Here is a 113452-nt window from a genome sequence, read left to right as displayed (position 1 = left end):
CAACAACCACGTGCTGGACTTCGGCCCCACCGGCCTGGCCGACACGCTGGACGCGCTGCGTGGCGCGGGGATCCGGACCGCCGGCGCCGGCCGGGACGCCGAGGAGGCGTGGCGCCCGGCGGTGGTGCCGCTGGCCGGTGACCGCCGGCTGCTGGTCTGGTCGGTGGGCGCGGTGTCCAGCGGGATCCTCCCGCAGTGGGCCGCGGCGGCCGGCCGGCCCGGCGTGGCGTACCTGCCGGAGGTGTCCGCCGCGGCGGCCGGCGCGCTCGCCGAGCGGATCGCCCGGACCGTGCGGCCGGCCGACCTCGTGGTGGTCTCGGTGCACTGGGGGAGCAACTGGGGCCACGAGGTGCCGGACGAGCACGTCGACTTCGCGCACGCCCTGATCGACGCCGGGGTGCACGTGGTGCACGGCCACTCGTCCCACCATCCCCGCGCCGTCGAGCGCTACCGGGGCCGGCTGGTCCTCTACGGCTGCGGCGACCTGATCGACGACTACGAGGGGATCGGTGGGCAGGAGGCGTACCGGCCGGAGCTGCGGCTGCTGCACCTGGCCACCCTCGACGCCGCCTCCGGCGAGCTGCGAGGGCTGCGCCTCGTCCCGCTGCGGATGCGCCGGATGGGCCTGCGGCCGGCCACGCCCGCGGAGGCCGACTGGCTCGCCGACCTCCTCGACACCGTCGGCCGGGGCACCCGCTTCACCCGCACGGCCGGCGGCGTGCTCACGCTGCGCTGACGTGGCCCGGGCCACGTTCGGGCCGGTTGACGGCGGTGCCGCACCGACCGGGGCGCACCATAGATACATGACGCATCCCACCCCCGTGTCCGGGGCGCGGCCGGCCGCGCCGTCCGCCGCCGAGCGGGCGTACCGGCACCTCAAGCGGGCGATCCTGGAGCAGGTCTACCCGGGCGGGCTGCTGATCAGCGAGGGGGAGATCGCCGAGGCGACCGGCGTGTCCCGGACGCCGGTCCGGGAGGCGCTGTTGCGCCTGGAGGCCGAGGGCCTGGTGAAGCTCTACCCGAAGCGGGGGGCACTGATCCGGCCGGTCTCCGCCCGGGAGATCGCCGACGTCGTCGAGGCCCGCCGCCTGGTCGAGCTGCACGCCGCCGAGCGGGTCTGGCCGCGCCGGGCCGCCATCCGCGACGAGCTGGCCCGCCGGCTCGACGAGATGCGTCGGGCGCACGCCGCCGGCGACGTCACCGCGCTGATGGCCGCCGACCGGGCCTTCCACGCCACCGTCGTGGAAGCGGCCGGCAACGAGATCCTCGCCGAGCTGTACCACCGGCTGCGCGACCGGCAGCTGCGGATGGGTGAGGCCAGCTTCCGGCTCTCGCCCGGCTGGGCCGAGGTGGCCCTCACCGAGCACGCCGGCCAGCTCGCCGCCCTCGACGGCGACGACCCGCGGGCCTGGCTCGACGCGGTCGGCGCGCACATCGACAACGCCGCGACCGTGCTGCGGACGCTGCGGTGACCGCCGCCGTCCGTACCGTCGCGCCGCGCCGGTCCGCCGCCCTGGTCTTCGCGGTGGCCGTCACCGCGTACGTGACCGCGGTCTTCCACCGCAGCTCGCTCGGCGTCACCGGGGTCGACGCGGCGGACCGCTTCCACATCAACGCCGCCGCCCTGGCCACCTTCAGCGTCGCGCAGCTCGCCGTCTACGCGGCCATGCAGGTGCCGGTCGGGGTGCTGCTCGACCGGTTCGGCTCGCGCCGGCTGCTGCTGGCCGGCGGCGCGCTCATGGTGGCCGGGCAGCTCTGCTTCGCCGTGGCCACCGACGTCCGGCTCGCCGTCGCCGCCCGGGTGCTGGTCGGCCTGGGCGACGCGATGACCTTCATCAGCGTGCTGCGGATCGTGGCGTTCTGGTTCCCGGGCCGGCGCAACCCCCTGCTGGTGCAGCTCACCGGCACGATCGGGCAGCTCGGCGCGGTGCTCGGCGCCGTACCCCTGGTCGCGTTGCTGCACCACACGGGCTGGACGCCGGCGTTTCTCACCGCGGCGGCGCTCGGCGCGACCGTGCTGCTGGTGGTGCTCGTCGCGGTCCGCGACACCCCGCACGCGGAACACACCACCGCGCCCGCGCCCGACCTGACCGCGGTACGCCGGCAGCTCGCCGACGCCTGGGCCCAGCCCGGCACCCGGCTGGGCCTCTGGACGCACTTCGTCACGCAGTTCTCCGGGTCGGTGTTCGCCCTGCTCTGGGGCTACCCGTTCCTGGTGCAGGGCCAGGGCTTCTCGCCCACCGCGGCGGCCGGCCTGCTCACCCTGATGACCGTGGTGACCCTGGTCTGCGGGCCGGTGATCGCGCACCTGTGCGCCCGGCACCCGTTCCACCGCTCCGCCGTGGTCTTCGCCATCACCGCCGGCACGGCCGCCGTCTGGGCGGTGGTGCTGGCCTGGCCCGGCCGCGCCCCGCACGGGCTGCTCGTGGCCCTCGTGGTCGTCCTCGCGGTCAACGGCCCCGGCTCGGTGATCGGCTTCGACTACGCGCGCACCTTCAACCCGGTGCACCGGATCGGCAGCGCCACCGGCATCGTCAACGTGGGCGGGTTCGTCGCCTCGATCCTGCTGATCCTGGCGGTCGGCGTGGTGCTCGACCTGGCCACCCCGGCCGGCCGGAGCACGCCGCCGCTGTCGGCGTTCCGCTGGGCGTTCGCCGTGCAGTACCTGCTCTGGGGGCTGGGCGCGGTGCAGGTGCTGCGCTACCGCAACGCGGCCCGCCGCCGGTACGCCGCCGACGTCCTGCGGCTGCCCGCCGGCGCGGTGGGGAGCCCGGTCACGTGAACCGGCGCTTGTGGGCCAGCGAGTCCAGCATCAGCGTCAGCCCGGCGGCCGCCAGCCAGCTGTCCTTGGCCAGCCCGATGCCGGCCTGGGTCGGCTTCAGGCTGTTCCCCTCCCGCATCCCGGGTGTCTTCAGGTAGAGCTGCACCAGGCCGAGCCCGAAGGCGGTCAGCCCGGCGCCGGCCAGCAGCGACGGCACGAACGGGACGACCAGCGCGGCGCCGAGCGCGATCTCGGCACGGGAGAGCAGCTTCGCGAACTGGTCCGGTGGGAACTGCCGCAGCTGGGGCATCGCTCCCACCGCCATGCCGTGCATGCCGGCGGCGGCCTCGCCCTCCAGGGACCGCTTGGACAGCCCGGAATTCAGGAAGAACGCGCCGATGGTGAGCCGCAGCGGCGCATGGGTCAACTTCATGATCACTCCCGTCGGTGCCGGACAACCGGGCCACCGCGTACCCGGCGACGCGCCGGATAACCCGCCGGACGGCGGTGGGCCGCGCACCGTGATCAGCGGTAGGTTTCGACGCACAGCGAACGCAGGGGGCACCGTGAGCGCGAGGAGCGAGCCGGGTCTGCGAGCCCCGCAGTCGCGAACGAAGGAGGCAGAGTGAGCCAGGAAGTCCGGGGAGTCGTTTCGCGGCGCAAGGGCGCGCCCGTGGAGGTCACCACCATCGTGGTGCCCGACCCGGGGCCGGGCGAGGCGGTGGTGCGCGTCCAGTCCTGCGGGGTGTGCCACACCGACCTGCACTACCGCGAGGGCGGCATCAACGACGACTACCCGTTCCTGCTCGGCCACGAGGCGGCCGGCATCGTGGAGCAGGTGGGGGAGGGGGTCACCGAGGTGGCCCCCGGCGACTTCGTGGTGCTCAACTGGCGCGCGGTCTGCGGGCAGTGCCGCGCGTGCCGGCGGGGCCGCCCCTGGTACTGCTTCAACACCCACAACGCCGCGCAGAGGATGACGCTCACCGACGGCACCGAGCTGGCGCCCGCGCTGGGCATCGGCGCGTTCGCCGAGAAGACCCTGGTGCACGCGGGCCAGTGCACCAAGGTCGACCCGTCCGCCCGGCCCGCCGCCGTCGGCCTGCTCGGCTGCGGCGTGATGGCCGGCCTGGGCGCGGCCATGAACACCGGCAACGTGACCCGGGGCGACTCGGTCGCGGTGATCGGCTGCGGCGGGGTCGGCGACGCGGCGGTGGCCGGCGCGACCCTGGCCGGCGCGACCACCGTCATCGCCGTGGACACGGACTCGCGGAAGCTCGACTGGGCGCGGAAGTTCGGCGCCACGCACACCGTCAACGCCTCCGAGGAGGACCCGGTCGAGGCCATCCGCGCTGCGACCGGCGGGTTCGGCGCCGACGTGGTCATCGACGCGGTCGGCCGCCCGGAGACCTGGAAGCAGGCCTTCTACGCCCGCGACCTGGCCGGCACCGTCGTGCTGGTCGGCGTACCGACGCCGGAGATGCGGATCGAGCTGCCGCTGCTCGACGTCTTCGGCCGCGGCGGTGCCCTCAAGTCCAGCTGGTACGGCGACTGCCTGCCCAGCCGCGACTTCCCGATGCTCACCGAGCTGTACCGGCAGGGCCGCCTCGACCTGGACGCCTTCGTCACCGAGGAGATCGCCCTCGACCAGGTCGAGGAGGCGTTCACCCGGATGCACCACGGTGACGTGCTCCGGTCCGTGGTGGTCTTCCCGTGACCGCCCGCGTCGACCACACCGTCACCTCCGGCACGTTCTCCCTCGACGGGCAGACCTTCGACGTCGACAACAACGTCTGGGTGGTCGGCGACGACGAGGAGTGCGTGGTCGTCGACGCGCCGCACGACGTCGCCGCCATCCGCGCGGTGGTCGGCGACCGCCGGGTGGTCGCCGTCCTGGCCACCCACGCGCACGACGACCACGTCCGGGTCGCGCCCGAGCTGGCCCGGGCCACCGGCGCGCCGGTGCTGCTGCACCCGGCCGACCGGGTGCTCTGGGACCTGGTCCACCCGGACACCCCGCCCGACGGCGAGCTCACCGACGGGCAGACCGTCGAGGTCGGCGGCACCACCCTCCGGGTGCTGCACACCCCGGGCCACAGCCCGGGCGCGTGCAGCCTCTACGCCCCCGACCTCGGGGCGGTCTTCACCGGGGACACCCTCTTCGCCGGCGGTCCCGGCGCCACCGGCCGCTCCTTCAGCGACTTCGGCACCATTGTGGAGTCGATCCGCACCCGCCTGCTCACCCTGCCGCCGCAGACCGTGGTCCACACCGGGCACGGCGACGACACCAGCATCGCCGCCGAGGCGCCCCACCTCGACGAGTGGATCGCCCGGGGGCACTGAGCCGACCGCCCGGCCGGGTCGCGGCCCGGCCGGGCGCCGCCGGCCTCAGCGCTCGCCGTCGAGCACCGGCTTGACATCGAGTACGGGCGTGCCGTCGAGCGCCTCCAGGTCGGCCACCCGCAGCCGTACGCCGTCCACGGCGAGCACCCGCACCCGGTGCAGGCCGATCGGGTTCGGCCGGTGCGGCGAGCGGGTGGCGAACACCCCCGTCTCCGGCCGGGACACGTCGCCGCGCGGGTGCACCGCGAGGACGTCCCGCCGGGCCCGGTCCAACCAGGTCAGCACGAGCACGTCCGCGCCGGGCCGCAACCCGTCCAGCGCCGGCGCGTACGCCTCGTCGAAGACCAGCCACGCCTCCGGGGCGCCCTCGTCGCCCTGCTTCGGCGCCGCCGCCGCATCGGTCAGGGGCGACTCGACCCGGCCGACCGCACACAGTGTCTGTTCGCTTCCCGTCACGGGACCTCCCGGAGCATGTGCAGCCGGACCGTGGTGCCGGCCGCGGTGGTGTGCAGCAGCACCAGGTCGCACAGGGCGTGCACGATGACCAGCCCCCGCCCGCCGATGCCGTCGTGCGCGGGGGTGAGCCGGCCGGCGAGCGGATCGGCCAGCCAGCCGTCGTCGTGGATCTCGCACACCAGGTGCCGGTCGGTGCGCCACGCCTGGAGGGTGCCGGCGCCGCCCGCGTGGGCCACGCTGTTCGTCGCCAGCTCGGTGACCGCGATCTGCAGGTCGGCCACCCGGTCCGCGGCCAGCCCGGCGGTGAGCCCGTGCTCGGCGACGAACCGCCGGACCTGCGGCAGCGTCGCCAGGTCGTAGCGGAGCACCGCGACCTTCTCGGCGGGGGTGGGCAGCGGCTTGTTGTGCCGCTCGGTGACCGCCGTCGGCGCGTAGCCGGCGATGCGGCGGCACCCACCGCCGTCGACCAGCAGCGGGTGCGTGCAGCGCGCCTCGGCGAGCACGCCGGGATCGAGCCGGCCCGTGTCGTACGGGCAGAGGATGCTCGCCGCCCGGCCCGCGAAGGCCCAGTTGATCGCGGCCTCGTGCTGGGCGCAGGCCCGGTACTCCTCGGCGGTGCGACCCGCCCAGACCGGCTCGCCGATGATCCGGACCCGCCGCTCGGGATGCCGGTCGACGAACGCCTGGAGCACGCACGGGATGATCCGGCCCGGGTTGCGTCCCGCCTCGGTCATGTCGGCCCATCCGACGGCGTCACCGGTCGCGCCGAGCGCCGCGCGGATCAGCGCGAGCTGCGGGCCCGGCGTCGCCACCAGCACCGGATCGCCCGCGGCCAGTCCCTCCTGGACGAACGGCACGGTGACCGCCAGCAGGCTCGCGGCGTCGGTGTAGAAGGCCAGTTCGTGGCGGAAGCCGGCCGGTGCCGGCCCGGCGGGAGCGCTCACGCGGGCCGCCCCGGGGTCGGCGCGTCACCGAGCAGCTGCAGCAGCCGGTGCAGCGCCGGCCGGCACCCCACCAGCCGCACGCCGGTGGCGCTCGCCCGGTCCGCCCGGACGATGGCGGTGGCGGCGCCCGCGTCGGCGAAGCTCAGGTCGGAGACGTCCAGCACCGGCGGGGACCCCGCCGCCCGCTCGTCGGCCGTCACGTCGCCCAGCACCGCGGTGAACGCCTCCCGGTTGCTCCGGTCCACCTGCCCCACGAGCCGCACCCCCGGCGGGTCGGTCGTCCGGTACGCCCGCAGCAGCGGCGCCCAGGTCCGCGCGACGTGCGGACCGGCCGTGCCCGGATGGGCGGCGGCCAGGGCGCGCAGCTCGTCGGCCGGGAAGAGCCGCCGGTCGTACAGGCACAGGCCGGCGACCCGGGTGTCCAGGAAGAGCGGGTTGAGCGCCGTCTCGTACCGGCGCAGGTCGTCCAGGGTGGTGCCGCTGCGCAGCACCCACGCCATGTCGCCGGCCAGCCGGATGCCCGGGTAGCCCTCGTGCCGCGCGCGGTCGACCTCGTCGACGACGACGGCGACCATCGTCTCCGGTGCCGGCCGGCCGCCGGTCGGGTAGGCGTCCGCGGCCGGCACGATGCGCAGTTGGCCGGAGGCCACAGCGGTTTCGGTCGGCACGCCGACGGCGTCGACGCGGGCGCGCACCGCCTGCGGCGGGGAGGTCTCGGTGAAACAGACGACCTTGTGACCGAGCCGCAGGCCGGTGGCGGCGAAGCGGCCGACGACGTCGAGCGCGACATTCTCGTCGTCGTGCGTCCAGCAGACGTGGTCACCCAGGTGGACCTGGTCGACCACGGTGGTAGCAGTCACGGTGCTGGCCTCCCGGTCGGCGCGCCCCTCACTGTAGCCCGGCCCGGGCGCCGACCGAGCCCGCCGTGATCCGCTTGTCGACGGCGGCGTTCCGGGGTAACCTGCCGATGGACCCGGATGCCGGCGCGATCACGCCACCCGGGGCCCACTCCACCGAGCTGACAGCTCATCCGGCGACACGTCGCCGATCCGGCCGCGAACACGCCGCCACCGCGTCCTGGCTCGCCCGACTCGGGCCTCCACGCGAGTGAACCCGGCCATCGGTTCCCGCGCCGCCCGGCGGCCCGCCCGCCGGCTGTGCCTCCGGGCCTCAGGTCGGCGAGTCGCTTCCCGCCGTCTCTGGCAGGCCGCTCCGGCAGAACGTCCCACCGGCGCCCAGGTCGGTGCGGCCACTCGGCCCGCGCCTTCGCCGCGCTTCCCGCGGTTCGCCCCGCCCGTCGACGACCCGGGCCCGCACCCGTTCGTGGACACGGTGGCCGGGCCCGCATCCCTCACCTCGCGCGCAGAACGAGCCGACGCTCTCTTCTCCTTCGCCGTCCCGATCGGGACGGCCACGTCTCGAAAGGCACCCCATGACCGACACCTCCGCGCCGCTCCCGGTGAGCGGCATCGTCGACACGGTCGACGACCACGCACTGCTCCGGGTGGACGGCTACCTGCCGTCCACCGCCGACGCCCACCTCAGCGCCGGCCAACTGCGCCGGTACGGCCTGCGCCGCGGTGACCTCGTCACCGGTGCGGTCGCCGCCACTCCCCAGCGGGGCCGGCACGCCCCGCTTCTCCGGGTCGACACCGTCAACGGGACGCCCCCGGAGCAGGCTCGCCGCCGCCCGGACTTCCACCGCCTCACACCCGTCCACCCGCACCAGCGGATGCGGCTGGAGACCGAGCCGCACATCCTCACCACCCGGGTGATCGACCTGGTGATGCCGATCGGCAAGGGCCAGCGGGCGCTGATCGTCTCGCCGCCGAAGGCGGGTAAGACGATGGTGCTGCAGGCGATCGCGAACGCGATCACCCGCAACAACCCGGAGTGCCACCTCGTGGTGGTGCTGGTCGACGAGCGGCCGGAAGAGGTCACCGACATGCAGCGGTCGGTGAAGGGCGAGGTCATCGCGGCCACGTTCGACCGTCCGCCGCAGGACCACACCACGGTGGCGGAGCTGGCGATCGAGCGGGCGAAGCGCCTGGTCGAGCTGGGCCACGACGTCGTCGTGCTGCTCGACTCGCTGACCCGGCTCGGCCGCGCCTACAACCTGACCGTCCGCTCGGCCGGCCGCACCCTCTCCGGCGGCATCGACGTGGCCGCGCTCACCCCGCCCAAGCAACTGCTCGCCGCCGCCCGCATGGTCGAGGAGGGCGGTTCGCTGACCGTCGTCGCCACCGCACTGGTCGACACCGGGTCCGCCGCGGACAACCTCATCTTCGAGGAGTTCAAGAGCACCGGCAACGCCGAGCTGAGGCTGGACCGCGCGCTGGCCGAGCGGCGCACATTCCCCGCCGTCGACGTGCGGGCCTCCGGCACCCGCCGGGAGGACCTGCTGCTCACCGGGGTCGAGCGGGACCGCCTGCGGGCCCTGCGTTCCGCGCTGTCCACCCTGGACCGCCAGGCGGCGCTGGACCAGCTCCTCCACCAGCTCGCCGGCACCGGCGGCAACGCCCACTTCCTGGCCCGCCTCGGCGCCGCGACCCGCGGCTAGGATCTGTGCCCATGGACGCTCCCCGGGCCGACGGACCGCCGACCGTACGCCAGTTGCGCCTGGTCGTCGAGGCCGAGGACTACGACACCGCGGTCGCCTTCTTCCGGGACGCGCTGGGCCTGCCGGAGCAGGCCGCGTACTCCGGCGGCGACGGCGCCCGGGTGGTGATCCTGGAGGCGGGCCGGGCCACCCTGGAGCTGGCGAATCCCGCGCAGAAGCGGCTGATCGACGAGGTGGAGGTCGGCCGGCAGGTCGCGCCCCGCCTGCGGGTGGCGTTCGAGGTGGACGACAGCCGGGCGGCCGCCGAGCGTCTCGTCGCGGCGGGCGCCACCGAGGTCGCCCCGCCGACGGTCACCCCGTGGCAGTCGCTCAACGCCCGCCTCGACGGCCCGGCGGGCCTGCACCTCACCGTCTTCCAGGAGCTGCGCAGCCCCGCGGAGCGGGAGGCCCTGGACGGGTTCGGCACCGACAGCTGAGAATCCGCGTGGCGTTCCGCCGGTGGGTGCGGCGATACTTCGGCGCGTGCCCGACGTGACGTTGACCCCCGCACAGGCCGCCGCCCTCCGGCACGTCCGCGAGGTCGCCCTCCGCGACCGGCCCGCTGCGCTCGCCGTCATCGCCCGGCACCTCGCCGGCTCCGGCGCCGCCTACCACGCGGAGGAGATCGTCGCCGCGGTGGCCGCCCACGGCCGGCTGACCCTCAACTTCCACCCCGACCGGCTGCTGCGCGACGGCCGGACGGTGGCCGAGGCGCTCGACCAGGAGGGCGTCTACCGCAGCCAGTTCGAGACGGGCGTCTCCAACGGCGGCCTGACCGCCTTCCCCGGCGGCGACCGGGACCGTTGGGAGGAGAGGCTGTTCGGCGGGGCGTACCAGCGGCCCGGTGTGCCCCCGGCGGAGCGGCCGAAGTACGGGGGCCTCAACCTGCTCGACCACCCGGACGGCGCCTGCCCCCGGTTCGGCTCCTGCCACCTGCGGCTGCGGCCCGCCGCGCTCGCGCGGGCCACCTTCAGCTTCGGGGACAGCCACACCGAGCCGAAGGACCTCGGCACCGTCACCGTGTTCGAGCCCGTGCTCGCCGCGCTGCTGGCGGCCACCGCCACGACCGGGACCAGCCTCGGCGTGGCCGGCATGGGCACCGGCACCCTCCTGCGGACGCTGCTGCGCCGCCGGGAGCGGGCGTCCGACGCGGCCGGCCGGGCGCTGGACGACTACATCGAGGCGCAGCTGCACGGTGAGCTGAGCCTCGCCCGGGACGTCGAGGCCGTGGTGGTGGACCCGTCGTTCCGGGGCACGAAGGAGGGGCGGATCCTCGCCGGGGTCGCCCGGCGACACGGCTTCGCGCTGTGCTGGCACACCGGGTTCGAACTGCCGGTCGACGGTGTCGACGCCGAGTTCCGGGGGCCGGACATCCCACCGCTCGCCGCCCGCGTGCACGCCGAGTTCGCCCGCCCGGGGGAGCCGGTGCACGCCGCGCTGATCGGCCGGGCCGCCGCCTCGGTGGTACGCGAGCCGCACCGCTGGGCCGACCGCGGCCCGGTCGAGCTGACGCTGCAGCACCTCAAGCAGCTCTGGCACGTCCTGGTCCGGTTCGGCGTACCCGCGGCCGGCTAGGCCGTTTCCGCCCGCACCGTCCCGCGCCGTCGCGGCCGTCCCGAATCCGGGGTGACCTGGACCGCAGCCGCTGCAGGCCCGGGCATTTCCGGAAATGCCCGACACGGCGAGCTGGTTGTGTCCCCCGTACCGCCGGAACCCAAACCCGTACCGGCGAGTAGTTCCCCCGAGGGGCGCTCACCCCGGAGCGCGTCGTGACGATCGAAAGGGCAACCATCGTGAAGCAGCACTTCACTCGATGGCTCCCCGCCATCGCGAAGACCGCCGCGGCAACGACCGCCATCGCCAAGACCGCCGCCGCGAGGACCGCCGTCGCCGCCGGCCCCAACCGCCGCACCGCGCTGACCGTGGCGGGCGTGGCCTGCCTGGGCGGCCTGGCGTTCGGCCCCACGGCCGTCGCCGCCCCGGTGACCAGCGGCCCGCACGCGGGGGCCCTGGCCGCCATCGACCTGGCCACCGGCAAGAAGACCGGCACCGAGACGGTGAAGTCCGGCCTGACCACCGGCAGTGACAAGGTCCCGACGAAGGCCGACCGCCCCGACCGGGAGAAGCTCATCCCGCGCGGCGTCGAGGGCGCCCAGTCGCGCATCCCGCTCGACGACGCGCAGCTCGACAACGCCAAGGCCATCGTGACGGCGGCCAAGGAGACCGGCGTGGGGGAGCGGGGCGCCGTGATCGGCGTCGCCACCTCCCTGCAGGAGTCGAAGCTGTACAACCTCGGTCACCTCGGCACGTACAACGACCACGACTCGGAGGGCCTGTTCCAGCAGCGCCCGTCGTCCGGTTGGGGTACGCCCGACCAGGTCACCGACCCGGACTACGCCAGCAAGGCGTTCTTCAACGCGCTGAAGAACGTCGGCGGCTGGCAGGACCTGCCGCTGACCGCCGCGGCCCAGACGGTCCAGGTGTCCGCCTTCCCGTACGCGTACGCGCAGTGGGAGGAGCAGGCGGCGGACATCGTCCAGCAGCTCTGGTGACGACACCCGCGAAGCGGCCGGCCCTCGGACAGGGGGCCGGCCGCTTCCGTCTGCCCGATGATCCCCCCGGCCCCGGCCCCGGCCCCGGCCCGGCTTCGATTGTGGGGTGAATGTCCGGTTCGCGCGGTGCCTCGGCCGCTGAGTGGAACGCCGTGGGTGTCTCCGGAGCCGGGATACACCCGTGACGTTCCACCGACCGTTCCGGCATGGGCGGGTTGTCCGGTTCGCGGGGTGACCGGCGGCATCCCGGCGGCGGAATGGCCGGCCGGTGGGGGTCGTTATACCCGGTGAACGACCGAGGACCACGCCCCGCCCGACGGGGTGACCGGCCTCCGCGACCGCCCGCCGACCCGGGTGCACCCCGGGAATGGTGGTGGCCGGCCGGTCGTTGTACATGGTCCCGGCGCGACGAAGAGGCCCCCCGCCCCGTCCGCCTGGATGATCCCCCTAAGACTTTCTTGAGCGCCTGACGTGGTGCTTGCGCACACCCCCCAGCCGGCCCCCGTCGGTGCGTGTGCGCCAACCCCCGAATGGAGCTACCCCCATGAACACGATGCTGCGTAAGAGCGTGCTGGGTATTGCTGGTCTGGCCTTCACCGGTGGCGTCTTCGCCGGTCCGGTCGCCGCCCACGCCGACGCCCGTCCCGTCGAGGGCAAGCCGGCCGCGGTGGCGACCGTGCAGGGCGCCCAGTCGCACATTGACCTGAACGACGAGCAGACCGCGAACGCCAAGGCGATCATCGCGGCGACGAAGAAGGCCGGCCTGCCCGAGCGGGCCGCGGTCATCTCGATCGCCACGAGCCTGCAGGAGTCGAAGCTGGAAAACCTCGGCCACCTGGGTGACAAGAACGACCATGACTCGCTGGGCCTGTTCCAGCAGCGCCCGTCCAGTGGTTGGGGCACGCCGGAGCAGATCACCGACCCCGAGTACGCGACCCTGGCGTTCGAGAAGGGCCTCAAGCAGGTCGACGGCTGGGAGACCATGCCGCTGACCGAGGCCGCGCAGACCGTGCAGGTGTCGGCCTACCCGGACGCCTACGCCCAGTGGGAGCAGCAGGCCACCGACATCGTCCACCAGCACTGGAACAGCTGACCCGAACAGAACCACCGCTGGCCGGCACCCCGAAACACGGGGGTGCCGGCCAGCGGCGTATCCGGACCTTGGTGAGTTGTCGTCGGCAGTCAACGGCAACTTGCCAAGATCGCGACAGCTCGGAAGCCCCGTCCGGGTGACGCGCAAGGGGTAATCGCGGTGCGGTCGGCCGGGGCGGGGGTTGGATGCGGGCATGGACGAGGTGGACGCCGCGGCGTTGCGGCGGGCGTACGAGGCGGTGCTCACGGAGGTGGACACGGGTGGGTTCGGGCCGCCTCCGGACGGGGAGTTGAGCGCCGAGCAGATCGTGGCGCACCTCGCCGCCAACGACGAGTTGATGAGTGAGGCGACCGAGGCGGTGCTGGTCGGATCGCCGTTCGCCTACTACGACCTGGAGACCATCCACCGGCCGCAGCTCGACGCGCTGGTCTCGGAGTGCGGCGGGCTGGACGGGCTGGCCGCCCTGCTCCGGGCCACCAGCCAGAAGCTCTGCGCCCTCGCCGACCGGCTGGGCCCGGCCGCCGAGACGCCGGTGGACACCGTGCTACGGGAGGGCTTCGACCTGGACGTGGACGAGTCCCTGCCCTGGGGCCGGGCCCTCGACCTGCACACCCGCGTCCACCTTCCCATGCACCTGGCCCAGCTCCGCGCCCTCCGTCGCCAACCCCACCTCGCCTGACCGCACCAGGCCGCGCCCGGACCGATCCGCGATGGGATCGGGCCGGGGGACCGCCGGGTCAGGGTGTGGGCGGAAGGTGCGGCGGTAGGCGGTCGGGGCGACCCCGACCCGGGAGTGGAAGTGCTGGCGCAGGGCGGCCGTGGTACCGAAGCCGGCGTGCCGCGCGATCTGGTCGACCGTCAGGTCCGTCGTCTCCAGCAGCACCCGGGCGTGCTCGGTGCGCTGCTGGAGCAGCCACTGTGCCGGGCTGAGCCCGGTCTCCGAGCGGAAATGCCGGGTGAAGGTGCGGACGCTCATCCGGGCGTGGGCGGCCAGCTCGCGCAGGGCGACCGGTTCGTGCAGCCGCTGCCGGGCCCACTCGCGGGTGGCCGCGGTACCGGCCTCGGCGGTCCGGGGGACCGGGCGCTCGATGTACTGGGCCTGGCCACCGTCGCGCCAGGGCGGCACCACGCAGCGCCGGGCCGACCGGTTGGCCACGGCGCTGCCGTGGTCGGTGCGGATGACGTGCAGGCAGAGGTCGATGCCGGCGGCCACCCCGGCCGAGGTGAGCACTTCGCCACCGTCGACGAAGAGCACGTCCGGGTCGAGGGCCACGTCGGGGTGCAGGCGGCGGAACCGGTCCGCGTACGCCCAGTGGGTGGTGGCCGGGCGGCCGTGGAGCAGGCCGGCGGCGGCCAGGACGAAGGCGCCGGTGCAGATCGACATGATCCGGGCGCCCCGGTCGTGGGCGGTGCGGAGCGCCGCCGCCACCTCCGGGTCCAGCGTCCCGTCGGTGAGGGGGGTGCCGCCGTGGATGCCGGGGACGATCACCGTGTCGGCGGAGTCCAGCAGTTCCAGGCCGTGGTCGGGGAGGACCTGGAACCCGGCCGTGCTGCGGACGGGTCGCCCGCCGGGGGTGCAGGTCTCGACGGTGTAGAGCGGTGGCGCGTGGTCGGCGGTGCGGGCGGTGCCGAAGACCTGGGCCGGAGCGCCGAGGTCGAGGCCGACCACCCCGTCGAGGGCGAGGACGGCGATGCGGTGCGGAGCCATGGCCCGATTATTGCGCATGATGGCTTTCCGGCCACTCGTCGTCGCGGTCCGCCCCGCCGAGACTCGGAGGGTGACCCGACACCGTCTGCATCCGGCCTGGCTCGTGGCCGGCGTCTCGTTCGTCGCGCTGGTCGGCGCGGCCGGCTTCCGCGCCACCCCGGGGGTGCTGCTGCACCCGCTGCACGCCGAGTTCGGCTGGCCGCTGGCCACCATCTCCGCCGCCGTCTCGGTCAACCTCATGCTCTACGGGCTCACCGCACCGTTCGCCGCCGCGCTGATGGACCGGTTCGGCATCCGCCGGGTGGTCGCGGGCGCGCTGGTGCTGGTCGCGCTGGGCAGCGCGCTGACCGTGGGGATGACCGCGAGCTGGCAGTTGATCCTCTGCTGGGGCGTGCTGGTCGGGCTGGGCACCGGCTCGATGGCGCTGGCCTTCGTGGCGACGGTCACCGGGCGCTGGTTCGTCAAGCGCCGGGGCCTGGTCACCGGCGTGCTCACCGCGGGCGGGGCGGCCGGGCAACTCGTCTTCCTCCCGCTGGTCGCCGTGCTGGTGCGCGACCACGGCTGGCGGGTGGCGGCGCTGGTCGTGGCCGGGGCCGCGCTGGCGGTCGTACCCCTCGTGGTGTGGCTGCTCCGCGAGCACCCGGCGGACCTCGACCTGCCCGCCTACGGCGCGACCGAGGTGGTGCCTCCGGCGCCGCCGGCCGGCGGGGCGGCGGCCCGGGCGGTCGGCGCGCTGGCCGCCGCCGCGCGGACCCGGCCGTTCTGGCTGCTGGCCGGCGGCTTCGCGATCTGCGGCGCGACCACCAACGGCCTGGTCGGCACCCACTTCGTGCCGGCCGCGCACGACCACGGCATGTCGGAGACCACCGCGGCGGGGCTGCTCGCCCTGGTCGGGCTCTTCGACATCGTCGGCACGGTCGCGTCCGGCTGGCTCACCGACCGGGTGGACAGCCGGCTGCTGCTCGGCGCCTACTACGCGCTGCGCGGCGCCTCGCTGCTGGTGCTCCCGAGCCTCTTCGCCGGCTCCGCCCGGCCGAGCATGCTGGTCTTCATCGTCTTCTACGGCCTGGACTGGGTGGCCACCGTGCCGCCCACCGTGGCGCTGTGCCGGGAGTGGTTCGGCGCGTCGGGGGCGGTGGTCTTCGGCTGGGTGTTCGCCGCCCACCAGGTCGGCGCGGCGCTCGCCGCGACCGGTGCCGGCCTGGTCCGCGACCGGCTCGGCGACTACGCCGCGGCCTGGTACGTGGCCGGCGCCCTGTCGATCGGCGCGGCCGGCCTGTCCCTGCTGCTGCGCCGCCGGGGCGACGAGCCCGCGTTCGCCCTCCCCGTGGCGGTGGGCCGCCGGGCCTGGAGCTACCGGGGCTGAGCGGTCAGCCGGCCGCCCACTGCTGCTCGGGGGCGCCGTTGCAGGGCGCCTGTTCGAGTTCGCTCCCGGCCTCGGTGGCCGCGCCGTCGACCTGCGCGCACTTGCCGCTGTGCACGGCGACCAGCAGCACCGGACCGGACCCGGTCGGCTGGAGCTTCCACTGCTGGTTGGCCTGCCCGTTGCAGGACCACTGCACCAGGTCCGTGCCGTCGTCGGTGCCCTGCCCGTAGACGTCCAGGCACTTGCCGCTGGCCGCGTTGACCAGGACGTAGGTGTCAGCGGCCACCGGGGTGACCACCCACTGCTGCTCCGGCCCGCCGGTGCAGTCGGCCAGCGCGGCGTGCGCACCCTCCGGGTCGTCGCCGGTCACCCCGAGGCAGAGGCCGGAGGGGATGCCGCGGATCACCTTCGGGGTGGCCACGGGAGCGGCCGGAGTGGTCGGCGCGGCGCTCGGCGAGGGTGCCGCCGTGGTGGGTGCGGCCGCCGTCGTGGCCGCGGCCGCGCTCGTCTCGCTCGCCGCCGGGGTCGGCTCGGCCGCCGCCGGCACCACCGGCTGGTCGCCCCCGCCGCCGAGCACGCCGGTGGCGAAGAACACCCCCAGGAGTACGCCGACCAGGGCGACGCCCAGCGCGATCCGCATCAGCGGGTCCTGCGGCAGCCGGCGGCGGGCCGGACGGCGGCCGCCGTAGACGGTGCCGGACGGATCGGGGCGCGGGTCTGCCATGGGGGCATCCTGACCCACCGGGACGGTCGGGAGCCAGTCGCCCCGGCGGCGGGGTGACTCAGTCGACGACCCGGACGTCCTTCCAGAACGCCACCCGGTCGCGCACCATCTCCGCGTCCGGCTTCGGGTCGGGGTAGTACCAGACGGCGTCCGGGCTGCTGGCGCCCGCGTGTTCGAGCGTGTAGTAGGAGGCGGTGCCCTTCCAGGGGCAGACCGTGTGGGTGTCGGAGTCGCGGATCAGGTCGTCGCGCAGGGCCGAACGGGGGAAGTAGTGGTTGCCCTCGACCAGCACGGTGTCGTCGCTCTCGGCGACGACCAGGTCGTTCCAGACGGCTTTCGGCATGCCCTCCACGCTATGCCGGCGGCCGGGCGCCGGCCACCGTTCAGCGGGCCGGCTCCGGATCGGTGACGTCCGCCACGGTCGCGTCGAGCGCGGTGAGGGCGGCGTCGGCGTCGACCGCGACGGCCACCCCGTGCTCGCCCGCGCCGAGGGTGATCTCCCGACCGCGCAGCCGCTCGTCGGCGACCACGGGCCAGGCGGTGCTGGCGCCGAACGGGGTGATGGTGCCCCGCTCGTAGCCGGTGGCCGCCCGGGCGGCCACCGCGTCCGGCATGGACAGGCGGCTCACCCCGAGCAGGTGGCGCAGCTTCGGCCAGGAGACGACCCGGTCGCCGGGGGTGAGCACGAACAGGTGGTCGTCCTCGCCGCGCCGGACCACGATCGTCTTGACCACGTCGGGGACCTCGACGCCGCGCGCCGCGGCCGCCTCGGTGAGGCTGCGCACCGGGCCGTGCCGGATCACCCGGTAGGGCAGGCCGGCGGCGTCCAGGGCGGCGAGCGCGGGGGAGGGCATGCCCGCCACGGTAACCCGTGGATCTCCGGCCGGCCTCGAAAAGGCCACCGTGGACATCCCACGAATTCTCGTGCTCAGGCGTAAGGTCATCTCATGCACGCTGTCCGTGATCATGAGCGGGCGGTGGACGCGCTGCGGCGCTCATACGCCGCGGTGCCCGCCGGAGAACCCGTACGGCTGGCCAAGCAGACCTCCAACCTCTTCCGACCCCGATCCGCGCCGCGCACCCCCGGCCTGGACGTGAGTGGGCTGACCGGGGTGCTCGCCGTCGACCCGGACGCCCGGACCGCGGACGTGCAGGGCATGTGCACGTACGAGGACCTGGTCGACGCCACCCTGCCGCACAACCTCATGCCCCTGGTCGTGCCGCAGCTGCGCACGATCACCCTGGGCGGCGCGGTGACCGGGCTGGGCATCGAGTCCACCTCGTTCCGCAACGGCCTGCCGCACGAGTCGGTGACCGAGCTGGACATCCTCACCGGGTCCGGTGACCTCCTCACCGCCCGGCCGGTGGGCGAGCACGCCGACCTCTTCCGGGCCTTCCCCAACTCGCTGGGCAGCCTCGGCTACTCGACCCGGCTGCGCATCGAGCTGCAGCCGGTCCGCCGGTACGTGGCGCTGCGCAACATCCGGTTCAGCCGGCTGGAGGAGTTGACCGACGCGATCGCCGAGGTGGTCGCCAAGGGCTCCTGGGAGGGCGAGCCGGTCGACGGGATGGACGGGGTGATGTTCAGCCCCGGCGAGGCGTACCTCGTGCTCGCCACGTTCACCGACGAGGCCGACGGCCCGCCGAGCGACTACACCGGCCAGGACATCTACTACCGCTCGCTGCGCCGGCGCACCCGGGACGTGCTCACCACGTACGACTACCTGTGGCGCTGGGACACCGACTGGTTCTGGTGCTCCGCGGCGTTCGGGGTGCAGAATCCGGTGGTCCGCCGGCTCTGGCCCCAGCGCTACCGGCGCAGCGACTTCTACCACCGGCTGGTGCGCCTGGAGCACCGGCACCAGGTGGCCGCCCGGATCGACCGCTGGCGGGGCCGGCCGGCCCGGGAGCGGGTGGTGCAGGACGTGGAGATCCCGCTCGCCGGGACCGCCGAGTTCCTGCGCTGGTTCGCCCGGACCGTGCGGATGGAGCCGGTGTGGCTCTGCCCGCTGCGGCTGCGGGAGCCGGCCGGCCCGGGATCCGCCCGGGCCTGGCCGCTGTATCCCCTCCAACCGGGCGAAACCTATGTGAACATCGGTTTCTGGGGGAGCGTGCCGATCGCCGAGGGCGCCGCCGACGGTGACGTCAACCGGGAGATCGAGCACGCGGTGTCGGAGGCGGGCGGCCACAAGTCGCTCTACTCCGACGCGTACTACGACCGGGCGGCGTTCGACCGGCTCTACGGCGGGGATACCTGGCGCGCCGTGAAGGAACGCTACGACCCGGACCACCGGCTGACCGGACTGTACGAAAAGGCGGTAGCGCGAGCATGAGTCTGACCGACCGAACACCCGGGGCGGCGAGTGCCCCGGCCGGCCCGCCGGCGGGGGGCCGGCGTGGCGGACCGACCGTGGCGGACGTGATCCGCGCGGTCACCACGGGCGACCTGCCCGTGCGCATCACCGGATACGACGGCAGCGCGGTCGGCCCGGCCGACGCCGGGATCACCCTGGCGATCCGCTCCGAACGCGGGCTGTCCTACCTGCTCACCGCCCCGGGTGACCTGGGCATGGCCCGGGCCTACGTGAGCGGCGACCTCGGTCTGGAGGGCGTCCACCCGGGCGACCCGTACGAGGCGTTGCGGGTGCTCAAGGACGAGATGCCGCTGCGGATGCCGCCGGTGGCCGAGGCGCTGGCCCTGGTCAAGGGGCTCGGCTGGGAGCGGCTGCTGCCCCCGCCGCCCCCGCCGCAGGAGGCCGCGCCGCGCTGGAAGCGGGTGGTGAACGGGCTGCGCCACTCCCGCACCCGGGACAGCAACGCGATCTCACACCACTACGACGTCTCGAACGCCTTCTACGAGAAGGTGCTCGGCCCGTCGATGACGTACACCTGCGCGGTTTTCCGCAGCCCGTCCGACACCCTGGAGGAGGCGCAGCGGGCCAAGTACGACCTGGTCGCCGGCAAGCTGGCGCTGAAGCCGGGGATGCGGCTGCTGGACGTCGGCTGCGGCTGGGGCGGCATGGTCCGCCACGCGGCCCGCGAGTACGGCGTCAAGGCGCTCGGCGTCACGCTGTCGCGGGCGCAGGCCGAGTGGGCGCAGGCCGCGATCGAGCGGGAGGGCCTGGGCGACCTGGCGGAGGTGCGCCACCTGGACTACCGGGACGCCCCGCGCGAGCAGTTCGACGCGATCTCCTCGATCGGGCTGACCGAGCACATCGGGGTGCGCAACTACCCGGCCTACTTCGGAGCGCTGCGCAGCCGGCTCAAGCCGGGCGGCCGGCTGCTCAACCACTGCATCACCCGGGCGGACAACCGGGCCCCGCACCGCTCCGGCGCGTTCATCGACCGGTACGTCTTCCCGGACGGCGAGCTGGCCGGCCCGGGCCGGTTGATCAGCGAGATCCACGACGCCGGGCTGGAGGTGCACCACGAGGAGAACCTGCGGCAGCACTACGCGCTGACCCTGGCCGGCTGGTGCCGCAACCTCGTCGAGCACTGGGACTTCTGCGTAAGCGAGGTCGGTGTGGGCACCGCCCGGGTGTGGGGGCTCTACATGGCCGGCTCCCGGATGGCCTTCGAACGCAACGGCATCCAGCTGCACCAGGTGCTCGCCACGCACAACGGTCCGCAGGGGGTGAACGGCTACCCGCTGCGTCCCGACTGGACGCCCTGACGGGTTCCGATCCCACGAAAGGCCGCGCGGTCCGCGCGGCCTTTCGTCGTGAAACCGGTCGGTCCGGCCGGTCAACCTCCGGGCGTGTCCCGTCGTCCTTGGTGACGACGAGAGGAGAGCCGGTGTGGCGGAACAGACGCTTCGACGGGCTGGAGGTCCTCGTCGCCGAGCGGGGCGGTGCCCTGCTCGCGACGGCGGTGCTGCTGACCGGTAGCCGCGTCGCCGGGGAGGACCTGGTGCAGGCGGCGCTGGAACGGCTGATGCGGAACTGGCACCGGGTGCACGGCGACCCGGAGGGCTACCTGCGCCGCACCCTGTACCACCTGGCGGTGGACCGGTGGCGGGTGCGCCGGCGCCGGCCGGAGGTGCTGGCGGAGGTGGAGCCGCCGGGCCAGCCGGACGGCACCGACGTGCTGCACCTGCGGCAGGCGCTCGTGCAGGCGCTGAACCTGCTGCCGCCCCGGCAGCGGGCCGTGCTCGTGCTCCGCTACTGGGAGCAGTTGAGCGAGGCGGAGGCCGCCGAGCTGCTCGGCTGCTCGGTCGGCACGGTCAAGTCGACCGCCTCCCGGGGGCTCACCCGGCTACGTGAACTCACCGCCGACTGGGCGCTCGAAGGCGCCGGCATGAACGGAGCACGCAGATGACCACCGACCTGGAAGACCAGCTCATCACCGGGATGCGGGACCGGGTGACCGGCCTGCCGCCCACCCGTGACGTGCTCGGCGCGGCCACCCGCCGGCACCGGCGGCGCACCGCCCTGCACCGCACCGCGTACGCCGCGGGGATGGTCGGGGTCGCCGGGGCGCTGACCGCGGCGCTGACCGTCGGCGCCGGCAACGCCGGCGGCCGTCCCGGCCCGTCCGGACCGGCCGCCGGGCGGCCGGCGCCCGCGGCGAGCCCGCAGTCGCCGCAACTGCGCCTCGCCGCGGCCGCGGCGGCCAGCGAGAACATCAGTTACCAGGTGAAGGTCACCACCACCTCGCTGGACGCGCCCCCGCCAGAGGGCGAGCTGCCGGAGCCGGTGAGCCGGCGGTGGGTCACCAAGGGCGCCTTCGATCCGGCCACGGCCACCGGCTACCTGGATTCGCCGTACACCGGGCTGCGGCCGGCCGTCGCGGCGGGCCCGGAGCACCTGCGGCTGATCGACGGTGTCCTCTACCTCGGCGGCCGGGACGGCCGGGACCCGGACAACGGGAAGATCGTGTGGAGCCGGGTCCCGGACCGGCAGGACAGCCTCGACTACGACATGGCGATGGGCGGTCGTCTCGGTGCCTCGGCGAGCCCGCAGGCACTGCTCCGAGTGCTGGACCGGGCGGGCGCCACGGTCACCGAGCAGTCGCCCGGCGTCTACCACTTCGACGTCTCGGCGCCGGATGCCTCCAACGAGATCCTCGCCGACCGTCTCGTCGGCGAGGTGACGGTCGGCGCGGACGGCCGGATCGCCAAGGTGGCCTACGAACGGACGTCCCGAATGCTCCGGAGCAAGGACTTCACCTCCCACCTCAGGGTCGTCATCGAGCTGTCCGGCTACGGCCTGCCGGTGACGGTCAAGGCCCCGGCCCACGCCCCCGTCATCGGCAAGTAGCTCGCCACGGAAGGCCGCGCGGACCGCGCGGCCTTCCCTCGAACCTATTGACAAAGAAGTTTTGTACGTACAAACTGATTTTGCCATGAGAGACGTCCTGTACCTGGAACAGCGCGAGCAGGCCGAAGCCCTGCTCAAGCCGCAACGCATCGAGGTGCTGCGGCAACTCGCCGAGCCCCGCACCTGCACCGAGATCGCCACCCGGCTGGGGCAGACGCCGCAGCGCGTCTACTACCACGTCAAGCAACTGGTCGCCGCCGGGCTGGCCGAGCAGGTCGCCGAGCGGCGGGTGCGCGGCATCAGCGAGGGCATCTACCAGGCCGTCGCCCGGTCCTACTGGCTCTCGCCCCGGCTGGTCGGCCGGATCGGTGGGGCGCGCCGGGCGCAGGACGAGCTGAGCCTGGGCTACCTGCTCGACCTCATGGAGGAGGTCCAGGCCGACATCGCCGCGCTGGACCGCACCGCACCCGAACTGCCGTCGATCGGGGTCTCCGGCGAGATCCGGGTCCCCGCCGAGCGGCGGCAGGAGTTCCTGCACGACCTGCAGTCGACACTGCAGGACCTTTTCACCCGCTACGGCGGCGCCGAGGGAGACGCCTTCAAACTCGCCGTGGCCTGCTACCCGAAGGGCGACAACCATGAGTGACCTGCTGACCGTCCGGGCCCGCCTCGCCGCACCCGTCGAGGCCGTGCGCCGCGCGCTGACCGATCCGGCCGAGCTGCGCGTCTGGCTCGCCGAGCACGCCGAGGTCGACCTGCCCCGGCGCTACGAGTTCTGGGGCCGCCACACGCCCGAGGGCGACGCGCCGCACCAGCGCCTTGTGCACGCCGACGAGCGGACACTGCGCTTCGCCTGGACGCTCGACGGGGTGGAGACCACCACCGAGTTCGAGCTGACGCCGGAGGACGGGAGCACCGTGCTGACCCTGCGGCAGAGCCACTTCAGCTTCGAGGAGGCGATGAGCGGCAGCAGCATCCGGGGCGTCCTGCAGACCTTCTGGGCGCTCGCGATCGCCAACCTCAACGCCCACCTGGAGGGGCGCCCACTGCTGCCGCGCACCGACTTCACCTCCGCCGACCTGCGCGGCGAGCTGCTAATCGACGCGCCGATGGACAAGGTGTGGACCTCGCTGACCGACTCCGAGCAGGCCAGCGCCTGGTTCGGCTTCCCCATCGGCATCGAGCCGTGGGTGGGCGGCCGCTACGCCATGGGCGGCTTCGACGCCGGCTACGCGGCCAAGGTGGTCGACCTGACCCCGGGCCGGGCGCTCTCCGTCGACTGGGGCCCGACCGGCGTCAGCACCTGGGAGCTGGCCGAGTCCGGCGGCCGGACGAAGCTGACCTTCGTGCAGTCCGGCTTCGACGAGGGCAACCCGCCGTACGCGGCCTGGACCGGCAGCGTGGCCGGGCTCGCCGAGCTGCGCCGCTTCCACGAGGTGGCCGACTGGCAGCCGATCTGGCTCGACGTGGAGATGCCGAGCAACGCGTGAGCCAGCGCCGCGCGAGGAAGGACCCCTTCTTGACGCCTCCGGTGCAGGAGGGGCCCTTCCTGACAGCTCAGGGCGACAGCTCGTCGGCCCGGCGGAGCAGTGCCCGCCGCTCCGGGTCGGAGCGGACCGCGTCGGCGGCGGCCCGGAACAGCGCGGCGGCGCGTACCGGGTCGCCGCCGCGGGCGGTCAACTCGGCCTCGGCGGCCATCGCCGGCGGGTAGCCGTCCAGCGCCCCGCCCTCCCGGGCCTCGGCGAGCAGGGCCAGCCCGGCGGCGGGGCCGTACGCGTACCCGTGCGCCACCGCCCGGTTGAGCCGCACCACCGGGGTCGGGTGCGCCAGGGCCAGCGCGTCGTAGCAGCCGGCGATGGCCGGCCAGTCGGTCTCGGCGGCGGTCGGGGCGGTGGCGTGCGCGGCGGCGATCCGGGCCTGGAGGGCGTACGGGCCGCCGCCGGCCCGGTCCAGCAGCCCGACGCCCTCGGCGATGGCGGCCCGGTCCCACCGGGTGCGATCCTGCTGGTCGAGGGTGAGCAGGTCGCCGGACGGGTCGCGGCGGGTCGCCCGGCGGGAGTGGTGCAGCAGAAACAGGGCGAGCAGCCCGGCCACCTCGGGCTGGTCCGGCAGCAGCATGTGCAGCAGCCGGGCCAGCCGGATCGCCTCGGCGGCGAACGCCGGCTCGCCGTCGGCGTCGTACCCCCGGGTGAAGAGCAGGTAGAGCACTCCCAGCACGCCCGGCAGGCGCTCGACCAGCGCGGGCCCGGTCGGCACCCGGTACGGGACGCCGGCCGCGGCGATCCGGGTCTTGGCCCGGGTGAGCCGGCGGGTCATGGTCGACTCGGTGACCAGGAAGGCGCGGGCGATGTCGGCGGTCGGCACGCCGGCCACCGTGCGCAGGGTCAACGCCACCCGGGCCTCCAGCGCCAGCGCCGGGTGGCAGCAGGTGAAGATGAGCCGGAGCCGGTCGTCCACCACGTCTCCCTCCGGTCGCGCGGGTGCGGGGTCGGTGAGCAGAGCCAGGTCGCGCAGCTTGCGGCGTTCCACAGTGGCCCGGCGCAGCACGTCCACGGCCCGGTTGCGGGCGGTGGTCATGAGCCACCCGCCCGGGTTGTCCGGCACGCCCTGGCGGGGCCAGCGCTCCAGCGCCGCCGCGAGGGCCTCCTGGGCGCAGTCCTCGGCGAGGGTCCAGTCGCCGGTGACGCGGATCAGGGCGGCCACGATCCGCGGGTACGCCTCGGCGCCCGCGTCGGCGACCGCCCCGGCCGCGTCGGTCACCCGGATCAGTTCTCGACCAGCGGGCGCAGCTCGATGCGCCCGGCGTACGCCATCGGGTGGGCGCGGGCCACCTCGACGGCCTCGTCCAGGTCGGCGCACTCCAGCAGGTCGAAGCCCACGATGACCTCCTTGGTCTCGGCGAACGGGCCGTCGCTCAGCAGCAGTTCGCCGTCGCGGACCCGGACGGTGGTGGCGGCCGACGCGGGCGCGAACCGACTGCCGGTCAGCCGCTGGCCGTTGGCGTCCCGCTCGGCCACCCACTTCTCGATGTCGGGCGCCGCGTCCGGGTTCCGGTCGGGCTGGGTGTCGGTGCAGACGAGCATCATGTACTTCATCGCTTCACTCCTGTCGGTCGTGCCTTCATCCACCCTGACGAACGCCGGGCGCGCCTCCGGACAGCGGCGGCAGAAATTTCTGGTGGTGATTTTCGGGGCCCGGCGGGGTAATGCCGGGCGATGTTCTTCATCTTCGGTCTCCGGACCAAGGTCGACCGGTCCGGCGTGGTCACCCAGGTCTGTCGCAACTGCGGCAACCGGGCCGCCCAGGTCATCACCCGGCGGGCCACGAAGTTCACCCTCTTCTTCATCCCGTTGATCCCGGTGCGCACCCGCTACGCGCAGCAGTGCACGTTCTGCGGCGCGCAGTACGACGTCTCCCGGGCCGAGGCCGAGCGCCTCCCGGTCGGCTGACCGTGGCGCGCTTCCTCTGCTGGCTGATCGGCCGCCAGCCGGTCACCCCGCCGGCCGCGCCGGTGCACACCGTCTCCCGGCCGCCCTGCACGCCGGGTCGCCGGCACCGCCGCCGCACCCGGCCCACGGCCGGCGCCCAGTCACCCCGCTTCCCCTGGAACCGCTCCGCCGGCCGCTGACCCCGCTCCGGCCCGACGGTCAGAAGGAAACCCCTCTCCACCGCCGGCGTCAACAGGTGACCCTTGCTTCCACCGCTAGGGTGGGCTGTCGTGACGGACACCGCGCAGCGCCTGGCCGAGATCCGGGGCGGCGTGCCGCCCCGGCGGCACAACGCCCGCACCATCGCCGCGCTGACCGGCAACCCCGGCTGCACCCGCCGCGCCGTGCTGGACGGCGCCGGCGTCGACAAGCCGAAGCTGGCCGAGCGGATCGGCTTCCCGGCCCGGTTCGGCCAATCCCGCTTCGCCATCACCCGGGGCAACGCGTTCGAGGCCCAGGTGAAGGCCGACGGCGGCGCGGAGCTGCTGCGCCTGGTCGCGGAGCGCCTGGGCGTGCCGGTGCCGGACGGCGCCACCTGGACCGACCTGGGCGGCGACGAGGACCGGCCGGAGCGCTCCCGCGCCGCGCTCACCGCGGGCGGGGACGGGCCGGCGCTCTTCGACCATCCGCTGCTCGGCCTGGACGTCGCCGGCCGCCGGGTGAACCTGGAGCCGGACCTGGTGGCCGCCCGGCTCGCCGGCCGCTTCCACGTCGTGGAGATCAAGTCGTTCCCGATCATCGACGGCCAGGCCGACCCCGCCAAGGTCGCGGCCGCCGCCATCCAGTCCGCCGTCTACGTGCTGGCGCTGCGTGAACTGCTCGCCGCCGAGGGCCGGGACCCGCACCTCGTCTCGCACGAGGTGGTTCTGGTCTGCCCGCGTGACTTCGCGAACCGGCCGGTGGCCAGCCTGCTCGACGTGCGCAAGCAGTTGCTGGTGCTGCGCCGCCAGCTCGACCGGATGGCGCGGCTCGACGACCTGCTCGCCGCCGTGCCGGCCGGGTTCACCGCCGACCTGAGCGCCGACCCGGCCGCGCTGGCCGGCGCGCTCACCGGCGTACCGGCCAACTACGCGCCCGACTGCCTGGCCGCCTGCGAGCTGGCCTACTTCTGCCGGCACGAGGCGCGCGGCCACACCGGCGCCCTGGGCCGGCCGGTCCGGGAGGCGCTGGGCGGCGTCGCCGAGGTGGCCGACGTGCTGGCGCTCGCCGAAGGCGTCCGCGCCCCCGAACCGGAGCAGGCGGAGGCCGCGGCCCTGCTGCGCGCCGCCGCCCGCCTGCGCGCCGACGCCCTGGCCGGGCACCCCGCATGAGGACGCCCCGACGCCCCGACCGGAGCACCCGGTGAGCACCCTGCGCGCGCTGGCCCAGGCGCAGGCGGTCGCCGCCGGGGTGGCCCAGCCGGTGGCCACCGTCCGGCACCTGCACCTGTCCGACCGCCCGCTCGTGCTGGTGCCGCTCGCGCTGGCCGGTGAGGCGAACGCCCCGCTCGCGGCCCTGGTCGGCGCCGCACCCGACGAGGCCCGGCTGCTGGTCGTGCCGCAGCCCCGCAACCGGGATCAGCGCTTCGCGTTCGCGGCCGACCTGGCCGGGATCGTGCTGCCCTACCTCGACGAGTTCCGCGACCGCACCGAGGCGGTGCCGGTCGACCGGGGCCGGGACGTCCGGCACCGCTACGTCGACGCCCCGCAGCTGCTGGTGCCGAACCCGGCCGGGATCACCTTCCTGCGGCTGTTCGGCCGCTCCACCCGGTTCCGCCGGCCCGACGGCGAACACCCGGTGCACCCGTCGGTGCCCATGCTCGGCCGGTGGCTGACCTTCTTCGCCGAGCGCGCCGAGCATCCCGGGTCGGCGGCGCTGGTGGCGCTGACCGACGCGCTGACCCTGCACTGGGCGACGGGCCAGAGCGCAGTGGAGGACCTGCACCTGCCGGCGCTGCTGGGCTGGCTCGACCCGCCGCCGGGGCGGACCGGCGCCGAGGCGGCCGCCCGTGCCGAGGACCCGGCCCGCTGCCCGCCGGCCGGACCGGCCACCGACCCCGACTTCGACAACCACCGGCTCGCGCCGGCCATCGAGGCGTACACCCGGGCCGGGGACGACCCGGTCGCCCGCGCGACCGCGTACGCGGAGCTGGAACGGCTGCTGCGCGACCAGCTGGCGCCCACCTGGGAGCTGATGTGGCGCGGCGTCGGGCTGCTCCGCGCGCTGCCGGCCGGTGCGCGGGTGTCCGCCCGCTGGGACGGCGACAAGGACGCCTTCACGGCGCACGCCGAGCACGTCGACGCCGGTGGCGGCCCGCAGCCGCGCCGGGACGGCGCGGTGGCCGCGGCGCTGCGCCTGCACCGCCTGGAGCGGGCGCTCGCCTCCTACGCCGTCCAGCGCGCCTACGACGACCCGCTGGTCATGGCCGAGCACCGGCTGGTCGGGGAGGCGTTCGTCGGTGACGTGACGCTGGCCGACCCGAAGCGGGTCGACGACACCGGCAGGCGGCCCGTGCTGCGCCCGCGGATCCAGGTGGTCACCACCGAGCCGGTGCTCGTGCCGGTCGGCGCGACGCTGTACTCGCCGGCCCGGCCGGGCCAGAGGGCCAAGGTGGTCTTCGTGACCCCGGCCGCCGACGGCAAGACCGAGGTGGTGCTGGAGCTCTCCGGCGGGATGGGCCGGGGGCTGACCGCCCTGCCGGGCAGCGTGCCGGAGGTGGGGGAGCGGCTCTGCCTCACCACCCTGTCGGACGGCTTCCTGCCGGCCGGCGCCTTCCCGGCCCCGGAGGAGACGCCGTGGACCCACGGCGGCCCTCCCACCACGGCACCCGCCCCCGACGCCCCGGCCGAGGACTGGTCCTGACGCCGGCGCCGTGTCAGCCGAGCGCGGCCAGGGTCTCGCGCGCCTCAGCCGCCGTCGGCCGCCGCGGGTCCGTCGCCAGCAGGCTCTCCAGGGCCTTCCGGTACGCGACGTCGCGCGCCGCTTCGGCCGGCGTCTCGACGTCGGGGGCGACCCCGCAGCCCTCCCAGTTGGTGCCGCTCGCCGCGTTGACCGGCCGGGCCACCGGGACGGTCAGCTCCAGGTGCGGATGCAGGCGGTGCCCGACCCGCGGGTGCGCCCCGCCCCGGGTCCGCTCGCCGACCACGGTGGCCCGGCCGAACTGCTGGAGGTCGTACGCCAGCTCCTCGCCGCCGGAGAACGTCTCCGGGCCGGTCAGCACGAGCACCGGCTTGTCGGGCGCGTAGCGGGGCACGGGCAGCCAGGCGGCGCTCCAGTACTGGTGGGTGGTCCCGGCCCGCTCGTGCATGGTGTGCAAGTGGGTCGGCTCGGCGAAGAACCAGCCGCAGACCAGGGCCACCATGTCGGGGCTGCCGCCCCGGTTGCCGCGCAGGTCGAGCAGGAGCGCGTCGGTGCCGGCCAGCAGCCGCAGCGCGGCGATCACGTGGTCGCCGGCCAGGTGCGGCGGGAACAGGTACGGCGCGATCTCCAGCAGCCCCACGTTGCCGGGCAGCCGTTGCACCCGGGCCACGCCACCCATGGTGAGCGCGGCGAGCTGGACGAACTGCACCTCGGCCGGGTCGTCGGCGACGTCGGCCAGCGGCGTCTCGTGGTGCTTGAGCCGCAGGTGCAGGTCGCCGTTGGCGGCCTGGAGGTCGCTGGTGACCAGCGCGCCGAGGGCCGCCGGGTCGGCCGCTTCCGCGTACGCCCCCGCCCGGAGCCGGTCGCCGAGGTGGGCGGCGATCCGGCCGGCCACCTCCGGGAAGACGTACTGCTCGGCGACCAGCTTCGTGGCCCGCTCGACGATGTCGGTGATCTCATCCTGACGCATGTCCCGAGTAGAGCAGGCCGGTTGACAAAGCGTCAAGAGAATTAGACGCTTTAACAGTGAACGACAAGACCGACCTGGAGGTCCGCACCCCGGCCCACTTCAAGGCGCTGGCCCACCCGTTCCGGCACCGGCTGCTCTTCGCACTCGGGTCCGGGCCGGCCACCATCAGCCAGCTCGCCGCCGGGCTCGGCGCGGCCAAGGGCACCGTCGCCCACCACCTCAAGGTGCTCACCGAGGCCGGCCTGGTCCGGGTCGCGCACACCCGCCAGGTCCGCGGCGGCACCGAGCAGTACCACGAGCGGGCGTTCCGCCGCCTGTCCGGCGAGACCGTCGACGCCGGCGCCACCGGCGCGATGCTGGGCGCGGTCGCCGAGGAACTGGCCGGCGACCCCGACCCGCTCGTGCACCTGCGCCACCTGCGGCTCACTCCGGCCCAGGCCGAGCGGCTCCGGTCCACCCTGGACACGCTCGTCGGCGAGGCCGAGGAGGCCGGACCGGACCAGCCCCGGTACGGCGTCCTGGTCTCCCTCTACCGCCGCGGCGGCCCGGAACACGTCGGCCCACCCGGGCGGTGACGGCCGCCGATCGGCTCTGGCGGCGGCACCGGGCGCTGACTAGGCTTGCTGCCGTTCGCCGTCCGCAACCGGTCGTCATCGACGAGGGTGCACGTCCGAGAGAGAGCCGGAGCGAATCGTTGTCCCCCAGCAGCACGTGAGCCTCGCCGCCGTGGCGCCGGCCCGTCGCCCGCTCGCCGGCCGTGTCGGGTTCGCCGCGGCCGCCCTCGTCGTACTCGGGGAAGCGGTGTGGCTGCTCGCCGGCCTGCCGGGCGGCGCCCTGGTCAGCGACATCGGCGCGGTGGCGGTGGCCGGCTGGGCGGCGGTGGCCTGCGCGGGCGTGGCCCGGCGGCACCCGACCCCGCTGCGCCGGTTCTGGGCGCTGCTCGCGGCCACCATGACCCTCGCGGCGCTCGGCCGGACGGTCTGGACGGTCGAGCGGCTCGGCGGGCACGACCTGCCGCACACCCCGCTGGTCGGCGCGCTGTTCACCGCCGGCATCGTCACCGGCACCGCCGCGCTGCTCTGCTCCGTGGCCGCCCCCCGCAGCCTGGTCGGGCAGGCCCGCACCCTGCTCGACGGGGTGATCGTCGGGCTGGCCCTCATCCCCATCGGCTGGGTGCTGGTGTTCCGCGACCTCGCCACCGCCGAGCTGACCGATCCGCTGCGCACCTTCGGGCTGCTCTACCCGATGCTCGACCTGGTGCAGCTCACCATCCTGGTGGCGATCGCCGGGCCGCCCCGTCCGGTGTGGCGGGCCCTCACCGCGATCGGGGTCGGCCTGGCCGTCCGGGCCGCCGCCGACGCTGTCTACGTCTCTCTCGTCGCGCACGGCAGCTACGCCCCCGGCCACCCGATCGACGTGTGCTGGCCACTGAGCTACCTGCTCATGGGCCTCGCCACCCGGTACCCGCCGCCGCCCTCCTGTGCCGAGGAGGAGGAGACCGGCGAGTCGCCGCTGCCGCCGTGGTGGCGGGTGGCCCTGCCCTACCTGCCGGTGGGCGGCGCGATCGTCGCCGTGGTGCTCGCCCGCCGGCCCACCGGGCAGACCCCGCACCTGATCTTCCTGGGCATGATGACGCTGCTCGGGGTGCTCGCCCTGCGTCAGGGGCTGGCCGCCAACGAGAACCTGCGGCTGGTCGCCCGGCTGCGCCGGCTCGCGTACTCCGACCAGCTCACCGGCCTGCCCAACCGGCTCACCTTCACGCGGCGGCTGCGCCGCGCCCTGCGCGACGGCGGTCCGGTGGCCGTCCTGCTCCTCGACCTGGACGGCTTCAAGCAGGTCAACGACCGCTTCGGGCACGCCGCCGGTGACCGGCTGCTGCGCACCATCGCCGAGCGGATGGCGGACGCCACCGGCCCCGACGGGATGATCGCGCGGCTCGGCGGCGACGAGTTCGCCGTGCTGGTCGCCGGTGACCGGCCGGTGCCGCCGGAGCGGCTCGCCCTCCGGCTGCTCGCCGCCCTCGAACCGCTGCCCGGCGAGGAGGACCTGGGCGTGCACCCCTCGGCCAGCATCGGCATCGCCGAGTACGGCCCGCAGCACACCTCCCACACCGACCTGCTCCGCGACGCCGACATCGCCATGTACGCGGCGAAGGCGGCCGGCAAGTCCGCGTACCGGACGTGCACGCCGCAGCTGCGGGAGTCGGCGGTGACCCGGGCCGAGCTGATCGCCGACCTGCGCCGCGCGGTCGACGAGGGCCAGCTGCTCATGGAGTTCCAGCCCATCGTCGACCTGTCCACCGGCGCGGTACGCAGCGTCGAGGCGCTGGTGCGCTGGCGGCACCCCCGGCTCGGCGTGCTCACCCCGGCGCGGTTCCTGCCGCTGGCCGAGGAGACCGGGCTGATCCTCGCGATCGACAGGTGGGTCATCCACGAGGCGTGCCGGGCGGCGGGCACCTGGCGCGAGCAGTCCCCCGAGGTCACCGTTGCGGTCAACATCGCCGCTGCCCACCTGCGCCGGCCCGACCTGATCGCCACGGTCACCGGGGCGGTCGGGGCGGCCGGCCTGCCGCTCCGCGCGCTCACCCTCGAACTCACCGAGTCGGCGCTCATCGAGGGGAGCGAGGCAGTGCTCGACCGGCTGACGCAGCTCCGCGACCTCGGGGTCGGCATCGCCATCGACGACTTCGGCACCGGCTACTCCTCGCTGAGCTACCTGCACCGGATCCCGGCCACCGAGCTGAAGATCGACAGGTCCTTCGTGGCCCGCCTCGACGCCGACGACGCGCGGGCGTACGCCACGGTGGAGATGGTCAACCGGCTGGCCGGCGCGTTCGACCTGGCCGTGGTGGCCGAGGGCGTGGAGACCGGCGGCCAGCACGCCGCGGTGACCGCGATCGGCTGCCTGCACGGCCAGGGCTGGCGCTATGGCCGCCCGGCCGCCCTGTCCGAGCTGCTCGACACGCTCACTCCGGTCGACGCGGCCCGCTGACTGACCTGTTACCCCACCGCGTTCCGCGGGTGACCCGTACCCGGGACCGTGGTGACATGGCTCGCCCGCCGCGTTCCACCGCCCTCGTCCTGGTGGCCGCCCTGATTCTCGCCGGGTTGACCGCCTGCACGCCCGCGACCGAGGGGATCACCGGGATCACCGTGGACGCCGACGGCCAGCCGGTCGCCGTCCTCGCCTGGTGCGCGTCCCGCCCGCCCGGCGGTATCGCGATCGACGACGGCCGCTCGGACCGGCCGTCCGCCGGGCCGAGCTGGCCCGGTCAGGACTTCCCGGTGCCGCCGCGGGCGGTGTCCCCGGAGACAGTGCCGCTCATCGGTTTCCCCCCGCCGGAGCCGCCGCCCGGGGTGACCTCCTTCGTCCTGTTCGCCGCCGCCGACGACAACTCCTTCAACACCCGGCCGGTGCGCTTCCAGCCGTCCGAGCTGGCCGCCCTACGCCCGGAGCAGGTCCTGATCACCGAGATCCTCGAGGGCGGAATGGAGCGGAACGCCGTCGTCACCCGCGAGGAACTGGCCCGCCGGGCCGCCGACGAGTGCTGAACCGGGGAAGGGGGGTCGAAGGTCCCGGGCGGGACGGGGGATTCGGCCCTGCTGCCGGTGCCCCGTCCACCGCCACGATGGTGTCGACAAACAACGCGGACACCATCCATACAGGAGCCAGAGATGAAGCGACGGACACTCGACCTGTTGTTCAGCATCGGTGGGCTGGGCCTCGCGGTCCTGCTGCTCGTCGTCGGCGTCGTCCTGACGACGAACGCCAACTTCGCCAACCGCTACGTGCACGACCAGCTCGCCGCCCAGCACATCAGCTTCACCCCGGCCGACAAGCTCAGCGACGAGGAGAAGAAGGCGGACTGCCTGCGCTCGTACGCCGGCAAGCCGCTCACCACCGGCAAGCAGGCCGAGTGCTACGCAAATGAGTACATCGGCCTGCACCTGAAGTCCATCGGCGGCGGCAAGACCTACGCCGACCTGGGCGCCCCGCAGACCGCGCTGCGTGAGCAGGTGGCCCAGGCCGAGCAGGCCAAGGCCGCCAACCTGGCGGACCTGCAGAAGCAGCTCGCCGACGTGAGCGCCCAGCGGGAGACCGTGTTCAAGGGCGAGACGCTGCGCGGCCTGCTGCTCACCTCGTACGGGTTCAGCGAGTTCGGTCGCAAGGCCGAGCAGGGCGCCCTGGCCATGTACCTCGGCGCGGCGCTGCTCCTGCTGCTCTCGGTCGCCGGCCTGGTGCACGCCTTCCGCACCCCGGCCAGCGCGACGTTCGCCGCCCCGGAGCGGGAGCGGGTCACCACCTGACCCGGCCCTCCGATCGCCCCTGGCCTCCCGTCCCCCCTCCGGGGAGGCCGGGGGCGATCGCCGTTTCCCGCCGGCCGGACCGCGCGGGCCGCAGAATCGGGCTTGACCCTCACGCAACGGGAGGCGGGAGCCTTGGTCGCGGAAGGGAGGGAACCCATGGCATACACGGTGGGTCAGGTGGCGCGGGCGGCCCGGGTGACGGTCCGGACGCTGCACCACTACGACGAGATCGGGCTGCTCTCGCCGCGCGGCCGCACGGCGGCGGGCTACCGCCGCTACGACGACGCGGACCTGGAGCGGTTGCAGCTGATCCGGGCCTACCGGGAGCTGGGGTTCCCGTTGGAGGAGATCGCCGAGATCCTCAACGACCCGGGCGGCGACCCGTTGCCGCACCTGCGCCGGCAGCACGAGCTGCTGACCGGGCGGATCGGGAAGCTGCGGGACATGGTCACGGCGATCGAACTCGCGATGGAGGCGAGAAAATTGGACATCCAGCTCACCCCGGAGGAGCGCTTCGAGGTGTTCGGGGACTTCGACCCGGACGAGCACGCCGAGGAGGCCGAGCGGCGCTGGGGCGGCACCGACGCGTACCGGCAGTCGGCCGAGCGGACGGCCCGCTACTCGAAGGAGGACTGGCTGCGTAACAAGACCGAGAACGAGGAGTGGGGGCGGCGGATCACCGAGCTGATGGCGTCGGGCGCACCGGCCGACTCGGCGGAGGCCATGGCGCTGGCCGAGGAGCACCGGCAGCTGATCAGCCGGTGGTTCTACGACTGCTCGTACGAGATCCACACCGGCCTGGCCGACATGTACGTGGCCGACCCGCGGTTCACCGCGTACTTCGAGAAGATCCGGCCGGGGCTGGCCGCGTACCTGAACGAGGCGATCCACGCCAACGCGATCAGCCGGGCCTGATCCGCCCCGGGTGCCAGGATGGGCCGAACGGCTCAGCCCTGGAGGTCACGTGTTCATCGTCGCCGGCACCCTCTACGTCGACCCGGCCCAGCGGGACGCCTACCTGGCCTCCTGCACGGAGGTCGTCCGGGCGGCCCGCTCGGCGCCGGGTTGCGTCGACTTCGCGGTCAGCGCGGACCTGGTCGAGCCGGGCCGGATCAACGTGTACGAGCGGTGGGAGTCCGACGAGCAACTGGTCGACTTCCGCGGCGCCGGCCCGGACGGGGAGCAGGCGGCGATGATCCTCGGCGCGGAGGTGCACAAGTTCCGCATCTCCGGCGTCGAGGCGCCCTGACCCGCCCCGCCCGGACGGACCGGCGCCCGGCCGACCCGGTCGGGCTCCCGCGCGCTGGCACGGCGCCCGCTACAGCACCAGGTCGAGCAGGAGGACACCGGCGAAGCCGACCACCGAGATGATCGTCTCCATCACCGACCAGGTCTTGATGGTCTGCCCGACGGTCAGCCCGAAGTACTCCTTCACCAGCCAGAAGCCGGCGTCGTTGACGTGCGAGAAGAACAGCGACCCGCAGCCGATGGCCAGCGCGAGCAGGGCCACCTCGGGGCCCTGGAGGGTGGCCGCGAGCGGCGCGACGATGCCAGCCGCGGTAATGGTGGCGACGGTGGCCGAGCCGGTCGCCACCCGGATGCCGACCGCGACCAGCCAGCCCAGCAGCAGCGGCGACAGGTTCGCGCCCTCGGCGGCGTTCGCGACCAGGTTGCCGACGCCCGCGTCGACCAGCACCTGCTTGAACCCGCCGCCGGCGGCGACGATCAGCAGGATGCCGGCGATCGCCGGCAGCGAGCCGCCGAGGAATCCGGAGACCTGGCCGCGGCTGAACCCGGTCCGGTAGCCCAGGAAGATCATCGCGAAGATGACGCCGGCCAGCAGCGCGACGATCGGGGTACCGATGATGTCCAGCGCCTTCCGGCCGCCGGTGTCCTCATCGAGGGTCAGCTCGCCGATCGCCCGCAGCAGCATCAGCACCACGGGCAGCAGCACGGTGACCACGGCGGCCCAGAGCGCCGGCTCCCGGCGGGAGCGCCGGCCCACCGGCTCGTCGATCGGCGCGCCGGGGCGGCCGGTGCCCGGGTTCACCAGGTCGTCCTCGGTGACCAGGTCGCCGTCGGCGTCGAGCCGGCCCTCGCCGGGGCGGGTCGGCCGCCGGTCCCCGCCGGCGGCGAGCGGCTGCCGGGTGGGCAGCAGCGCCTCCGGGGCGGTGGCCGGCACGTAGCGGGCGATGAAGTTGCCGAAGACCGGCCCGGCGATGATCACGGTGGGGATCGCCACCAGCAGGCCCAGGGCCAGGGTCTGGCCGAGGTTGGCGCCGAGCGCGTCGATCGCGACCAGCGGGCCCGGGTGCGGCGGCACGAGGCCGTGCAGCACCGACAGGCCGGCCAGCGCCGGGATGCCGATCTTGATCAGCGGCACGTCGACCCGGCGGGAGACCAGCAGCACGATCGGCACCAGCAGCACCACGCCGACCTCGAAGAAGAGCGGGAGACCGATGAGCGCGGCCACCCCGGCCATGGCCCACGGCAGCGCGCCGCCGGAGACGCGGCCGACCACCCGTTCGACGATGCTGTCCGCGCCGCCGGACTCGGCGAGCAGGCCACCGATCATCGCGCCGAGCGCGATCAGCAGGCCGACGCCGCCGACCGTGGAGCCCACCCCGCCGCTGAACGAGGTGACGATCTTGTCGGCGCTGACCCCGGCGACCACGCCGAGCACGGCCGCGCCGAGGATCAGCGCCAGGAACGGGTGCACCTTGCCCCAGGCGATGAGCACCACCACCGCGGCGATGCCGAGCAGTGCGGCGATGACGAGCTGGGTGTCACCGGCGTTCGTGAGGGGTTGCGCCGGTGCGGCGAGCAGTGTGACCACGGCAATCACGACCTTCGGTAGTCGTCCGTGCCTCCGGGACGGGCGATCACTGGGGAGGAGCGGTGGGTGGTGGCTCCGGCGGCAGGCTCGGGGCCAGCCGCCGCAGCGACGCGAACGTCGGAACGAGCGCGTCGTACAGCTCGGAGAAGAGCGGCAGCAGGGCCGCGTACGTGGCGGCGGAGGCGGGATTCGGGCGGACCGTCTCGTCGATCCGGACCAGGTCGGCGGCGACCTCGATCGACTCGATCAGGCCGAGCGCCTGCATGCCGAGCAGGGCGGCGCCGAAGCTGGAGCCCTCGTGCCCGACCGGGAAGCGCACCGGCATGCCGAGCGCGTCGGCGAGGATCTGCCGCCACAGCGGGCTGCGGGCGAAGCCGCCGCTGGCGCGGATCTCGCGTACCTCGTTGCCGGCCGCACGCACCGAGGCGAGGACCAGGGCGAGCTGCTGGCAGACCCCTTCCAGCGCGGCCCGCACCAGGTGCGCCCGGCCGTGCCCGTGGGTCAGCCCGACGTACGCGCCGCGGGGCAGCGCGCTCCAGTGCGGCGCCCGCTCGCTGAGCAGGTACGGCAGCATGATCAGCCCGCCGGAGCCGACCGGCGCCCGGGCGGCCAGGTCGAGCAGCTCTTCCTCGGCGTGCTCGCCCAGCTCGGGGGCGAGCGCCTCGTTGGCCCACTGAAGGACGATCCCGCCGTTGTTGATCGCCCCGCCGACCACCCAGCGGTGCTCGGTCAGGGCGTAGCAGAAGACGCCGCCGAGCGGGTCGACGCCGGGGCGCTCCACCATCACCCGCATGGCCCCGCTGGTGCCGATCGAGCAGGCCACCTCGCCGGGATGCACCGCGCCGAGCCCCAGGTTCGCCAGCGGCCCGTCGCCGGCCCCCACCACGAGTGGGGTGTCCGCGGGCAGGCCGGTGGCCCGGGCCGCACCGGCGGCCAGGCCGGGCAGCACGTGGGTGGTGGGGACGAGCTCCGGGAGCTGCTCCTCGGTGATGCCGGCGATGCGGAGGGCCTCGGCGTCCCAGGCCAGCCGGTAGATGTCCATCAGCCCGGTGGCGGAGGCCACCGAGTGGTCGGTGACCAGTGCCCCGGTCAGCCGCAGCAGCACGTAGTCCTTGATGCCCACCCAGTGCGCGACCCGCGCGTGCAGCGTCGGTTGCTGCTCGGCGAACCAGACCAGCTTGGGCAGCGGCGCCATCGGGTGGACCGGGGTGCCGGTGCGGCGGTGGATGGCCAGCCCGGAGGGCACGGCACGCAGCCGCTCGGCCTGCGCGCTGGCCCGGGAGTCGGCCCAGGTGACCGAGGGCGTGAGCGGGGTGTTGTCGGCGTCCAGCCCGATGAGGCTGTGCATCGCGGTGCTGAACGACAGGCCGGCGACGGGCCGGCGCAGCTCCTCGGCCACGGCCCGGATCGACCCGACCACCGCGTCGAAGATGCGGACCGGGTCCTGCTCGGCGTACCCGGGTCGCGGCTCCTCCAGGGGGTAGCCGATCGAGTGGGTGGCGAGCTGCCGGCCACCGGTGTCGTACGCGACCGCCTTGGTGCTGGTGGTGCCGATGTCCACCCCCACCACGACGGCCGGGTCACCCACCGGTGCACCTCCTCGCGTGCCGGGGGTCGCGGCGCGTCCCGCCCTGCGGCTGACGTTACCGACGCACCAACCCCCTCGCACGGCGAAGCGACCGCCGTCCGGGCGCGGCCACGGTATGCCGAGGATTCCGCCTAACGTGTCGCGCAATCACCCTTTCGGTCAATTTGGGGACTTGCGCGTGTCTTGCCACCCCCGCGCCGCCGTTGACATGAATGACACCCCGATTGGTGGGCTCGCGCGGCGGAGGAGTCGGCGTGGCGATGACTGATTCGACGGGTTCCACATGGCGCTACCGGTGGGCGCACCGGCAGAACGACCGGCGGCAGCGGGCCTTCCGCGCGGCCGACGAGGCATGGCGGCGCCGCGACGACGAGCTGCGCCGGCTGCGTACCCTCGCCGGGTCCTTCCACGGCTCCGCCGAGGCCGGCGCCGGCCTGCCCGTGGAGCTGGGCCCCGGCGAGGTGGTCTTCTGGACGCTGCCGGCCGCGCAACTGGTCGACGTGCGGCACACCGCCGTGCTGCCGGCCCCCGAGCTGACCGTCGACCCGGAACCGCCGGTGCTGCGCCCGCGCCGCCCCGAAGGGGTCAAGGTCGTCGACGCCGGTCTCGCCGTGCTCACCAACCGGCGCCTCGTCCTGCTCGGCGGTCGGGGCCGGCGCGACTGGACGTACGGGCGGATGACGGGGCTGTCCCACGACCCGGGGGCGCCGGTCACGCTGATCCAGGTGCTCGACCGGCGGCGTACCTCCGGTCTGCTGCTGCCCACCGGCGCGGTGGCCGACTTCCGGTTCAAGCTCACCCTGGCCTTCGCCGACGCGATCGAGCAGCGCGCCGCGGTCGTCGCCCAGCTCGACGAGCTGATCGCGGAACACGAGACGGTGCGGCCGGTCCGGCCGGCCGTGCTCACCCCGGCCCAGGCCCGCGTCTCCGCGCTGCTCCCTGGCGGCCGGCGGACCGTCGCGGTCGGTGTGGCCATCGCCCTGATCGTGCCGGCGATGCTGTTCGAGTCCGACCCGCCGGTGCGCCCCGGGTCCGACCGGGCCGCCGCGGCCACCCCGGAATCCACCGCCACCGCCACCGCCGCGCCCCCGCCGGTCGCCCCCGCCGTGCAGGTCGAGCCCGCCCCGAGGCCGAAGGGCACCCGGCCCGCGCCGACCTCCCCGCCGTCCGGGAGCACCCCGTCGCAACCGGCCGCCGAACGCCGCTGCGGCGCGCCCGCCAACCCCTACGGGTACGACTTCTGCGGCGGCACGCGGATCCGCAAACCGGCCCGGGGAATCTGCGACTGGTTCGACTGCGTGCCCGGCTTCTGGTCCGGCCGCGGCTGGCTGGTGCAGTGCCGCGACGGCACGGTCAGCCTGACCGGCGGGCGCCGCGACTCGTGCGCCGACAACCAGGGCTTCCGCCGGACCTTCTGGACCTGACGGCCGGCACCCTAGCCGGCGAGGCGCGGCGACCGGGGCATCGGGCGCAGCGGCAGCAGGCCGGCGAGGACCAGGGCCGCGCCGACCGGCAGCAGGTCCAGGTTCACGGCGATCGCCACGAACCCGACCAGCACCAGCACCGGCGCCCACACCGGCAGCAGCCGCGCCGCGGCGGCCCGGTACAGCAGCACCAGCAGGCCCAGCTCGAACAGCGCCGGCCCGCCGAGCAGCACCAGGTCGGGCGTCTCCACCGCGTCGGCGAAGCGCGGGAACAGGTCGCCCAGGATCACCCAGACGAACGCGGCCGCACCGACCACGCCGGCCAGCGCCGCCACGTCGTCCACCGCCCGGAGCCGGGTCGAGCGGGTACGCAGCACGCCGTGCAGCCCGACGGCCAGCACGGCGAACCCGAGGATGCCGAACAGGAACAGGGTGTGCCCGGTGTTCCACGCCCAGGCGCCCTTGTCGCTGTGACCGTCCAGGCGGTCGATCAGGCGGAGCAGGCCGTAGGAGAGCAGCAGCAGCGACGCGGTCACGGCCACCGGCCGCAACCAGGGGTACGTGGGACGCATCCGGGAATCGGTGAGGGTCATGGCCTCAGCCTCGTCCCGGGGCCGGCCGGGGACATCCGGGCTGACCCCCCACCGGCCCCCGGATTAACCGTTCGCGCCCCTCAGGGGTGCGCGGCTAGCGTCCGGCGGGTGTCCCGCTCCGTGACCCTGGTTCTGGTCGACGCCGACGGCCGCCCGCTCGGCGCCCTGCCCCCGTACGGCGTGCCCGAGCCGTGGTGGCAGGAGGTCGGCTCGATCGTCGACGGGGCCCGCCGCCGGTACGGCCTCGACGTGGCCGTGCTGCGGCTGCTCACCGGCGACCGCCCCGAACCTCCCGGCGGCCACGTCACCTACCTGGGCCAGGTCACCGAGCCGCCCGCCGTACCCCTGACGCCGGCGCCGGTGGACCTCGCGCCGCACCCGCTGCGCGCCCCGTACGCCGAGCCCGGCGGCCCGGCCCGCAGCGTCGCCTGGGCCACCGGGCAGCTGCGCCGGCTCGGCCGGCCGGTGACCGCCGTGGCGCAGCAGCGCACCTGGAACCTGTCGGCGATCTGGCGGCTCGACGGCCCGGCCGGCAGCGCCTGGCTCAAACAGGTGCCCCCGTTCTTCCGGCACGAGGCGGCCGTGCTGCGCTGGCTGGCCACCGCCGCGCCCACGACCGCCCCCACCCTGCTCGCCGCCGACGACACCGGCCGGATGCTGCTCGACCACGTGCCCGGCGAGGACCGCTACGGCGCCGACGAGGCCGAACGGGCCGCCGTCGCCGCCGAGCACCACGCCGTCCAGCTCCGCGCCGCCGGCGAGGCCGCCGCGCTGGTCGCGGCCGGCGTACCCGATCGGCGCGGGCCGGCCCTGGCCCGCTGGATCCGCGACCGGCTGGCCCCGCACGACCCGACCGTGGCCGCCGACCTGCTCGCGGACCTCGACGACCGGCTCGACCAGGTCCGCGACTGCGGCCTGCCCGACACCCTCGTCCACGGCGACCTGCACCCCGGCAACGTGCGCGGCGACGGCCTCCGGCGGACCGTCATCGACTGGGGCGACGCGTTCGTGGGCCACCCCGCCTTCGACATCCTGCGCCTCACCGAGACGCTCGACCCGCCCGTCGCCGGCCGGCTGCGCGACGCCTGGGCGGCGCGCTGGCGGGCCGACGTGCCGGGCAGCGACCCGCAACGCGCCGTCGACCTGCTCCGGCCGGTCGCCGCGCTGCGGCTGGCCGCCGTGTACGCGATGTTCCTCGCCGGCATCGAGCCGAGCGAGCACCCCTACCACCGCGGCGACGTGCGGGCCCGCCTGACCCGGGCCGCCGCGACGGCCTGACACACATTGGATCTACCGCTCGGCCCGGCACGACACGCGACGTCACTGTCCACGTGCAGGCAGTCAAACCCATAGCATCGACGCTATGGCCTGGGGTAGCGTGGAGCTGGAACCAGAAGTCCGGAGCTGGTTGGAGGAGTTGCCTGCCGCAGAGTTCGCACGAGCCGCCTTCTACATCGATCTTCTCGCCGACCGGGGCCCGCTGCTGAGTGAGCCGCACACGCGGCAACTCGACGGCAAGCTCCGGGAATTGCGCTTCTACCTGGAGCACGGGGCGATCCGGATCACGTACTGGATGGCCTCCGAGCGGAGGATCATCCTGCTGACGGTCTTCCGCAAGACGCGGATGCGGGAGGACCGGGAGGTCGAGCGGGCGCGCCGGGCTTTGGCGCGGTGCGCGGCGGAGCGACACACCGTGGTCGAGGGGGCGGAGTGATGACCGATCGAGTGGACTGGACCGACCTGCGCCGGCGGCGGATGGCCGAACCGGGGGCGGAGGAGGCGTACGCGGCCGCCCGCCTGGCGTTCGAGCTCGGGCAGACCGTTCGGAACCTGCGGGAACGCGTCGGCTGGAGCCAGACCCAGCTTGCGCGTGCGGCCGGCATGACGCAGTCGGCCGTGGCGCGTTTCGAGGCCGGTGGCACCGTACCCACGCTTGTCGTCCTCGAACGACTCGCGCGAGCGCTGGACATGCGGCTCGACGTCCGGTTCTCGCCGATCGCCGACGCCGCCTGACCTCCGGCGCGCCTCCGGCCGCTGGCGCGGGTGTCGCATCATGGCCTCGTGATCATGCGGAAGCGACGCCACCGGAAGAAGGACCGGGACTGGTGCAACTGCGACGTCCCCGACTGTGACGGCCCCGGCTGTTGTGACCTCGGCCTGTTCTCGCTGTTGTTGACCCTCGGCTCGGTCGCCGCCGGTGTCGTGCGCCGGCCCGCCGTGGACCGCGCCGGCCGGGCCGCCATCCTCGGCTACCGGCGGTGGTTGTCGCACCGCTGGCCGGCCCGGTGCCGCTACACCCCCACCTGCAGCGCCTACGGGCTGGCGGCGGTGGAGAGGTACGGCCTCGCGGTGGGCGGGCGACTGGCCGCCGAGCGGGTGCGCCGTTGCCGCCCTGACGTCCCACGCGGCACCCACGACCCGCTGCGCTGACACCTCAGCCCAGCGGCGCCGGGCCGCCGAACACGACCGGGATGCCGGGGGAGTGGAGAACGCTCACCGGCGGCCCGGCCGGCGGCGGCAACCCGGCGGCGGTGACCAGCTCGTCGTCCAGGTGCAGCAGCTCGGCCCGGTGCAACGGCCATTGGGGATGCCAGTTGGGCAGGTGCACGGTTCGCCCGTACGGCCGGGTGTGCAGGCCCCAGCGGGCGGTAAGGAAGTGTTCCAGCGGGGTCGGGTCGGCGATCGGTTCACCGACCCGGACCGCCATCCGGCTCGACGCCCCGGCGGGGCCGGGCCAGCGGCGCCGGCAGCGGTAGGTGAGGCGGTCACCGTCCCGGTCCAGTCGCATGGCCGACCACTTGTACGGCAGCCGCAGGCTCAGCTGCGCGACCAGCACCGGCACCAGCCGGGACGCGTCGAGCGAGCGGAACACCACCGCCCGCCACCCGCTGCCGTCCACCGAGTACAGCCGGACGTTGGTCTCCCAGAACGTGCCGAAGTACGGCACGCCCGGTCCCCGCCCGAGACCGAGCCCGACCATCCGGAAGCCGATCAGCCCGACGTAGCTGACCCCGTCGAGGGTGTCGGGCCGGGTTCCGGCGGGCAGCAGCGGCGCGACGACCTCGGGCTCCACCGCCCAGTGCAGGAAGGTGAGGTCCTGCCAGCGCTGCCCCAGCCAGGCGCGCGGGAACGACCGGACGGGCGCGCAGTCGACCGGCTCGATGTCCACCCACCCATCGTGCCGTGTCCGAACGTCAGGCGAGGAACGGCAGCAGGTGCCGCAGCGTCTCGTCGGGCGCCTCCTCGGGCAGGAAGTGCCCGGCCGCCACCGGGCCGCCCTCGACCTGATCCGCCCAGGCCCGCCACACCTCAAGGGGCTGGTACCAGGTCGCCACCGGGCCGGCGTGCCCCCAGAGCGCCAGCACCGGACAGCCGATCCGCCGCCGGCCCCGGTCGGCCCGGTCGTCCTCGTAGTCCCGAGTCGCCGCGGCCCGGTACTGCTCGCAGATCGCGTGGATCGCCTCCGGCCTGGCGAGCTTCGCCACGTACTCCGCCCGTACCGCCGCGGGGAAGGCGTCCGGCACCTCCGACAGGTCGTCGAGCATGTGGTCGACGATGACCTCCGGGGCCCGCGCGACCAGCCGCTCCGGCACCGGCTCGGGCGCGGCCAGGAACGACCACAGCCAGAAGCCCAGGCTGAACGCCATGTCGGCGCGGTCGAACGCGTCGCCGGTGGGCACGATGTCGAGCACCGCGAGGCGGGTCACCGCGTCCGGGTGGTCCAGCGCCATCCGGTACGCGCACCGCCCGCCCCGATCGTGGCCCACCACGGCGAACCGGTCGTACCCCAGCAGCCGCATGACCTCGACCTGCTCGGCGGCCACCGACCGCATGCTGTACGGGGCGTGGTCCGGCGCGCTGGGCGGCGCGCCGCTGTCACCGAACCCCCGCAGGTCGGTGGCGACCACGGTGAACCGCTCCGCGAGCCGGGGCGCGACCCGGTGCCACATGAGGTGCGTCTCGGGCATGCCGTGCAGCAGCAGGACCGGCGGCCCGGCACCACCTCGCCGCCCGTGGATCGTCGTGCCGGTGGCGGCCACGTCCAGCACCTCGAAGTCGTCGAACACCGATGCCGCCTCCTCGCCGGGCCCTCGTGGGCCCGCCCGGTTCAACGACCGGAGGCCTCACTCGGGCCGGTGGCAGACCGCCTCGACGTTGTTGCCGTCCGGGTCGCGGACGAACGCCCCGAAGTAGGTCGGGTGGTATTCCGGCCACACCCGCGGCGCGTGCAGCACCTCGGCGCCGGCCGCCACGGCGGCGTCGTGGAACGCCTGCACGGCGGCCCGGTCCGGGGCCGTGAAGGCGATGTGGGCTTCCAGCGGCGTGCCGGCCTCGGGGGGCGCGGGCACCAGCCAGAAGTCGGGACTGTCGACCCCGTAGCCGATCGGGCCGGGCTCCATGATCCGGCGGCCGCCCAGCGGGGCGAGCACCGCGTCGTAGAAGGCCGCGCTGACCGGCAGGTCACGCACCATGACGGAGAAGTGGTCGAGCACGTCGCCTCCCTGCGATCGCCGATGACCGCGCCAGGCTACGAGCCGCCTACGACACTTCCCCCGCCGTCCGGGCGCAGGCCATGGCGGCGGCACCACCCGCCGGTCGTGCCTGGCCTCACAGGTGCTGGCGGAACGTCAGGCTGACCTGCTGAGATGTGCCCATGGGGGAGTCCGACGCGCGGCGCACCGTCGAGGCGGTGTGGCGGATGGAGTCCGCGCGGGTCGTGGCCGGCATCGCGGCCCTGGTCCGCGACGTCGGCCTGGCCGAGGAACTCGCCCAGGACGCCCTGGTCGCCGCGCTGGAGCAGTGGCCGCGCGACGGTGTCCCGGCCAACCCGGGGGCGTGGCTGACCACCGTCGGCAAGCGCCGGGCCATCGACACGCTGCGCCGCACCCAGACCCAGCAGCGCACGCTCGCCGAGCTCGGTCGCGACCTCGACGAGCAGGTCACCCCGGACTTCGACGCCGCCCTCGACGAGCACATCGAGGACGACCTGCTGCGGCTGATCTTCGTGGCCTGCCACCCGATCCTGTCGCCGATCGCCCGCGCCGCGCTCACCCTGCGGCTGGTCGGCGGCCTCACCACCGGCGAGATCGCCCGCGCCTTCCTCACCACCGAACCCACGGTCGGGCAGCGGATCACCCGCGCCAAGCAGACCCTCGCCGCCGCCCGCATCCCGTTCGAGGTGCCCGGCCCGGCCGAGCGGGCCGACCGCCTCGACTCGGTCCTCGAGATCGTCTACCTCATCTTCAACGAGGGCTACTCGGCCACCGCCGGTGACGACTGGATGCGGCCCACCCTCTGCCAGGAGGCGCTGCGCCTGGTCCGGTTGCTCCAGGGGCTCATGCCGGACGATCCCGAGGTGCACGGCCTCGCCGCGCTGCTGGAGATCCAGGCGTCCCGCACCCGGGCCCGCACCGGTCCCGACGGCACGCCGATCCTCCTCAACGACCAGGATCGCGGCCGCTGGGACCAGTGGCTCATCCGGCGCGGCCTCGCCGCCCTCGACCGGGCCCGCACCGACCACCCCGGCCTGTACGCCCTCCAGGCCGAGATCGCCGCCTGCCACGCGCGGGCGCGTACCCCGGAGGAGACCGACTGGGCGCGGATCGCCGCCCTCTATGCGGAGCTGGCCCGGCTCGTGCCCTCACCCGTGGTGGAGCTGAACCGGGCCGTCGCCGTCGCCCAGGCCGACGGGCCCGCGGCCGGCCTGAAACTGGCCCGGGAGCTGGAGTCGGAGCCGGCGCTGGCCGGCTACCACCTGCTGCCCAGCGTGGTCGGTGACCTGCTGTTCAAGCTGGGCCGGCACGCGGAGGCGCGGGCCGAGTTCGAGCGGGCGGCCGCGCTCACCGGCAACGCCCGCGAGCGGGCTCTGCTGCTCGACCGGGCCGCCGCCTGCGGCTCGAAAAAATCTTGAAAGCTCATGTCGGATCCCGGTCGCCCCGATCGACGCGTCAGTGAGAACCGATGACGAGGAGATCGAGATGACCAGCACGACACTCACCCGGGCCGGGACCGCACGGGGTGTCTCGACCACCACCCTGCTCGCCGCGGGCGCCGCGGCCGGGCCGCTGTTCCTCGGCCTGGGCCTCGCCCAGGCGTTCACCCGCGACGGCTACGACCTGAGCCGGCAGCCGCTCAGCCTGCTCGCCCTCGGTGAGCACGGCTGGATCCAGATCGCCAACTTCGTCGTCTCCGGGCTGCTGGCCCTCGCCGGGGCGGCCGGCTTCCGGCGGGCGCTGCGCGGCGGGCCGGCCGGCACGTGGGGCCCGGCGCTGGTGGCGGTGCTCGGCGTCGGGCTGATCGTCGCCGGGCTGCTCCGCGCGGACCCGAGCATGGGCTGGCCGGCCGGCGCGCCGGAGGGCAATCCCGCGACGATGAGCTGGCACTCCTACGGGCACGGGGTCGGGGCGATGCTCTCCTTCGGCTCGATCACCGTCGCCTGCCTGGTCTTCGCTCGCCGCTTCGGGCGGGTGGGGGCGGTGTCGTCGGTCCTCGTGGCTCTGGCGACCGTCGTCGTCATGGCCTGGCCCGACCAGGGCAGCGTCAGCGTCCGGATGGTGCTCGGCTCGGCCCTGGTCTTCGGCTGGCTCACCGCCGTTTCCCTGCACACGATCACGATCACCGAGAGGAAGCACTGAGATGCGATTCATGATGATGCACAAGCTGGACGAGGCCGTCCCCGGCAACTTCGAGCCGACCCCGGAGTTCATGAAGTCGATGGGCGCCTACATGGAGGAGGTCGCGAAGGCCGGCATCCTGGTGGCCGCCGAGGGGCTGTGCAAGAGCAGCGAGGAGTCCGCGCGGATCACCGCCACCAAGGGGAAGAAGACCGTCACTGACGGGCCGTTCACCGAGACCAAGGAGCTGATCGCCGGCTTCGGGCTGGTCGAGGTCCGCTCGAAGGAGGAGGCGGTCGAGTGGGCGAAGCGGTTTGTCGACGTCTTCACCGAGCACGGCATCGACGTCGAGGTGGACGTGCGGCGGGTCAGTGAGGGCCCTCACGAGGGCTAAGAAGATCTCAGTGGCGCTAGGCGGCACCAGCGGGTGGTACCGGAGCGAGCCTTCCGGTGCCACCCGTTCTGCCGACACATTTGAAATATAGGTTCGGCTTGACCTGTCGCAGGTCAGAGCTAGCTTGTCGGTCGTGCTGCTTCGGTTCAGGTACCGCATCTATCCAACGCCCGTTCAGCAGCAGGCGTTGGCGCGGGCGTTCGGGTGTGCGCGGGTAGTGTTCAACGACGGGCTGCGGGCGCGGCAGGAGGCCCGAGAGCAGGGTCTGCCCTACGTGTCCGACGGAGATCTGTCGAAGCGGGTCATCACCGAGGCCAAGCGAACGCCTGAGCGGATGTGGCTGGGTGAGGTGTCAACAGTGGTGTTGCAGCAGGCCCTTGCAGACCTCAATGCCGCCTACCGCACATTCTTCGGCTCTCAGTTGGGCAGACGCAAGGGTCGCAAGATGGCGCCGCCGCGATTCCGGTCCCGTAAGGACAACAGGCAGGCCATCCGCTTCACCGCGAACGCTCGCTTCCGAGTGCTAGACAATGGCCGTCTGCGCTTGCCGAAGATCGGCGACGTCGAGGTCCGCTGGTCCCGGCCGCTGCCAGCCAAGCCGTCAAGCGTGACGGTCATCCGGGACGCGTCAGGTCGGTACTATGCCTCATTTGTCGTTCAGGCTGGTAGCCAGCCGCTGCCACCGGCCGATACCGAGGTAGGGATCGACCTGGGCCTGACTCACTTCGCGGTCCTCTCCGACGGCACGAAGGTTTCGTCGCCGCGGTTCCTGCGTCGCGCCGGGCGGAAATTACGCCGGCTGCAACAGGCGCTGTGCCGCAAGCAGCCAGGTAGCAGTAACCGCAAGAAGGCCGTAGTCAAGGTCGCCCGTGCTCATGCGCGGGTCGCCGACGCGCGGCGGGACTGGCAGCACAAGTTATCCACGCGGCTCATCCGCGACAGCCAAGCGGTATATGTGGAGGACTTGTGCGTGACAGGGCTTGCCCGTACCCGAATGGCCAAATCCGTGCATGATGCCGGCTGGTCGCAGTTCGTGCACATGCTGGAGTACAAGGCGGCTCGACATGGGCGCGCCTTCGCTAAGATCAACCGTTTCACACCGACCTCTCAGACGTGCTCCAGATGCGGTCGGATCGACGGACAGAAGCCGTTAAACGTCCGAGCGTGGAGGTGTCCCTGTGGGGCAGTGCACGATCGAGACGTCAACGCGGCGATCAACATCCTCGCGGCGGGACGCGCCGAGAGGCTAAACGCCTGTGGAGCGCAGGTAAGACCAGCACCTCGCGTGCTGGCGCCGCGCCGAGAAGCAGGAATCCACCCAAGTGCAAGCGCTGTCGCGCGAAGCGCGGAGGGAATCGCCGCCTCCTCAGGCGGAGAGAACGTCAAATGATGATGCACAAGCTGAGGATGCGGGCCTGTAACTAGCGGCGTATCGCCCCGCCCTTGCCTTCCCGGGGTGCCTACGGTGTGCGACGGCTGCCGCCCCAGGGTTGGGGCAGTGGCGAGTAGGAACCGTTCGGACTTCACACGCCGCGAGACGAACCACCTGTCCTGGACCGTCGGGCCCCAGCCATTCGGGCCGGCCACGGCGGGGAACTCGATGTCGGGGTGGGCCGCTGTAGGGCAGGTCGGCGAGGCGAGGGTGCAGGTTCTCCTCCCGCCGGGCCGAACTGTCGCCTACCTATCGGCACCCGGCGGTCACAGCGCCGGGAACCCGGCCGTCCAATGAACATGAGAGCACTGGTACGTGGAACGGCCGCCCTGCTTGGCGCGGCGTCGCTGGTCGTCGGGGTGTGGGCGCTGACCCGGGCGGACTCCTTCAGTTCGGCGGTGGGGTTCCCGCCGCACGAGCACTTCGTGCACGACGTCGGGGCGTTCCAGCTCGGCATCGGGGCGACCCTGCTGCTGGCGCTCATCTGGGCCGACGCGCTGGCAGTCGCCCTGGCTGGCTACGTCGTCGGCGCGGCGGCGCACACCCTGTCGCACGTGGTCGACGCCGACCTGGGCGGCAGCGCGGCCCAGACATGGCTGGTCGGGCTGTCGGCCCTCCTGGCTCTGGCTGCGCTGGTGGCACGGCTGCGGCAGCTGGGCTGGGTGGTCGGGTACGTGGACCCCGCGCCGGCGCCCGGCTGGGCGCCGCTGGTGCGGCAGAAGACCGTGGTGCTGACGACGTTCAAGCGGGACGGGACGCCCGTGCCAACGGCCGTGAGCGTCGCGGTGGCGGGGGAGCGGGCGTACGTGCGCAGCTTCGAGAAGGCGTGGAAGACCCGGCGCATCCGCAACAACCCGCGCGTGACGCTGGCCCCGTCGACGGCCCTCGGCAAGCCGACCGGGAAGGCCGTGGAGGCGGTGGCGCGGCGGTTGGACGGGGCGGAGTACCGGGCGGCCAGCCGGGCGCTGGTCCGCAAGCACCCGCTGCTGCACGGCGTGCTCGTGCCGCTGACGCACCGGCTCGGGCGGGCGCGGACCGGCCGCACCGTGCACTTCGAACTGACTGCACGCTGAAGGTATATACGCGAGGTATACACTCGGGGTATGGTGACGCCATGAGCGTTCCCATGACCCTCCTTGGCCTGCTCGAGCGGGAGCCCAGCCACGGCTACGACCTCAAGCGCGACTACGACGCCTTCTTCAGTCGGGGCAAGCCACTGCCGTTCGGGCAGGTCTACGCGACCCTGAGCCGGCTCGCCCGCGACGGCAAGATCGTGATCGGCGAGGTCGAGCCCGGCGTCGGCCCGGAGCGCAAGCGCTACGTCATCACCGAGCGGGGCGCCACCGAGGTCGAGTCGTGGCTGACCGAGCCGGTCCCGGCCGAGCCGAACCTCCAGACGGTCCTGTTCACCAAGGTGGTGCTGGCACTCATGCTCGGCCGGCCCGCCGAGGAGTACCTCGACCGCCAGCGCGCCGCCCACCTGGGCCGGATGAAGGAACTCACCGAGATCAAGCGCTCCGGCTCGCTGGTCGACGCGATGCTCGCCGACCACGGCCTGTTCCACCTCGAAGCCGACCTGCACTGGATCGACACCACGGCCGCCCGGTTGGACGCGCTCGCCAAGGAGGTGCGGGGATGACGGCGGTCGAGGCACGGGACGTGGTGCTGTCGTTCGGGGAGACTCCGGCGCTGCGCGGGGCGACCGTCGCGGTGGCGCCCGGCGAGATCGTCGCCATCATGGGCCCGAGCGGCTCCGGGAAGTCCACCCTGCTGCACTGCCTGGCCGGGATCCTGGTTCCGGACGCCGGCGAGATCCACTTCGACGGCCGCCGCATCGACACCCTCAACGAGAACCAGCGCAGCGTCCTGCGCCGGGACCGGTTCGGCTTCGTGTTCCAGTCCGGGCAGCTCGTGCCGGAGCTGACCGCCGAGGAGAACGTCGCGCTGCCGCTGCTGCTCAACGGCGTGAAGCGGGCCGCCGCGCTGAAGGAGGCGCGGCCCTGGTTCGAGCGGCTCGACCTGGGCGGGCTGGAGCGGCGCCGCTCCGGGGAGCTGTCCGGCGGCCAGGCGCAACGGGTCGCGCTGGCCCGCGGCCTCGTCGCCCGGCCCGGCGCGCTGTTCGCCGACGAGCCGACCGGCGCCCTCGACTCGCTGACCGGCGAGCAGGTCATGGACCTCCTGGTCTCCTCGGCCCGCGACGAGGGCACCACCGTCGTCCTCGTCACCCACGACGCCCGCGTCGCCGCGTACGCCGACCGGCAGGTCATCGTGCGCGACGGCAAGGTGAACGCGCTGGTGTCGGCATGATCCGGTTCGCGGTGCGGCTGTGCCTGGCCGGCGGGCGGGAGGCCGCCACCCGCCTCGTCGTCATCGCCGCCGCCGTGGCGCTCGGCGTCGGCATGCTCCTCACCACGCTGGCCGGCATGAACGCCGTCGACGCGCAGAACCAGCGGTACGCCTGGCTCAACACCGCCGTCGCCCCGGCGTCGGCCGACCCGTCGGCGGAGCCGATGTGGTGGCTCATCCGGGAGGACTACTTCCACGGCCGGTCCATCGGCCGGGTCGAGGTCGCGGCGACCGGGCCGGACGCCCCCGTCCCGCCGGGCATCCCGACGCTACCCGGGCCGGGCGAGTTCTACGTCTCACCCGCCCTCGGCGAGCTGCTGCGCGCCACCCCGGCCGCGGAACTCGGCGACCGCTTCCCCGGCCGGGACGTCGGCACCATCGGCCGGGAGGCGTTGCCCTCGCCGGACTCGCTGCTCATCGTCATCGGCCGCACCCCGGCCGACCTCGAACCGCTGGGCGCGCGCAAGGTCACCCAGATCATGACCACCTCGCCGGACGGCTGCCCCCGGGGCTGCTACGTCGGCATCAACCACGACGGCATGGCCCTCGTGCTGTCCATCGTCGCCGCCGCGCTGCTCTTCCCGGTGCTCATCTTCATCGGCACCGCGACCCGGCTGGCCTCGACCCGGCGGGAACAGCGCTTCGCCGCCATGCGGCTCATCGGCGCCACCCCGCGACAGATCTCCCTCATCTCGGCCGTCGAGTCGACCCTCGCCGCCGTGGCCGGCACCCTCGCCGGGTTCGGCCTGTTCCTCGCGGCCCGGCCCGGCGTCGCCGCGATCCCGTTCACCGGCGAGCCGTTCTTCACCAGCGACCTGTCGCTCACCGCCGTCGACGTGCTGGCCGTCGCGCTCGGCATCCCGCTGGGCGCCGTCGTGGCCTCCTGGCTGGCGCTGCGCCGGGTGCAGATCTCCCCGCTGGGCGTCGCGCGCCGGGTCACCCCGAAACCCCCGCGCGCCTGGCGGCTGATCCCGCTGGTCGCCGGGCTCGTCGAGCTGGCGTACTTCGTCGGCCGGCGCCCGCCGACGACCAACGGGCAGCTCACCGCGTACCTCTCGGGGTTTCTGCTGATCCTCATCGGGCTGGTGCTGGCCGGTCCCTGGCTGACCATGGTCGGCGCGCGGGTGCTGGCCGGGCGGGCGAGCCGGCCGGCGGCGCTCATCGCCGGGCGGCGCCTCGCCGACAACCCCCGGGCCGGCTTCCGGTCCGTCAGCGGGCTGATCGTGGCGCTCTTCGTGACCAGCGTCGCGACCGGCATCATCACCACCTACGTGGCCAACCGGGGCGAGCCGCGCACCGACTCGGTGGCCGCCACGTCCCTGTCCCTGCGGTTCTCGCCCGAGGATGGCCCTGCGCCCACCGCGGACCAGATCCCGGCCGGTCTCGCGACGATCCCCGGGGTACGCAGCGTGACCCTGGTCCACGCCAATCCCGTCACCGAGCCACCGCCCCTGGAGGTACGCGGGACACCGGCAGGAGCCGCCGCCTATCGCTGGTGGTGGCCGGGCGTCATCACCTGCGCAGAGCTGGACCGGCTGGCGGTGTTCGGCACCTGCCCCGCCGGCGCGCGGGTCGCGGCCGTGGCCGACGACCTCATCGGGGAGCGCGCGTGGGACCTGACCAACGACAACTACGTCTGGGCGGCCGCCGACATGGACCCGGAGCAGGTCGACCGGCAGCCGATCCGCTCCGTGGTCGTCAACACCAGCAGCCGCGGCGCGTTCGAGCAGGCCCGGACCATGCTGGTCAACGCGTTCCCGGCGACGGGCTTCCCGTCCAGCATCGCCGAGTGGGAGTCGAACTCCGCACGGTTGATGGTGCAGTTCCAGCAGCTGGCCAACGTGATCATGCTGGCCAGCCTGCCGATCGCGGGTTGCAGCCTGGCGGTGAGCGTGGCCGGCGGGCTGAGCGACCGGAAGCGGCCGTTCAGCATGCTGCGGCTCACCGGGGTGCAGCTGCGCACGCTGCGGCGGGTGGTGGCGCTGGAGACCGTCGTGCCGCTGCTGCTGGTCGCGGCGGTGGCGATCGGGATGGGATTCCTGGCGGCGCACCTGTTCCTGCGCGCGCAGCTCGGCTACACGCTGCTGGCGCCGCACGGGTCGTTCTACCTGATGGTGGCCGGTGGGCTGGCGGTGTCGCTGACGATCGTCGCCTCGACGCTGCCGCTGCTGCGCCGGATCACCGGCCCGGAGACCGCGCGGAACGATTGAGTCCGGTCGGGGAGGGGCCGGGCGAGGCGCGATGGTACTTGTGCCCGAGCAGGGATAAGAGAGATCATCACGCATGCTCGACCCCTCGCCCGAGGACGACCGGACGTCACCGATGGTTTCCACGCCGCATTTCGTGGGTCGTGATCGGGAGATGGCGGCGCTTCGCGGCGCCCTGGCCCGGCCACCGGCGATCGTGCTGGTGGAGGGCGAGGCGGGGATCGGGAAGAGCCGACTGCTGCGGGAGTGGTCGGCCGCGCCGGACCAGCACACGGCCTTGGTCTCGGTGTGCCCACCGCTTCGCGAGTCGCTGACGTTGGGGCCGATCGTCGACGCGTTTTGTGGGATCGACCGCCCGGTGTCGCGATTGGGGCTCAGCGAGCTTGCCGGTGCGTTACGGCCCCTGTTCCCCGAGTGGTCCTCGGACCTGCCGCCCGCACTGCCGCCCCTGGACGATGCGAAGGCGGCACGGCATCGCCTGTTCCGCGCCCTGGACGAGCTGCTGCGGGCTCTGCGTGTCGACGTTCTCGTGCTCGAGGACGCTCACTGGGCCGACGAGGTGACCTTGGAGTTCCTGCTGTTCGTCACCTCCCGACAGCAGTCGGACGGGCCAAGCCTCGTGATCTCCTATCGGCCGGAGGAGGTGGACGTCGGGTCGCTGTTGCTGCGGCTGACGTCCCGGTTGCCCGCTGGCGTGACCCAGCTGAGGGTCGCCCTGGCGCCGATGCGACCCGACGACACGGCAGCGCTGGTGTCCTCGATGCTGGACGGCAACCCGATATCGCAGGAGTTCGCGACGTTCATGCACGAGCGGACCGGTGGCGTTCCGCTGGCGCTGGAGGAGTCGGTTCGCCTCATGTGCGACCGTGCCGACCTCGTCTTCCGCGACGGGCAGTGGGTCCGGCTGAAGCTGCGCGAGCTGCAGGTGCCGCCGACGGTGCGCGACTCCACCCGGGAGCGGGTGGGCCGTCTGTCGCCGACGGCGCAGCAGGTGCTGCGAGCCGCGGCCACGTTGGCTGAACGGTCGTCGCTGGCCACGATCGCGATGACCGCCGGTCTGTCACCAACTGCGTGTCGAGACGCTGTCGCGGAGGCTGCCGACGCCGGCGTCCTGGACGGAGACGACCGCGACCGGTGGCGATTCCGGCACGTGCTGGCCGCCACGGCTGTCTACGAGGCGATCCCGTTGACCGACCGCAGGCACTTCCACCTGCTGGCCGGCCGCGCCTTGGAGGGCATCCATCCGCCGCCTGTCGCACGCCTTGCCCACCACTTCCGTGAGGCGGGCGAGACGCGGTCCTGGGCGGGGTACGCCGAGCAGGTTGCCGAGCTGGCCATGGCCTCGGGTGACCACACCAAGGCAGTCGACGTGCTGGTCGATCTGTTGTCGTGGGCGGTGTTGCCGCCGGCGGATCGCGCACGAGTCGCGCGCATCGCCGGCGTTGCCGCACTGGGCCGTCGCGAACCGGTCGACGAGGTCTACCACCGCGTGATCCGTACCTTGCGCTCGGTGCTGGAGACCCCCGGTCTGTCCGCCCGCCAGCAGGCCGAGATCCGCAACCCCCTGGGTCGGCTCCTGATCACCGGGGGTGAGGCGCAGGCCGCACTCGGCGAGCTGGAGCAGGCGGTGGCCAACCTCGACCATGACCCGGTCGAGGCGGCTCGGGCCATGACCTATCTGGGCTGGGCCTATGCGGGGCCGTGGCCCGCGTCGACACATCGGCGTTGGCTGGATCGCGCCGCCGAGCTCACCGCCGAATTCGATTCTCCCGCGGAGCGGCTGAACCTGGCCGGCAACCGCGCCGCGGCGTTGCTCATGCTCGGCGAAGAGGAGGCCTGGGACGTCGTCGCCGGCCTGCCCGTCGACGGCGCGAGCTCGGCGGAGCGTCTCGACGTGGCCCGCATCCACGCGAATGTCGGGACCGGTGCACTGATCTGGGGTCGGTACGCCGACGCGGAGAAACACCTCGCCGTGGCCATGGGCCTTGCCGAGGCCGAGCAGGCGTCCCGGTTGCAGCACAACGTCCGACTCGAACAGGCCAACCTGGCGTGGCTGACCGGCCGGTGGGAGGGTCTCGCGGAGCGGAGCGCGGCACTCGCCGATGCCGACCGGGACCGGCCGGCGCACTACCTCGGCAGCATTCGCCTCGCGGCCCGGCTGGCGGCCGCGGCCGGACGGCGGCGCGCCGCCGAGGAGCAGTTCCGGCTCGTCCTCGAGGAGTCGGCCCGTCTCGGCGCGGCCGACGACACGATGGAGGCCGCCGCCGCGCTGGCCAGACTGTGGCTGACGGACGGAAACAGCGCCCGGGCGTTGCAGGTCACGAACGAGCCGATGGACACGGTCCGGAGAAAGGGCATCTGGGTCTGGGCCACGGACCTCGTCCCCGCCCGGATCGAGGCGTATCTCGCCGCGGGCGACCTGAAGGCCGCGACACGCCTGGGCGACCAGTTCGCCAGAGGACTGCGTGGCCGTACGGCGCCTGCGCCTCGCGCCGCGCTCACCGTATGCCGTGCCCTGCTGCTCGCGGCGGCCGGAGACCACGCCCGCGCGGCGGCAGCCCACGGTCGGGCGGCGCGCGCCTGGAGCACGTTGCCGCGTCCCTACGACGCCATGCTCGCCCGCGAGCGCCAGGCCGAGGCGCTCATCGCGCAAGGCCAGATCGAGCAAGGCGGAGAGCTGCTGGCCGCGCAATACGAGCACCTGTTCAGGCTCGGAGCCCGCGGCGATGCGGACCGGGTCGCACAGCGGCTTCGCGAACACGGTGCCGAGGTTCCGCGACTGTGGCGCGGCGGCCGACGAGGGTACGGCGACCAGCTCTCACCTCGCGAGCTCGACGTGGTCCAACTGGTTGTCGCCGGCAAGACGAACCGGGAGATCAGCCGGATCCTGGCCAAGTCGCCGGCCACGGTGGATCAGCAGCTACGTGCGGCGATGCGCAAGCTGAAGGTGACCTCCCGGACCGCGCTCGCGGTCAAGGCAGTGGAGGCCGGAGTGTTCGCAGAAGAGGACTCCCTCGGCGACGCGCCGTGAAGATTGACGTATCCGCTGGATAGCGAGCGGTCACTCGTCCGCCGAGCATGACTGCATGATCCATCGCCGTAGGCCAATGCATGCCTGAGCTACCTGTCGCGCGTGACGACTCCGCCAGCGAGCACCAGCCACCTCTCGAGCTGTCGCGCGAGCCGCGCGTCAGCGCCCGCGACGCCTCCGACGCCCACGACGCCGACGGTGCCGACGATCGCGAGAGCCGCGACCCCTACCAACCCCTGTAGGCGGAAGGACCCCCATGAGACTCACAGCCCTCGCGGCTTCGCTGGCCGCAGCGGTCGGCCTGAGCATGATCCAGCCATTACCGGCGTCGGCCGCTGAGCCGGATCCCGGCGCGGCCGCCAACAAGATCGCGTCGGACCTGAAGGATCGCTTCCGCACTCAGCCGGCTTCCGACTTCTGGATCACGTTCGACACCAGGGCCGATCTCGCCCCCGCCAAGAAGATCGCGAACTGGACCGAACGCGGTCGGTTCGTCTACGACGCGCTGCAGGCGGCAGCGAAGAGCTCCGCGGCGTCCGTCGCCGCCGAGCTCGACGCGGCGGGCGTGAAGTACACGTCCTACCCGCTCGTCAACGCCGTGCTCGTCAAGGGCGGCACGCAGGAGCTCGCGCTCGACGTCGCCTCGGTCGGGCAGGTCGCCGAGATCCACGCGACGCCGCAGGTCGCGCTGGTCGAGCCCGTCGAGGAGAAGGTCCCCGCCGACCAGGCTGCCCGCCCCGCCGCCCCGAAGGCCGCCGCCGAGGCAGGTACCACCACGTGGGGTCTGGACGCGATCCACGCCCCCCAGGCGTGGGCCATGGGCGCCACCGGTGCGGGCATCACCGTGTCCAACCTCGACTCGGGCGTCCAATTCGACCACCCCGCCCTGATGCACCAGTACCGCGGCACGAAGCCGGACGGCACCGTCGACCACAACTACAACTGGATGGCCACCCGGGGCCCGTGCACGGGCGCGCCGTGCGACGACAACGGACACGGCACGCACACCATGGGCACCATGGTCGGCGACGACGGCACCGAGCACGTCGGCGTTGCGCCGGACGCGCAGTGGATCGCGACGAACGGCTGCTGCGACAGCAGCGGCGTCGAGTCGCTGCTCAAGTCCGGCTGGTGGCTGCTCGCCCCGACCGACGTCAACGGGAACAACCCTGACCCGTCCAAGCGCCCCCACGTCATCAACAACTCGTGGGGTCAGACCGTCGAGCACAACTTCGACGACTTCTTCCAGGCCATCGACGAGGCCTGGAGCGCCGCGGGCATCTTCAGCGTCTGGTCATCGGGCAACACCTCGCCGTACGCGGACTGCGACACCGTCTCCTCGCCCGGCTCCGCCGAGAGCGCCTACTCCGTCGGCGCGTACGACTCGGACGGCACGCTCGCGTCGTTCTCCCGCAAGGGTGAGGGTGAGGGTGGCCGGATCAAGCCCGAGATCTCCGCTCCGGGCGTCGCCGTCCGTTCCTCCTACCCGAACAACAGCTACACCGAGATGTCCGGCACGTCGATGGCGGCTCCCCACGTCGCCGGCGCCGTCGCCGACCTGTGGAGCTACGACCCGACCCTCATCGGGCAGGTCGAGCAGACCCGCCGCCTGCTCGCCGACTCGGCCGTCGACGTCGACGACACCGAGTGCGGCGGCACCGCCGACGTCAACAACAAGTACGGCGAAGGCCGGCTCGACCTCGTCCGCCTGCTCGAGCTCGCGCCCCGGCAAGGCGGCACCCTCACCGGTGTCGTCACCGCCGACGGCGCCCCGGTCCCCGCCGCCGACGTGACGATCAGCGGACCGTTCAGCCGGTCCATCGGCACCGACAAGGACGGCCGGTTCAAGATCAACCTCCCGGTCGGTGACTACCAGCTCAGCACCAAGGTCTTCGGCTACCTGACCGCGACCGCCAACGTCACGATCTCCCTCGGCCAGGACACCAGCGTCAAGCTGCCGCTCACGGCCGCCGCGCGCCACGACATCAGCGGCAAGGTCGTCGACGACAAGAAGCAGCCGGTACCGAACGCCGACGTCTCCGTCAAGGACACGCCGCTGAAGCCGGTACGTACCGACGCCAACGGCGCGTTCACGATCGCCGGCGTGCCGGAGGGCCAGTACGGGCTCGCCGTCACGCCCAACGCCTGCCTCTCGCCGACGTCCCTCCCACTGACCGTCGGCACCGAGAACACGTCGCTGGAGATCCCGGTCGGGCGCGTCGTCGACAAGGGCGGCTACAGCTGCGCCGTCTCCGAAGGCGAGTACCTGCGCGGCACCGACCCGGTCGCGTTCACCAGCGGCGTGTGGGCGACGGTGAAGCTGCCGTTCCCGATCGCGCTCTACAACGGCAGCCACGACACCCTCGGCATCAGCCTGCGCGGCGTGATCTCCCCGGACACCTCCACCGGACCCGGCAGCGGCGGTGCGGGCATCTTCCCGTTCTGGGTCACGTCCCCCGTCGAGTTCGCCCCGGGCGGGGGAGTCTTCACGTCGGCCACCAAGGTCGACGGCGAGGACGCGTTCGTCGTCGAGTTCCGCAACGCCAAGATCTGGGCCTATCCGATCCGGTCCGAGTACACGGAGCCGGTCAGCTTCTCGGCCGCGCTCACCCGCTCGGGCAAGGTGATCTTCGGGTACGGCGACGGCATCGGGACCGACGACCCGGTGACCGGCGGCGCCCGCACCATCACCGGCATCCAGGGCTGGGCCGGCGTGGACGGCATCCGGTTCTCCGACAACGTCCCGGTGCTCCACGACGGGATGATCGTCACCTACGACCTTCCGGACTGGGGCTACCTCGACGCCACCGTCGTCGACAAGAACGACGGGCTGCCGGTGTCCGGGGCCAAGGTCTCGTTCACCGACAAGACCGGCCTCGTCGAGAGCGTCACGACCAACGCGACGGGCGTCGTGCACCGGCAGCTGCCGGTCGCCGACTACACGATGACGGTCGAGGCGCCGAACTACGTGACGGGGTCGTACGACTTCACCCTCGACAAGCTCTACGCGAAGGCGACGGTCGACGCGCGCCTCACCACGGGCGTCGCCGGTCTGAAGGCGAGCGGCCTCGACGCCGTGATGGGCACCGACCAGAACGGCGTGGGCTCGCTGACGCTGACCAACACCGGCTCCGCCCCGCTCACGTACGACCTGGGCGAGGCCGCGCGCCACCCCGAGCTTGACGCCACCGGCGCCACCGCGCGCACCGGGACGGGTGCGGCCAGCACGATCGACCTCACCGCCTGGAAGGCCGGTGCGAGCGGCATGAAGCCGTCGAACGCCGACGGCAAGGCGGCGACGTCCAGCGCCGCGGAAGCACAGGCGGCCGGCAAGGTCGGCCCGACCGCCGGCGGAGACGTCATCACCCGGATCGCCATCCCGGGCACCATCCAGGAGAAGGAGCCCTCCGGCATCGGGTACGACGGTGACGTCTGGGTCCACGACTACAACAAGCGGACCAACACCGCCTACACGGTGACGGGCAAGCCGACCGGGAAGGTCTTCGACGCGTCGTGGAACCCCGCGTACCGGGCGTTCGACATGGCGCTGGACACCAAGACCGGTGACATGTGCCAGATGGAGGACAGCCCGGCCAGCTACATCCACTGCTTCAACCGGGAGACCGGCAAGGAGACCCGGCAGATCAAGGGTGACTGGTCCACGCTGCAGCTGACCGGCCTCGCCTACAACCCGACGGAGGACGTGTTCTACGTCGGCGGCCGGGCGAACGGCATGATCGGCACCGTCGCCGGAACGTCGCACGACAACGCGGGGGCGCTGCTGTCCTTCTGCGCCCCGCCGCTGCCCGAGGTGATGGGCCTGGCCTACAACCAGGCGTCCGACACCATCTGGTACACCGACCTCACCTTCAACAGGCCCACCCGCCTGCTGCAGGTCGACCCCGACGACTGCTCGCTGGTCAATGCGTGGTGGTTCCCGGGCCAGAAGGCGACCCAGGGCGGCGGCCTCGAGACCGACTCGACCGGCGCGCTGTGGGCGGCGGACCAGGTCGCCGATGACGTCGTGCTGGTCGACGTCGAGGACGACCTGCTCACCGACCTGCCGTGGCTGTCGCTGTCCTCGACCGGCGGCAGCCTCGCCCCGGGTCAGTCGACGACCGTCAAGGTCTCGATCTCCTCGAAGGACGCCAAGCCCGGCGTCCTCGGCGCGAACATCGTGGTGAGGTCCGACTCCGGACGGCAGTCCAAGACCTACGTCCCGGTGACGCTCACGACCACGAAGTACCAGGTCGGTGTCAACGCCGGCGGCGCAAAGTTCACCGACGGCTCCGGCTTCACCTGGTCCGGCGACCAGGCCGCCGGCAAGGAGGCGTGGGGCTACGACGGGAAGACGAAGGTCGCCTCCACGCAGTCCGGGATCGACGGTACGACGGACGACGCCCTGTTCCAGTCGCAGCGCACCACGGCGGACAAGCAGTTGTTCTACCGCTTCCCCGACGCGCCCAAGGGCACCTACGCGATCGACCTCGGGTTCGCCGAGATCGAGAAGGCGGCCAAGGGCAAGCGGGTGTTCGACGTCCTCGTGGACGGAACGCTGACGGACTACGCGTACGACGCGGCCGCGGTCGTGGGGCCGAACGCCGCCGACTGGCGCACCGCCGTCGTGAAGCACGAGGGCGGTCCGCTGACCGTGGAGCTGCGGGGCTCGAAGGGCCTGAAGGCCCCGACCATCGCCGCGCTGCGTGTGACGCTCGACCCGCGCGCTGACGCGGCGGAGCCGGAGCCGCAGCCCGAGCAGCCGGAGCCGGGCCCCGTGCCGGTGGCCCCCGCCGGTCGCTCGTACTCGATGAAGGTGACCGACGGGCTCTACCGCCAGGGTGCGGAGGAGTCCGGGTGGCACGGCGACGACGTCTGCGGCGTGCTGTGGTTCGACTCCAGCTTCCTGTTCCCGTTCTACGACACGGCCTGGGACGGCGTGTGCGTGACGACGAACGGCCAGCTGATCTTCGACCAGGCCAGCGCCGTGGGAAACAACACGGAGCTGCCGTCGCCGTACGCGTTCGACGCGATCTATCCGCTCTGGGACGACCTGGTCGTCGACGACGAGGCGGGCATCTACTTCGGCAGGACCGAGGTGGACGGCCTGGCCGCTGAGGTCATCGAGTGGCGCAACGCCACCTTCTACAGCGACCAGACGGCTCGCGTGAGCTTCTCGGTCACCCTGATCGCGGACGGCCGGATCCAGATCGGGTACGGCGACGGCGTCGGCGGCGACAACCCCCTCACCCGGGGGTCGTCGGCGACGGTGGGTGTGGAGAGCCTGACGCACAACCCCGCAGGCCAGTACTCCTTCGACCAGCCCATCCTGAAGGCCGGCCTGGGGCTGGAGTACACCCTCCCGGCCGCGGGCACGATCGAGGGCACGGTCACCGACAAGAACGACGGCAAGCCGATCGAGGGTGCGATCGTCACGCTCAAGGGGCCGAACGGTGAGCGGGTCATCACGGCCGACGCGAAGGGCCGGTGGAAGGCTCAGGCGCTGGTCGGCGAGAACACCGTGCAGGTCGAGGTGCCGAACTACGTCACCGCCAGCCACCCCGTGACCATCGGCAGGAAGGATCAGGCCGAGGTGGTCGACACGGCGTTGACCACGGGCATCGCCACCGTCGCCGGAGGTGACTTCGACTGGCTCCTCGACAAGGGCCAGAAGGCGACGGCCGACGTGACCGTGACCAACACCGGCTCCGCCCCGCTCGAGGTGCGGCTCAGCGAGCAGAAGCGCACCAGCGACGGCGGGCACGAGGCCGCCGACCTTCCCTGGCTGACCCTCACGGGCGCGGCCGCAACCGGCACGGTCACGCTCGGGGTCGGCGAGTCCACCACGGTCACGGCGACGGCCGACAACGCCGGCGTCGAGCCCGGCGTGCTCGTCGGGGACGTGCTCGTGGCGTCGAACGCCGGCAAGGGCGAGGCCCCGCTCAAGCCGGTCCGCCTGGCGACCTCGGCCTACTGGCAGGGCGTCGACGTGGGCGGATCCGGATACGCCGGTGCCGACGGCTTCGTCTGGTCGCCCGACCAGGAGCTCAGCTCACGGCCGTGGGGCTACGCCGGCGGCAAGGCCCGTACCACCAGGGCCGACATCGCCGGCACCGAGGACGACGCGCTGTTCCGCACCCAGCGGACCGGCGAGACGTTCAGCTACGTGTTCAAGAACGCCCCCGCCGGGACGTACCGGATCGGCCTCGACTTCGCGGAGATCGAGAATGTCAAGGCCGGCAAGCGTGCGTTCGATGTTCTGGCCGACGGCAAGGTCGTGCTCTACGACCACGACGTGCAGGCGAAGGTGGGTGCGCTGACCGCGGACGTGAACACGGTCACCGTCGAGCACGCCGGTGGCGATCTGACGATCGAGCTTCGCCGCGAGAAGGGCGAAGGCGACCCGATCCTCAACGCCCTGAAGGTCCAGGAGGACCCGCGCCTGTGAACTAGCCGAACCGGTCCGCCAGCAGTGGTCAGAGCCTCCTCGGAAACGATCGCCGGGGAGGCTCTGGCTACCCGAGCGGGACCTGGACCGCCACGTCGTGCTTCGGGTAGTAGCTCTCCACCGTGTCGGCGCCGTACTTGGCCTTGAACAGCTCCACCACGTGATTGACCCGGTCGGCCTCGATGATCGGGGTGGCGCTCGAACTCAGTGCCGTCCCGTTCGCCGACACCTCGATCATCGGTGTCTGCCGGACGTTCTTGTACCACTGGCTGTCCGAGCCGGTCACCGGAACGAGGAACACGCTGTCCTCGTCCAGCACGAACCACACCGGGTGGGTGATCTGCCGGCCGGTCCGCCGGCCGGTCACGGTGATCTCGACCTCGCGGACCCCGTCGAGAGCGTCCCAGACCGCGTTCGCCACGATTACCCCCTTTGCGCCTCTTCAGCCAGGCTAGGCGCTTCCGCGCCCGGCCGCGGTGGATTCCGCGACCCCGCCACCGCCCGTTTTCGCGGTCCACTGAGGAGACTTTGCCGCTGTTAAGGTTGTCGGGCGGAGCATGGGGAACGACCTCGCTCGGGGATGGCACAACATGGATCAGCCGGCCAGGGAACAGTTGAAGCTTCTGCGCAGACTCGAGAAGGTCATCTCGGAAACCGAGTTCTCCTGGTCGCTGTGCCTGGTGGGCGAGGACCAGTCCCGCAAGCTCAACGAACTGGCCGCCGAGCTGCAACGCCCCTTCTCGTCCACCGGTGACGAGAAGCGGATCGTGTCCGGCTACTCCTACTGGGGGATCGAACCGGCGGTCAACTGGCAGCGGGCCTGCACGGATCCCAACTACCCGGTCATGCGGGACGGGATCGAGACCTTCGCCCGGCGCTGGCGGAGCCTGCACTCCCGGCACCACGGCCGGCCCTACCACTACGTCAGCCTCGGCCCCGGCACCGGGGAGAAGGACGCCGTGGTGCTGGCCGACCTCCAGCGGGCGAACCCGGAGATGTACTACGTGCCCGTCGACATGAGTGCGGAGATGCTGCGCCTGGGTCTGAGGCCGATAAAGGCCCTGCCCTTCTTCCGGCAATTCCGCAACCAACTGCTGCCGGTGCAACTCGACTTCTCGGTCGAGGAGAACGTGGCCGAGCTGAACGAGCTGCGGGACCGGCTCATCGGGGACGAGCCGGTGCTGTTTTCCCTGCTCGGCAACACGATGGCCAACTTCGACGAGGACGTCGACCTGGTCGAGCGGCTGAGCAAGCAACTGCTCCGCCCGCAGGACAGGCTGCTCGTGGAGGTCGCCACCGCCTCCCACCTCGACGACCGCATGGCGCAGCAGGCCGCCCGCGAGTACGAGACCAGCTGGGTGTTCCGTGAGTTCGTCATCAGCGCCCTGCGCCAGAACACCGACCTCTCGGTGAACATGAACCACGTCCGTTTCGAGGGGGTGGTCGAGGAGGGGCGGTCGCTGGTCATCAAGGTGATCTACTGCAACCAGTCGGCCGACGACCTGAAGATCGTGCTCCCGAACCGCAGCGAGGTCCACTTCCCGAGCGGCGACACCATCCGCCTCCTCATCACCCGGAAATACCAGCTCAAGGCCCTGGCGGCCGCGCTGGCCAAGGCCGGCCTCTTCGTGGAGAGCGAGGCGTTCACGCAGTTCCAGGCGTACGAGAGGGCACGCCGGTTCGGCATGGACCTCATGCTCCTGTCGAGCACCGACGCCGGCAACGGCCACGACACGGCCGCTCGGGACGTCTTCCGCCGTCCCGGAACATGACGAGCGCACCGGGGCGGCGGCCGCGCCCGGCGCCCCTGCCGTCGTGGGTGACCGCGCCCCGCACCTGGATCATGCTGGTCACCGCCGGCAGCCTGGCGGTGGCCTTCGTCGTCAGCGCCGTCTGGTGGAGCCGGTCATCCGGCACGTCGAGCTTCGAGCCGACGGTGCAGGTCCTGGGCCTGCTCGGCGGCATCACCGGCATCGTCGCCGAGCGATGGGCGGCCGGGCGGGAGCGGCGTGCGGAGGCACTCCAGGCCATCGCGGAAGAGTTGCGGGACAACCAGAAGATCCTGGCTTCCCCGCCCTTCGCGGTCGGCGCCGCGCAGCCGGCGCGCCGGCAGGTCTACCCCCGGATGAGCCTGTCGGCGGTGAACGCCGCGCTGTCGTCGGCCGTGCTGTCCCCCCGGCGCGACGAAGGGCTGTCCAGCATGCTCCACGACTGGCGGAACGAGGCGGAGATCTTCAACCACCAGCTCTCCCTCGCCGAGATCCTGGCCTTCACGAACGGGTCCGACGAGGTGCTCCGCGACCTTCACCAGGGACTGCACAGTGCCGACGGGCCACTGGAACGCATGCAGGACCATCTCGCCGGCCTGCTGGCCACGCTGCCCCTGACCGCGCAGGCCCGATAGGGGCCGTTGCGGCGGAGCGGCGTCCGAAAAGGATTGCACCCCGACGGTACGATCCACGGCGGGTAGCGAAGGCTGCCGTCACGGTGACGGGCGGGCCCACGGACGCTCTGGGCTCCCGACAAACAGGTGAGCCGAACACATCCGGGGGAAACCATGTTCGAGCGGCTGGGCAGATTCGTCGTCGGCAAGGCGTGGTGGGTCATCGCCGGCTGGGTGGTGGCGGCCGCCGCCATCATCCTCACCACGCCGTCGCTGAGCGACATCACCTCCGCCGACCAGGAGAGCTTCCTGCCCCGCTCCTACGAGTCCGTGCAGGCCACGGAACTGGGGCAGAAGGCGTTCCCGCAGCAGGCCACCGCCACGGCGACCATCGTGGTCAAGCGCGCCGACGGGCAGAAACTGACCCCCGCCGACGAGGCGAAGGTGGGTCAGCTCGCCCAGTCGCTCAAGGCCAGGAACATCCCGCGGACGTCCGGCTACCTGACCGGCCCGCCGGCCGTGGCGCCGGACAGGTCGGTGCAGGTGATCAACGTCGGGCTCGACGCCACGACCCCCGACGACCCGGCGCTGCTCGACGCCGTACGCGATCTGCGGGCCGCCATCGGCCCCGACCTGGCCGGCAGCGGGCTGACCGCCGGCGTGGCCGGCGACGTGGCGAGCTTCGTCGACAACGAGGACACCTTCAACAGCGCCTTCGCCGTGGTCGGCGTCGCGACGATCATCCTGATCATCGGACTGATCTTGATCATCTTCCGCAGTCCGATCGCCGCGCTGCTGCCCGTCGTGGTCGTCAGCGCGGTCCTGACCATCACGACCGGGCTCGTCGCCGCCGCCGGCAAGGCGTTCGATTTGAACGTCAGCCAGGACCTGCAGACGATCCTGCTCATCGTGCTGTTCGGCATCGGCACCGACTACATCCTGTTCCTGCTCTTCCGCTACCGGGAACGGCTGCGCGCCGGCGACGACAAGCGCACCGCGATGATCGTCTCCGTCCAGCGGGTCGGCGAGGTCATCACCTCGGCCGCGGGAGCCGTCATCGTCGCGTTCCTCGTGCTGCTGCTGGCCTCCCTGGGCTTCTTCGGCTCGCTCGGCCCGGCGCTCGCCATCGCCGTCGCCGTCATGCTGATCACCTCGCTCACCCTCATCCCGGCCGTCGTCTCACTGCTCGGCCGCTACGTCTTCTGGCCGTCCAAGGCCTGGCAGCGCACCCCGAAGGCCACGCTGTCGCGCCGCCTCGGCACCGCCGTCGGCCGCCGCCCCGCGCTCGTCGCGGCGGCCTCCGGCATCGTGCTGGTCGCGCTCGCCGCAGGGGTGCTCACCTACAAGGCCGACTACGACTTCAGCGCCGGCTTCCCCCAGGACACCGAGTCGGCCAAGGCGGCCAAGGACCTCCAGCGCGGCTTCGCCGCCGGCGCCCTCGCCCCCACCGAGGTCTACCTGACCACCGGCAACTCGACGCCGCTGACCGAGCAGCAGGTCACCGACTTCGCGGCGGTCGTGGCGAAGGCGCCCGGCGTGGGCCAGGCGCAGCCGCCGGAGCGCAGCAGCGACCCGAGCGTGGCCCGGGTCAACCTGCTGCTGAACGAGAACCCGGTGTCCAACGAGGCGATCACGCTCGTCCGGGACGATCTGCGGGACGCCGTGCACGCGGCGGCCCCGCCGGGCACCAAGGCGCTCGTCGGCGGGACCACGGCGATCTTCGCGGACATCAACTCGGCGAACAACCGCGACCTGTCGGTGATCCTCCCCGTGGCGGCGGGGCTGATCGCGTTGATCCTCGCGCTGCTGCTGCGCAGCCTGGTCGCGCCCATCTACCTGGTGATCGCGGTGCTGCTCAACTTCGCGGCGACCCTGGGCGCGACGGTCTACGTGTTCCAAGGGCTGCAGGGCAACCCCGGGGTGACCTTCCAGCTGCCGATCATCCTGTACCTGTTCGTGGTGGCGATCGGGACGGACTACAACATCCTGATGATCGCGCGGCTGCGGGAGGAGGCGCGGGAAGGCAACGAGCCGCATGAGGCGGCGGCCATCGGGGTGGAGCACGCCGGGCCGACCGTGGCCGCGGCCGGGTTGATCCTGGCCGGGACCTTCGGGGTGCTGATGCTCGCGCCGATCTCGTTCCTGCAGCAGATGGGGTTCGCGGTGGCGATCGGGATCGTGCTGTCGGCGTTCGTCATGTCGATGTTCTTCGTGCCGGCGCTGACGGCGCTGATCGGGCACAAGGCGTGGTGGCCGGGGCACGGGGACGAGCGGCCCGCCAAGGGACGGCACGCCGCGCCGGAGCCGGCAGGAATCACGGAGGCGTAGCGGTCGGTCCGGGCGGCGCAGGCCCGGCCGTACGGGTTCCGATCGAGCCGACGCCGGTACGCCGGTGAGACGCAACCTGGACCGGCGTGCGGGCGTCTCAATGAGGTGGAGACAGCGAGCAGGCGTCGGCGCCGGGTACTGCCGTGGATCACCGTCGCGGCCCTGCTCGGCGGCTGTGGGTCCGCCGGGAACACCCCAGCCGTCGACCCGCTCGACGGGCTGCGCCAGCAGGCAGGCGGCGCACTGACCCGGTACGACCAGGCGGTTCGCGCCGCGGGAGGTGCCCTCTTCGTTCCGGTGGGGGAGCTGACCCGCCAACTCGGCGACTGGGAGCCGGCGAACGGGTCCGACAAGGAGACCCTGTCGGCCGGCCGCGTCGAGGCCGCCACGGCGCTGCCCGCGGCGCCGGAGCGGGCCGGCACCATCGTCTGGGCCAACGGCACCCGTCAGGACGTGCCGTTGATCTCGGCGGACGGGGCGTTGGCGCAGCTGCGCGCCGCGGGAACGGGCGACTGTTCCGGCTGCGCGCCGCTCAAGATCACCGGGGCCCGCCTGACCACGATGACGGTCCCGACCACCCGCGGCCCGGCGACCACCCCGGCGTGGGAATACACCCTCGATGGAACGACCGTGCGGCTGGCGCGAGTGGCGGTGAATCCCTCGGCCATCGTTCGGGTGACCCCACCGCCCTGGGACGCCGATCACCCCCACGAGGGGCTGGCGATCGAGTCAGCGACCACCAGCGCCGCGAGCAGCGAACTGACCGTCACCTTCACCGGCGCGCCCGAACCCAGCAGCAAGCCGTGCGGGGTCGACTACAGCGCCGAAGCGGCCGAGTCGGACCTGGCGGTCGTCGTGATCGTCATCGAGTACCGGCACGCCAAGGACGAGGCGTGCCCGGACATCGGCGCGCCGCGCAGCGCCACCCTCAAGCTCTCACGACCGTTGGGGGAGCGGGCGGTCCTGGAGGTGACGCAGGGCCTGCCGGTTGAGCTGACCATCACCGGCTGACCGTCACGCTGTCCCGGCTTCTCGCCGGACGGCGACCTTGTTCACGTGCTGACGGCCGGCGCGTGCAGCCACCGCCCCCGGATGGAGGAAATCCGGGCGGGCGCGGGCCGCCATAGATCTTGACTGATGGTGAGACGGCGACGACGCTGTGTGTAGCTGCGGCAGCCTGGGGTGACCTACCCCGACGCCTCGACTGCGCGGCCTTCTGGATCGCCTCGCCGGAAGGACTCTCATGAGGAGTACAGGAAGATCCAACCAACCGCGCCGATTCCTGGCCCTGCTCGCGCTACCGCTGGCGCTCGCCGTCAGCGCACCGGGCTTCGCCAACCCCACGACGGACAGCACAGTAGCCCCGGAACGGTCGTCGACCGGCGAACAGAACGGCGTCGGTTTGATGCGCATCGTCGTCGCCGACAAGTCGGGCATCGACCGCCTCCAGCAACTCGGCGTCGACCTCGCCGAGTACGTCAAGCCCGTCGACAACGGCATCGAGGTGCACGCAATCCTCAGCCCTCAGGAGAGCCAAGCGCTGCGGGACAAGGGCTTCGACGTGCAGGACGCCATCTCCGACCAGAGCGACTACGCGCAGAACATGGCCGAACGCTCCGCCGCCATCCGGGCCGCGACGGCGGCGACCGCCGCCACCGACACCCTGACCGTGCTGCGGGCCGAATGGTTCTCCAGCCTCGACAACCAGCTCTTCCTCAACGTCGAGGTGAAGTCGAGCGCCGGCACCGACTCGACGACGGTGCTGACGGCCAGCTGGGACAGCGGACCCGGCACGGAGATCGGCTCCGGCGGCACCGCCACGATGTCCCGGTTCACCGACGCCGGGCAGTACATGTACCACCGGTTCAGCAACCCGGTCCCCATCACCGCCCAACCGGCCAGGGCCACCATCACCAGCAACAAGGGCGGCTCGGCCACCGTCGACGTCGCGAAGTGGCTGGGCAGCCCGCGCAAGAACCCCGGCAAGCACCCGTACGTGTCCGACTTCGTCGACCACTACATGGACCCGACCGAGGTCACCGCGCGGTTCACCGGCCTGGCCGCCGAGTTCCCGAGCCTGACCGAGCTGATCGACCTGCCGTACAAGACGAACGGCTACCGGCGCAAGGCGCAGGCCCAGTTCGGCACCGCAGCGGCCAGCACCCTCTACGTCACCTCGACGGCGTACGGCTCCGAGGGCGGCAACGGCATCACCGTGTCACTGGTCGACCCGGCCACGGCGAACGCGCCCCTGAGCGTGAGCGTGTCCGGCAGGGCCGTCACGGCGAGCCTGGCCACCGACGGCTCCGGCGCGACCACCAGCACGGCAGCACAGGTCGTCGCCGCGATCAACGGCAACACCGACGCGGCCAAGCTGCTCACCGCCAGCACGTACCGGGGCAACGCCGGCACGGGCGTGGTGGCCGCCGAATCGGCGACCATGCTGACCGACAACCTGAAGGCGCCGGCGAGCGTGTCCCGCGATCCGTTCCAGATGAAGGTGCTGCGCATCGGCAAGCACCGCGACGGTTCGAAGGTCGGCGTCTTCCTCTACTGCCAGGAGCACGCCCGGGAGTGGGTGACCCCGCTGGTCTGCGTGGAGTCGGCCGAGCGGCTGCTGCGCAACTACGCCAGCGACCCGAACACCCGCAAGATCGTCGACGGCCTGGACATCTTCATCCTGCCGGTCGTCAACCCGGACGGCGCGCACTACAGCATGTACGACTACAACATGCAGCGGCGGAACATGACCAACTACTGCCCGGCGGCCAACGCCGACCCGGGCCGCCGCAACGCGTGGGGCGTCGACGTCAACCGGAACTTCTCGGTCGGCTCCGTCTTCGACGGCTACGTCGGGGCGTCCGCCACCAACTGCGCCAGCGACACGTTCGCCGGGCCGAACGAGCTGTCCGAGCCGGAGGCGCGCAACGAGGTCTGGCTGGTCGACACCTTCCCGAACATCAAGCTCTCCATGAACACCCACTCCTACGGCGGGTACTTCATGTGGCCGCCGGGGGCGTACAAGGCCGAGGGGCGCGAGGTGCTGCCGCGGGTCGACCAGGGCACGGAGGCATTCTTCTGGACCTCGTCGGACTACATCCTCTCCCGGGTCCAGGAATACCGGGGTACGGCGATCTGGCCGGGTCGCACCGGGCCGGTGACGGACGTGCTGTACTCGGCGGCCGGCAACAGCGCCGACGAGCACTGGTACAACCGGGGCATCATCGGGTGGGACTTCGAGGTCGGCGCGGACATCTACGATCCCGCGACCGGGCGGTTCAACGCCGTCGGGTTCCAGCCGCCCTTTGCTGAGGGGCATGAGGAGGCGATGGAGTTCGCCAACGGGAACATCGGGATTCTCGAGGTGGCTCGGGCTTATGCCACCGACAAGAGTCAGCCTCGTACGTCGCTGGAGGTCGTCAAGCGGGAGCCGGGGGCGACCGCCTTTACGTTCAGCACCAGTGAGCCGGCGAACGTGTACTACACGCTTGATGGGAGTCGGCCGACGTACGGGTCGCCGAAGTTGGCGTTGGCGGGGATGCGTGAGGGGGTCCAGAGCATCACGGTGAACAGCGACACGACGGTGAACTGGTTCTCGATCGACATCGCCGGCAACGTGGAGAGCAACTACAAGCCGGACGGCGAGGGCAAGAACTACAACAAGCAGGCGGTACGCGTCCAATAGCCTCGCCGCTCGAACACTGGTGGCCGCCGGCTACAGGTCGGCGGCCACCAGCCTGTGCGAGGCCGGCTGTCGATCGGACCCTGGCGGCGCGCCGGGAATTGTTCGTCAACCGCGGAGGTGACAGATGGGGCACCCGCCTCACCGAGACGATCAGGAGGGCGTGGGCCGACGGGGCCGTGCGGCTGCTGCTGCGGGTATTGCGGGTGGGCGTAGTGCGGTTGCCACTGTTGCGGCTGGCCGTAGCCCTGCTGCGCGGCCCACTGCTGCTGTGCTGCCCAATATTGCTGCGCGGCCCACTGCTGTAACGCCGCAGCGTGCTCGGCGAATCGCGGATGGGCGTTCCGCACCCCGACCGCATTGCCGTCACTCGGCACGTAAGCGGATGCGATGAAGGGGCCCACCGGCGTTCGCGGCGAGGAGCATTCCCACGAGGAGTAGCGCCACGAACGCCAGGACGATCGGACCGACGTACGACGTGCGTTGCGGGACGACGGCGGCGAGGACCAGCACGGCCAACCGATTCCGCGACGGGGCTGAGCTTCGGGATGGTCAGGCAGCCGGTCGCCCTAGCCTGACCCCGGTCATACTTGCCATCTTGCAACATCCACTGCGGAGGTTATTGACAGCGCAAGAAGGCCACTACATGCAGGCTGATCGGCTGACCATCTGGGGTCCCGCCGGGAGGACTCCTGCCGGTATGGTCCAGGAACGCCTTGTGGGGAGGTCGTGTCGATGTCTGGTGGGGTTGAAGCGCCGCCCGCCCTTGAGGCGGAGCAGGCCAACCCCATGCTGGGCGACTCACACGCCGAAAACCACGGGGGATTCCCGGTCGAGCCCCTGTTCGTAGCCCAGCCAACCATCGTTGCGTTCCCCGCGGGCCGCATCGCGGCGGCACAGCAGGTGAATCGCAGCCCGCTCACCGCGGCGGGTATGGCCGGCCATGGGCCGTTAGGCGGATCTTTTCGCCAACGCTCACAGTTTCCCGGAAGCAGAGCTGGATGCTCGACAGGCAGGGACGTCTGGCGGTCCTTGCACCAGAGGAATCGAACTCCAGATGCGAGTCGAGTAGCGGCGGTGTGGGTCGGGTCATTGGGCCCGACACTTGCTGCGGAGCTTTACATACCGCCTTCTTCGTGGTGGAGCGACTTCCGTTTTCGGTGCGAGCCCAAACGATTCTGCCGGATGCGACGTAATGGAAATGCATGTCGTGCCCTGAAGCACGCTATGGCCGCAAGGTTTCCAAAACTTCTCGCTACGTGTGAGCATATAGCCTTCGGTCCATCCGCTGCGAATCAAAAGGCCCGGTCCCCATTGTGTCCGGGGCTACCCATTGGATCTCGTGCTCAACTAACGGAGGATCCTAGAGAGCCGGCGTCCAACGCCATCAACCAACCCTTCGCCCGGAAGTGCGGTTCGGGACCCGTGCTAGAGACCTCGCCGGGCGGCCCCTCCACAGAAGAGAGCCTTGCTCGTGCTAGGTTCCTCCTGCGCCCACGACCCGCTCCGCCTCCGCCGAGTCCTGCATCCCGCCTGACGGTCAACTGCACGGTCCGGCCACGTAACGTTCCGGCTCCCTCGACGGAGCAGCTAGGATCCGGCTTCATGACCGCAACTCATCCTGCACCGGTACTCGTATCACCAGGCCGGCTGCGCACGTTCGAGCCCAGCCGCCTCAATGCGCTAACCCCCGAGTTCAAGCGCGTGCTTCGGCGCATCCAGGGTAAGAAGCAGTCTGAGATCGTTAGCCACCTAGAAGCGGTTGCCCAGGCACTTCTGAGCGAGGGCCTTGAAGGTGTCGACGCCCACGCCTTGCGCGTATCACTCTTGGTGCTGCGGGACTACGTGTTGGCGGGCTACTATCCCGTAGTTAGCGGCGAGACGTGCTATCTCGCATCGGTTGTGGCGCCCGAGGCCCTCACCGCAGACCAATTGCGCGAGGCATTGCGCCGGAGATACGAAGCCGCGCGAACTAGGGCGCTCCGCGACCGGAAGCAGGTGGCGTGGATGCGAAACGCCCTGGTTCTACTGCGCGGTGCCATCATTACGCCTCACCTAGTCATAGATGCGTTGGAGCAAGGTCCCCCTAGAGTCGCGCTCGTCGAAGCCAGAGAAGCCCGCTCTGGTCTTGATGCCCGAACTCTGTGGCGCTGCGTACGCTCCACCTGGTCGATGACCCCAGAGGCTTCGGCCCCCGGTCGCGAGGTTGCCCTCGTCGCTCTCGATCAGCGCTTTCCAGGAGTTCCGCTAGGAATCCTACAATTCCGCAATGTTGTTCCCGAGATCAGCGCCCGTGATGAATGGCTCGGTGTTTCTGCGGAAGGGTTCATCAATAATGTCTCGTCCTCGCCAAATTTGATCAAAAGTCGCTCGAGGAAGACCTTGGATGTCCTCGAGCGCCTGCTTCGGAATGTCAATCGCGATGGCATTCAGGTTCCGTTTGTCGAGAGTAGCATACCGCAACTAGGCGAGCTGGTTTCATTCCATAGAAGACAGTTCAATCTTACGAGAAGCACCGAAGGTGCCGCACTTAAGAATCGTCATCTGCGCGTCGTAAAAAGAGCGCAAACGGCGCAGGAGTTACTGCGAGGTATCCGCGTCCTGCAGTTGCTTTCAGATGGGTCGACGGCTCCGCGGGATTTGAAGGAAGAAGACCTCAGAGACTTGAACGCGGGACTGACGAAACTTTGGCACTATCACATGGGTTTTGTCGCGCTCGAGATGTCGATCTGTGGGGCTGCTCCTCCATTCGGTCCTCTTCGTATGGGAAAGTTGATGGCTGCACTCGCCGCCTCAAATGTCGTACGTGACAAGTGGGGGCGCGATCGACCGCTAGGCCAGATTGCCCAAGAGGTGTATCTGCCCGACGTCCGTCGGGAGGTACCAAACCCGGGGCCGCTCGTGGTCTTCACGTCAGGCCTTTATCCAGGTCACAGCGCCCAATACAACAGGGTGGAGGCGGCCGGCCTACGCTGGAAAAAGATCGGGGAAACCACGGGTTTCGGGAACTTCAATGTCTCGGTCGAGACCGCAGAGGCCGCAAAGGCTCTTAACCGGTCTATTGATGGCTACGACCACATTACTAAGGCGTTTGGCGAGGGTTCCGGTGCGCGTTTTCGTCTGGTTGGCCGAGCACTGTCCTATCTGGGCCTTCCGGATCTCAGGCGGCACGAAACGAAGCGACCCTTGTACGCCCTGCCGCTTGTAAAGAATTGCCGAGAGGCATTGCTTGGCTGGGAGAACCCGGAGCCGGTAGCGAACATCGAACCCCAAAACATCGCCAACGCCTGGTGGACGCGTTGGGTCGAACCGGCGCCGCGCGACATTTTCAACTCTGCCCGCGCTTCGTGCGATTTGGAGGCGACGCTGGCTGGCATTCTCTCCGAGGCTATAAGATGAAGTTCCATTCGAGTGGGGTGGAAAGTGGCGAATGAGCCGGAACCAAGCCGCCACAAGCTGCGGGAAATATTTGAGAGTCAGGCGGTATACGCGGATCGCTGGAGTGCTGAGGTACGAGCAGCCCTTGACGTGCCCGATGGTCTTACGTCGAGGATAGTAAAGGCACTCCAAGACGGGCAATCCGTCCTCATCTCTGGTAACGCAGGGGACGGCAAATCGCACCTCGCCCAAGTCGCGCTCGATCAGGTAGTTCCCCGCAGGTGTATCGAGGTCACAAAGGCTCACCCGATACGTGAGATCCCCTCTGCGGATCAAATCGTCTTTGTGAGAGACGCAAGTGGCCTATCTGACAAAGAGATATTGTCGACAGTCGCGCGCGCTCGTGCGGCAGGAGCACCTCTCCTCATTACAATAAATGAGGGCCCGCTCGCCTCACTAGCTGAGCATCAGGATGGCGATCTCTTCCGAGTCGCGCGCGACATCCTCCACGCTCGCGCGATCGGTATGATGCAGAATGATCCGCCTGAACTTCTGCTGGTAAGTCTGGCTGGCCGCCAACTTACTCGCTCGAACTTCGTACCGGGCGTCCTAGAGAAATTGCTCCCGCTAGTTACCGCATGCCCCTCATGCGGTAAATCGTCCTCCTGCCCGCGGGTGGTGGGGGCCAAGATGCTCCGGCGATCGCGCGCTGCTCGTGAAAGACTCCAACTTCTTCTGAGGCTTCTTACCGACGGAGGAACTCACCTCTCCGCTCGCGATATTTGGGTATTCCTCATTGACTTGTTCTTCGGCTGGGTCTGTCCAGGCGACGGCGAAGAGCGGTCTGAGGGGTACTTCTGGAATCGAATCTTTGATGGAGAGAGCACAACTGCGCGTAGGATTCGGTCCAACTTCGATCCCGTCGCCGTCCCACTTGCGCGGGAGGACGTCTACCTTTGGCGCGGGCGGTTTACAGAACTCCGGATGGACTGTGAGTACCCCGGCAGCGCGCCTGTTGCACTAGCGCGTGAATCTTCAGACGCCGGCCTCGCAGCATTTGCTAGCGCCAAAAGGTGCTACTATTTCTTCGGCAAGGCGGTCCAAGCCGAGAAGATGATGGCCGGACAATCGCGGGCGCCCCATTTCGGGCGACTACTCGCGGCATCCTTGAATGATCAACGGCCCGTAATCCGAGATTTGGTTGGCTACATCAATAGGTACAGGCTAGGTCTGGACACCCAGAACGATCTGTACGTTAGTCGTCACAACGGATTTGCCGCACACCGCCGACCGTGGGGGCTCGGGGCATACGGCAAGTTGCCAATCGAACGCTTAGAGATCCTTGTGCCGTATCGGTATGAGAACGAAACTTACGGTGAAGGCTTCTTTCCTACGAGGGTATACCTGCACTGGGCGGGATCCCAGCAGTTCCTTACCGTCGACTTCGAGACTTGGGAAAGGCTTCAGGAGAAGCGAACCCTCACTGTGGACCGTGATCAGGAAACTCTAGACTTCGCGCTCGACTTGTTTATGGCGCAGGCCGACATTCCAGCCATCGACGATCCTGAGGTGATTGTCTTCGACCACCGGCGGCGTGAGCAGACCCGCCTCCGAGTCCGTGCATCCGAACGCGTCATAGAGGTCCTGCAATGACTCTAGCTGCTCCGTTGGATCTCGACGATTGGTTCAAGCGTGAGGTGGTCAGCTTCCTCGTGCTGACGCCTACGTCGAACTCACCTCAACCGGTGCATGTACTGAATGGACTTTTCCACGCGCTCCTTTCAGGCAAACGGTCCGCACGTGCTGCCATCGACTTTGTTGCGCCCAAGAAGGGTGGCGCATGGGCTGTCGGCACCACAGCCTTGCGAGAGCGGTCAACTTTGAAACTCCCGCGTGATGACGCCAGACTTGAAAAGGCCCGGCGTTCGGTCAGTGCGCTTATCGCCGCCGACGGAGCTGTCTACGGCGACGGATTTGCGTCTTTTCAACTGGCGAACTTGGGTCTCGTCACCTCCGACAAAACGCACCATCACCTCGGCGATTTAGCTGCTCAAGTCTTGACCGCCTCGCCTGAGGGATGTCGAGCCGTCGGCGAGCTGGTTGCCCGCCTCCGCATGCCGCAGCCAAATCCACATTGGTCCGTCGAGGCTGCCTTTGTCGATCTCGCTAACGTGAACAGGTGGGAGGTCGAACCCCCGCAACGTGGATCCTGGTGGGGCATGGACTCGCGTTGCGAAGGACTCGCACGGGAGCTCAATGCCCTCATGGTGCGGGCCACTCGTCTCTGTGCCAGTGGGGTCGACACGTTGATCGGGCTACAAACTCTCGCCGCGGCAGCCACTTGGGTAGGTCTCATCGTCTATGCACAGGTGCCCCAGCTTTGCTCGGGCAAGCCGCTTGCAACGCTCCTGCCCGAGGCGGGAGCTCCTGGCGCGCTGGCGACGGTTCGTGCGGCGTCTGTATCAGTACTGGACACCTTAGATGGCAACTTCCAAGAGTGGCTGTGTTCGCTCCTACGGGATGAGGTAAGGAGCAGGGTTGGTTCCCAGGACATTGAACCCCTCGATGTTTTCAGGGTCTTGGCGGACGTAAAAGCTAAGACCAAAATGAGCGGAGGGACCTCCCGCTCGCCCCAAGATCTGGCCGCGATGTACCGAGTTTGGGCTATCGATCACGAACCACTGGACGCCTTGGCGCGCACTCTTCAGGAATCCGTTCAAGACTCGATGGGCAACAAAGCCCGTGACTGGTTTGCGGCCGTGGGACGCCACTGCGGCTTCGTCGGACCCCGTCGCGGCAAGCCGGCCCGGCTGAGGGTTGAGGTTGCCTTGGTGCCAGCGCTGATCCTGGCAGGGTTGTCCGAAGACGACGGGGAAACGGTCCCCTTCTCAACATGGCTTGCTCGCATGGCCGCCAGATATGGCGTCGTCTTCGGCCCAAACCATCTTACGCGGAGTATGTCACCCAGACCATCCGACGAAGAGTTGCGTCAGAACCAACTTGACCTAGCCGGCCTCTTCTCATCTCTAGGCCTGGCAAGGCTTTACAACGATAGCGTTACTGAAATTCTCAACCCCTTCTACGTCTGGGCTAGGCAATGAACAGCGAACAGCGCCTTGCAAGGGCGATCTACGGACTGGTCGAGCGCCGCCTGAGCCGCAACTTCGGATTCGTCTGGGTCCCTGACCTAGCTAACCCGATGCCGTTGCCTGAGTTGGTGGCTCTCTTTGAGCGTCGCGGCGGGATTCGACTCGCTCTGCTTGTAGATCAATCTGTTCCCGCCAGCCTCCCAGCCTCTACGATCGACATTACCGACTCGGTCGATGTAGCAATCGACTGGCGCAACGAAGGCGATCCACGTCCGCTAGTGGTCGTTGGCGACCTAGAGCGGGATAGAGCTGCCGGCCTTCGTGATATTCCTTCCATTTCGATCAGCGAACTACGAAGCGCAGTATTCGATGATTTGATCTCCGACCTTGGTAGCCAGGCAATTCCCTCGGCTCTGCTCAAGCTTCTTCGGGCCTTTAAGGGGCTAAAGTACCTCACCGATGTTCGCGCTTGCGCTGGATACAGCAGCGTTCTCGCGACAGGGGAGTCTGGCGCAGCTCAAATTGCCCGGAAGGAACTTTGGCGGCTCGGCCTCCTTCCTGATAGCCATGCAGTGGATATTGACGCCAAACGCCTGCACAGCAACTTCTCCACTGTTGGCAAGCTTCGCGGCATGGACGCGAGCACGCGGCAGCGGCTGATCAAACATCTCACGGCGTCCCAGGACGTTTCGAGAGGTGACTACAGAGCTCTACGGCTTTTCGCGAACACCGGCCAGGTTGCCTACTTGGCGGAACTTGACCTTGAAGACGTGCAAAAGGCTCTGCGGTCTACGACCCAGAAAAAGAAGAAGAACATTGTTCCGGGCAACGGCAGCGTCCCGGCCGACGACAACGATCTGATCGCGATCCTTCAGAGCAATGACTATGATGAGAAGGCCCTCCTCTCTCAACTCGATACGGCTGAAGGTTCGCTGGAAGACAACTCAGAGGTGAGACTCGGCGAGCACCGACTCGCGTGGCAGTTCGACAACCTTGAGACGTGTATGCCGCTGATGGCGGATTCCGGCTCAGACGATGGCTACGACATGCAGTCGGGCTCGGTCGAGCGCTTCCGCGACGACGACGTACCCGCGCGGCCAGGTACGGGGGACTTGGAGTGGCGGTCCCTATCGAAGATCGCCGACGATCTGAGGACTCTGGAGCGCCGGCGTGCAGGCCGCGAGGTGCCTGAATGCGCCGAGGCTGTGGAGCGGTTGATTGGTCTCCGCAGAGACCTCTTGCCCTACCTGCCTACCCTCTTAACAGAGGGGGTACGCGCCTTTGCCCTTAGCTCTACGTTGCGGCTGACTGCAGAGGGCATGATAGCCTGCTGGATCGACTTGTGGTCGAAGTTGGAGAGTCTGCGACGTCATCTGCCGGAGACGGACCATTTTTACGTCCGCAAGATTGCTGAGAACTTGTCGCTGTGCGATCTGCGGGTCATTGTGCAGCGAGGGGATATTAGCGTCCTGGTCCTGCCGCTCCATCCGATTGTGGTGGAGCCGCGTTTGCGCGCAGCGGAATTGATTCGCAAGAGCGACTCGCTGACGGACGACTTTATGGACCTAATCGTCGGTTCGCTTGATCCGGGTCTACCGTCGTTGTCGGTGCCTCTCGATGGAACTCAGGTGTCCGTAGCGTATTCGGGGAAGTACCACGGACTTCCGCAGTATTCACGTAATCCTCGACAAGTTGACACAGCCGAGACGGTTGAACTACTCCGTTCGATCGTCCAGCGGTTTATTACAGTCCACCCGTATGCTGAGTTGAGCCTTTCGGTGGGGCTGTTGGATCCCCCGCCAGCTGCGGTCCGAAAGTTTCTGCGCTGGCTCGGCGAAGAGACTGCTGAGCGAGTCTCCCTTCATGTCTACCTGTCGGATGGGGACGCCGAAGAGGTACAAGCTGCTCTCGACGATGCGGCGGAAGAACTTGTCGGGGGTGAAATCCCGGCTGCCTCCTTCTCTTACGAGGTGCACGAAAACATTCGCCTGCGCGACCTCGCTCGATGGCTGGCGGAGGAAGACTCGCCGCCGCATCTGCTCTTCATGTTTGATGTAGGCGAGGTCGAGGCAGCTCGCCAGGGCGGCCCTGTCGGTATGCCGGTACTGGGTAGTCTAATTTCCGAGTGGGTCTTTGACACGGACCCGCTCGAGGACTCCCGGCCCGTAATCCGGCCGAGGACTGGCTTTAGTCAACTTAACAAGCTCGTGGCAACTCAGGCCGGCCTCTTCAATAGCCAAGTGCCGTCGCAGCAAAGATCTCCCCTGCTGTCCGGAGAGGCCGAGGCTGCGATTTCGGAGCTTGCAGGCCAGACGACATGGTTGGTGCTGTGCGAGGGCATGTCTGCCATGGTGCCGTCGCCAAATATTGGCGAGATGCAACTGGTCGGCCGTATAGCATCGGGCCATGTCGCGTCGTTTATATATTCCGCCCAAGTGGAACTCTTGGTCGAACCGGTTTTGACGTATCTCTTGAATTCAACATGGCTTCAGCCAGACGGTGGAACGGTCATCAACTTTCTGTTGGGATCGGTTCGGGCTGCAGTCCCTGAGGGTCTCCTTGGCTTCTTCAAGACCCAGGGAGTTCTTTCGAGGGAGTCCGTACTCGGCCGCCTCGGCTTCGCGGCGGCTATTGCCTACCTTAATGAGGCGTCTGATAACCAACTCGTCGTGAGCCTTGATACGGATGGGGCTCGTCGGTGGCTCGGCTTGCGGGATGGGACTGGGCGTAGAGCGGACCTTCTGGTCGTCAGGAGAACTGAGAAGGGCTGGTCTGTAGACGCTGTCGAGGTAAAGGCTCGGTCCGGCGGTGTTAAGTGGAGTGGCAACATACCTGAAGTCGTGCAGGAAGCTGTCGACCAGGCTTCTGAGATTTCCCGACTTTTGGAGCAGATCTTCGCCGTTGCTGGCGGAGACTCGTTCACTCCATCCCGTCGCGAAATCCTGAAGAGACAGGTCTTCATGGAGGCACTGCATCAATGGGAGCCGATTCGCCGGCTGGACCCGGAGGACTACGACCAGAAGATCCAGGGCCTAAACGCGCTCTTCCGTCAAGGTTCAACCGTGACTATCGCTCGGAGGGTCTTCCTTGTTAATCCGAACCAAGAAGGGCCAGTCGAGCAGCGGGAACTGCAGGATGGTCGCGGTCTAGTCTCCATCCTGTCGCTCGGTGTGCCTTGGCTACGTGAGGCTTTGGAATCCCGGCCAGGGGTGCATATTGAAATTCCCGCGGAGTTGCTCGACCAACTCGGCGTGTCTTCTACCTCCGTGGTTTCGCCCTCAGCACGCGAGCTGCACGGCGTCGATGCGGCTGCCGGTGCGAGCGATGCTCCTACGTCCCTGACCCGGGATGATGCCGGAGAGGAAATTCCGAATGAGGGTCTCGTTTTGGCCCATCGTCTTCGCGATGCTTTTGCCGCCCGCAATGCGCCGTTCAGGGCGATCGAGGAAGATAAGTTGGTTCTTGGCCCCGCCATCGTACAAATCCCATTCTCTGTTCCCGCCGGGGCCAAGTTGGGAGTGATCCAGGCCCAAGAACAGGATCTCAGCCGCGATCTTGGCGTTCAGGCGCTTCGAATTACTAACTGGTCTGGCCATCCTGGGTTTGCTGTTGCCGAACTGCCGCGCGGTAAACGAGAGATCCCGGATGTTGCTAGCTTGGCCCGACCACCAGATCTGCCATACCCCGCCCTTGCGCTCGGCGCTGAGGTCGACTTCCGCCCTCATTGGGTTTCCCTGGACCAACTGCCTCATCTTCTCATCGGTGGCACGACAGGAAGTGGAAAGAGCGTTTTTGTTCGTAGCCTGCTTTGGCAGCTCACCAAGCTGTACTCCGCCGATGAAGTAGAACTTGTTCTCATTGATGCCAAGGGTATGGCGGATTATCTGGATTTCATGCGTGCGCCTCATTTCCGCTCAGAACGGAACTTCCACTTGGGAGCGGACGGAGCGCTAGAGTTGGTTCGCGATATTGTTGAGGTTGTCTTGCCGGAACGTGTGGCGCGCTTTCGTGAATACGCCATGTCTGCGTTGGAGCGGCCGAGCCCTGTCACGGTAGCAAACCTCAGGATGTTGCTTTCGGATGCTCGCGCCCAGGGGGTCAATGTCCCCTTGCGCCCACTGGTCATCATAATTGATGAGTTTGCGGAACTAGTACTGGGATCGGCTGCTCGGAAGCAATTTGAAACGCTCGTCACTCGGTTCGTTCAAATTGCCAGGGCTGTAGGCGGACATCTCGTGGCCGCCACGCAGAGGCCTTCTACTGATATCGTTTCCGGTGTAATGAAGGGGAACTTCTCGCGAGTGGCACTTCGCGTTCAACAGAATGTCGACTCGCGAGTTATCCTTGACGAAGGGGGCGCGGAAAGCCTCCTTGGTCGAGGTGACCTTCTCTTCAAGTCCTCGGAGTCAGGACTCCAGCGTCTTCAAGGATACTCTGCTATCGGCCCCTATGCTTTCCTGTCCTGAGGGCTCGGGTGTTAGGCTTAGTCGAGGTAGAACGACAGCCGGAATAGTCCTGGTTGAGGCGTTCAACTATTAGGCGCTTAAGCCTGCCGCCGGGCGGGACAGAGACGCCCGCCCGGCAAGAAAATGTAGGTTATGGGCGCTGCCGTCCATAGAAGGATAGGTCCGGTGCTCCGATCCGTCTTGCGCGCGCGGTTATGGACGGCTGAGGCTACTGTCGGTCCGCATCTGTCGCTGAGATCTTCGCGAAGGCTGCCCGATGCTGTTCGGCTTCGGCCGATGCTTCGGCCTCTCTGAGTCGTCCAAGGGTTACAGGGCCGCCACAGTCCGCGCAATGAGCGAAATAGGGCCCGAAATCGGGCTCGTCTTCGGGATCTTCCTCAAGTAGGCCGTTCACGATTCTAAGCTCAGCTTGGTCAAGTTGCACTGTCGCCGCATGCGCCTTCTTTTCCAGAAATTGGCGCTGGACGGCGTCCTTATGACGCTGTACGTCATCTTCGGCCTCCTCGGATGTGTCCCGATGCGGCCCTACCCACGTGCCGCAGGTCACGCAGAATGCGCCCACGCAACCTGTATCGGATCCCTCGTTCTCAAGCACGGCGGAATATACGTCGTGCTCCTCGGACTGCTGCATCGCCTCTCCTCATTGTCTAATGCTTGGTGCCTTAGTGTCTCCGTCGCGGACAGATGATCATAGCTCTCCATCGCTCGTGGTCAACGAGACCTCTTCCCTCGCTGCGCCAACTCGGCGCAGCGGCGGAAATTTGTGTCTGTGAGGGGGTCCGTTTTAGCCTGGTAGATGGCGACAGATGGAGTGAACACCCCCGGCATGGCGAAGACCCGGATCGCTAACGGCTTTGTCACTGGGCGGCTCCCGATCAGGTCGTGACTGCGGCTGCGGCTGCTCACGAGCGGCGAGCGCCACGAGCACGCCGAGGTTTCCTTCAGGCAGAGACTGCTGCCAGCAGGCCGCATCGAGTATTGGCCGGTCGTCCGCCGCCCATATGTGACCGGCGCTGCTGCGCCCCGGCCGAGTGGAGAAAGTTGTCTGAGGCTTCCGGGTCTCGGCCTGCGCTGGCGGGCGTTGTAGGTTCAGGCTCCCTGAAGGCGACGGCGCGCAGGCTGTGGGGTACGTGGGGCGCCGGGAGCCGGTCGCCGAACGCCGCCTGGTGACTCCTCACTCAGCCGCCACCTGTACGCCGAGCGACCGGGTGACTTCGACTACCCCCATGGCTGGTCGGGCGACACTGGTGTGACGCGGAGTTCCTCAGGGCGATGCCTGTGTGTGCTGCGTGAGGTCTGCCCTCGGGACGCGGATCGGGCTGTGGCCGTCCAAGGCGGCTGACCACAGCAGGCGTCGGAAGCGTCATTGAGAGAGGTTCGGCTATCTGCTGATACGGTCCGCCACGAAGACGCCGCGTCCGGGTGCGCCGACGACGATGCCTCGGTCGCGCAGCAGGGCAATGGCCCGGGCAGCGGTCGAGAAGGACACGGAGTAGAGGTCGGCGAGCTGCGAGTACGACGGCAACTTGGCGCCGGGCTCGTACTCACCACTCTTGATCCGTTCGGCGATGTCGCCGGCGATGTCGGTATAGCTGAGCGGGATCGGGGACACGTAGATCCTTTCGGGCTGGCACCTGGTCCGATCCTCTCACCCCTTCCTCGTGGTTGACCTATAGCGCCTAGTGACATAGGTTGTCCCTGAGTCGATCGGGTTGGCACCAGAACGACTCGTCCGGGCGCCGATGCCCGATCAGTGCCGGGGTGGCGTCGGTGCTGCCCCGGCACACAGAGCGGACGCCCGTGAAGAGGCACAGGCAACAGGCCCAGGAGATGCGAGAACGCAGCCGCGTCGGAATCCAGCGGCGCATTAGCAGGCCCGGGGTGGGTGCTGGGCTCCAGCCGGTATGGACGCGCGGTCGTGCCGGCCGTCCCCGCTCGCCTCGGCGCCGTAACCATCCGACCAGGGAGGGTCATGGACTCGATCGACGACATCCTCGGCGAACTACCCCTACCGCCCTATATCACCACCGAAGACGTCACCTTCGCCGTCAAGGCCGTCGCCGTGCACGCCCCCGAGCAGTGGCCCGACGGCACGCGCTGCCGCAACGACCGCGCTCCGTACCCCGGCCGCCTGCACCGCTGGGGCCACCACGTCCTGACCCGCCGAGGCCTGAGCGAGCGTGAAATCGGGGCCCTGGTCGCCGAACAGACAGCGAGGCAGCCGTGATTTACGTGACCGGGGAACGCCTGCACCCGCACCAGATCCGAGCCGCCGGCTTCGACAGCCGATGGCGCGGCCTCGACCCCGACCAGGTCCACGCCTACCTCAACCGTTTCGCCGACGAACTCGACCGCCTGCACCGCGAGCTGACCACCGCCAACACCGAGGCCGAACGCGTCCGCCAGGCCCTGCGCCAGTGGCAGTCCCGCCACACCGGCTGCCGCTTCACCGACCCAGACTGGTCACCGAACAGCCGGTGGCAACGATGACCGCACCCCGTTGGATCATCCACCTGCCCACCACGCTGACCGGCCAGGACGTCGCCACCGACCTGGCCGCCGCGCTGCGCGAGTCCCTTGCCCACGTCACCGCCTTCGACTTCGGCGAGACCACCCTCAGCGAGGAGGACGCGCAGCACCTCCGCTACCGGGTCTGGTGCGACACCCGGCTCCCTAGCGGCCGGCGGTGCCGGCTCCGCGACGGGCACTCCGGATCGTGTGGGGCCACAGGGGAGGGTTGACGCCGGTACCGTCCGGGGATGCATGACGCCGAAGATCTGCTGGCCGGCTTCACACCTCCTCAGCCGTACACGACGGAAGCCGCCGCCGGCGCTCCCACCTCGCCCGGCGTGCACGTGGTCCTCGACCGCGGCACGGTGGTCTACGTCGGCTGGACCGGGAACCTGCGTAACCGCCTTCGGCAGCACCTGACCGGCAACCGGGAGTCGTCGGTGCTGCACGAGCAGGTCGGCCAGCTCCTCGACAAGCCCGGTAACGAGGCATCGGCCGCCGCCATCGCCGACTGGCTGGGCCAGCGCGAGGTCCGCTGGCAGGAGACGGATAACCCGAAGGGTACGAAGGAGGCCCTGGTCCTGGCCCTCAAGCCCCGCTTCAACCGGCAGGTGCCGAAGCCCCGGTAACGGGCCGGCTCACGCGCCGTAGAGCCAGTCGATGTGCTGGCGTTGGCCGCCGGACCCTCCCGCCGCGGCAAGCTCGCGACATCGGTGGCGATGGCTAGTGGTCGGCCTGGATGTGGTGGATGGTCCGGGCGGCCACGGCGCGGAGCTTGTCGGGGTTGGCGACGTTGTGGATCGCGGCGATCTGGCCACCCTCGTCCACGTCGAGGGTGAGCGTGGCGATGACGCGGCCCGCGCCGCTGAACACGACGCCCGGCCGGTGAGCTCGACCAGTTCGATGGCCATCTCGGCGGGCGCGACGCCCTGATACGGGCGGTCGGTTATGCCCGCGAGCCAGGTGGACACCCGATCCGCGCCGGTGATCGGCCGCATTGCCTGGCGGACCTTGCCGCCACCGTCGGTCCACAGCGTGACGTCGGGTGCCAGCAGCTGCATCAGCGTGTTGATGTCACCGCCGACGGCGGCGGCGAGGAACTGTTCGGTGACCTGCCGCTGCCGGGTGCGATCGGCGTGGAAGCGCGGCCGCCGGGCCTGCACGTGCCCGCAGGCGCGGTGCGCGGCCTGGCGTACGGTCTCCTCGGACCGGTCGACGACGTCGGCCAGTGCCCCGCCTGAACAGCCAATCAACCTACGGCGGGAGCGCTCCGGTCAGTTCCTTCGTACGCAGAACTCGTTGCCGTCCGGATCGGCCAGCACGACGGTGCCGTCGTCACCGACCTCGAGCCGAGTGGCCCCGAGAGCGAGCAGCCGGTCGACTTCCGCCTGCTGGTCGTCACCGGCCGGGGCGAGGTCGAAGCGCTGCCGGTTCCTCGCCTTCTTCGGGGCGACGGGCGGGCCTCCCCACGCGACCTTCGTGCCACCGTGCGGTGACTGGATCGCGGCCTCCTCGTTCTGGTCCCACACCAGCGGCCAGCCCAGCGCCTCGCTCCAGAAGAGGCCGACGTCCCGGGTGCCGTCGCAGGTGAGCTCCCCGAGGAAGCCGCACCCGGCGAGGTAGTTGTTGCCCGGCTCGATCACGTCGAACTCGTAGCCCTCGGGGTCGGCCAGGACGACATGCCCCTCCTCGGGGCGCTGCCCGACGTCGAGGTGACTTGCGCCGAGCCTCAGCGCCGTCGCCACCGTCTGCTGCTGGTCGTCAAGGCTGGCGCTGGTCAGGTGGAGGTGCATGCGGTTCGGCCGCACCATCTCCGCGCTGCTGCGGGCGAACCGGAGACTGAGCTGGGTTTCGTGTCCCGGCAGGAGCACACCACCGGCGTCCTCGACGATCTCCCGGCCGAGCATGCCGGCCCAGAACCGCGCCACGCGAGCCGGATCGCGCGCATCGAAGGTCGCCGAGAGAAGTCGCGAGTTCATCGCCCCACGCTAGGCGCGGGCCGGCAGGGCGACAAAGCCGTTTTGGCCTGCGCCGGACCCCGGCCGGCGCGACCGCGTCGGCCCCTGTCACCAGCTCCGCCGCCATGCGATGTAAAAGTTTCTAGACACGGAGTCAAAGAAGCCTTACTCTAGGCGTGTCAAGGATTCTTTACATGGGGAGCCGGTCATGACGCATGAGGAGAAACGCGCCTGGACCATGCTGGTGGTCAGCGTCGTGGGGTACGCGGTCTACGCGGCGGTCGTCCTGAGCCGGGTCGACGGTGGGCCGCTCTCCGCGACCCCCTACGCCGGCGTTCTCCTGTGGACGGTCGGCGGCGCCATCGTCGCGAACATCGTGGCCGAGATCGCGATGGGCGTGGTGGACCCGCGGGCGTCCCGCGTCAAGGACGTTCGCGACCGGGAGATCGGGCGGCTCGGCGACCATGTTGGCCAGGCGTTCGTGGTCATCGGCGCGGTGTCGGCGATGCTCATGGCGTTGGCCGAGTGGGACTGGTTCTGGATCGCCAACGTCATCTACCTGTGCTTCGTCCTGTCGGCGGTGGTCGGCTCCCTGACGAAGGTGATCGTCTACCGCACGGGTGTCCCGCAGTGGTGAAGCCGACCCAGGTCACGAACAACATCCGCGCACTGCGCTTCGCGCATGACGAGATGACCCAGGCCGAACTCGCCGAGCGGATCGGCGTGACCCGGCAGACCGTCATCGCCATCGAGCAGGGCCGCTACTCGCCCTCGCTGGAAATGGCGTTCCGGATCGCCCGCGTGTTCGGCGTACGGCTCGACGACGTGTTCCAGTATCCCGAGGAGGCGGCACCATGAAAGCCATCGTCCAGGACACCTACGGCCCGGCGGACGTGCTCCAGCTCCGCGACATCGGACGGCCGGCCATCGGCGACGACGATGTCCTCGTCCAGGTCCGCGCGGCCGGGGTCGACCCCGGAGTCTGGATCTTCATGGCCGGCCGCCCCTACCTGGCACGGCTGGCGAGCGGGTTGCGCCGGCCCCGGGTGGCGGTGCGCGGCCGGGACCTGGCCGGGGTGGTCGCCGCGGTCGGCGCCCGGGTGACCCGGTTCCGGCCCGGCGACGAGGTGTACGGCACCTGCCTGCGCGGCTCGTACGCCGAGTTCGCGAGCGCACCGCAACGGCGACTGGCCCGCAAGCCGGCCAACGTGTCGTTCACGCAGGCCGCCGTGGTGCCGGTCTCCGCGATGACGGCGCTGCGCGCCGTACGCGACAGCGGCGAGGTGCGCCCGGGACACCGGGTGCTGGTGATCGGCGCATCGGGCGGTGTCGGGTCCCTGGCGGTGCAGATCGCCAAGGCGTACGGCGCGACGGTGACCGCAGTCTGCGCCCCGGCCAAGGCCGATTTCGTCCGCTCCCTCGGCGCTGAGGACGTCCTCGACTACACGAGCGAGGAGGTCGACCGCGACGGTCCGGTGTACGACGTGGTCATCGACACCGGCGGTGACCGGCCGTTGTCACTGCTGCGGCGTGCGCTCACCCCGCACGGGACGCTGGCGCTGGTCGGCGGCGCGTACGCCAAGGGCCCGATGCTCAGCGGTTACGACCGGCAGATGTTCCGCGCGCCGCTGCTGTCCCTGTTCGTCGGCCAACGGCTCCGCAGCGTGAGCGCCGTGGAGCGGGCCGAGGACCTGGACGAGCTACGAGATCTCATCGAGTCCGGCGCGCTGACCCCGGTGGTCGACCGCACCTATCCCCTTGCCGAGGCATCGGACGCGATCCGGCACCTCCGGGACGGGCACCCGGCAGGAAAGGTGGTCCTCACCATCTGAGCTGCTTGTCATAGCGGCGCGCCAGCCTCGCCGCCTTCCGGCGCCGCGACCCGTACGCCGGAACGACCCACCTGTTCGTCGAGCTGCTGGCCGACCCCGCCGGCCCGGCAGTCCGGCTGCTGCGTCTGATTGATGTCGACCCTGAGGCCGCACTGTCGTCGCCCAGCGCTGTGTGCCCGGGGTCGCCGGACCGGGCGCCCGCACGAGACTGAGCCGTTGGACCGCCGCCTTCGACGCCTTCTGGCTGGGTGGCCCTTGAACGGCGCGAACGTGCGGCTCGAGTATCGGCGGCCACCTTTGCGGCCGCCCTGGTTGTCAGTTGGCAGCCCAGAATCGGACCAGGAACCGTTCGGCGTCCATGATCGGGATGGGGTGGCCTGGTTGTGCTTCGATCCGGCGCAACTGGGCCCGTCCGGTGACACTGACCTGGGCGTGGTAGCGGCCCGGCGGCCCGAGCGTCAGGATCGGGCTGGCCTGGAACTCCAACATGCCGGACACATGCACGGTGCCCTCGCTCAGAGCCAGGGTCACCTGCTGCTGAGCGTCCGCGTCCTGCCGGTCGTCGGGTGGGGCCGCGGCCCAGGACTCAAGCACGACCCGGGCGCAGTGGTAGGAATCCGAGGCGCTCATGAGGTACAGGATGTCGTCGCCGGCGGAGCAGAGCGGCACCTCACCGGAGAAGGGGTCATCCAGGAAGTCGGCGGCCGCACCGGCAACGATGATGATGCCGTGCTCGGGCGGTAGCAGCGCCTCCACGCTGTCCAGCGGTCCGGTCATCGCCCCTCACAGTAGTTTGGGGGGCCGGACGAACGCCGGCCCCCCAAACCATAGATGACTGTCAGTCGTGGATCTGGATGGCGCCCGTCGCCATGGCTGTCAAGCTGGACTCGTCAAGGTCAAGGCTGCTCGGTCTGTTGTCATAGACGATCTGGTCGTTGGGAATGGTGTTGTCGCCGAGCCTCCAGACGACCAAGCGCAGACCGTCGGGGTCGTCGTCGCCGTAGAAGAGGAACCCGAAGCCGGCCTGACCGCCGACGGTCCCGACGCCCTTGACCGCCACCTTGCCGGTTGGCGAGACGACGAGCCATTCGAACCCGGTGGACTGCAGCCTCATCTCACCGCCTTCGAGGTCGGCCGCGAGCCTGCCGTTGCCAGGCACTGGGCCGCTCTCACCCGGCTGGTACTTCACGGCCGCCTGGATGATCAGTTTGCCGGTGTGCTCCGGGCCCGCCGGGAACGCGCCGGCGGGTGAGGAGATGACGCCGCCTTCGGTGAGGAACCCGCCCTCCGGGTCGTACACGACGACCATGACGTTCGCGGTGCCGGTGCCCCCGTCGTCGTCCGTGACCGCCACCTCGATGGTGTACATGCCGGCGCTGGTGAAGGTGTGGGTCTGGGTACAGACCCGACCGGTGGGGACGGACCGGGTGGTGGTGGAGTCGTCCCACGACACATCGCAGGTGTGGGTGTCGTTGGCGGCGTCGGTGAAGGGCGCGCTGATCTCGACCGGAGTGCCCACGCGGAACACCTGCCATGGCGCCGGACGGCTGATGCTCACCTGCGGCGGAATGTTGTGGACGGTGACCTCGGTGGAACGCGACACCGGCGGGTGGACGCCGTCGTCGACGGTCAAGGTGGCGTGGTACACCCCGTCATCGCTGCACGTGATCTTCGGTTGCAGGTTGTGCGGATTGTCGAAGGAACAGGTTGCGCCTGGATCGTTGCCGTCCGTCCCCGTGACGGTCCAGGTGATGCCCGTCTCCGCGTACTCGGTCCTCATCGTGGCGTACAGCTGGATGGGCTGGCCCTCGGCGCCCTCGACCTTGGAGGCAACGCTGACGATCGGCCCGTCGGCGGCGCCGGCGTCGCCTCGGGGCACGATCTGTACCCAGAACCAGTCGTTCTCACGGTAGAGGATCCGGTCATCGCGGTAGAAATTCGGGACCTGGGCGCCGGCGGAGCGGTTCTGGGTCCTGTTCACGGCGCGCACCGAGAAGTCCACGGGCAAACTGCGGAACCGGCGGGCGGCGGCGCCTTGCAGGGTGCTGGCGAAGGGATACTCGTCGCAGTCCTGCTCGTCGGTGGGTCGATCCTCCAACGGGATACCAGTGTCCGTGTAAGGCCATTCCCCCTGGCATGCCCGGTCCTTCTCCGCCGAGTTCTCGTTCCACTCCGAGCCCTGGTACGGCACTCGTTGCAGGTAGTTGGTTTCCGTGGCGGCGTCGTAGTTGCCGGGAATGTTCTTGAATCCGTCGAGCTTGTGCGGTCTGGTCTCGTTCGGGTTCGCGAACGCGTCCTGAATGTGCTGGGCGACCTCCTTGACGGGGCTGTCGGAGCCGTCGGCGTTGAGCACGGGGTAGATCAGGTGCGGCAGGACGTCGTGGAAGATGCACGCCGCCGTCCGGGTGCCGAAATAGTCGGCAGAGTCGCAGCGGACGAAGTAGTCCAGCGGCTCGTTCGTAGCGTCATCGCGGACATAGTTGGGTAGCAGCGTCTTGAACTGGTACTCAATGGCGAACGGGTGGAAACGCATCTTGTCGGGCTGGTCCGGGTCGGGGGCGGACGAGAGCACGAACGGCGACCAGGTCTTCGTACCCGCGTGGACCAGCCACTCGCCGAGGGTTCGCCGATGGTCGCCGCTCTCGCTGCAGCCGGTCGTGTCGTGATAGCAGTCGATGCCAAAGGACAGGCTGTCCGCGGCCGTCAAGGAGCCGAAGAACACCACACTCATCGGCCGGAGGAAGAAGTGGAGGTCACGCACGCCGTCGTCACGGCCGTAGCCGACGACCACGAACGTCATCGACATGAACCCGGGCCGTTTCGGGTCGATCGCCGTCGCGGTGAGGCGGTAGGTCCCGCACCACTGCATGCGGTTCTTGATGTAGCCAACCCGATCGTTCGCCGCGGCGGCGCTGGTCTGGCACTCCTCCGCGAAGTCGTTGTCCGGCACCGCGGGTGGCTGCATCACTTCCCGCAGGACTCCCACGTCACCTTCGTCGCCGCCCTCGGCTCCGCGTGAGGAGGCACCGCGCTGAGCCTCTCGGACTGCCTGTGCCACGTCGAAGCCGATGTCCTGAGTGGATACCAGGGCGCGTTTGCGGGCGAGGTCCCGCAGTTGCGCCTCCGATGCCTCAGGTGGCGTGGCCGGCAAATCCTCGGCCGGCCTTTCCGTAAGGCCGGTGATCATGCTGGAACCCAGTTGCGTCGCGGTAGTGGTGATGGTGGGCGCCGCCGGATCCGGCTCAGGCTCCGTTGCCCGAGCGGCAGTTGGTGGCAGAAGCACCACCGAGGCCACCGTCGCTGCCACAGTGGCTGTCCACCATCGTCGTATCCCCGTCATGTGCTCTCCCCGTCTGCCGGCACGGACGATCCACGCCGACTGGTCCTGGCGGGCGCCTAGCCTCGGGGAACACAAAAAGAGCGGCCCGCGCACGGTACGAGCGGCCGACCTCACATCCCCGTTGGACGTGCTGACCCGCAGGAGCACGCCTTACCGAGGATCATCGACGATTGCAAATTTATAAGCAAGGGGCTGCGGAGAGTATTGATGTGCACTGTTGGCCAGCGCCCGTTGGGACGCCGGAGCGGACGCCGCAACCGTATGCTGCGGCGGTGGACGCGCAGGCTCCCACCATTGGTTTCTCCCGGGCGGTGTTGGCGGGGCTCACTCTCGCTGCCCTGGCGCTGGCCGCCTGTGGGTCGCCGTCTCCGGCGCCCGGTGCCTGGCCCACCGCCGTCGCGGACTCGACATCGCAGGAGGTTTCGCGCACCCCGGCTCAGCCCGATCCGTCCGCCTCCGTCATTGGCTGCGAATGGCTCGGCCCCGCCGGCCAGGTCGACCCCACCTACTGCCAGCGAGTGGTGGACGACGAACGGATTCGCAGCAAGCTCACCGTCGAGCAGCGAGCTGAAGCGGACGCGGCGGCGGAGGCTGTCGGCCGGGCGATCGACCGGATGACGTTCGACTGTGCCGAGCCGGTCACCCAGGAATGCCTGGCGGAGCAGGCCCGCCGCCGGATGTTTCCACCCACCGACAACCCAGGGCAGGCCACCGACCGGGTCCGACGAGCGATCACCGCTGCCGGCTACACCGACGTCGTCGTGAGGCAAGCCGGGTCGATGGATCCGGCACCCCGGGACACCATCGTGTACGCCGTGCGAGCCGGCGGCGGTTGCGTGGTGGGCCACCTTGAGGCGAGCGGCCGGGGCGGCGGGCAACGACGCGTGCTCGGCACTCTGCAGAACGGTCAGTGCCTCGCCTGAGCAGCGTCGGCGCATCGCCTCCGAAGATGATCGACAGGTGACTTGAGCAACTTTCACCACTAGCGTCGGTCGGACCTGGACAGTCACTACTCGGGGAGGACGTCCAATGCTCCGTCCACACCACCACCAGAGCGCCCGATGAGGGCACGCCCACTTGCGGCGGCAGCGGTCGCCATGGGGCTGGTCGCCGCCGGCCTCACCGTCACCGGCGGCACCGCCGCCGCCCACGGCAACGGCTACTCCGCCCTGATCCAGCGCGCCTCCTACGGCGTACCGCACATCACCGCACAGAACTTCGCGAGCCTCGGCTACGGCGTCGGCTACGCCCAGGCCGAGGACAACATCTGCCTGATCGCCGAGCAGATGGTCACCGTCAACGCCCAGCGATCCCGCTGGTTCGGCGCGACCACCAGCAACGTCACCAGCGACCTGTTCCAGCAGAAGGCCATCGACGCCCGCGCCGCCGAGCGCTGGCTGGTCGGCCCGCGCGACGGCATCCACGCACCCTCCAACGAGGTACGCGACCAGATCCGCGGCTTCGTCGCCGGCTACAACGCCTACCTCCGCAGCGCCAAGAGCAAGATCACCGACCCGGCCTGCAAGGGGAAGGACTGGGTACGCCCGATCACCGAGCTGGACGTGTGGCGGGCCAACTGGACGCGGATGATCCGGGCCAGCTCCGGCGCGCTCGCCGACGGCATCGTGGCCGCCGCGCCGCCCGCCGGGACCAGCGCGCCGCCCACCACAGACAGGAGCAGCGCCCCGCAGGCCGAAGCCGTCGTCGCCGCCCGCGACGGCGCGCCGGCCGGGGTGGGCAGCAACGCGTACGGTCTGGGCCGCGACGCCACCGCCAGCGGCGCCGGCATGCTGCTCGCGAACCCGCACTTCCCCTGGGACGGGGGCGAGCGCTTCTACCGGATGCACCTCAAGGTGCCCGGCCGGTACGACGTCGAGGGCGCGGCCCTGGTCGGCGATCCGATCGTCGAGATCGGCCACAACGGCCGGATCGCCTGGTCGCACACCGTCTCCACCGCCCGCCGCTTCGTCTGGCACCGGCTCACCCTGGTGCCCGGCGACCCGACCAGCTACCTCTACGACGGCCAGCCCCGGAAGATGACCTCCCGCACCGTCACCGTCCAGACGTCGGGCGGGCCGGTCACCCGTACCTTCTACGACACCCACTTCGGTCCGGTCGTCGTGGTGCCGGGCACCTTCGACTGGACGGCGCAGGCCGCGTACGCGATCACCGACGTCAACGCCGCCAACAACCGCGCGCTCGACGGCTGGCTCGCCATGGGCCGGGCGAAGTCGGTGGGTGAGCTGCGGGCGGTGCTGGACCGGCGGCAGTTCCTGCCCTGGGTCAACGTCATCGCCGCCGACCGCGACGGCAATGCCCTCTACGCCGACCACTCCGTCGTGCCCCGGGTCACCGGCACCCTCGCGGCCGCGTGCATCCCGGCGCCCTTCCAGCCCCTGTACGCCAGCAGCGGCCAGGCCGTCCTCGACGGCTCCCGCTCCGCCTGTGAGCTGGGCCGGGACCCGGACGCCGCCGTGCCCGGCATCCTCGGCCCGGGCAACCTGCCCGCGCTGGTCCGCGGCGACTACGTGACCAACTCCAACGACAGCTACTGGCTGGCCAACCCGACCAAACCCCTGGAGGGCTACCCGCGCATCATCGGCGACGAGCGGACGCCGCGGAGCCTCCGTACCCGGCTCGGCGTGCACCAGGTGCAGCAGCGGATCGCCGGCACCGACGGGCTCCCCGGCAAGGGTTTCACCACCGGCAAGCTGTGGGACGTGACGTTCGGCAACCGGGCGTACGGGGGTGAGCTGGTCCGCGACGACCTGGTCCGGGTCTGCGAGGCGCAGCCGACGGCTACCGCCTCCGACGGCACCACCGTCGACCTGGCCGCGGCCTGCGCCGCCCTGCGCGGCTGGGACCTGAAGGTCAACCTCGACAGCCGGGGCGCGCAGCTGTTCACCGAGTTCGCCCTCGCCGGTGGCCTGCGCTTCGCTGACGCGTTCGACCCGGCTGCCCCGCTCACCACGCCGAGCCGGCTCGCCGTCGACGACCCGAGGGTGCGCACCGCCCTCGCCAATGCCGTCCGCAAGTTGGATGGCATCCCGCTCGACGCGCGCCTCGGCGACGTCCAGACCGAGCCGCGCGGCGCCGAGCGCATCCCGATCCACGGCGGGCGCGCGGAAGCGGGTGTCTTCAACATGATCATCGGGGTGCTGCAGCCCGGCGTCGGCTACTCGAAGGTGCAGCACGGCTCGTCGTTCGTGATGGCCGTCGAGCTGGGCCGCAACGGGCCGTCGGGCCGGCAGATCCTGACCTATTCCCAGTCGGCCAACCCGAACTCGCCCTGGTACGCCGACCAGACCCGGCTGTACTCGGGCAAGGGCTGGGACACCATCAAGTACACCGAGCGGCAGCTCAAGGCCGACCCGAACCTGGTCACGTACCGGGTGGGGGAGCGGTAGGCCGGCAGCACCCGCTTCGCCAGCGAGGGCCCGGCGGCCGGCCAGCCGGCCGGCCGCCGCGCCCAGCTCAGCTGCGATCGTCCCCAGCGGCCGCGGCGCGGGCGTATGGTCGGCGCTGTGGTAGGAGCGGGGCATCGATACCGCTACGTCGGCCCGGCCGACGTGCGGGCCTCGGTCGCGGACGCCCCCGAGGGCTGGCCCATCCGATCACCCGCCGACCTCGACGCCTACCTCGCGGCCACGGATCCCCGCGACCGTGACGAGCCCTTCACCTACGTCATCGACACCGCCGGGGCCTTACGGCTCGCGCCCAGACGCAGCGAGCACGTCGCCTGCGCCGGCGGTGGAGAGGTCCTCGGCGCGGGCGAGATCGCCTTCGCCGGCGAGCGGGGCGGCTGGGCCGTCACCGAAGTGAGCAACCACTCCACCGGCTACTGCCCCGACCCCAGCTCCTGGGCGGCGGTGGCGGGCGCCCTCGACCGGGCGGGTATCGACCGTCCGGAAGGCTTCACCGTGACCGTCGTCTTCCGGCGCTGCCTTGAATGCGGCGAGCGTAACCTCGTCCGCGACGACGACTACATCTGCGCGCTCTGCGGTGCCGAGCTGCCGGAGGATGTGGAACCTCGGCTGACGGCGCAGCCGTCGACCGACCAGCGGCTGCGCTGACTTGGCGAGCAGGCTGGAGTAGAAGCGCAGGGTGGCCGTAAAGTCGTCGGCGATGATGCGGGCGTGCGGGCTCACGCCCCGACCCCAGTTCCGCCTCTCAGTCGGCTGACGGCTGGCTCGCCGCCCACTCGCAGATCGCCGCGAGTGGTTTCTCCAGCGTGTGCCCGAGGTCGGTGAGCTCGTACTCGACGTGCTGCGGCGCGCTGGCCTTGACCACCCGGCGGCGCACCAGCCCGTCGGCCTCCATCCCGCGCAACGTCTCGGTGAGCACCTTCTGGCTGATGCCCGGAAGGCGGCGGCGCAGCTGGGCGTGCCGCTGCGGCCCGGCCAGCAGCGCGTAGATCAGCAGGACCCGCCACTTCGCCGCGAACCGTTCCAGCGCCTGCCGGGTCGAGCAGCTCTCCTGAAGTACGTCGGGAATGACGAGAACCATCGGACCTCCCGATCGGCGGATCGCCGGCAAGGGCACCGGAAAGTGCCGTCTGGTCGGTGCCCGTGAGCCGCCCTAGCGTCGGAGTCGACTCTAGTTCGCCGACGCCGATCGGATGGTCGACCGTGACCGAGTTCCGCATCCACACCTACACCGCCGCCGAGAGCGGCATCTTCGCCAACAGCTACCTCCTGGAGACCGCCGACGGTGTGGTGCTCGTCGACGCGAACCTGCTGGTCTCCGACGCGCGGGCCCTCGCGGCCCGGCTCGCGGCGCTGCGCAAGCCGCTGCTGGCCGCGTTCGTCACCCACGCCCACCCGGACCACTTCAACGGCCTGCCGTACGTGGTGGCCGACGACGTTCCGGTCTACGCCGCCGCTGCGGTGGCCGAGGCGATCGCCGAGGTCGCCGAGCCGAAGCGGGCGCAGTGGCAGCCCGTGTACGGCGACGAGTGGCCCGACCGGTACCGCGTCCCGGACCACCCGCTGCCGGTCGGCGGCACCGTCGAGGTGGCCGGGCTGCGGATCGCGGTGCACGACGTCGGCGCCGCGGAGAGCCACGCCGACTCGTACCTGCTGGTGGCCGGCGGCGACCGGCGGGTGGCCTTCATCGGCGACCTCGCCTTCGACGGCACCCACTCCTACACCGCCGACGGGCACACCGGCCGCTGGCTGGCCGCCCTCGACCGGCTCACCGGTGAGCTGGACGGCCTCCCGCTCTACCCGGGGCACGGCGCGCCGAGCGACGGGTGCCTGCTGGCCGCGCAGCGGCGGTACCTGCTGATGTACCGGGAGGCCGTCCGCCGGATCGCCGACGGCGCACCGACGCTCGGTGAGCCGCAGCGGCAGGAGCTGACCGAGCTCATGACCCGGTTCCTGCCGGAGGTGCCGCTGAGCTGGCTGGTCGGCCTCGGCGCCGACGCCGTCGCCGCCGAGCTGGCCGCCGAGGCGGTGCCCGCATGAGCACCCAGGAGCAGCGTGTCGCCTTCACCAGCGACGGCATCGACCTGGTGGGCGAGCTGCGACTTCCGGCCGTTGCCGGGCCGGCGCCGGCGGTCGCCCTCACCGGGCCGTTCACCGGGGTCAAGGACCAGGTCGCCGGGACGTACGCGGACCGGCTCACCCGGGCCGGCTTCGTCACCCTCGCCTTCGACCATCGCGGCTTCGGCGAGAGCGGCGGCCGCCCGGGGCACGAGGACAGCCAGGGCAAGCTCGCCGACCTGCGGGCGGCCGTCGAGCTGCTGCGAACCCGGCCGGAGGTGGACCCGGACCGGATCGGCCTGGTCGGCGTCTGCCTCGGCGGCGGCTACGCGGTCCGGGCCGCGGCGGAGAACCCCCGGGTGAAGGCGGTGGTCGGCATCGCCGGCGGTTACAACAGCCCGGCCTGGTTCGTCGAGCGGATGGGGGTCGACAACTACCGCTCGGCGCTCGCCGGCTTTCTCGACACGTACGACGAATTTCTGCCCGCCGTCGCGCCCGGCGGCGCGGAGGCGGCGATGGGCGGCGATGAGCCGTACGCCTACTACGGCACCAACCGGTCCGCCTCGCCGCACTGGCGCAACCAGGTGACCCGAGGTTCGCTGCACTCGCTGATGACGTTCGACGCGCTCGGCGCGGCCCCGCTGCTCGGCGCGACCCCGCTGCTGGTGGTGCACGGCCGGGTCGACGCCTACTGCGCGCCCGAACTCGCCGCGGAGCTGCACCGCCGGGCGGCCGGTGCGAAGGAGATCGTCTGGCTGGACGCCGCCCAGCACATTGACCTCTACGACGTGGAGCCGTACGTCACCGACGCGGCGGACGGCGCGGCCGCGTTCCTGCACCGGCACCTCGGCTGAGGCCGCCGCATCGCAGCGGCCCCTGACGTGGACCAGCTTTCGAGGATGGAGAGCAGCGACCAGGAACGTGGCGGTGCGGCCTGGTCAGGCCGCACCGCCTTGTGTTTGCTCGGTGCTGTCAGCGCAGTGCGGACGCCTGCGGCAGACCATCGTCGGACCATCGCGCGGCGATCACCGCGGTCCAGCTCGCCGGGCTGTCCGCGACCCAGGTCTCCTGGGCCAGTGCCTGTCCGGTCGTGGGGTCGATGATCAGACGGGTCTGCGCCTTGCCGAAGTCGCCTTGACGGGTGACTGTCACGGCCACGCCGGGCCGGCCGAGCTGGTCAGTCACCCGGCCCAGCGACGTCACCCAGGGCATCGCGGCGAGCATCCGGTACGCCGCCGCGCGCACCTGCGGGGACACCGGCAGGTCGAGGACGAGGGCGGCGCCGGAGTAGAAGAGGAACTGGTCGCGTCCCTCGGTGGCGCCGGTGTCGGCGTACCAGGCGAGCAGCTTGTCCTTGAGCTTCGCCGGGGTGGTCGGCAGTGTGGCCAGTTCTCGGGCGGAACGGGGCGTCCCGGCGAGCAGGAAGTTGTTCTCCGCGGTGTGGCCCTGCATCGGCCGGGAGGTCCACGAGCCACCGTCGGCATCCCGGACGTACGCGGCCGAGGGCAGGTCCGGCGCGGCGGCCAGCCACCGCTCGTCCTGAACGCGCCGGGTGCCTTCGCCGTGCTCGGCCCGTACCACCCAGTAGCGGCCGGCGGCGGCGGGTGCGGACTCGCTCTGTTCGGCGGCGACCAGCAGCAGGCCGCCGGCGTCGGCGGGCACGTCAACCGGGGCGGGCGACGAAACCGCCGGCTGAACCAGGGGCGCCCTGGGCCCGGACGCGTTGTTCAGCAGGATGGCGCCCGCCGCGGCGAGCGCCACGGCAGGCAGCGCGCCCGCCAGCACGAGCGGGCGTACCGGCCGGCGGGCGGTGCGGGTGGTGGATTCCGGCCGGGGTTGCGCCATGATCAGGGCGGGGTCCGGCCGGCCGGAGGGGTCGAGGCTGCGCGGGCGGGCGTCGGCCAGCGCCTGCAGGGTGTCGCGGTGACTCATCGGGCGTACTCCTGATCAGGAATTCGGACGGGGGGGTGGCGGTCCACCGTGACGGCGTCGGACATGGCCTGTTCCAGGCGTTTGCGGGCCCGGTGCAGGCGTACGAAGAAGGTTGCGGTCGAGCAGCCGACGACGCGGGCGGCGGCCTTGGCGGACAGGCCCTGCCAGGCCGTCAGCGTCAGCGCCTCCCGGTCGTCCTCGCCGAGGCCCGCGAGCGCGGCCAGCATCGCCGCTCGTTCGGCGACGCCGTCGGCGATGTCAGCGTCCGCCTCCGCGACCCACGCGCGCAGCTCGGTGGCGAGGCCCGCCTGACGGATGTCGTCGCGGTAACGTTCGCGGATCACGTTGCGGGCCACGCCCAGCAGCCACGGCAGCGGTGCGGCAGGTATGGCGTCCAGCCTGCGCCAGGCCACCAGGAAGGTGTCCGCGACCACGTCGTCGGCGAGCTTGCGTCCCGCCCGGCTCACCGCGTACGCGTACACCTGAGCGTGGTGCGCGTGGTAGAGGGCGGTGAACCGCTCGTTTGGTTCGGCATGCGTCACTGGCTCCTTCTCCTTCGCCGTGAAGGTGTCTCGTCACCAGGTAGTGCGCCCGGAGGGCCGATTCTTACCGACGCCTTCTTTCCTTCGCCCTTGATGGGGCAGCGGGCGAACGATCGTGGCGCCTACGGTGTGGGCCGACGCGAAGGAGATTCGAATGGCCGTCCGACCGCGGCGCAAGCCCAACAAGGTGCGCTTCTTCGCCATGTTCGGCGGGCTGATCGTCGTCGGCCTCGGCCTGGTCTACGGGCTTCACTTCGTGGCGAACCCGTGGGCCCTGGCGCTGCCAGGCAAACCGGCGCTGACCGGCTACTGGCAGGGCGTGGTGCCCTACGGCCCCGGCGACGACCGGCGGGTCGTGCTGCACCTGGCCGACGACAAGCCCAGCTCGACCGACCGCTGCGGCGACTGCCCGGATCTCCGGGGCGGCGCGAAGGTCTGCCAGGCCGGGCGGGCCGAGACCTACGAGATCTGGGGGGACACGCTCAACTGGCGCGGCACCCGCTTCTCGCTGCGCCCCCGCTCCCAGGACACCGGGCCGGGCGTGCGCTTGAACGAACTCGACGGCGACTGGGACGGCGACCTGCTCCGGATCCGGACGTCGTTCACCACGGTCGCCGCCGATGGCACGGCAGCCGCCGGATCACCGACGGCGTCGTTCGACCTGACCCGGGCCGACGAGGCCGACTTCGACGACCCCTCGTGCCGATGACCATGGGTACGCGGCGCAGCTACGACGCGGTGGCCGAGCGCTACGCCGCCGAAATCGGCGACGAGTTGCGGGGCAAGCCACTCGACCGGGCCCTGCTGGACGCCTTCGCGGAGCTGACCGCCGGTGGGCCCGTCCTCGACGTGGGCTGCGGACCCGGACACGTGACGGCGTACCTGGCCGGCCGCGCCGCCCGTACCGTCGGCCTGGACCTCTCGGCGGCGATGGCCGGCGTCGCGCATCGAGCCACCTCGCTGCCGTTCGCCGCGGCGGACATGACCGCGCTGCCGATCCGATCCCGTTCGGTGGCCGGGATCCTCTGCCTGTACGCGGTGATCCACCTCGACGGACCCGGCCGGGCCGCCGCCTACGCCGAGTTCGCGCGCGTCCTGCGTCCGGGCGGTCACGCCCTGATCGCCTTCCACACCAGCGACGCCGACACCGGTGTCGGTGAGGCGACGACCTTGACCGAGTGGTGGGGTCATCCGGTCGACCTGACCTTCCGCTTCCTCGACCCGGCGGTCGAGATGGCGGCCCTGACCCGAGCCGGTCTCGACTGCGCCGCACGGCTCGACCGAGCGGCGCAGGCCGGCGTCGAGCACCCCAGCCAGCGCTCGTACCTGTTGGTGCGACGGTAAGGCTGGTGGCACGCTCGCCCGGGTCCCTCACCGGGCGCTCTGGCCGACCAGGATCCGGGGCTCGAGGTCGAGCGATGGGGCGCTCCCTGGCCGGCGCGAGGGTTTGCTCACCGGGTCGGCGGGAAGCTTGCGGGTTTGCGACAACAGGGAGAGGAATTCTCATGACATCGACCAGCCTGCCCGGCGGCACGTTCCGCATGGGCGATTTGACGGTCACCCGGATGGGGTACGGCGCGATGCAGTTGGCCGGCCCCCATGTCTTCGGTCCGCCGGCCGACCGCGACGCGGCCATCGCCGTGCTGCGCGAGGTCGTCGACCTGGGCATCAACCACATCGACACGTCCGACTACTACGGCCCGTACGTCACCAACGAGATCATCCGGGAGGCCCTGCACCCGTACCCCGAGGACCTGCACATCGTCACCAAGGTCGGGGCGCTGCGCGACGCCGAGGGCAACTGGCCGCAGGCCCTCGCTCCCGAGCAGCTCCGTCAGGCCGTCCACGACAACCTGCAGCGCCTCGGCCTCGACGTGCTCGACGTGGTCAACCTGCGCGTCGGCGGGTTCGACCGGCCCACCCCCGGCTCGATCGAGGAGCCGTTCACGGTGCTCGCGGAGCTGCAACAGCAGGGCCTGATCAAGCACCTCGGGCTCAGCACCGTCAACGCCGAGCAGGTCGCCGAGGCCCAGTCCATCGCGCCGGTGGTGTGCGTGCAGAACTTCTACAACATCGCCAACCGCGACGACGACCCGCTCGTCGACTCCCTCGCGGCGCAGGGTCTCGCCTTCGTGCCCTACTTCCCGCTCGGCGGCTTCAGCCCACTGCAGTCCGAGGAGCTGCAGGCCGTCGCCGCCCGCCTGGAGGCCACCCCGCTGGCGGTCGCGCTGGCGTGGCTGCTGCACCGGTCCCCGAACATCCTGCTCATCCCCGGCACCTCCTCCGTCGCGCACCTGCGCGAGAACGTCGCCGCCGCCGCGCTGACCCTCCCCGACGACGTCCTGGCCGAGCTGAACATCATCGACTGACGGCGGGTGCCCAGCGGATCGACTGATGGGGAGGCGCTCAGCGGGTCGCTCTCGCCACCAGCGGGATGCCCTCTCGGTAGGTCGGCACCGCCGGAGCCCAGCCCAGCTCGCGCTTGGCCTTGGCGTTGGAGACGCGCATCGAGGTGGTCATCATGGCGTGCGCGTACGGGATGGGCCGCAGCATCCAGCTCCGGACCCGCCACGGCCGGCGCGCCCCCACCGCGGCAGCGAGGGTGTCCAGGTAGTCGCCCCAGCGCACCGGCTCGTCGTCGACGATGTTGTACGCCTGCCCGGCCCGCCCCTTCTCCAGCGCGGCCACGGTCGCCGCGGCGGCGTCCTCCAGGTAGATGAAATTCGCGTAGCCGCCCCCGGACGGCACCGGCAGCCGGCGCTTGCGGACCAGGTTGACGATCATGTTGGTCATGCGGTCCTGCCCGTAGAAGAACCCGTAGCGCAGCGCGACGCCCTCCACCTCGTCGGCCGCGAACACCTGCTCCTCGGTGGCGCGGATCGCGGCCACCGCCTCGCCGAGCTTGCCGCCCACCGGCTCGGCGAACGGGGCGTCCTCGCTGATAACGCGCGGGCCGTGATCGCGGTAGCCGTAGCCGAGCACGATCGACTGGGTGACGAAGCGGTGGGCGCCGACCGCCCGGGCCGCCGCGAGCAGGTTCGCCCCCGGCCCGACTGCTACCCGCGCGGCCCGACCGAACGGCCCCGCAAGGTGCCGCCGCCGGATGGCCTCACCGGCGCGCCGTCCAGGTCTGCACCTCGACCAGGTTGCCCTCCGGGTCGCGCAGGTAGGCCGAGCGCACGCCCCACCCGGGGCGGTCGGCGGCCTCGGCCACCACCAGCTCGGGCTTCAGGGCGGCGATGGTGGCGTCCACATCGGGCACGGGAATCACCACGAGCACGCCGCCGTCGCCCCGGCCCACCGGCAGCACCGCCTCGGCCGCGCGCCGGCCGAGGATCGCGAGGACAGTCTCGCCGTCCTGTTCGAAGCTGGCGTACTCGAAATCCGGGACAACCGTTTCCGGCTCACCGAGCAGGTCGGTGTAGAAGCGCAGGGTGGCAGGGAAGTCGTCGGCGACGACCCGGGTGTGCACACTCATGCGCCCGACCCTAGCCCTGCGGGCGCTGGCGCAACTCGGCGTTTTTGCACAGGGCCAGTGCCGAGCCGCGGCGGACGGGCTGGCTGCGAGATCAGGCCGACCACGTGTCCTGGACCTGCCCGATGATTCCCCGGTCGGCGTGGTCGACACTCCGCATCCGACGCTTCTGTGGGAACTGGCGGGCACCCCTCGGCGGCGAACCGCTGTAGGGTGCGCGCCGTGGGCTACCTGGTGAGGCCTTCGGGCCGGTTGAACCTCCCGCAGTCGGACGACGTCGCTGCGGTCGCCGCTGTCCAAGCCGCCATGGCGGTACGAGACGGTTGGTTCAAGCCGGATGTGCTTCCTACAAACGACACGCTGGCCGACATGGCAGAGGCGGCCGGAGCATCCGTCACGCGCGATGGAGACTGGATCGAGTTCGGCTACGACGACGAGGGCGACCCCAAGTGGTCGGACCAGGCCACGGCCTTCTACGTCGCGATTGCGCCGTTCGTTCGCTCGGGAACCATCCTTGTCGAGGGCGAGGACGGTGCCCACTGGTCATACACCTACGCGGACGGGCAGGTCACCCAACAGGGCTGGAACGGTTGGGACGGATCCATCGAGCCGTTCGGCGAGCAGGTGGATCTCCCGTTGGCTCACCCGTAGGCGGGCGGCCCCAACCGGGATCTCCGGCAGGCCACTGGCTCGGCGGCTTTCGTCTCGGCGGTCTGCCGTGGCTTCGGGTACCCCCTGTTGTCCTCGCCCAATCGCACGCCGATGGCACGGACGGGTGATAGCCGTCGAGCCTCGTCGCCAGCTCTCCCCGACGCCGGCAACCGGCGCACGAGTCGGGCGCACCGAACTATGGGCGACGTGATACCGCCATCTGCCGGGTCGGGGCGGCCCCAGCTCTGGCTCCGCCCATAGCGTCGGGACATCCCACCACAGCAAGGAGGACGCCGTGAGCCAGCCGCCCAGCGCCGCACTGCCCGGCGAGCTGAAGCCCGTCACCATTCACCCGGACAGGTGGCGCGAGGCGCTTCCACCGGACGCCTGGCCCGACGGGTTCCCCGAGACCGGCGAGGTGTGGCGGCGCGACGTCTTCGCCGTTGCCGGGGCCTGGCACGCCGGCGAGGCCACCCCGCGGCAGTTGTTGAGCGCCGTGCTCATGTGGGGTTACGGCCCGATCGGCTACGGCCCGTGGCGCACCGCGCGGTCCCTGGAGGGCGACCCGGACGGCAAGCGGCTGGCACACGCGCTCGACGGCCCGCGCGCGCCCGCGCCGGACGAGGACGCCCTGCGCACCGCCTACCAGCGCCTGCGTGACCCCAAGGAGTCGCGGCTGCCCCGGCTCGGCCCCGCGTTCTTCACCAAGCTTCTCTACTTCGCCGGCTACCGGCGCGGCGCGGGCGGCCGGCAACCGCTCATCCTCGACAGCGTCGTCCGGCGCCGGCTGCCCGTCGAGGCCGGCGTGCGTCGCGAGTCCGGCTGGGTGCCGGGGGAGTGGCTGGCCTACCTGGGCTGGGCGGCGGATCAGGCGCACCGCCGGGGCCTCGAGCCCGACGAGGTGGAGATGGCGCTGTTTCACGACCGTTGGAGCTGACCGGGGCACTGACGGACCCGGCTCGTATGGTGTCGGGGCGTGGCAGTCGGCTCGGGAGGGTGATCCATGCTCGCGGAACTGGCAGCTCCGCCGGCCGTCGAGGCCGAGCGGGTGATCACCGCCGTGCTGGCCGACCTGCGCTCCGGCGACCACCGGGGCGTGGTGGTCGACTCGCCGCCGGGCGCCGGCAAGTCCACCCTTGTGGTCCGCGCCGCCGTCGAGCTGGCCGCCGCCGGCGAGCCGCTGATCATCGTGGCGCAGACCAACGAGCAGGTCGACGACCTCATCGACCGGCTCGCCCGCAAGGCCCCCGAGCTGCCCATCGGCCGGCTCTCCGCGACCGACTACCAGCCCACCGAGCGGGTGAAGGGCCATGAGACGGTCCGGGTCGCCGCCAAGGTCGCCGACCTCGGCGGCGCTGCCGCCATCATCGGTACGGCCGCGAAGTTTGCCACCGTCACCGAGGGCGTCTGGCCGTGGGCGATCGTCGACGAGGCGTACCAGATGCGGTCGGACGCCCTGCTGCGCGTGGCCGGGCGGTTCGAGCGGGCGCTGTTCGTGGGCGATCCGGGGCAGCTCGACCCGTTCTCCACGGTCGAGACCGCGCGCTGGACGGGGTTGACCTGGGATCCGATGCAGTCGGCGGTGGCCACCCTGCTGCGGCACAACCCGGAGCTGCCGGTGCACCGGCTGCCGGTGTCCTGGCGGCTGCCGGCCACCGCCGCGCCGGTGGTGGCCGCGGCGTTCTACCCGTTCACCGGGTTCCGCGCCGGCACCGCGCCGGCCGACCGGGCGCTGACCCTCACCGAGCCCGGGCCGGTCGACCGCTTCGACGCGACGGTCGAGGTGGCGGCTTCAGCCGGCTGGGCGCTGCACGAGCTGCCCGCCCGGCACACGCCGCGTACCGATTCCGAGGCCGCGGCGGCCTGCGCCGCCCTGGCCCGGCGATTCCTGGACCGTGGACCGGTCGGGTTCTCCGAGCAGGCGCCCGGCGGCGTGCCGGTGACCGCGGACCGGATCGCCGTCGGGGCCGCGCACCGCGACCAGGTGGCGGCCATCCGGTCGCACCTGGGCGCGGCCGGCGCGGGCATCACCGTCGACACCGCCAACCGGCTCCAGGGCCGGGAGTACGACGTGACGATCGTGCTGCACCCGCTCTCCGGCCGGCGGGACGCGACCGCGTTCCACCTGGAGTCGGGGCGGCTCTGCGTGCTGGCGTCCCGCCACCGGCACGCGTGTGTGGTGGTGGCGCGGGCGGGGATCGCCGAGCTGCTCGACGCGCACCCGTCGACCGAGCGGGTGCACCTGGACGTGCCGGTGAAGTTCCCGGACGGCTGGGAGGCCAACCACACGATGCTCGCCCACCTCGCCGCGAACCGCGCCCCGTGAGGCATGCGGCTCAACTCACGGCGCGCGGCGGGCGTCGAATCGCGGTCTTCGATGGCTGATCGGTGTGCAGACACGGACGGGTGGCCGAGTTGACGCTCGCGGAGCGTGTCCGTAGCCTCTACTCATAGGGGAGATGGTGGCTGGCGATGATGAGCTGAAACGTAGTCATCGTTCGATCTGTCTCAATACCCGGCCCCAGCCTCCGTGCTGGGGCTTTCATTTTGTCCGCAGGTGCGGCCGGCGCGGTCAGAGCGTGCCCGGCTCGTGTCCCGGCACGTAGTGCCAGGCGCCGAGCCCCCGCGGGTCGAACAGCGCCACCGTCCGGCGGGGATACGCGAAGACGTCGGCATAGTCGAGATCAACCCAGTAGGCGACGCCCATCGCATCGTCCAGGGCGGTGCGGAACTCCTCCGGCAGCGGCCGTCCGTCCGCCCGGATCACGGCCGCCAGCACGCCGGTCCGGCCCGCGCCCAGGGCCGCCACGCCGTCGACCCGTCCGTTGCGCCCGTCCGCGCACCACAACGTCCCGCGGACGCGCAGCGCCGGCCCCTCACCGACGTTCTCCACCGGGATGAGGAACCGGTCCTTGGCGACCGCGAGGAACGCGTACGCCGGGGCGGGCGCGGAGGTCAGCGCGAAGCGCTCCTGAGCGGGCGGGTGCTGGGCGAGCATGCCACCGGAGTCCGGGAACGCCACGGACTGGTGGATGGGCAGCAGGAGCGGGTACCGGCTGAGCACCAGGGCCCGGCGGGTTTCGGTGAGCTGCCGGTCGGTCCGGGACAGCGCCTGCCGGGAGAGGTAGATCGCCGCCAGCACACCGATGGTGGACGCGACGGCGGCGAAGGAGCCGGCAACCGGGGCCGCCCGCTGGGCCCGCCAGGTGAACGCCACCACGAGGGCCGCGCCGGCGGCGCAGACCGCCAGCGCCCCGGCGAGCACCAGCCCGTACCTGCCGGCGCCGCGCAGCCAGGCCCAGGTCCGGCGCGGCACCGCCACCCCGTACCTGCCGGCGCCGCGCAGCCAGGTCCGCGTCTGGCGCAGCACGCGCGTCCCTAGGCGAACGGGGAGCCGGCGTCGCCCCACCGCGTCTGCGGAATGGTGACCTTCTCGCTCCGCCAGGTGATGGCCCTGGACTGGGCCAGGACGCGCAGGATCCGGTGCCGGTCACGCTGGTCGTAACCGAAGACCGGCTCGGCCCGCGCGCGGTCCTTGACCGCCATGAACTCGAGGATCTCGCTCTCCGGTATCGGGCTGGGAGCCCGAGCGACGAACGCGCGGTAGAGCTCGTGATAGGCGTCCTCGATGGGACGGGCGAACGGCGAGTTCGTGGCGAGCGCGTGGCGGGCGCCGCCGACCGCGACCGCGTCCACGACGCCCGCCGCGCTCGCGTACTTGAGGACCCGGTTGACCAGGCCGGCGTTGAACTTCTCCGGGCCCTGCCCCACGCCGGTCGCGCTGAGCAGGCCGGGAAGGCGGCGGAACGGGATGGTCCGGCTCTGGGTGCGGAAGCACTCCATGCTCAGGCCGGCGTGCACCCGCCACAGCGGTTCGAGGTATCCCAGGGCGAGGTCGTCCACGGTCACCGCGTACGTGTCGTCCGCGCCCTTGCGGACGAGCTGCACGGCGGCCAGCGCGTCGAGCGCGCGCAGCAGGCGGGAGCCGTTGTCCGCCTGGAGGGGGCCGGCGCGCAGTTCCGTGACCGTCAGTCCCTTGGGTCGGGCGGCGAGCCGGCGGACCACGTAGTCGATGGCCAGCACGTCGGCGAAGCGGCCGGAGCCGACGTCGACGTAGGTGCGGGTGCGGTTGGTGGGCAGGAACTGGTCCTTGGCCCGGACCGCCGCGTCGGTGCGGGTGACCTTCTGTCCGAGGGACTCGATGAGCGCCCAGTACCGGGTCTCGTCCTCGTTTTCCAGGATGCCCCACCGGGCCAGGGTGGTGGTGCGCTCGGCCTGTTCCTTGCCGCCCAGGATGATGCCGCGACGCTGCAGTTCGAGCAGGCCGAGCAGCGCCCGGCAGGTGGCCGGCGGGGGCTTCTGCAGGGTGTAGATGTCGTCGATGCAGAGGGAGTCCAGACCGGGCAGCGTGAGGATGCCACGGAACTGGGGGGAGAGCCGGCCCTGGTCGCCGTACACGACGGTGACCCGGCAGCCGTCGCGCAGCAGGCGGCGGATCAGCGGGATGAAGTCCTGGTCGCCGGTCACCAGGACGAACTGGCCGCAGTCCTGGTGGAGGTAGTCCATCGCCAGCACGGTCAGATGGATGTCGGCCTGCTCCTTGGCGCTGCCCACCACATCGTCGTCGATGAGGTGTTCCTCCATCGCCGTCGAGATGCTGCGGTCGAACTTCGTCGCCGCCATGTGCTTGTACTGGAGGTGGCCGCCGCACCGGGCGGTCGCGTCGCTCCAGAGGGCGTCGACGATGCCCCGCTCCACCAGGTGGCCGCGCCCGATGATCGCGCCGGCCAGGTTGTCCCAGTCGACGAGCAGGACACCTTTGTTTCCGACGGCCATCTGCGGCTCCTCCGTGAGCTCATCGAGGCGCGGTTGATTTCCGAATTCTGCCTCCGTGTCCCCACACTGCTTCTTCATCCGTTCGGCCACGATGTCCATCACTTGTGCGACGTCGCCGGAGCGTTCGGTTCGCTGTGCGTGACCCCCGGATGACCGATCGTCCACAGAAGACCACAAGTCCGGTGGAGCGCGACAAGACGCGAGCGAGCGGACAATGTGGATCCTGGGCCGTCACCACAGTCGCCGCACGGCCCGCGTCGGGGAGGCGGACTGTGGCGCGCTTCTATCCCAAGCACCTGCGAGCGAACGCCACTCGCGGGGAGCGGGTCGTCTTCGACAAGCTCCGGTCCCTCAACGACTCGTGGTTCGTGCTGCACAGCCTCTCGTTCTTCGACGCGGGACGGCCGAGGTGGCGGATGGGCGAGGCCGACTTCGTCCTGCTCCACCCCGCTCGCGGCCTGCTGATCATGGAGGTCAAGGACGGTTCCTACCGGGTCGAGGGCCGGCAGTGGTTCGCCCAGCGCCGCGGCGGTGACACGCCGCTGAACGCCGACCCGTTCGACCAGGCCGTTCGGAACAAGTACGCCCTGACCGGGTGGCTGCGCGACGCCGCCGGCATCCGGCACGTCCCGGCCGGGCACTGCGTCGTCTTCGCCGACGGCCGGCCCTCGGGCAACCTCGGTCCGCACGCGCCGGACACGATCGTGCTGACCGCGGCGGCGTTGGAGCACGCGCCGATGGTGGTGGAACGCGTCATGGCCCACTGGGACCAGCACGGCTGGGCCGGCCAGTCGGATTTCGAGAAGGCCCTGGAGGCGTTCGCGCCGACCGCGGTCGTCGCCCGCACCCTCCGCTACGACGTCGATCTGGCCTCCGACGACCTCGCCCGCCTGACCCAGCGGCAGATCCGCCTGACCAGTCGCCAGCTGGAGGTGCTGGAGGGGACCTCCAAGAAGCGCGCCTCGCTGGTCCTCGGCGCGGCCGGCACCGGCAAGACGGTCCTCGCGCAGGAACGGGCGCGCGAGCTGGCGGCCCGGGGGCTGCGGGTCGCCGTGATCGGCCAGCAGCGCAACCTGCGCCTGGAGATCCGGCGCAGGTTGCGCGTGGAGGGCGTCAGCTCGGGTGAACCGGAGGACGTGCTGTGCGACCTGTACGGCGCCGACCGCCTGCGCGAGTACGACGGCGAGCAGCTGTGGGTCACCGTGCTGGCCCTGGCCGAGGCGTACGGCAAGCCGCTGGACTGCCTCATCGTCGACGAGGCGCAGAGCCACGACGAGGACCTGCTGGACGCCCTCCGGGAACTCGTCCGCCCCGACGGCTCGGTGGTGCTGTTCGCCGACCCGTACCAGCGGGACTCCTCGGGGACGTGGCGGCCACGCCCCGACGGGTCGTTCAACGAGTTCTGGCTGACCGAGAACTGTCGCAACGTCCTGCCGATCGCGAAGCTCGTCGCACGGATCTCGGGAGCGCACACGCCCGTCACCGGTCCGGCCGGGCGGCCGCCGCGCCTCAGCGGCGGTTCCGCGGACCTCGTGGCGGCGTGCGCCGACGCCGTCCTCGGGATCCTCAAGGACCTGCCGGCCTCCCAGCTGGTGCTGCTGACGTCGACGACGGCCAACCAGGCCGCGATCCGCCGGACGCTGGCGGACCGGGGCGTGCGGACGATGAACGGGCTCCGCGGCGACGAGCTGGCGGTCTGCACGGTGCGGCAGTTCCACGGCTGCGAGGCGCCGGCCGTGGTCTACGCCGACGACGGCGAGGAGGACTGGACGACCAGCTACATCGCGGTCAGCCGGGCCTGCGCCTACCTGCACGTCGTCGGCCGCCCGGACCGGTGGGAACCCTTTCGATTCCTGATGGAGGATGGTTCATGACGCTGTACGACGAGGCTGTCACTTTCCTGGAGTCGGAGGGCTGGTCGGTTCCCGGGGAGTCGCGGGGCGAGGTCGTCCGGGCGAGGCGGGCGGCGTACGCGGACAACAGCGAGCACATGACGGTGTGGTGCCCGGCCGCGCCGGACGGCGAGGAGCTGCATCGCCGCGAGGCGACCCTCCTGCAACGGTTCGCGGAGGAGGCGCGTACTCCGGGCGCGAAGTTCCTGCTGGTGGAGTCCACGCAGGGGCTGTCGACGGACTTCCGGAGAGTCGCCAAGCACGAGTACAACGTCGACATCCGGGTCCCGATCCAGTTCTTCGACGCCCGGTTCAAGTGGGACGACACGCTGGTGTCGACGCTGGCGGGAACGGCCGCGCAGCAGCTCCGTCGCGACGGGGAGATGGCGGAGCGGCGGCGTACCCCGCAACCGTTCGAGGCGGTGGGCACCGGAGTGGTGGGCACCGACCTGCTCACCGAGCTGGCTCGCCGCTTCGACAGCCCGGCCGGCTGGGACCGCCCGATCGTGCTGGTGACGGCACCGGCGGGGTACGGCAAGAGCGTCCTGTTCGAGTCGCTGTTCGCGACGCTGTACACCAACTTCCAGAAGGCGAAGAAGCAGCTGCGGCGGGCCTACCGGCCGCTGCCGCTCCTGCCGGACTACGCCGCGCTGGCGAGCGCGCCCGCGCTGGGCCCGATGGTCGACGCGCTGCTGCAGACGGAGGTCGCGCGGCCGGTCAAGCAGCCGACCTTCCAGTGGATGCTCACGCGGGGGTTCGCGAGCTGGTTGCTGGACGGGCTGGACGAGGTCATCGCCCAGGACCCGGGCTTCTTCGAGTACATCCACGAGATCGTCGCCCGGCCGGACAATCCGACGACCCCGCGCATCCTGCTCTGCGTACGGGATTCACTGCTCAGTTCCAACCAGGCACTGCGGGACTTCCTCACGGTGGCCCACGAGTATGTCGAGGAGTTCCGCCTGCTGCCGTGGCAGCCCGAGTCGATCACCACCTTCGCGCGCATCCGCCTGCAGGACAAGGATCGCGAGCTGCTCTCGATCCTCGACGCGAAGCCGCAGCTGATGAAGCTCTGCGGCACCCCGTACTACGCCGAGCTGCTCGCCGAGCGCGTCGACGAGGGCAAGACCGACGGGATACCGAACGACTACTCCGAGATGGACCTGGTCCACGACGCCATCGACGCGATCATGGATCGCGAGTACAAGAAGGAGCAGTTGCAGGAGCACGTCGTCTCCCGGCACGACCTGCTCGACGTCATCAGTCACGTCGCCGTCGCCGAGCTGGAGAACGACAACCGCGGCGTGCCGATCGACGAGATCGGCCAGCTCGCCGAGTTCGTGATTCCCTCGGACCTGTCCGACCCCGAGCGCGAGCGGTGCACCGCGGCGATCTGCCGCCTGCCGGTCTTCCGGGCCGCGTCGGAGCGGCAGCGGGTCCGCTTCGCGCAGGACGTGATCTTCGAGCACCAGATCGGGATCCGCGCCGCGCAGTACTTCGCCGTCAATCCGGTGCGGTTCGCGCAGCTGTTGGACTGCCGCCCGTTCCCGCCCGACTCCTTCGCCCTGCGGGTGCTGTGCGCCCGGATCAGGGAACTCGCGGCCGGCGAGGAGCTGCTCACCCGGCTGTCCAGCGCCACCGCCACCCCCACGGCGTTCCGCAACATCCTCCAGGTGCTCCTCGGGCTTCCCGACTGCGCCCGGCTGCTGATCCACGCTCCGCTGGAGCGCCAGGACCTCTCCGGGCTCACCTTCTCGGGCCTGTCGCTGGCCGGGGTCAGCTTCCGCGGCGCGAACCTGGAGTCGACCCGCTTCCACAACTGCGTCATGACCGGCTGCGACCTGTCCGACGCGACCTTGCACGGCACCCGGTTCGACGCCTGCCTGCCCACCCTCGCCGAGGCCGACTTCGGGCACCTCACCGGCTTCGTCTCCGTGGAGATCGACTCGCGCACCCCGATCGAGGACGTCGCGGACTTCGTCAAGCTGCTGGGCGCGGACGGGCGCCGGGAGCACCCCTTCGTCGGCCCGTGCCCCACCGCCCTTCAACTGCGGTTCCTGTTCCTGAAGTTCGTCCGGCCGGACGGCCACTACCGTCGTGACTCCCTCGACGAGAAGGGCCTGCTGTCGGGGCGGCGCATCGTCGACCCGGCGTCCGTGCTCAGCGGTGCGGTGCGAGCCGGCTTCCTCACCGCCATCCCGAAGCGCCGCCGGTACGAACGCACGCACAGCCAGCTCTACGCGGACATGGTCGGGTTCGCCCAGAACCTCCGGGTGACCCCGGCCATCCGCTCGCTGCTGGAGGACACCTGCCGGGTGGAGGGGTGTGCCCACGTCGTTCAGGAGAACCCGACGGCGGCGACCTTCGACTGAGCGCCCATCGGTCGCCGTTGAGCGGCTCGGCCAGCCGCCGCCGGTCGTCCGGCCGGACCGAACCGCCCGAGGCCGGTGACGGCTACTTGCCGTGCGGGTCGTGCGCGTTGAGGGTCGCCACGACCTGGTCGTAGTCGCCGCGCGCCTCGCCGTACCGGAGGAACTTCACCCGCTCGACCTGGATCTCCGTGGCGTCCGGCTGCGCCTCGATCAGCGCGACGACCTCGCTCACGAACTCGTCGAGTGGCATGGCGAACTCGCTGGTCTCCTGCCCGGGCATCAGCGCGGTACGCACCGACGGCGGTTCCAGTTCCACGACCTTCACGCTCGTGTCGGCGAGCTGCAGCCGCAGCGACTCGCTGAGCATGTGGATGGCGGCCTTCGACGCGTTGTAGCTCGGGGTGACCCTGAGCGGCGCGAACGCGAGGCCCGAGGAGACCGTCACGATGGTCGCGTCCGGCTGTGCCCGCAGGTGCTCGATGAACGCGGCGATGAGGCGGATCGGGCCGAGCAGGTTGGTCGTCACGGTCGCCTCGGCCGAGTCGAGGAACGACTCGGGCTGGTGCCAGTCCTCGACGCGCATGATGCCCGCCATCGTGACGAGGACGTTGAGGTCCGGGTGCTTCGCCAGCACCTGCGCGGCCGCCGAGGCGATGCTCGCCGGATCCGCCGTGTCGATCGCGACGGTGTCGATGTCGGGATGCTCCGCGGCGACCTTCTCGAGCAGGTCGGTACGCCGGCCGCCGATGATCACGGTGTTGCCCCGGGCCTTGAGTTCGAGGGCGAGGGCCAGACCGATCCCGCTCGTGGAGCCGGGGACGAAGATGGTGTTTCCGGAAATGTTCATGCCTCGAGCCTGGCCCACCATCACGGTCCGGGGGCAGAGACTGGTTATCGGGGGATCGGCAATCCCTGGTTGGCCCGGACGGCGGGCGGATACTGGGATCATGGACCGCGCAGCCCTGGCCGACTTCCTCCGCCGCCGCCGTGA

Annotated in this window: 103 protein-coding genes and 3 pseudogenes (2 of these 106 running past the window's edge); 74 read left to right on the top strand and 32 right to left on the bottom strand. The window is 71.2% G+C overall.

From position 1 onward, the window contains the following. The 3 genes from NFX44_RS02160 to NFX44_RS02150 form a co-directional block, all read left to right on the top strand. Positions 1-736, top strand: the 3' portion of a protein-coding gene (locus tag NFX44_RS02160; RefSeq protein WP_262281760.1) for a CapA family protein. The gene continues 359 nt to the left of window position 1, outside the view; 736 of the gene's 1095 nt are visible here — the last part of the coding sequence; the start codon falls outside the window, past its left edge; its stop codon occupies positions 734-736. A gap of 67 nt (positions 737-803) precedes the next feature. Then, complete coding sequence (locus tag NFX44_RS02155) at positions 804-1472, top strand: GntR family transcriptional regulator (protein ID WP_262281759.1); 669 nt, start codon at positions 804-806, stop codon at positions 1470-1472. Then, the gene (locus tag NFX44_RS02150; protein ID WP_262281758.1) at positions 1469-2782 is read left to right on the top strand and encodes a nitrate/nitrite transporter; all 1314 of its coding nucleotides are present in this window, start codon (positions 1469-1471) and stop codon (positions 2780-2782) included. Before NFX44_RS02155 ends, NFX44_RS02150 begins: the two co-directional genes overlap by 4 nt. On the opposite strand, the gene NFX44_RS02145 is transcribed toward NFX44_RS02150, so the two are convergent. Further along, the gene (locus NFX44_RS02145) at positions 2775-3194 is read right to left on the bottom strand and encodes a hypothetical protein (protein WP_262281757.1); all 420 of its coding nucleotides are present in this window, start codon (positions 3192-3194) and stop codon (positions 2775-2777) included. The genes NFX44_RS02150 and NFX44_RS02145 overlap by 8 nt on opposite strands. A 192-nt stretch (positions 3195-3386) precedes the next feature. Between NFX44_RS02145 and NFX44_RS02140 the strand changes: the two genes are divergently transcribed. Together NFX44_RS02140 and NFX44_RS02135 are read left to right on the top strand one after the other, a co-directional pair. Then, positions 3387-4475: an S-(hydroxymethyl)mycothiol dehydrogenase gene (locus tag NFX44_RS02140; protein ID WP_262281756.1), complete on the top strand. Its 1089-nt coding sequence runs from the start codon at positions 3387-3389 to the stop codon at positions 4473-4475. After that, the gene (locus NFX44_RS02135; protein ID WP_262281755.1) at positions 4472-5101 is read left to right on the top strand and encodes an MBL fold metallo-hydrolase; all 630 of its coding nucleotides are present in this window, start codon (positions 4472-4474) and stop codon (positions 5099-5101) included. The genes NFX44_RS02140 and NFX44_RS02135 overlap by 4 nt, the downstream gene beginning before the upstream one ends. 45 nt (positions 5102-5146) lie before the next feature. Here NFX44_RS02135 and tsaA read toward each other — a convergent pair whose 3' ends face one another. The 3 genes from tsaA to NFX44_RS02120 are packed head-to-tail and all read right to left on the bottom strand — an operon-like array spanning position 5147 to position 7361. Then, positions 5147-5557, bottom strand: a complete 411-nt coding sequence (gene tsaA / locus NFX44_RS02130) for a tRNA (N6-threonylcarbamoyladenosine(37)-N6)-methyltransferase TrmO (protein ID WP_262281754.1) — start codon at positions 5555-5557, stop codon at positions 5147-5149. Further along, positions 5554-6501 (bottom strand): sensor histidine kinase, encoded by a 948-nt coding sequence (locus NFX44_RS02125; RefSeq protein WP_262281753.1) that lies wholly within the window; start codon positions 6499-6501, stop codon positions 5554-5556. Before NFX44_RS02125 ends, tsaA begins: the two co-directional genes overlap by 4 nt. After that, positions 6498-7361, bottom strand: a complete 864-nt coding sequence (locus tag NFX44_RS02120; RefSeq protein WP_262281752.1) for an MEDS domain-containing protein — start codon at positions 7359-7361, stop codon at positions 6498-6500. Before NFX44_RS02120 ends, NFX44_RS02125 begins: the two co-directional genes overlap by 4 nt. 593 nt (positions 7362-7954) lie before the next feature. Between NFX44_RS02120 and rho the strand changes: the two are divergent. From rho to NFX44_RS02090, 6 genes and pseudogenes are all read left to right on the top strand, one after another. Beyond that, a pseudogene (gene rho / locus NFX44_RS02115) lies at positions 7955-9061 on the top strand (transcription termination factor Rho); the annotation flags it as partial. 11 nt (positions 9062-9072) lie between these two features. After that, positions 9073-9537, top strand: a complete 465-nt coding sequence (locus tag NFX44_RS02110) for a VOC family protein (RefSeq protein WP_262281751.1) — start codon at positions 9073-9075, stop codon at positions 9535-9537. 46 nt (positions 9538-9583) lie between these two features. After that, positions 9584-10675, top strand: coding sequence for a DUF3626 domain-containing protein (locus NFX44_RS02105; RefSeq protein WP_262281750.1), 1092 nt, complete (start codon positions 9584-9586; stop codon positions 10673-10675). Between the two features lie 218 nt (positions 10676-10893). Beyond that, complete coding sequence (locus NFX44_RS02100) at positions 10894-11652, top strand: hypothetical protein (RefSeq protein WP_262281992.1); 759 nt, start codon at positions 10894-10896, stop codon at positions 11650-11652. 544 nt (positions 11653-12196) lie between these two features. Beyond that, positions 12197-12745, top strand: coding sequence for a hypothetical protein (locus tag NFX44_RS02095; protein WP_262281749.1), 549 nt, complete (start codon positions 12197-12199; stop codon positions 12743-12745). 202 nt (positions 12746-12947) lie between these two features. Then, on the top strand, positions 12948-13424 hold the full coding sequence (locus tag NFX44_RS02090) for a hypothetical protein (RefSeq protein ID WP_262281991.1): 477 nt from the start codon (positions 12948-12950) through the stop codon (positions 13422-13424). Positions 13425-13481: 57 nt separating this feature from the next. Here the strand turns inward: NFX44_RS02090 and NFX44_RS02085 are convergent. Continuing rightward, a pseudogene (locus NFX44_RS02085) lies at positions 13482-14471 on the bottom strand (GlxA family transcriptional regulator); the annotation flags it as partial. 52 nt (positions 14472-14523) lie between these two features. Between NFX44_RS02085 and NFX44_RS02080 the strand changes: the two are divergent. Continuing rightward, a complete protein-coding gene (locus tag NFX44_RS02080; RefSeq protein WP_262281748.1) occupies positions 14524-15819 on the top strand; it encodes an MFS transporter in 1296 nt (431 codons plus the stop codon). Between the two features lie 4 nt (positions 15820-15823). Here NFX44_RS02080 and NFX44_RS02075 read toward each other — a convergent pair whose 3' ends face one another. From NFX44_RS02075 to NFX44_RS02065, 3 genes are read right to left on the bottom strand one after another with little or no spacing between them, the layout of a single operon-like run. Beyond that, the gene (locus NFX44_RS02075; RefSeq protein ID WP_262281747.1) at positions 15824-16543 is read right to left on the bottom strand and encodes an RICIN domain-containing protein; all 720 of its coding nucleotides are present in this window, start codon (positions 16541-16543) and stop codon (positions 15824-15826) included. 58 nt (positions 16544-16601) lie between these two features. After that, positions 16602-16886: a DUF427 domain-containing protein gene (locus tag NFX44_RS02070; protein ID WP_262281746.1), complete on the bottom strand. Its 285-nt coding sequence runs from the start codon at positions 16884-16886 to the stop codon at positions 16602-16604. 40 nt (positions 16887-16926) lie between these two features. Further along, on the bottom strand, positions 16927-17397 hold the full coding sequence (locus NFX44_RS02065; RefSeq protein WP_262281745.1) for an aminoacyl-tRNA deacylase: 471 nt from the start codon (positions 17395-17397) through the stop codon (positions 16927-16929). 93 nt (positions 17398-17490) lie between these two features. On the opposite strand from NFX44_RS02065, the gene NFX44_RS02060 reads away from it, so the two are divergent. From NFX44_RS02060 to NFX44_RS02035, 6 genes are all read left to right on the top strand, one after another. Then, a complete protein-coding gene (locus tag NFX44_RS02060; protein WP_262281744.1) occupies positions 17491-18876 on the top strand; it encodes an FAD-binding oxidoreductase in 1386 nt (461 codons plus the stop codon). After that, positions 18873-20216 (top strand): class I SAM-dependent methyltransferase, encoded by a 1344-nt coding sequence (locus tag NFX44_RS02055; protein WP_262281743.1) that lies wholly within the window; start codon positions 18873-18875, stop codon positions 20214-20216. The genes NFX44_RS02060 and NFX44_RS02055 overlap by 4 nt, the downstream gene beginning before the upstream one ends. A gap of 122 nt (positions 20217-20338) precedes the next feature. After that, positions 20339-20860, top strand: a complete 522-nt coding sequence (locus NFX44_RS02050) for a SigE family RNA polymerase sigma factor (protein ID WP_262281742.1) — start codon at positions 20339-20341, stop codon at positions 20858-20860. Then, positions 20857-21801 (top strand): hypothetical protein, encoded by a 945-nt coding sequence (locus NFX44_RS02045; RefSeq protein WP_262281741.1) that lies wholly within the window; start codon positions 20857-20859, stop codon positions 21799-21801. The genes NFX44_RS02050 and NFX44_RS02045 overlap by 4 nt, the downstream gene beginning before the upstream one ends. An 85-nt stretch (positions 21802-21886) precedes the next feature. Continuing rightward, positions 21887-22447 carry a helix-turn-helix domain-containing protein gene (locus tag NFX44_RS02040; protein ID WP_262281740.1) on the top strand — a complete coding sequence of 187 codons (561 nt, stop codon included), beginning with the start codon at positions 21887-21889 and terminating at the stop codon, positions 22445-22447. Continuing rightward, positions 22440-23291: an SRPBCC family protein gene (locus tag NFX44_RS02035; protein ID WP_262281739.1), complete on the top strand. Its 852-nt coding sequence runs from the start codon at positions 22440-22442 to the stop codon at positions 23289-23291. The genes NFX44_RS02040 and NFX44_RS02035 overlap by 8 nt, the downstream gene beginning before the upstream one ends. 67 nt (positions 23292-23358) lie before the next feature. On the opposite strand, the gene NFX44_RS02030 is transcribed toward NFX44_RS02035, so the two are convergent. Both NFX44_RS02030 and NFX44_RS02025 read right to left on the bottom strand, forming a co-directional pair. Then, positions 23359-24570, bottom strand: coding sequence for an RNA polymerase sigma factor (locus tag NFX44_RS02030; protein WP_262281990.1), 1212 nt, complete (start codon positions 24568-24570; stop codon positions 23359-23361). Continuing rightward, the gene (locus NFX44_RS02025) at positions 24567-24887 is read right to left on the bottom strand and encodes a YciI family protein (protein WP_262281989.1); all 321 of its coding nucleotides are present in this window, start codon (positions 24885-24887) and stop codon (positions 24567-24569) included. Before NFX44_RS02025 ends, NFX44_RS02030 begins: the two co-directional genes overlap by 4 nt. A gap of 129 nt (positions 24888-25016) precedes the next feature. On the opposite strand from NFX44_RS02025, the gene NFX44_RS02020 reads away from it, so the two are divergent. From NFX44_RS02020 to NFX44_RS02005, 4 genes are all read left to right on the top strand, one after another. Next, positions 25017-25250 carry a zinc ribbon domain-containing protein gene (locus NFX44_RS02020; RefSeq protein WP_262281738.1) on the top strand — a complete coding sequence of 78 codons (234 nt, stop codon included), beginning with the start codon at positions 25017-25019 and terminating at the stop codon, positions 25248-25250. A 2-nt stretch (positions 25251-25252) separates the two neighbouring features. Then, positions 25253-25429 carry a hypothetical protein gene (locus NFX44_RS02015; protein ID WP_262281737.1) on the top strand — a complete coding sequence of 59 codons (177 nt, stop codon included), beginning with the start codon at positions 25253-25255 and terminating at the stop codon, positions 25427-25429. A 90-nt stretch (positions 25430-25519) separates the two neighbouring features. Further along, positions 25520-26599: a hypothetical protein gene (locus tag NFX44_RS02010; protein ID WP_262281736.1), complete on the top strand. Its 1080-nt coding sequence runs from the start codon at positions 25520-25522 to the stop codon at positions 26597-26599. Between the two features lie 31 nt (positions 26600-26630). Next, the gene (locus NFX44_RS02005) at positions 26631-28130 is read left to right on the top strand and encodes a hypothetical protein (RefSeq protein WP_262281735.1); all 1500 of its coding nucleotides are present in this window, start codon (positions 26631-26633) and stop codon (positions 28128-28130) included. Positions 28131-28143: 13 nt separating this feature from the next. Here NFX44_RS02005 and NFX44_RS02000 read toward each other — a convergent pair whose 3' ends face one another. Continuing rightward, complete coding sequence (locus NFX44_RS02000) at positions 28144-29097, bottom strand: S41 family peptidase (protein ID WP_262281734.1); 954 nt, start codon at positions 29095-29097, stop codon at positions 28144-28146. Between the two features lie 56 nt (positions 29098-29153). On the opposite strand from NFX44_RS02000, the gene NFX44_RS01995 reads away from it, so the two are divergent. The 6 genes from NFX44_RS01995 to NFX44_RS01970 all read left to right on the top strand — a co-directional run bounded on the left by NFX44_RS01995 (position 29154) and on the right by NFX44_RS01970 (position 34653). Then, positions 29154-29672 (top strand): helix-turn-helix domain-containing protein, encoded by a 519-nt coding sequence (locus NFX44_RS01995; protein ID WP_262281733.1) that lies wholly within the window; start codon positions 29154-29156, stop codon positions 29670-29672. Positions 29673-29823: 151 nt separating this feature from the next. Then, positions 29824-32088, top strand: coding sequence for a bifunctional diguanylate cyclase/phosphodiesterase (locus NFX44_RS01990; protein WP_262281732.1), 2265 nt, complete (start codon positions 29824-29826; stop codon positions 32086-32088). Positions 32089-32144: 56 nt separating this feature from the next. Then, on the top strand, positions 32145-32648 hold the full coding sequence (locus tag NFX44_RS01985; protein WP_262281731.1) for a hypothetical protein: 504 nt from the start codon (positions 32145-32147) through the stop codon (positions 32646-32648). A gap of 123 nt (positions 32649-32771) precedes the next feature. Beyond that, the gene (locus NFX44_RS01980) at positions 32772-33404 is read left to right on the top strand and encodes a hypothetical protein (protein WP_262281730.1); all 633 of its coding nucleotides are present in this window, start codon (positions 32772-32774) and stop codon (positions 33402-33404) included. Between the two features lie 156 nt (positions 33405-33560). Further along, entirely contained in the window at positions 33561-34319 is a 759-nt protein-coding gene (locus tag NFX44_RS01975) for a MerR family transcriptional regulator (RefSeq protein WP_262281729.1), read from the top strand. A gap of 49 nt (positions 34320-34368) precedes the next feature. Next, positions 34369-34653, top strand: coding sequence for a putative quinol monooxygenase (locus NFX44_RS01970; RefSeq protein ID WP_262281728.1), 285 nt, complete (start codon positions 34369-34371; stop codon positions 34651-34653). Between the two features lie 69 nt (positions 34654-34722). Here the strand turns inward: NFX44_RS01970 and NFX44_RS01965 are convergent, their stop codons facing one another. Then, positions 34723-36240, bottom strand: coding sequence for a GntP family permease (locus tag NFX44_RS01965; RefSeq protein ID WP_262281727.1), 1518 nt, complete (start codon positions 36238-36240; stop codon positions 34723-34725). A 46-nt stretch (positions 36241-36286) separates the two neighbouring features. Beyond that, a complete protein-coding gene (locus NFX44_RS01960; protein ID WP_262281726.1) occupies positions 36287-37828 on the bottom strand; it encodes a gluconokinase in 1542 nt (513 codons plus the stop codon). A 254-nt stretch (positions 37829-38082) separates the two neighbouring features. Between NFX44_RS01960 and NFX44_RS01955 the strand changes: the two genes are divergently transcribed. Further along, a complete protein-coding gene (locus NFX44_RS01955) occupies positions 38083-39252 on the top strand; it encodes a hypothetical protein (protein ID WP_262281725.1) in 1170 nt (389 codons plus the stop codon). A gap of 11 nt (positions 39253-39263) precedes the next feature. Here NFX44_RS01955 and NFX44_RS01950 read toward each other — a convergent pair whose 3' ends face one another. Next, positions 39264-39845 (bottom strand): hypothetical protein, encoded by a 582-nt coding sequence (locus NFX44_RS01950; protein ID WP_262281724.1) that lies wholly within the window; start codon positions 39843-39845, stop codon positions 39264-39266. A 108-nt stretch (positions 39846-39953) separates the two neighbouring features. Here NFX44_RS01950 and NFX44_RS01945 point away from each other — a divergent pair, with 108 nt between their 5' ends. The 4 genes from NFX44_RS01945 to yidD all read left to right on the top strand — a co-directional run bounded on the left by NFX44_RS01945 (position 39954) and on the right by yidD (position 42275). Beyond that, entirely contained in the window at positions 39954-41123 is a 1170-nt protein-coding gene (locus NFX44_RS01945) for an aminoglycoside phosphotransferase family protein (RefSeq protein WP_262281723.1), read from the top strand. 85 nt (positions 41124-41208) lie between these two features. Then, positions 41209-41559 (top strand): type II toxin-antitoxin system RelE/ParE family toxin, encoded by a 351-nt coding sequence (locus NFX44_RS01940; protein WP_262281722.1) that lies wholly within the window; start codon positions 41209-41211, stop codon positions 41557-41559. After that, entirely contained in the window at positions 41559-41858 is a 300-nt protein-coding gene (locus tag NFX44_RS01935) for a helix-turn-helix transcriptional regulator (RefSeq protein WP_262281721.1), read from the top strand. Before NFX44_RS01940 ends, NFX44_RS01935 begins: the two co-directional genes overlap by 1 nt. A 54-nt stretch (positions 41859-41912) precedes the next feature. Beyond that, positions 41913-42275, top strand: a complete 363-nt coding sequence (gene yidD, locus NFX44_RS01930; RefSeq protein ID WP_262281720.1) for a membrane protein insertion efficiency factor YidD — start codon at positions 41913-41915, stop codon at positions 42273-42275. A 4-nt stretch (positions 42276-42279) separates the two neighbouring features. On the opposite strand, the gene NFX44_RS01925 is transcribed toward yidD, so the two are convergent. Genes NFX44_RS01925 through NFX44_RS01915 form a run of 3 tightly spaced genes read right to left on the bottom strand, consistent with a single transcriptional unit; the run spans position 42280 to position 44338 of the window. Continuing rightward, the gene (locus NFX44_RS01925; protein ID WP_262281719.1) at positions 42280-43014 is read right to left on the bottom strand and encodes a YqjF family protein; all 735 of its coding nucleotides are present in this window, start codon (positions 43012-43014) and stop codon (positions 42280-42282) included. 25 nt (positions 43015-43039) lie between these two features. After that, on the bottom strand, positions 43040-43912 hold the full coding sequence (locus NFX44_RS01920) for an alpha/beta fold hydrolase (RefSeq protein WP_262281718.1): 873 nt from the start codon (positions 43910-43912) through the stop codon (positions 43040-43042). Positions 43913-43969: 57 nt separating this feature from the next. Then, a complete protein-coding gene (locus tag NFX44_RS01915; RefSeq protein WP_262281717.1) occupies positions 43970-44338 on the bottom strand; it encodes a VOC family protein in 369 nt (122 codons plus the stop codon). Positions 44339-44499: 161 nt separating this feature from the next. Here NFX44_RS01915 and NFX44_RS01910 point away from each other — a divergent pair, with 161 nt between their 5' ends. The 10 genes from NFX44_RS01910 (at position 44500) to NFX44_RS01865 (ending at position 62314) form a co-directional block, all read left to right on the top strand. After that, complete coding sequence (locus tag NFX44_RS01910) at positions 44500-45756, top strand: RNA polymerase sigma factor (RefSeq protein WP_262281716.1); 1257 nt, start codon at positions 44500-44502, stop codon at positions 45754-45756. A 67-nt stretch (positions 45757-45823) separates the two neighbouring features. Further along, on the top strand, positions 45824-46480 hold the full coding sequence (locus NFX44_RS01905; protein WP_262281715.1) for a DUF998 domain-containing protein: 657 nt from the start codon (positions 45824-45826) through the stop codon (positions 46478-46480). A 1-nt stretch (position 46481) separates the two neighbouring features. Then, positions 46482-46853 carry a YciI family protein gene (locus NFX44_RS01900; protein ID WP_262281714.1) on the top strand — a complete coding sequence of 124 codons (372 nt, stop codon included), beginning with the start codon at positions 46482-46484 and terminating at the stop codon, positions 46851-46853. Between the two features lie 133 nt (positions 46854-46986). Further along, positions 46987-48243: a transposase gene (locus NFX44_RS01895; protein ID WP_262281713.1), complete on the top strand. Its 1257-nt coding sequence runs from the start codon at positions 46987-46989 to the stop codon at positions 48241-48243. A 341-nt stretch (positions 48244-48584) separates the two neighbouring features. Beyond that, entirely contained in the window at positions 48585-49358 is a 774-nt protein-coding gene (locus NFX44_RS01890) for a PPOX class F420-dependent oxidoreductase (protein ID WP_262281712.1), read from the top strand. A gap of 41 nt (positions 49359-49399) precedes the next feature. After that, positions 49400-49924 carry a PadR family transcriptional regulator gene (locus NFX44_RS01885; protein ID WP_262281711.1) on the top strand — a complete coding sequence of 175 codons (525 nt, stop codon included), beginning with the start codon at positions 49400-49402 and terminating at the stop codon, positions 49922-49924. Then, positions 49921-50592: an ABC transporter ATP-binding protein gene (locus NFX44_RS01880; protein ID WP_262281710.1), complete on the top strand. Its 672-nt coding sequence runs from the start codon at positions 49921-49923 to the stop codon at positions 50590-50592. Before NFX44_RS01885 ends, NFX44_RS01880 begins: the two co-directional genes overlap by 4 nt. Continuing rightward, on the top strand, positions 50589-52841 hold the full coding sequence (locus tag NFX44_RS01875; RefSeq protein ID WP_262281709.1) for an FtsX-like permease family protein: 2253 nt from the start codon (positions 50589-50591) through the stop codon (positions 52839-52841). The genes NFX44_RS01880 and NFX44_RS01875 overlap by 4 nt, the downstream gene beginning before the upstream one ends. Before the next feature lie 73 nt (positions 52842-52914). Then, on the top strand, positions 52915-55869 hold the full coding sequence (locus NFX44_RS01870) for an AAA family ATPase (RefSeq protein ID WP_262281708.1): 2955 nt from the start codon (positions 52915-52917) through the stop codon (positions 55867-55869). 256 nt (positions 55870-56125) lie between these two features. Beyond that, positions 56126-62314: a S8 family serine peptidase gene (locus NFX44_RS01865; protein ID WP_262281707.1), complete on the top strand. Its 6189-nt coding sequence runs from the start codon at positions 56126-56128 to the stop codon at positions 62312-62314. Between the two features lie 67 nt (positions 62315-62381). Here NFX44_RS01865 and NFX44_RS01860 read toward each other — a convergent pair whose 3' ends face one another. Continuing rightward, entirely contained in the window at positions 62382-62735 is a 354-nt protein-coding gene (locus tag NFX44_RS01860) for a nitroreductase family deazaflavin-dependent oxidoreductase (protein ID WP_262281706.1), read from the bottom strand. 169 nt (positions 62736-62904) lie between these two features. Between NFX44_RS01860 and NFX44_RS01855 the strand changes: the two genes are divergently transcribed. The 9 genes from NFX44_RS01855 to NFX44_RS01815 all read left to right on the top strand — a co-directional run bounded on the left by NFX44_RS01855 (position 62905) and on the right by NFX44_RS01815 (position 81640). Then, the gene (locus NFX44_RS01855) at positions 62905-64086 is read left to right on the top strand and encodes an L-histidine N(alpha)-methyltransferase (protein ID WP_262281705.1); all 1182 of its coding nucleotides are present in this window, start codon (positions 62905-62907) and stop codon (positions 64084-64086) included. Then, positions 64083-64718, top strand: coding sequence for a hypothetical protein (locus NFX44_RS01850; RefSeq protein WP_262281704.1), 636 nt, complete (start codon positions 64083-64085; stop codon positions 64716-64718). Before NFX44_RS01855 ends, NFX44_RS01850 begins: the two co-directional genes overlap by 4 nt. 153 nt (positions 64719-64871) lie before the next feature. After that, a complete protein-coding gene (locus NFX44_RS01845; protein ID WP_262281703.1) occupies positions 64872-67025 on the top strand; it encodes an MMPL family transporter in 2154 nt (717 codons plus the stop codon). Between the two features lie 105 nt (positions 67026-67130). Then, positions 67131-68036, top strand: coding sequence for a hypothetical protein (locus tag NFX44_RS01840; RefSeq protein WP_262281702.1), 906 nt, complete (start codon positions 67131-67133; stop codon positions 68034-68036). 232 nt (positions 68037-68268) lie between these two features. Next, positions 68269-70710 (top strand): M14 family zinc carboxypeptidase, encoded by a 2442-nt coding sequence (locus tag NFX44_RS01835; protein ID WP_262281701.1) that lies wholly within the window; start codon positions 68269-68271, stop codon positions 70708-70710. A 1602-nt stretch (positions 70711-72312) separates the two neighbouring features. Further along, positions 72313-74106: a DUF4338 domain-containing protein gene (locus NFX44_RS01830; RefSeq protein ID WP_262281700.1), complete on the top strand. Its 1794-nt coding sequence runs from the start codon at positions 72313-72315 to the stop codon at positions 74104-74106. A 24-nt stretch (positions 74107-74130) separates the two neighbouring features. Next, positions 74131-75738: a hypothetical protein gene (locus tag NFX44_RS01825; protein WP_262281699.1), complete on the top strand. Its 1608-nt coding sequence runs from the start codon at positions 74131-74133 to the stop codon at positions 75736-75738. Positions 75739-75752: 14 nt separating this feature from the next. Beyond that, positions 75753-77186, top strand: a complete 1434-nt coding sequence (locus NFX44_RS01820; protein ID WP_262281698.1) for a hypothetical protein — start codon at positions 75753-75755, stop codon at positions 77184-77186. Continuing rightward, positions 77183-81640 (top strand): FtsK/SpoIIIE domain-containing protein, encoded by a 4458-nt coding sequence (locus NFX44_RS01815; RefSeq protein WP_262281697.1) that lies wholly within the window; start codon positions 77183-77185, stop codon positions 81638-81640. The genes NFX44_RS01820 and NFX44_RS01815 overlap by 4 nt, the downstream gene beginning before the upstream one ends. A gap of 208 nt (positions 81641-81848) precedes the next feature. Here NFX44_RS01815 and NFX44_RS01810 read toward each other — a convergent pair whose 3' ends face one another. Both NFX44_RS01810 and NFX44_RS01805 read right to left on the bottom strand, forming a co-directional pair. Then, entirely contained in the window at positions 81849-82271 is a 423-nt protein-coding gene (locus NFX44_RS01810; protein WP_262281696.1) for a hypothetical protein, read from the bottom strand. Positions 82272-83021: 750 nt separating this feature from the next. Continuing rightward, a complete protein-coding gene (locus NFX44_RS01805) occupies positions 83022-83252 on the bottom strand; it encodes a winged helix-turn-helix domain-containing protein (protein ID WP_262281695.1) in 231 nt (76 codons plus the stop codon). 360 nt (positions 83253-83612) lie between these two features. Between NFX44_RS01805 and NFX44_RS01800 the strand changes: the two genes are divergently transcribed. From NFX44_RS01800 to NFX44_RS01785, 4 genes are read left to right on the top strand one after another with little or no spacing between them, the layout of a single operon-like run. After that, positions 83613-83867, top strand: a complete 255-nt coding sequence (locus NFX44_RS01800; RefSeq protein WP_262281694.1) for a hypothetical protein — start codon at positions 83613-83615, stop codon at positions 83865-83867. Continuing rightward, a complete protein-coding gene (locus NFX44_RS01795) occupies positions 83864-84130 on the top strand; it encodes a DivIVA domain-containing protein (protein WP_262281693.1) in 267 nt (88 codons plus the stop codon). The genes NFX44_RS01800 and NFX44_RS01795 overlap by 4 nt, the downstream gene beginning before the upstream one ends. Next, on the top strand, positions 84127-84381 hold the full coding sequence (locus NFX44_RS01790; RefSeq protein ID WP_262281692.1) for a hypothetical protein: 255 nt from the start codon (positions 84127-84129) through the stop codon (positions 84379-84381). Before NFX44_RS01795 ends, NFX44_RS01790 begins: the two co-directional genes overlap by 4 nt. An 18-nt stretch (positions 84382-84399) precedes the next feature. Beyond that, positions 84400-84780: a GIY-YIG nuclease family protein gene (locus tag NFX44_RS01785; protein ID WP_262281691.1), complete on the top strand. Its 381-nt coding sequence runs from the start codon at positions 84400-84402 to the stop codon at positions 84778-84780. Between the two features lie 94 nt (positions 84781-84874). Here NFX44_RS01785 and NFX44_RS01780 read toward each other — a convergent pair whose 3' ends face one another. Together NFX44_RS01780 and NFX44_RS01775 are read right to left on the bottom strand one after the other, a co-directional pair. Then, a complete protein-coding gene (locus tag NFX44_RS01780) occupies positions 84875-85024 on the bottom strand; it encodes a hypothetical protein (protein WP_262281690.1) in 150 nt (49 codons plus the stop codon). A gap of 401 nt (positions 85025-85425) precedes the next feature. Continuing rightward, on the bottom strand, positions 85426-86130 hold the full coding sequence (locus NFX44_RS01775; protein WP_262281689.1) for a VOC family protein: 705 nt from the start codon (positions 86128-86130) through the stop codon (positions 85426-85428). Positions 86131-86317: 187 nt separating this feature from the next. Between NFX44_RS01775 and NFX44_RS01770 the strand changes: the two genes are divergently transcribed. The 4 genes and pseudogenes from NFX44_RS01770 to NFX44_RS33330 all read left to right on the top strand — a co-directional run. Further along, positions 86318-86746 carry a hypothetical protein gene (locus tag NFX44_RS01770; protein ID WP_262281688.1) on the top strand — a complete coding sequence of 143 codons (429 nt, stop codon included), beginning with the start codon at positions 86318-86320 and terminating at the stop codon, positions 86744-86746. Positions 86747-86769: 23 nt separating this feature from the next. Then, on the top strand, positions 86770-86967 hold the full coding sequence (locus NFX44_RS01765; RefSeq protein ID WP_255352245.1) for a helix-turn-helix transcriptional regulator: 198 nt from the start codon (positions 86770-86772) through the stop codon (positions 86965-86967). Continuing rightward, the gene (locus NFX44_RS01760) at positions 86964-87941 is read left to right on the top strand and encodes an NAD(P)-dependent alcohol dehydrogenase (RefSeq protein WP_262281687.1); all 978 of its coding nucleotides are present in this window, start codon (positions 86964-86966) and stop codon (positions 87939-87941) included. Before NFX44_RS01765 ends, NFX44_RS01760 begins: the two co-directional genes overlap by 4 nt. Before the next feature lie 50 nt (positions 87942-87991). Next, positions 87992-88153 (top strand): annotated as a pseudogene (locus tag NFX44_RS33330) (hypothetical protein); the annotation flags it as partial. Positions 88154-88256: 103 nt separating this feature from the next. Here the strand turns inward: NFX44_RS33330 and NFX44_RS01755 are convergent. Both NFX44_RS01755 and NFX44_RS01750 read right to left on the bottom strand, forming a co-directional pair. After that, positions 88257-88718, bottom strand: a complete 462-nt coding sequence (locus NFX44_RS01755) for a hypothetical protein (protein WP_262281686.1) — start codon at positions 88716-88718, stop codon at positions 88257-88259. 61 nt (positions 88719-88779) lie between these two features. Continuing rightward, positions 88780-91248: a PKD domain-containing protein gene (locus tag NFX44_RS01750; RefSeq protein WP_262281685.1), complete on the bottom strand. Its 2469-nt coding sequence runs from the start codon at positions 91246-91248 to the stop codon at positions 88780-88782. Positions 91249-91553: 305 nt separating this feature from the next. On the opposite strand from NFX44_RS01750, the gene NFX44_RS01745 reads away from it, so the two are divergent. From NFX44_RS01745 to NFX44_RS01735, 3 genes are all read left to right on the top strand, one after another. Then, positions 91554-92204 carry a hypothetical protein gene (locus NFX44_RS01745; RefSeq protein ID WP_262281684.1) on the top strand — a complete coding sequence of 217 codons (651 nt, stop codon included), beginning with the start codon at positions 91554-91556 and terminating at the stop codon, positions 92202-92204. A gap of 138 nt (positions 92205-92342) precedes the next feature. Next, positions 92343-94688, top strand: coding sequence for an acylase (locus tag NFX44_RS01740; RefSeq protein WP_262281683.1), 2346 nt, complete (start codon positions 92343-92345; stop codon positions 94686-94688). Between the two features lie 117 nt (positions 94689-94805). Beyond that, positions 94806-95354 (top strand): TFIIB-type zinc ribbon-containing protein, encoded by a 549-nt coding sequence (locus tag NFX44_RS01735; RefSeq protein WP_262281682.1) that lies wholly within the window; start codon positions 94806-94808, stop codon positions 95352-95354. A gap of 97 nt (positions 95355-95451) precedes the next feature. Here the strand turns inward: NFX44_RS01735 and NFX44_RS01730 are convergent, their stop codons facing one another. Then, positions 95452-95787, bottom strand: a complete 336-nt coding sequence (locus NFX44_RS01730; RefSeq protein ID WP_262281681.1) for a helix-turn-helix domain-containing protein — start codon at positions 95785-95787, stop codon at positions 95452-95454. A 122-nt stretch (positions 95788-95909) separates the two neighbouring features. Here NFX44_RS01730 and NFX44_RS01725 point away from each other — a divergent pair, with 122 nt between their 5' ends. After that, positions 95910-96746, top strand: a complete 837-nt coding sequence (locus NFX44_RS01725) for an MBL fold metallo-hydrolase (protein WP_262281680.1) — start codon at positions 95910-95912, stop codon at positions 96744-96746. Then, positions 96743-97618 carry an alpha/beta hydrolase gene (locus NFX44_RS01720; protein WP_262281679.1) on the top strand — a complete coding sequence of 292 codons (876 nt, stop codon included), beginning with the start codon at positions 96743-96745 and terminating at the stop codon, positions 97616-97618. The genes NFX44_RS01725 and NFX44_RS01720 overlap by 4 nt, the downstream gene beginning before the upstream one ends. A gap of 118 nt (positions 97619-97736) precedes the next feature. On the opposite strand, the gene NFX44_RS01715 is transcribed toward NFX44_RS01720, so the two are convergent. Together NFX44_RS01715 and NFX44_RS01710 are read right to left on the bottom strand one after the other, a co-directional pair. Then, a complete protein-coding gene (locus NFX44_RS01715) occupies positions 97737-98696 on the bottom strand; it encodes a CU044_5270 family protein (RefSeq protein ID WP_262281678.1) in 960 nt (319 codons plus the stop codon). Continuing rightward, a complete protein-coding gene (locus NFX44_RS01710; protein ID WP_262281677.1) occupies positions 98693-99238 on the bottom strand; it encodes an RNA polymerase sigma factor in 546 nt (181 codons plus the stop codon). Before NFX44_RS01710 ends, NFX44_RS01715 begins: the two co-directional genes overlap by 4 nt. A gap of 154 nt (positions 99239-99392) precedes the next feature. On the opposite strand from NFX44_RS01710, the gene NFX44_RS01705 reads away from it, so the two are divergent. The 3 genes from NFX44_RS01705 (at position 99393) to NFX44_RS01695 (ending at position 101607) form a co-directional block, all read left to right on the top strand. Beyond that, positions 99393-99947, top strand: coding sequence for a hypothetical protein (locus NFX44_RS01705; RefSeq protein ID WP_262281676.1), 555 nt, complete (start codon positions 99393-99395; stop codon positions 99945-99947). Next, entirely contained in the window at positions 99944-100582 is a 639-nt protein-coding gene (locus NFX44_RS01700; protein ID WP_262281675.1) for a class I SAM-dependent methyltransferase, read from the top strand. Before NFX44_RS01705 ends, NFX44_RS01700 begins: the two co-directional genes overlap by 4 nt. Before the next feature lie 161 nt (positions 100583-100743). Further along, entirely contained in the window at positions 100744-101607 is an 864-nt protein-coding gene (locus tag NFX44_RS01695; RefSeq protein WP_315974549.1) for an aldo/keto reductase family oxidoreductase, read from the top strand. Positions 101608-101644: 37 nt separating this feature from the next. Here the strand turns inward: NFX44_RS01695 and NFX44_RS01690 are convergent, their stop codons facing one another. Next, a complete protein-coding gene (locus NFX44_RS01690) occupies positions 101645-102274 on the bottom strand; it encodes an NAD(P)-dependent oxidoreductase (protein ID WP_262281987.1) in 630 nt (209 codons plus the stop codon). Positions 102275-102347: 73 nt separating this feature from the next. Next, positions 102348-102716 (bottom strand): VOC family protein, encoded by a 369-nt coding sequence (locus NFX44_RS01685; RefSeq protein WP_262281674.1) that lies wholly within the window; start codon positions 102714-102716, stop codon positions 102348-102350. A gap of 219 nt (positions 102717-102935) precedes the next feature. Between NFX44_RS01685 and NFX44_RS01680 the strand changes: the two genes are divergently transcribed. The 3 genes from NFX44_RS01680 to NFX44_RS01670 all read left to right on the top strand — a co-directional run bounded on the left by NFX44_RS01680 (position 102936) and on the right by NFX44_RS01670 (position 105690). Further along, on the top strand, positions 102936-103364 hold the full coding sequence (locus NFX44_RS01680; RefSeq protein ID WP_262281673.1) for a hypothetical protein: 429 nt from the start codon (positions 102936-102938) through the stop codon (positions 103362-103364). Positions 103365-103659: 295 nt separating this feature from the next. Continuing rightward, positions 103660-104301, top strand: a complete 642-nt coding sequence (locus NFX44_RS01675) for a hypothetical protein (RefSeq protein WP_262281672.1) — start codon at positions 103660-103662, stop codon at positions 104299-104301. Positions 104302-104367: 66 nt separating this feature from the next. After that, positions 104368-105690: an AAA domain-containing protein gene (locus NFX44_RS01670; RefSeq protein WP_262281671.1), complete on the top strand. Its 1323-nt coding sequence runs from the start codon at positions 104368-104370 to the stop codon at positions 105688-105690. 246 nt (positions 105691-105936) lie between these two features. Here the strand turns inward: NFX44_RS01670 and NFX44_RS01665 are convergent, their stop codons facing one another. Both NFX44_RS01665 and NFX44_RS01660 read right to left on the bottom strand, forming a co-directional pair. Continuing rightward, a complete protein-coding gene (locus tag NFX44_RS01665) occupies positions 105937-106734 on the bottom strand; it encodes a hypothetical protein (protein ID WP_262281670.1) in 798 nt (265 codons plus the stop codon). 8 nt (positions 106735-106742) lie between these two features. Continuing rightward, positions 106743-108200, bottom strand: a complete 1458-nt coding sequence (locus NFX44_RS01660) for an NYN domain-containing protein (RefSeq protein WP_262281669.1) — start codon at positions 108198-108200, stop codon at positions 106743-106745. Between the two features lie 272 nt (positions 108201-108472). On the opposite strand from NFX44_RS01660, the gene NFX44_RS01655 reads away from it, so the two are divergent. Then, the gene (locus NFX44_RS01655; RefSeq protein WP_262281668.1) at positions 108473-110074 is read left to right on the top strand and encodes a nuclease-related domain-containing DEAD/DEAH box helicase; all 1602 of its coding nucleotides are present in this window, start codon (positions 108473-108475) and stop codon (positions 110072-110074) included. Then, entirely contained in the window at positions 110071-112461 is a 2391-nt protein-coding gene (locus NFX44_RS01650; protein ID WP_262281667.1) for a pentapeptide repeat-containing protein, read from the top strand. Before NFX44_RS01655 ends, NFX44_RS01650 begins: the two co-directional genes overlap by 4 nt. An 82-nt stretch (positions 112462-112543) precedes the next feature. On the opposite strand, the gene NFX44_RS01645 is transcribed toward NFX44_RS01650, so the two are convergent. Next, entirely contained in the window at positions 112544-113308 is a 765-nt protein-coding gene (locus tag NFX44_RS01645) for an SDR family oxidoreductase (protein WP_262281666.1), read from the bottom strand. 100 nt (positions 113309-113408) lie between these two features. Here NFX44_RS01645 and NFX44_RS01640 point away from each other — a divergent pair, with 100 nt between their 5' ends. Further along, positions 113409-113452, top strand: the 5' portion of a protein-coding gene (locus NFX44_RS01640) for a helix-turn-helix transcriptional regulator (RefSeq protein ID WP_262281665.1). Its footprint extends 802 nt past the window's final position; only the first 44 of its 846 coding nucleotides appear in the window; its start codon is at positions 113409-113411; the stop codon falls past the right edge of the window.

This window comes from Micromonospora sp. MA102 (genome assembly GCF_025460765.1).
Lineage (GTDB): Bacteria > Actinomycetota > Actinomycetes > Mycobacteriales > Micromonosporaceae > Micromonospora > Micromonospora halotolerans.
Note: the sequence above shows the minus strand (reverse complement) of the source record. Positions and strands in the feature narration are given on the sequence as shown.

What these genes read in the sequence shown, in the direction of transcription:
- NFX44_RS01905 (WP_262281715.1), top strand. Translation starts at nt 45,824, where the DNA reads ATGACCAGCACGACACTCACCCGGGCCGGGACCGCACGGGGTGTCTCG.
- NFX44_RS01900 (WP_262281714.1), top strand. Translation starts at nt 46,482, where the DNA reads ATGCGATTCATGATGATGCACAAGCTGGACGAGGCCGTCCCCGGCAAC.
- NFX44_RS01730 (WP_262281681.1), bottom strand. Translation starts at nt 95,787, where the DNA reads ATGGTTCTCGTCATTCCCGACGTACTTCAGGAGAGCTGCTCGACCCGG.
- NFX44_RS02040 (WP_262281740.1), top strand. Translation starts at nt 21,887, where the DNA reads ATGAGAGACGTCCTGTACCTGGAACAGCGCGAGCAGGCCGAAGCCCTG.
- NFX44_RS02060 (WP_262281744.1), top strand. Translation starts at nt 17,491, where the DNA reads ATGCACGCTGTCCGTGATCATGAGCGGGCGGTGGACGCGCTGCGGCGC.
- NFX44_RS01815 (WP_262281697.1), top strand. Translation starts at nt 77,183, where the DNA reads ATGAACAGCGAACAGCGCCTTGCAAGGGCGATCTACGGACTGGTCGAG.
- NFX44_RS01695 (WP_315974549.1), top strand. Translation starts at nt 100,744, where the DNA reads ATGACATCGACCAGCCTGCCCGGCGGCACGTTCCGCATGGGCGATTTG.
- NFX44_RS01650 (WP_262281667.1), top strand. Translation starts at nt 110,071, where the DNA reads ATGACGCTGTACGACGAGGCTGTCACTTTCCTGGAGTCGGAGGGCTGG.
- NFX44_RS01985 (WP_262281731.1), top strand. Translation starts at nt 32,145, where the DNA reads ATGGCTCGCCCGCCGCGTTCCACCGCCCTCGTCCTGGTGGCCGCCCTG.
- NFX44_RS01980 (WP_262281730.1), top strand. Translation starts at nt 32,772, where the DNA reads ATGAAGCGACGGACACTCGACCTGTTGTTCAGCATCGGTGGGCTGGGC.
- NFX44_RS01940 (WP_262281722.1), top strand. Translation starts at nt 41,209, where the DNA reads ATGGCCTGGGGTAGCGTGGAGCTGGAACCAGAAGTCCGGAGCTGGTTG.
- NFX44_RS01785 (WP_262281691.1), top strand. Translation starts at nt 84,400, where the DNA reads ATGCATGACGCCGAAGATCTGCTGGCCGGCTTCACACCTCCTCAGCCG.
- yidD (WP_262281720.1), top strand. Translation starts at nt 41,913, where the DNA reads ATGCGGAAGCGACGCCACCGGAAGAAGGACCGGGACTGGTGCAACTGC.
- NFX44_RS01890 (WP_262281712.1), top strand. Translation starts at nt 48,585, where the DNA reads ATGAGAGCACTGGTACGTGGAACGGCCGCCCTGCTTGGCGCGGCGTCG.
- NFX44_RS02000 (WP_262281734.1), bottom strand. Translation starts at nt 29,097, where the DNA reads ATGCGTCAGGATGAGATCACCGACATCGTCGAGCGGGCCACGAAGCTG.
- NFX44_RS01835 (WP_262281701.1), top strand. Translation starts at nt 68,269, where the DNA reads ATGAGGAGTACAGGAAGATCCAACCAACCGCGCCGATTCCTGGCCCTG.
- NFX44_RS01715 (WP_262281678.1), bottom strand. Translation starts at nt 98,696, where the DNA reads ATGAGTCACCGCGACACCCTGCAGGCGCTGGCCGACGCCCGCCCGCGC.
- NFX44_RS01865 (WP_262281707.1), top strand. Translation starts at nt 56,126, where the DNA reads ATGAGACTCACAGCCCTCGCGGCTTCGCTGGCCGCAGCGGTCGGCCTG.
- NFX44_RS01870 (WP_262281708.1), top strand. Translation starts at nt 52,915, where the DNA reads ATGCTCGACCCCTCGCCCGAGGACGACCGGACGTCACCGATGGTTTCC.
- NFX44_RS01740 (WP_262281683.1), top strand. Translation starts at nt 92,343, where the DNA reads ATGAGGGCACGCCCACTTGCGGCGGCAGCGGTCGCCATGGGGCTGGTC.
- NFX44_RS01845 (WP_262281703.1), top strand. Translation starts at nt 64,872, where the DNA reads ATGTTCGAGCGGCTGGGCAGATTCGTCGTCGGCAAGGCGTGGTGGGTC.
- NFX44_RS01705 (WP_262281676.1), top strand. Translation starts at nt 99,393, where the DNA reads ATGGCCGTCCGACCGCGGCGCAAGCCCAACAAGGTGCGCTTCTTCGCC.
- NFX44_RS01935 (WP_262281721.1), top strand. Translation starts at nt 41,559, where the DNA reads ATGACCGATCGAGTGGACTGGACCGACCTGCGCCGGCGGCGGATGGCC.
- NFX44_RS01775 (WP_262281689.1), bottom strand. Translation starts at nt 86,130, where the DNA reads ATGAACTCGCGACTTCTCTCGGCGACCTTCGATGCGCGCGATCCGGCT.
- NFX44_RS01950 (WP_262281724.1), bottom strand. Translation starts at nt 39,845, where the DNA reads ATGACCCTCACCGATTCCCGGATGCGTCCCACGTACCCCTGGTTGCGG.
- NFX44_RS01875 (WP_262281709.1), top strand. Translation starts at nt 50,589, where the DNA reads ATGATCCGGTTCGCGGTGCGGCTGTGCCTGGCCGGCGGGCGGGAGGCC.
- NFX44_RS01660 (WP_262281669.1), bottom strand. Translation starts at nt 108,200, where the DNA reads ATGGCCGTCGGAAACAAAGGTGTCCTGCTCGTCGACTGGGACAACCTG.
- NFX44_RS02045 (WP_262281741.1), top strand. Translation starts at nt 20,857, where the DNA reads ATGACCACCGACCTGGAAGACCAGCTCATCACCGGGATGCGGGACCGG.
- NFX44_RS01770 (WP_262281688.1), top strand. Translation starts at nt 86,318, where the DNA reads ATGACGCATGAGGAGAAACGCGCCTGGACCATGCTGGTGGTCAGCGTC.
- NFX44_RS01850 (WP_262281704.1), top strand. Translation starts at nt 64,083, where the DNA reads ATGACGAGCGCACCGGGGCGGCGGCCGCGCCCGGCGCCCCTGCCGTCG.
- NFX44_RS01885 (WP_262281711.1), top strand. Translation starts at nt 49,400, where the DNA reads ATGAGCGTTCCCATGACCCTCCTTGGCCTGCTCGAGCGGGAGCCCAGC.
- NFX44_RS02095 (WP_262281749.1), top strand. Translation starts at nt 12,197, where the DNA reads ATGAACACGATGCTGCGTAAGAGCGTGCTGGGTATTGCTGGTCTGGCC.
- NFX44_RS01685 (WP_262281674.1), bottom strand. Translation starts at nt 102,716, where the DNA reads ATGAGTGTGCACACCCGGGTCGTCGCCGACGACTTCCCTGCCACCCTG.
- NFX44_RS02025 (WP_262281989.1), bottom strand. Translation starts at nt 24,887, where the DNA reads ATGATGCTCGTCTGCACCGACACCCAGCCCGACCGGAACCCGGACGCG.
- NFX44_RS02020 (WP_262281738.1), top strand. Translation starts at nt 25,017, where the DNA reads ATGTTCTTCATCTTCGGTCTCCGGACCAAGGTCGACCGGTCCGGCGTG.
- NFX44_RS02075 (WP_262281747.1), bottom strand. Translation starts at nt 16,543, where the DNA reads ATGGCAGACCCGCGCCCCGATCCGTCCGGCACCGTCTACGGCGGCCGC.
- NFX44_RS01760 (WP_262281687.1), top strand. Translation starts at nt 86,964, where the DNA reads ATGAAAGCCATCGTCCAGGACACCTACGGCCCGGCGGACGTGCTCCAG.
- NFX44_RS01755 (WP_262281686.1), bottom strand. Translation starts at nt 88,718, where the DNA reads ATGACCGGACCGCTGGACAGCGTGGAGGCGCTGCTACCGCCCGAGCAC.
- NFX44_RS01830 (WP_262281700.1), top strand. Translation starts at nt 72,313, where the DNA reads ATGACCGCAACTCATCCTGCACCGGTACTCGTATCACCAGGCCGGCTG.
- NFX44_RS02035 (WP_262281739.1), top strand. Translation starts at nt 22,440, where the DNA reads ATGAGTGACCTGCTGACCGTCCGGGCCCGCCTCGCCGCACCCGTCGAG.
- NFX44_RS02070 (WP_262281746.1), bottom strand. Translation starts at nt 16,886, where the DNA reads ATGCCGAAAGCCGTCTGGAACGACCTGGTCGTCGCCGAGAGCGACGAC.
- NFX44_RS01800 (WP_262281694.1), top strand. Translation starts at nt 83,613, where the DNA reads ATGGACTCGATCGACGACATCCTCGGCGAACTACCCCTACCGCCCTAT.
- NFX44_RS01670 (WP_262281671.1), top strand. Translation starts at nt 104,368, where the DNA reads ATGCTCGCGGAACTGGCAGCTCCGCCGGCCGTCGAGGCCGAGCGGGTG.
- NFX44_RS01975 (WP_262281729.1), top strand. Translation starts at nt 33,561, where the DNA reads ATGGCATACACGGTGGGTCAGGTGGCGCGGGCGGCCCGGGTGACGGTC.
- NFX44_RS01810 (WP_262281696.1), bottom strand. Translation starts at nt 82,271, where the DNA reads ATGCAGCAGTCCGAGGAGCACGACGTATATTCCGCCGTGCTTGAGAAC.
- NFX44_RS01700 (WP_262281675.1), top strand. Translation starts at nt 99,944, where the DNA reads ATGACCATGGGTACGCGGCGCAGCTACGACGCGGTGGCCGAGCGCTAC.
- NFX44_RS02065 (WP_262281745.1), bottom strand. Translation starts at nt 17,397, where the DNA reads ATGCCCTCCCCCGCGCTCGCCGCCCTGGACGCCGCCGGCCTGCCCTAC.
- NFX44_RS01720 (WP_262281679.1), top strand. Translation starts at nt 96,743, where the DNA reads ATGAGCACCCAGGAGCAGCGTGTCGCCTTCACCAGCGACGGCATCGAC.
- NFX44_RS01645 (WP_262281666.1), bottom strand. Translation starts at nt 113,308, where the DNA reads ATGAACATTTCCGGAAACACCATCTTCGTCCCCGGCTCCACGAGCGGG.
- NFX44_RS01790 (WP_262281692.1), top strand. Translation starts at nt 84,127, where the DNA reads ATGACCGCACCCCGTTGGATCATCCACCTGCCCACCACGCTGACCGGC.
- NFX44_RS02110 (WP_262281751.1), top strand. Translation starts at nt 9,073, where the DNA reads ATGGACGCTCCCCGGGCCGACGGACCGCCGACCGTACGCCAGTTGCGC.
- NFX44_RS02145 (WP_262281757.1), bottom strand. Translation starts at nt 3,194, where the DNA reads ATGAAGTTGACCCATGCGCCGCTGCGGCTCACCATCGGCGCGTTCTTC.
- NFX44_RS02155 (WP_262281759.1), top strand. Translation starts at nt 804, where the DNA reads ATGACGCATCCCACCCCCGTGTCCGGGGCGCGGCCGGCCGCGCCGTCC.
- NFX44_RS01855 (WP_262281705.1), top strand. Translation starts at nt 62,905, where the DNA reads ATGGATCAGCCGGCCAGGGAACAGTTGAAGCTTCTGCGCAGACTCGAG.
- NFX44_RS01910 (WP_262281716.1), top strand. Translation starts at nt 44,500, where the DNA reads ATGGGGGAGTCCGACGCGCGGCGCACCGTCGAGGCGGTGTGGCGGATG.
- NFX44_RS02055 (WP_262281743.1), top strand. Translation starts at nt 18,873, where the DNA reads ATGAGTCTGACCGACCGAACACCCGGGGCGGCGAGTGCCCCGGCCGGC.
- NFX44_RS01880 (WP_262281710.1), top strand. Translation starts at nt 49,921, where the DNA reads ATGACGGCGGTCGAGGCACGGGACGTGGTGCTGTCGTTCGGGGAGACT.